General features: G+C 71.7%; 104 protein-coding genes and 1 pseudogene (2 of these 105 cut by a window edge). 54 read left to right on the top strand and 51 right to left on the bottom strand.

Annotated features, from left to right (window positions below; translation table 11 throughout):
- From ACFQVC_RS09425 to ACFQVC_RS09415, 3 genes are all read left to right on the top strand, one after another.
- Positions 1-1,092 carry the 3' portion of a hypothetical protein gene (locus ACFQVC_RS09425; RefSeq protein WP_381828850.1) on the top strand. 75 nt of this gene lie to the left of the window's left edge, so the window shows 1,092 of its 1,167 coding nt (coding positions 76-1,167); the start codon falls outside the window, past its left edge; its stop codon occupies positions 1,090-1,092.
- A gap of 119 nt (positions 1,093-1,211) precedes the next feature.
- A complete protein-coding gene (locus ACFQVC_RS09420) occupies positions 1,212-1,427 on the top strand; it encodes a hypothetical protein (RefSeq protein WP_381828848.1) in 216 nt (71 codons plus the stop codon).
- A gap of 77 nt (positions 1,428-1,504) precedes the next feature.
- Positions 1,505-2,215: a ribonuclease H family protein gene (locus tag ACFQVC_RS09415; protein ID WP_381828846.1), complete on the top strand. Its 711-nt coding sequence runs from the start codon at positions 1,505-1,507 to the stop codon at positions 2,213-2,215.
- A gap of 47 nt (positions 2,216-2,262) precedes the next feature.
- Here ACFQVC_RS09415 and ACFQVC_RS09410 read toward each other — a convergent pair whose 3' ends face one another.
- Positions 2,263-2,532, bottom strand: a complete 270-nt coding sequence (locus ACFQVC_RS09410; RefSeq protein WP_381828844.1) for a hypothetical protein — start codon at positions 2,530-2,532, stop codon at positions 2,263-2,265.
- Positions 2,533-2,997: 465 nt separating this feature from the next.
- Between ACFQVC_RS09410 and ACFQVC_RS09405 the strand changes: the two genes are divergently transcribed.
- Positions 2,998-3,645, top strand: coding sequence for a CatB-related O-acetyltransferase (locus tag ACFQVC_RS09405; RefSeq protein ID WP_381828842.1), 648 nt, complete (start codon positions 2,998-3,000; stop codon positions 3,643-3,645).
- Between the two features lie 42 nt (positions 3,646-3,687).
- On the opposite strand, the gene ACFQVC_RS09400 is transcribed toward ACFQVC_RS09405, so the two are convergent.
- The 7 genes from ACFQVC_RS09400 to ACFQVC_RS09370 all read right to left on the bottom strand — a co-directional run bounded on the left by ACFQVC_RS09400 (position 3,688) and on the right by ACFQVC_RS09370 (position 9,804).
- Positions 3,688-4,029, bottom strand: a complete 342-nt coding sequence (locus ACFQVC_RS09400) for a hypothetical protein (protein WP_381828840.1) — start codon at positions 4,027-4,029, stop codon at positions 3,688-3,690.
- Positions 4,030-4,131: 102 nt separating this feature from the next.
- Complete coding sequence (locus ACFQVC_RS09395; RefSeq protein ID WP_381828838.1) at positions 4,132-5,340, bottom strand: MFS transporter; 1,209 nt, start codon at positions 5,338-5,340, stop codon at positions 4,132-4,134.
- Between the two features lie 166 nt (positions 5,341-5,506).
- Complete coding sequence (locus tag ACFQVC_RS09390; RefSeq protein WP_381828836.1) at positions 5,507-6,103, bottom strand: TetR/AcrR family transcriptional regulator; 597 nt, start codon at positions 6,101-6,103, stop codon at positions 5,507-5,509.
- A gap of 86 nt (positions 6,104-6,189) precedes the next feature.
- A complete protein-coding gene (locus ACFQVC_RS09385; RefSeq protein WP_381828835.1) occupies positions 6,190-7,872 on the bottom strand; it encodes a sigma factor in 1,683 nt (560 codons plus the stop codon).
- 108 nt (positions 7,873-7,980) lie between these two features.
- A complete protein-coding gene (locus ACFQVC_RS09380) occupies positions 7,981-8,394 on the bottom strand; it encodes an SsgA family sporulation/cell division regulator (RefSeq protein WP_381828833.1) in 414 nt (137 codons plus the stop codon).
- Between the two features lie 157 nt (positions 8,395-8,551).
- Complete coding sequence (locus tag ACFQVC_RS09375) at positions 8,552-9,412, bottom strand: SRPBCC family protein (protein ID WP_381828831.1); 861 nt, start codon at positions 9,410-9,412, stop codon at positions 8,552-8,554.
- Positions 9,409-9,804, bottom strand: coding sequence for an ArsR/SmtB family transcription factor (locus ACFQVC_RS09370; RefSeq protein ID WP_381828829.1), 396 nt, complete (start codon positions 9,802-9,804; stop codon positions 9,409-9,411). The genes ACFQVC_RS09375 and ACFQVC_RS09370 overlap by 4 nt, the downstream gene beginning before the upstream one ends.
- 550 nt (positions 9,805-10,354) lie before the next feature.
- Here ACFQVC_RS09370 and ACFQVC_RS09365 point away from each other — a divergent pair.
- Together ACFQVC_RS09365 and ACFQVC_RS09360 are read left to right on the top strand one after the other, a co-directional pair.
- Positions 10,355-11,320 carry a TauD/TfdA dioxygenase family protein gene (locus tag ACFQVC_RS09365; protein WP_381829518.1) on the top strand — a complete coding sequence of 322 codons (966 nt, stop codon included), beginning with the start codon at positions 10,355-10,357 and terminating at the stop codon, positions 11,318-11,320.
- A 243-nt stretch (positions 11,321-11,563) separates the two neighbouring features.
- Positions 11,564-12,727: a serine hydrolase domain-containing protein gene (locus ACFQVC_RS09360; protein ID WP_381828827.1), complete on the top strand. Its 1,164-nt coding sequence runs from the start codon at positions 11,564-11,566 to the stop codon at positions 12,725-12,727.
- A gap of 57 nt (positions 12,728-12,784) precedes the next feature.
- Here ACFQVC_RS09360 and ACFQVC_RS09355 read toward each other — a convergent pair whose 3' ends face one another.
- The gene (locus ACFQVC_RS09355) at positions 12,785-14,392 is read right to left on the bottom strand and encodes a PucR family transcriptional regulator (RefSeq protein WP_381828825.1); all 1,608 of its coding nucleotides are present in this window, start codon (positions 14,390-14,392) and stop codon (positions 12,785-12,787) included.
- 149 nt (positions 14,393-14,541) lie between these two features.
- Here ACFQVC_RS09355 and ACFQVC_RS09350 point away from each other — a divergent pair, with 149 nt between their 5' ends.
- Together ACFQVC_RS09350 and ACFQVC_RS09345 are read left to right on the top strand one after the other, a co-directional pair.
- Positions 14,542-15,507 (top strand): esterase/lipase family protein, encoded by a 966-nt coding sequence (locus ACFQVC_RS09350; RefSeq protein ID WP_381828823.1) that lies wholly within the window; start codon positions 14,542-14,544, stop codon positions 15,505-15,507.
- Positions 15,508-15,643: 136 nt separating this feature from the next.
- Positions 15,644-16,711: a chitinase gene (locus ACFQVC_RS09345; RefSeq protein WP_381828821.1), complete on the top strand. Its 1,068-nt coding sequence runs from the start codon at positions 15,644-15,646 to the stop codon at positions 16,709-16,711.
- 25 nt (positions 16,712-16,736) lie between these two features.
- Here ACFQVC_RS09345 and ACFQVC_RS09340 read toward each other — a convergent pair whose 3' ends face one another.
- A complete protein-coding gene (locus ACFQVC_RS09340; protein WP_381828819.1) occupies positions 16,737-18,203 on the bottom strand; it encodes a non-reducing end alpha-L-arabinofuranosidase family hydrolase in 1,467 nt (488 codons plus the stop codon).
- A 250-nt stretch (positions 18,204-18,453) separates the two neighbouring features.
- Here ACFQVC_RS09340 and ACFQVC_RS09335 point away from each other — a divergent pair, with 250 nt between their 5' ends.
- Both ACFQVC_RS09335 and ACFQVC_RS09330 read left to right on the top strand, forming a co-directional pair.
- Positions 18,454-19,884, top strand: coding sequence for an endo-1,4-beta-xylanase (locus tag ACFQVC_RS09335; protein ID WP_381828817.1), 1,431 nt, complete (start codon positions 18,454-18,456; stop codon positions 19,882-19,884).
- Between the two features lie 31 nt (positions 19,885-19,915).
- Positions 19,916-21,283: an RICIN domain-containing protein gene (locus ACFQVC_RS09330; protein ID WP_381828815.1), complete on the top strand. Its 1,368-nt coding sequence runs from the start codon at positions 19,916-19,918 to the stop codon at positions 21,281-21,283.
- 88 nt (positions 21,284-21,371) lie between these two features.
- Here ACFQVC_RS09330 and ACFQVC_RS09325 read toward each other — a convergent pair whose 3' ends face one another.
- From ACFQVC_RS09325 to ACFQVC_RS09315, 3 genes are all read right to left on the bottom strand, one after another.
- The gene (locus tag ACFQVC_RS09325; RefSeq protein ID WP_381828813.1) at positions 21,372-22,763 is read right to left on the bottom strand and encodes a hypothetical protein; all 1,392 of its coding nucleotides are present in this window, start codon (positions 22,761-22,763) and stop codon (positions 21,372-21,374) included.
- Between the two features lie 222 nt (positions 22,764-22,985).
- A complete protein-coding gene (locus ACFQVC_RS09320) occupies positions 22,986-26,306 on the bottom strand; it encodes an amidohydrolase family protein (protein WP_381828811.1) in 3,321 nt (1,106 codons plus the stop codon).
- 111 nt (positions 26,307-26,417) lie between these two features.
- Positions 26,418-26,885, bottom strand: coding sequence for a MarR family winged helix-turn-helix transcriptional regulator (locus ACFQVC_RS09315; RefSeq protein ID WP_381828809.1), 468 nt, complete (start codon positions 26,883-26,885; stop codon positions 26,418-26,420).
- A 139-nt stretch (positions 26,886-27,024) separates the two neighbouring features.
- Between ACFQVC_RS09315 and ACFQVC_RS09310 the strand changes: the two genes are divergently transcribed.
- Positions 27,025-27,945, top strand: coding sequence for an MBL fold metallo-hydrolase (locus ACFQVC_RS09310; protein ID WP_381828807.1), 921 nt, complete (start codon positions 27,025-27,027; stop codon positions 27,943-27,945).
- A 208-nt stretch (positions 27,946-28,153) separates the two neighbouring features.
- Here the strand turns inward: ACFQVC_RS09310 and ACFQVC_RS09305 are convergent, their stop codons facing one another.
- The gene (locus ACFQVC_RS09305; RefSeq protein ID WP_381828805.1) at positions 28,154-28,867 is read right to left on the bottom strand and encodes a FadR/GntR family transcriptional regulator; all 714 of its coding nucleotides are present in this window, start codon (positions 28,865-28,867) and stop codon (positions 28,154-28,156) included.
- A gap of 234 nt (positions 28,868-29,101) precedes the next feature.
- On the opposite strand from ACFQVC_RS09305, the gene ACFQVC_RS09300 reads away from it, so the two are divergent.
- From ACFQVC_RS09300 to ACFQVC_RS09265, 8 genes are all read left to right on the top strand, one after another.
- The gene (locus ACFQVC_RS09300) at positions 29,102-30,394 is read left to right on the top strand and encodes an SLC13 family permease (protein WP_381828803.1); all 1,293 of its coding nucleotides are present in this window, start codon (positions 29,102-29,104) and stop codon (positions 30,392-30,394) included.
- A gap of 242 nt (positions 30,395-30,636) precedes the next feature.
- Positions 30,637-31,545, top strand: a complete 909-nt coding sequence (locus ACFQVC_RS09295) for an SGNH/GDSL hydrolase family protein (protein ID WP_381828801.1) — start codon at positions 30,637-30,639, stop codon at positions 31,543-31,545.
- Between the two features lie 138 nt (positions 31,546-31,683).
- Positions 31,684-32,253 (top strand): TetR/AcrR family transcriptional regulator, encoded by a 570-nt coding sequence (locus tag ACFQVC_RS09290; RefSeq protein ID WP_381828799.1) that lies wholly within the window; start codon positions 31,684-31,686, stop codon positions 32,251-32,253.
- A gap of 94 nt (positions 32,254-32,347) precedes the next feature.
- Entirely contained in the window at positions 32,348-33,562 is a 1,215-nt protein-coding gene (locus ACFQVC_RS09285; RefSeq protein WP_381828797.1) for a GDSL-type esterase/lipase family protein, read from the top strand.
- Between the two features lie 108 nt (positions 33,563-33,670).
- Complete coding sequence (locus ACFQVC_RS09280) at positions 33,671-33,805, top strand: hypothetical protein (protein WP_381828795.1); 135 nt, start codon at positions 33,671-33,673, stop codon at positions 33,803-33,805.
- Positions 33,806-33,835: 30 nt separating this feature from the next.
- Positions 33,836-34,837 carry a hypothetical protein gene (locus ACFQVC_RS09275; protein ID WP_381828793.1) on the top strand — a complete coding sequence of 334 codons (1,002 nt, stop codon included), beginning with the start codon at positions 33,836-33,838 and terminating at the stop codon, positions 34,835-34,837.
- Positions 34,838-35,179: 342 nt separating this feature from the next.
- Positions 35,180-36,148, top strand: a complete 969-nt coding sequence (locus ACFQVC_RS09270) for an aminoglycoside phosphotransferase family protein (RefSeq protein ID WP_381828791.1) — start codon at positions 35,180-35,182, stop codon at positions 36,146-36,148.
- Between the two features lie 114 nt (positions 36,149-36,262).
- Positions 36,263-37,540 (top strand): aspartate aminotransferase type Ic, encoded by a 1,278-nt coding sequence (locus ACFQVC_RS09265; protein WP_381828789.1) that lies wholly within the window; start codon positions 36,263-36,265, stop codon positions 37,538-37,540.
- Positions 37,541-37,558: 18 nt separating this feature from the next.
- Here ACFQVC_RS09265 and ACFQVC_RS09260 read toward each other — a convergent pair whose 3' ends face one another.
- Positions 37,559-38,029, bottom strand: coding sequence for a GNAT family N-acetyltransferase (locus ACFQVC_RS09260; RefSeq protein WP_381828787.1), 471 nt, complete (start codon positions 38,027-38,029; stop codon positions 37,559-37,561).
- Between the two features lie 73 nt (positions 38,030-38,102).
- On the opposite strand from ACFQVC_RS09260, the gene ACFQVC_RS09255 reads away from it, so the two are divergent.
- Positions 38,103-38,888, top strand: a complete 786-nt coding sequence (locus ACFQVC_RS09255) for an alpha/beta fold hydrolase (protein ID WP_381828785.1) — start codon at positions 38,103-38,105, stop codon at positions 38,886-38,888.
- Between the two features lie 144 nt (positions 38,889-39,032).
- Here the strand turns inward: ACFQVC_RS09255 and ACFQVC_RS09250 are convergent, their stop codons facing one another.
- From ACFQVC_RS09250 to ACFQVC_RS09240, 3 genes are all read right to left on the bottom strand, one after another.
- A complete protein-coding gene (locus ACFQVC_RS09250; RefSeq protein ID WP_381828783.1) occupies positions 39,033-39,749 on the bottom strand; it encodes a C39 family peptidase in 717 nt (238 codons plus the stop codon).
- 61 nt (positions 39,750-39,810) lie between these two features.
- Positions 39,811-40,464 carry a peptidoglycan-binding domain-containing protein gene (locus ACFQVC_RS09245; protein ID WP_381828781.1) on the bottom strand — a complete coding sequence of 218 codons (654 nt, stop codon included), beginning with the start codon at positions 40,462-40,464 and terminating at the stop codon, positions 39,811-39,813.
- Positions 40,465-40,710: 246 nt separating this feature from the next.
- Positions 40,711-41,709, bottom strand: coding sequence for an ArsR/SmtB family transcription factor (locus ACFQVC_RS09240; protein ID WP_381828779.1), 999 nt, complete (start codon positions 41,707-41,709; stop codon positions 40,711-40,713).
- A gap of 283 nt (positions 41,710-41,992) precedes the next feature.
- Between ACFQVC_RS09240 and ACFQVC_RS09235 the strand changes: the two genes are divergently transcribed.
- Complete coding sequence (locus ACFQVC_RS09235) at positions 41,993-42,568, top strand: DUF4232 domain-containing protein (RefSeq protein WP_381828777.1); 576 nt, start codon at positions 41,993-41,995, stop codon at positions 42,566-42,568.
- Between the two features lie 67 nt (positions 42,569-42,635).
- Positions 42,636-43,643: a glutathione S-transferase family protein gene (locus ACFQVC_RS09230; protein ID WP_381828775.1), complete on the top strand. Its 1,008-nt coding sequence runs from the start codon at positions 42,636-42,638 to the stop codon at positions 43,641-43,643.
- Positions 43,644-43,715: 72 nt separating this feature from the next.
- Here the strand turns inward: ACFQVC_RS09230 and ACFQVC_RS09225 are convergent, their stop codons facing one another.
- Positions 43,716-45,359 carry an ABC-F family ATP-binding cassette domain-containing protein gene (locus ACFQVC_RS09225; protein ID WP_381828774.1) on the bottom strand — a complete coding sequence of 548 codons (1,644 nt, stop codon included), beginning with the start codon at positions 45,357-45,359 and terminating at the stop codon, positions 43,716-43,718.
- A 469-nt stretch (positions 45,360-45,828) separates the two neighbouring features.
- Between ACFQVC_RS09225 and ACFQVC_RS09220 the strand changes: the two genes are divergently transcribed.
- On the top strand, positions 45,829-46,410 hold the full coding sequence (locus tag ACFQVC_RS09220) for a YceI family protein (protein ID WP_381828772.1): 582 nt from the start codon (positions 45,829-45,831) through the stop codon (positions 46,408-46,410).
- Between the two features lie 77 nt (positions 46,411-46,487).
- Complete coding sequence (locus ACFQVC_RS09215) at positions 46,488-46,670, top strand: hypothetical protein (RefSeq protein ID WP_381828770.1); 183 nt, start codon at positions 46,488-46,490, stop codon at positions 46,668-46,670.
- A gap of 1 nt (position 46,671) precedes the next feature.
- On the opposite strand, the gene ACFQVC_RS09210 is transcribed toward ACFQVC_RS09215, so the two are convergent.
- Complete coding sequence (locus tag ACFQVC_RS09210; RefSeq protein WP_381828768.1) at positions 46,672-47,541, bottom strand: class I SAM-dependent methyltransferase; 870 nt, start codon at positions 47,539-47,541, stop codon at positions 46,672-46,674.
- Between the two features lie 77 nt (positions 47,542-47,618).
- Here ACFQVC_RS09210 and ACFQVC_RS09205 point away from each other — a divergent pair, with 77 nt between their 5' ends.
- Positions 47,619-48,203, top strand: coding sequence for a TetR/AcrR family transcriptional regulator (locus ACFQVC_RS09205; protein ID WP_381828766.1), 585 nt, complete (start codon positions 47,619-47,621; stop codon positions 48,201-48,203).
- Positions 48,204-48,431: 228 nt separating this feature from the next.
- On the opposite strand, the gene ACFQVC_RS09200 is transcribed toward ACFQVC_RS09205, so the two are convergent.
- From ACFQVC_RS09200 to ACFQVC_RS09185, 4 genes are all read right to left on the bottom strand, one after another.
- Positions 48,432-48,803 (bottom strand): hypothetical protein, encoded by a 372-nt coding sequence (locus tag ACFQVC_RS09200; protein WP_381828764.1) that lies wholly within the window; start codon positions 48,801-48,803, stop codon positions 48,432-48,434.
- A 213-nt stretch (positions 48,804-49,016) separates the two neighbouring features.
- The gene (locus ACFQVC_RS09195) at positions 49,017-50,630 is read right to left on the bottom strand and encodes an aldehyde dehydrogenase (NADP(+)) (RefSeq protein ID WP_381828762.1); all 1,614 of its coding nucleotides are present in this window, start codon (positions 50,628-50,630) and stop codon (positions 49,017-49,019) included.
- 61 nt (positions 50,631-50,691) lie between these two features.
- Complete coding sequence (kdgD, locus tag ACFQVC_RS09190; protein ID WP_381828760.1) at positions 50,692-51,621, bottom strand: 5-dehydro-4-deoxyglucarate dehydratase; 930 nt, start codon at positions 51,619-51,621, stop codon at positions 50,692-50,694.
- 63 nt (positions 51,622-51,684) lie between these two features.
- Positions 51,685-52,857, bottom strand: a complete 1,173-nt coding sequence (locus tag ACFQVC_RS09185; RefSeq protein ID WP_381828758.1) for an L-talarate/galactarate dehydratase — start codon at positions 52,855-52,857, stop codon at positions 51,685-51,687.
- Between the two features lie 171 nt (positions 52,858-53,028).
- Here ACFQVC_RS09185 and ACFQVC_RS09180 point away from each other — a divergent pair, with 171 nt between their 5' ends.
- On the top strand, positions 53,029-53,904 hold the full coding sequence (locus ACFQVC_RS09180; RefSeq protein ID WP_381828756.1) for a LysR substrate-binding domain-containing protein: 876 nt from the start codon (positions 53,029-53,031) through the stop codon (positions 53,902-53,904).
- 39 nt (positions 53,905-53,943) lie between these two features.
- On the opposite strand, the gene ACFQVC_RS09175 is transcribed toward ACFQVC_RS09180, so the two are convergent.
- Positions 53,944-54,915 carry a DUF389 domain-containing protein gene (locus tag ACFQVC_RS09175; RefSeq protein WP_381828754.1) on the bottom strand — a complete coding sequence of 324 codons (972 nt, stop codon included), beginning with the start codon at positions 54,913-54,915 and terminating at the stop codon, positions 53,944-53,946.
- 110 nt (positions 54,916-55,025) lie between these two features.
- Here ACFQVC_RS09175 and ACFQVC_RS09170 point away from each other — a divergent pair, with 110 nt between their 5' ends.
- Positions 55,026-55,856: an FkbM family methyltransferase gene (locus ACFQVC_RS09170; RefSeq protein ID WP_381828752.1), complete on the top strand. Its 831-nt coding sequence runs from the start codon at positions 55,026-55,028 to the stop codon at positions 55,854-55,856.
- A 21-nt stretch (positions 55,857-55,877) separates the two neighbouring features.
- Here ACFQVC_RS09170 and ACFQVC_RS09165 read toward each other — a convergent pair whose 3' ends face one another.
- Positions 55,878-57,317 (bottom strand): tetratricopeptide repeat protein, encoded by a 1,440-nt coding sequence (locus tag ACFQVC_RS09165; RefSeq protein WP_381828750.1) that lies wholly within the window; start codon positions 57,315-57,317, stop codon positions 55,878-55,880.
- A 295-nt stretch (positions 57,318-57,612) separates the two neighbouring features.
- Here ACFQVC_RS09165 and ACFQVC_RS09160 point away from each other — a divergent pair, with 295 nt between their 5' ends.
- The gene (locus ACFQVC_RS09160) at positions 57,613-57,795 is read left to right on the top strand and encodes a cold-shock protein (RefSeq protein WP_381828748.1); all 183 of its coding nucleotides are present in this window, start codon (positions 57,613-57,615) and stop codon (positions 57,793-57,795) included.
- Between the two features lie 23 nt (positions 57,796-57,818).
- On the opposite strand, the gene ACFQVC_RS09155 is transcribed toward ACFQVC_RS09160, so the two are convergent.
- The 3 genes from ACFQVC_RS09155 to ACFQVC_RS09145 form a co-directional block, all read right to left on the bottom strand.
- Positions 57,819-58,490: a DsbA family oxidoreductase gene (locus tag ACFQVC_RS09155; RefSeq protein WP_381828746.1), complete on the bottom strand. Its 672-nt coding sequence runs from the start codon at positions 58,488-58,490 to the stop codon at positions 57,819-57,821.
- Positions 58,491-58,598: 108 nt separating this feature from the next.
- Positions 58,599-58,736: a hypothetical protein gene (locus tag ACFQVC_RS09150; protein ID WP_381828744.1), complete on the bottom strand. Its 138-nt coding sequence runs from the start codon at positions 58,734-58,736 to the stop codon at positions 58,599-58,601.
- Positions 58,733-59,086 carry a hypothetical protein gene (locus ACFQVC_RS09145; RefSeq protein ID WP_381828742.1) on the bottom strand — a complete coding sequence of 118 codons (354 nt, stop codon included), beginning with the start codon at positions 59,084-59,086 and terminating at the stop codon, positions 58,733-58,735. Before ACFQVC_RS09145 ends, ACFQVC_RS09150 begins: the two co-directional genes overlap by 4 nt.
- A gap of 552 nt (positions 59,087-59,638) precedes the next feature.
- Here ACFQVC_RS09145 and ACFQVC_RS09140 point away from each other — a divergent pair.
- Positions 59,639-60,046: a hypothetical protein gene (locus tag ACFQVC_RS09140; RefSeq protein ID WP_381828740.1), complete on the top strand. Its 408-nt coding sequence runs from the start codon at positions 59,639-59,641 to the stop codon at positions 60,044-60,046.
- Between the two features lie 449 nt (positions 60,047-60,495).
- Here the strand turns inward: ACFQVC_RS09140 and ACFQVC_RS09135 are convergent, their stop codons facing one another.
- The 3 genes from ACFQVC_RS09135 to ACFQVC_RS09125 all read right to left on the bottom strand — a co-directional run bounded on the left by ACFQVC_RS09135 (position 60,496) and on the right by ACFQVC_RS09125 (position 63,999).
- On the bottom strand, positions 60,496-61,977 hold the full coding sequence (locus ACFQVC_RS09135) for an FG-GAP repeat protein (RefSeq protein ID WP_381828738.1): 1,482 nt from the start codon (positions 61,975-61,977) through the stop codon (positions 60,496-60,498).
- A gap of 243 nt (positions 61,978-62,220) precedes the next feature.
- Positions 62,221-62,601: a hypothetical protein gene (locus ACFQVC_RS09130; protein WP_381828736.1), complete on the bottom strand. Its 381-nt coding sequence runs from the start codon at positions 62,599-62,601 to the stop codon at positions 62,221-62,223.
- A 54-nt stretch (positions 62,602-62,655) separates the two neighbouring features.
- Entirely contained in the window at positions 62,656-63,999 is a 1,344-nt protein-coding gene (locus ACFQVC_RS09125) for a M64 family metallopeptidase (RefSeq protein ID WP_381828734.1), read from the bottom strand.
- A gap of 242 nt (positions 64,000-64,241) precedes the next feature.
- On the opposite strand from ACFQVC_RS09125, the gene ACFQVC_RS09120 reads away from it, so the two are divergent.
- Entirely contained in the window at positions 64,242-65,630 is a 1,389-nt protein-coding gene (locus tag ACFQVC_RS09120) for a helix-turn-helix domain-containing protein (protein ID WP_381828732.1), read from the top strand.
- Between the two features lie 46 nt (positions 65,631-65,676).
- On the opposite strand, the gene ACFQVC_RS09115 is transcribed toward ACFQVC_RS09120, so the two are convergent.
- The gene (locus ACFQVC_RS09115) at positions 65,677-66,612 is read right to left on the bottom strand and encodes a polysaccharide deacetylase family protein (RefSeq protein WP_381828729.1); all 936 of its coding nucleotides are present in this window, start codon (positions 66,610-66,612) and stop codon (positions 65,677-65,679) included.
- Between the two features lie 278 nt (positions 66,613-66,890).
- On the opposite strand from ACFQVC_RS09115, the gene ACFQVC_RS09110 reads away from it, so the two are divergent.
- A complete protein-coding gene (locus ACFQVC_RS09110) occupies positions 66,891-67,256 on the top strand; it encodes an STAS domain-containing protein (protein ID WP_381828726.1) in 366 nt (121 codons plus the stop codon).
- Between the two features lie 72 nt (positions 67,257-67,328).
- Here the strand turns inward: ACFQVC_RS09110 and ACFQVC_RS09105 are convergent, their stop codons facing one another.
- Together ACFQVC_RS09105 and ACFQVC_RS09100 are read right to left on the bottom strand one after the other, a co-directional pair.
- Positions 67,329-68,207: a Cof-type HAD-IIB family hydrolase gene (locus ACFQVC_RS09105; protein WP_381828723.1), complete on the bottom strand. Its 879-nt coding sequence runs from the start codon at positions 68,205-68,207 to the stop codon at positions 67,329-67,331.
- Between the two features lie 98 nt (positions 68,208-68,305).
- Positions 68,306-69,208, bottom strand: coding sequence for a LysR family transcriptional regulator (locus ACFQVC_RS09100; RefSeq protein WP_381828720.1), 903 nt, complete (start codon positions 69,206-69,208; stop codon positions 68,306-68,308).
- A 179-nt stretch (positions 69,209-69,387) separates the two neighbouring features.
- Between ACFQVC_RS09100 and ACFQVC_RS09095 the strand changes: the two genes are divergently transcribed.
- Positions 69,388-70,395, top strand: a complete 1,008-nt coding sequence (locus ACFQVC_RS09095) for a BtrH N-terminal domain-containing protein (protein ID WP_381828717.1) — start codon at positions 69,388-69,390, stop codon at positions 70,393-70,395.
- Here ACFQVC_RS09095 and ACFQVC_RS09090 read toward each other — a convergent pair.
- Complete coding sequence (locus ACFQVC_RS09090) at positions 70,374-71,036, bottom strand: response regulator transcription factor (protein ID WP_381828714.1); 663 nt, start codon at positions 71,034-71,036, stop codon at positions 70,374-70,376. The two genes, ACFQVC_RS09095 and ACFQVC_RS09090, sit on opposite strands and share 22 nt — an antisense overlap.
- Before the next feature lie 107 nt (positions 71,037-71,143).
- On the opposite strand from ACFQVC_RS09090, the gene ACFQVC_RS09085 reads away from it, so the two are divergent.
- The 10 genes and pseudogenes from ACFQVC_RS09085 to ACFQVC_RS09040 all read left to right on the top strand — a co-directional run bounded on the left by ACFQVC_RS09085 (position 71,144) and on the right by ACFQVC_RS09040 (position 83,844).
- Positions 71,144-72,505: a DUF1349 domain-containing protein gene (locus tag ACFQVC_RS09085; protein ID WP_381828711.1), complete on the top strand. Its 1,362-nt coding sequence runs from the start codon at positions 71,144-71,146 to the stop codon at positions 72,503-72,505.
- Between the two features lie 515 nt (positions 72,506-73,020).
- Entirely contained in the window at positions 73,021-75,168 is a 2,148-nt protein-coding gene (locus ACFQVC_RS09080) for a hypothetical protein (RefSeq protein ID WP_381828708.1), read from the top strand.
- Positions 75,169-75,388: 220 nt separating this feature from the next.
- A pseudogene (gene pelF / locus ACFQVC_RS09075) lies at positions 75,389-76,870 on the top strand (GT4 family glycosyltransferase PelF); the annotation flags it as partial.
- Positions 76,871-77,139: 269 nt separating this feature from the next.
- Positions 77,140-78,501, top strand: a complete 1,362-nt coding sequence (locus ACFQVC_RS09070; protein ID WP_381828705.1) for a hypothetical protein — start codon at positions 77,140-77,142, stop codon at positions 78,499-78,501.
- A 248-nt stretch (positions 78,502-78,749) separates the two neighbouring features.
- The gene (locus tag ACFQVC_RS09065; RefSeq protein WP_381828702.1) at positions 78,750-79,751 is read left to right on the top strand and encodes an SDR family NAD(P)-dependent oxidoreductase; all 1,002 of its coding nucleotides are present in this window, start codon (positions 78,750-78,752) and stop codon (positions 79,749-79,751) included.
- A gap of 111 nt (positions 79,752-79,862) precedes the next feature.
- Positions 79,863-80,576, top strand: coding sequence for a nucleotidyltransferase family protein (locus tag ACFQVC_RS09060; protein ID WP_381828699.1), 714 nt, complete (start codon positions 79,863-79,865; stop codon positions 80,574-80,576).
- Positions 80,577-80,584: 8 nt separating this feature from the next.
- Positions 80,585-81,487: an NAD-dependent epimerase/dehydratase family protein gene (locus ACFQVC_RS09055; protein WP_381828696.1), complete on the top strand. Its 903-nt coding sequence runs from the start codon at positions 80,585-80,587 to the stop codon at positions 81,485-81,487.
- Positions 81,488-81,519: 32 nt separating this feature from the next.
- Positions 81,520-82,173 (top strand): spherulation-specific family 4 protein, encoded by a 654-nt coding sequence (locus ACFQVC_RS09050; RefSeq protein WP_381829516.1) that lies wholly within the window; start codon positions 81,520-81,522, stop codon positions 82,171-82,173.
- A gap of 66 nt (positions 82,174-82,239) precedes the next feature.
- Positions 82,240-83,049: an endo alpha-1,4 polygalactosaminidase gene (locus tag ACFQVC_RS09045; RefSeq protein ID WP_381828693.1), complete on the top strand. Its 810-nt coding sequence runs from the start codon at positions 82,240-82,242 to the stop codon at positions 83,047-83,049.
- Positions 83,050-83,082: 33 nt separating this feature from the next.
- Complete coding sequence (locus tag ACFQVC_RS09040; protein WP_381828690.1) at positions 83,083-83,844, top strand: class I SAM-dependent methyltransferase; 762 nt, start codon at positions 83,083-83,085, stop codon at positions 83,842-83,844.
- 42 nt (positions 83,845-83,886) lie between these two features.
- Here ACFQVC_RS09040 and ACFQVC_RS09035 read toward each other — a convergent pair whose 3' ends face one another.
- Complete coding sequence (locus ACFQVC_RS09035; RefSeq protein WP_381828687.1) at positions 83,887-84,117, bottom strand: hypothetical protein; 231 nt, start codon at positions 84,115-84,117, stop codon at positions 83,887-83,889.
- A gap of 194 nt (positions 84,118-84,311) precedes the next feature.
- Between ACFQVC_RS09035 and ACFQVC_RS09030 the strand changes: the two genes are divergently transcribed.
- Both ACFQVC_RS09030 and ACFQVC_RS09025 read left to right on the top strand, forming a co-directional pair.
- Positions 84,312-84,437 carry a hypothetical protein gene (locus ACFQVC_RS09030; RefSeq protein ID WP_381828684.1) on the top strand — a complete coding sequence of 42 codons (126 nt, stop codon included), beginning with the start codon at positions 84,312-84,314 and terminating at the stop codon, positions 84,435-84,437.
- Positions 84,438-84,462: 25 nt separating this feature from the next.
- On the top strand, positions 84,463-85,368 hold the full coding sequence (locus tag ACFQVC_RS09025) for a methyltransferase domain-containing protein (protein ID WP_381828681.1): 906 nt from the start codon (positions 84,463-84,465) through the stop codon (positions 85,366-85,368).
- A 78-nt stretch (positions 85,369-85,446) separates the two neighbouring features.
- On the opposite strand, the gene ACFQVC_RS09020 is transcribed toward ACFQVC_RS09025, so the two are convergent.
- The 4 genes from ACFQVC_RS09020 to ACFQVC_RS09005 all read right to left on the bottom strand — a co-directional run bounded on the left by ACFQVC_RS09020 (position 85,447) and on the right by ACFQVC_RS09005 (position 89,409).
- Complete coding sequence (locus ACFQVC_RS09020) at positions 85,447-86,706, bottom strand: ABC transporter permease (RefSeq protein WP_381828678.1); 1,260 nt, start codon at positions 86,704-86,706, stop codon at positions 85,447-85,449.
- A complete protein-coding gene (locus ACFQVC_RS09015) occupies positions 86,703-87,434 on the bottom strand; it encodes an ABC transporter ATP-binding protein (protein ID WP_381828675.1) in 732 nt (243 codons plus the stop codon). The genes ACFQVC_RS09020 and ACFQVC_RS09015 overlap by 4 nt, the downstream gene beginning before the upstream one ends.
- A complete protein-coding gene (locus ACFQVC_RS09010) occupies positions 87,431-88,567 on the bottom strand; it encodes a peptidoglycan-binding protein (protein ID WP_381828672.1) in 1,137 nt (378 codons plus the stop codon). Before ACFQVC_RS09010 ends, ACFQVC_RS09015 begins: the two co-directional genes overlap by 4 nt.
- Positions 88,568-88,824: 257 nt before the next feature.
- Positions 88,825-89,409 (bottom strand): hypothetical protein, encoded by a 585-nt coding sequence (locus ACFQVC_RS09005; RefSeq protein WP_381828669.1) that lies wholly within the window; start codon positions 89,407-89,409, stop codon positions 88,825-88,827.
- A gap of 88 nt (positions 89,410-89,497) precedes the next feature.
- Here ACFQVC_RS09005 and ACFQVC_RS09000 point away from each other — a divergent pair, with 88 nt between their 5' ends.
- The 3 genes from ACFQVC_RS09000 to ACFQVC_RS08990 all read left to right on the top strand — a co-directional run bounded on the left by ACFQVC_RS09000 (position 89,498) and on the right by ACFQVC_RS08990 (position 92,918).
- Positions 89,498-90,151: a response regulator transcription factor gene (locus ACFQVC_RS09000; RefSeq protein ID WP_381828666.1), complete on the top strand. Its 654-nt coding sequence runs from the start codon at positions 89,498-89,500 to the stop codon at positions 90,149-90,151.
- Positions 90,132-91,400 carry a sensor histidine kinase gene (locus tag ACFQVC_RS08995; protein ID WP_381828663.1) on the top strand — a complete coding sequence of 423 codons (1,269 nt, stop codon included), beginning with the start codon at positions 90,132-90,134 and terminating at the stop codon, positions 91,398-91,400. The genes ACFQVC_RS09000 and ACFQVC_RS08995 overlap by 20 nt, the downstream gene beginning before the upstream one ends.
- A gap of 117 nt (positions 91,401-91,517) precedes the next feature.
- Complete coding sequence (locus ACFQVC_RS08990) at positions 91,518-92,918, top strand: nucleobase:cation symporter-2 family protein (RefSeq protein WP_381828660.1); 1,401 nt, start codon at positions 91,518-91,520, stop codon at positions 92,916-92,918.
- A 133-nt stretch (positions 92,919-93,051) separates the two neighbouring features.
- Here the strand turns inward: ACFQVC_RS08990 and ACFQVC_RS08985 are convergent, their stop codons facing one another.
- From ACFQVC_RS08985 to ACFQVC_RS08965, 5 genes are all read right to left on the bottom strand, one after another.
- On the bottom strand, positions 93,052-93,663 hold the full coding sequence (locus ACFQVC_RS08985) for a histidine phosphatase family protein (protein ID WP_381828657.1): 612 nt from the start codon (positions 93,661-93,663) through the stop codon (positions 93,052-93,054).
- A gap of 104 nt (positions 93,664-93,767) precedes the next feature.
- Entirely contained in the window at positions 93,768-95,282 is a 1,515-nt protein-coding gene (locus ACFQVC_RS08980; protein ID WP_381828654.1) for a pyruvate, phosphate dikinase, read from the bottom strand.
- Between the two features lie 14 nt (positions 95,283-95,296).
- Positions 95,297-95,941 (bottom strand): transcriptional regulator, encoded by a 645-nt coding sequence (locus tag ACFQVC_RS08975; protein ID WP_381828651.1) that lies wholly within the window; start codon positions 95,939-95,941, stop codon positions 95,297-95,299.
- Positions 95,938-97,224, bottom strand: a complete 1,287-nt coding sequence (locus tag ACFQVC_RS08970; RefSeq protein WP_381828648.1) for a TetR family transcriptional regulator — start codon at positions 97,222-97,224, stop codon at positions 95,938-95,940. Before ACFQVC_RS08970 ends, ACFQVC_RS08975 begins: the two co-directional genes overlap by 4 nt.
- Before the next feature lie 123 nt (positions 97,225-97,347).
- The gene (locus tag ACFQVC_RS08965) at positions 97,348-97,695 is read right to left on the bottom strand and encodes a VOC family protein (RefSeq protein WP_381828645.1); all 348 of its coding nucleotides are present in this window, start codon (positions 97,693-97,695) and stop codon (positions 97,348-97,350) included.
- Between the two features lie 370 nt (positions 97,696-98,065).
- Here ACFQVC_RS08965 and ACFQVC_RS08960 point away from each other — a divergent pair, with 370 nt between their 5' ends.
- From ACFQVC_RS08960 to ACFQVC_RS08930, 7 genes are all read left to right on the top strand, one after another.
- Positions 98,066-99,418: an ABC transporter substrate-binding protein gene (locus tag ACFQVC_RS08960; RefSeq protein ID WP_381828642.1), complete on the top strand. Its 1,353-nt coding sequence runs from the start codon at positions 98,066-98,068 to the stop codon at positions 99,416-99,418.
- A gap of 48 nt (positions 99,419-99,466) precedes the next feature.
- Positions 99,467-100,435, top strand: a complete 969-nt coding sequence (locus ACFQVC_RS08955; protein WP_381828639.1) for a carbohydrate ABC transporter permease — start codon at positions 99,467-99,469, stop codon at positions 100,433-100,435.
- 2 nt (positions 100,436-100,437) lie between these two features.
- Positions 100,438-101,343 carry a carbohydrate ABC transporter permease gene (locus tag ACFQVC_RS08950; protein ID WP_381828636.1) on the top strand — a complete coding sequence of 302 codons (906 nt, stop codon included), beginning with the start codon at positions 100,438-100,440 and terminating at the stop codon, positions 101,341-101,343.
- Between the two features lie 5 nt (positions 101,344-101,348).
- Entirely contained in the window at positions 101,349-102,014 is a 666-nt protein-coding gene (locus tag ACFQVC_RS08945) for a hypothetical protein (protein WP_381828633.1), read from the top strand.
- The gene (locus ACFQVC_RS08940) at positions 102,011-103,015 is read left to right on the top strand and encodes a LacI family DNA-binding transcriptional regulator (protein ID WP_381828630.1); all 1,005 of its coding nucleotides are present in this window, start codon (positions 102,011-102,013) and stop codon (positions 103,013-103,015) included. The genes ACFQVC_RS08945 and ACFQVC_RS08940 overlap by 4 nt, the downstream gene beginning before the upstream one ends.
- A 53-nt stretch (positions 103,016-103,068) precedes the next feature.
- Positions 103,069-104,412, top strand: coding sequence for a Gfo/Idh/MocA family protein (locus ACFQVC_RS08935; RefSeq protein WP_381828627.1), 1,344 nt, complete (start codon positions 103,069-103,071; stop codon positions 104,410-104,412).
- 114 nt (positions 104,413-104,526) lie between these two features.
- On the top strand, positions 104,527-106,464 hold the full coding sequence (locus ACFQVC_RS08930) for a CASTOR/POLLUX-related putative ion channel (protein ID WP_381828625.1): 1,938 nt from the start codon (positions 104,527-104,529) through the stop codon (positions 106,462-106,464).
- On the opposite strand, the gene ACFQVC_RS08925 is transcribed toward ACFQVC_RS08930, so the two are convergent.
- The 5 genes in view from ACFQVC_RS08925 to ACFQVC_RS08905 are tightly spaced (at most 44 nt apart) and all read right to left on the bottom strand, a layout consistent with a single transcriptional unit that may run on beyond the window.
- A complete protein-coding gene (locus tag ACFQVC_RS08925) occupies positions 106,445-108,427 on the bottom strand; it encodes a DUF2264 domain-containing protein (RefSeq protein WP_381828622.1) in 1,983 nt (660 codons plus the stop codon). The two genes, ACFQVC_RS08930 and ACFQVC_RS08925, sit on opposite strands and share 20 nt — an antisense overlap.
- Entirely contained in the window at positions 108,424-109,404 is a 981-nt protein-coding gene (locus ACFQVC_RS08920) for a hydroxyacid dehydrogenase (protein WP_381829514.1), read from the bottom strand. Before ACFQVC_RS08920 ends, ACFQVC_RS08925 begins: the two co-directional genes overlap by 4 nt.
- A gap of 44 nt (positions 109,405-109,448) precedes the next feature.
- Positions 109,449-110,309, bottom strand: a complete 861-nt coding sequence (locus tag ACFQVC_RS08915) for a carbohydrate ABC transporter permease (RefSeq protein WP_381828619.1) — start codon at positions 110,307-110,309, stop codon at positions 109,449-109,451.
- The gene (locus ACFQVC_RS08910) at positions 110,306-111,292 is read right to left on the bottom strand and encodes a carbohydrate ABC transporter permease (RefSeq protein ID WP_381828616.1); all 987 of its coding nucleotides are present in this window, start codon (positions 111,290-111,292) and stop codon (positions 110,306-110,308) included. Before ACFQVC_RS08910 ends, ACFQVC_RS08915 begins: the two co-directional genes overlap by 4 nt.
- A gap of 34 nt (positions 111,293-111,326) precedes the next feature.
- Positions 111,327-111,803 carry the end of an ABC transporter substrate-binding protein gene (locus ACFQVC_RS08905; protein WP_381828613.1) on the bottom strand. 825 nt of this gene lie beyond the right edge of the window, so the window shows 477 of its 1,302 coding nt (coding positions 826-1,302); the start codon falls outside the window, past its right edge — the gene reads right to left on this strand; the stop codon is at positions 111,327-111,329.

The raw sequence follows: 111,803 nt of genomic DNA, 5'->3' as shown, positions 1-111,803 counted from the left end.
ACCGACGCGTCCTCCGAGGCGGAGCCCACGGCCGCTTCCCCGGAGGCGGAGGTCACCCTCGCGCCCTCCGAGGCGCAAGCCGGTGCCGCGTCCCCCGCCGTGGACGAGCGTGTGGCGCGCGACGCCCGTGAGTTCGGCGTCTACGCGCGGACCGGCGGCTGGACCTTCGCCCTGATGGTGGCCCGCAGCGTACGGCCCGGCGGACAGTCGGCCGGTGAGACCCCGAAGGTCTCCGCCAAGGAGTTCGGCGAGCTCGCCGGCTGCTCGCCCGAGCGCGTCATGCGCTTCTACAAGGCGTGGGACCTGGCCGCCGACGACGGCCTGGTGCCGCAGTTCGAGGCCCTCGCCCCGGGGCAGGAGATCGAGCTCCCGGACGCCGACGTATGGCTCTCCTACTACGTCTCCCGCAACAGCGCGACCTCCGTGCGCGGCACCGCCATCACCGCGGCCGCCGAGGCCGAGGGCATCCGCCCGACCAAGGCCCTTGAGGTCGCCGAGAACCCCACGGCCCTGCGCGCCGCGATCCTCGCCGACCCCGCCACCGCCCAGGCCGCCCGGCACGCGCTGCTCGACCGCGTCAAGGAGGACCCGGTCCTGCAGACCGAGCTGGCCAGGGACATCACACGTACCGACGTACTGAAGAAGGCCGTTGCCACCGAGGCCAAGGCCGCCGACCGGATCGGCTACGTCCGCCAGATCGCGGAGCAGGGCGAGCTGAAGACCCCCGCGGGCCAGAAGGTGGTCGCCCCCGCCGAGCTGCGCGAGGAGGCCGAGCGCCATCTGTCGCTGCTCGACGAGCTCGATGACTCCGAGGAGAGCGGCGAGTGGGCCACCGAGGCCTACGACACGGTCAAGGGTCTGGTCGCGCAGGCCGTCGAGGACGCCGTCGAGAGCGACCCCGAACTGCGCGTCCAGGAACGCCGGTCGAAGTTCTACAGCAGCCTGGAGAAGGCGACGAAGGTCTTCGAGGAGCTGACCCTCGACGACGCCGACGACATCTACGAGGACGACATGGTGCAGCGCCTCGAAGATCTGCAGCAGGCGATCGGCGACTGCATCAGCGCGCTCCGCAAGGCCGCCGACAGCAGCTGAACAGGCCGGGCCGGGTGCGGCGCGGACGGGCCCGCGCGGCACCGCGGGCCCGCGCGGCGCGGACCGCCCGGACCTGACGAGTGCGGAGATCGGATCCCATGAGCGGGCAGACTGGGAACATGTCCTCATCGCCTCGCCGGGCCTGCCCGGAGTGCACTCGTGAAATCGCGGTCGTGGCGGGCAGGTTGTCCCGCCACGACCCGCCGCCCGGCACCGGGCGCGCACACCTCGTGTCCTGCCCCGGATCGAAGCGGCAAGTGTCGCTCGACACGGCGCAGCGCTCCTTGGACGGCCATGTCGTGCCCGATTTCCCCGGCCAGATGCCGCTGTTCTGAACCCGGGAGGGCCGGGGCGCCGGGGGTGCCGGGTGCGGACGGCGCCGGGAGGCCACGGCGCCTGGCATGATCGAGGGATGTCAGAACGCATGATCGCGGCCTGTGACGGCGCCGCGAAGATCAACCCCGGCCCCGCGGCCTGGGCGTGGGTACTCGCCGACGGCTCCGGCCGGCCTCAGCGCTGGGAGGCGGGACCGCTCGGCGTGAACACGAACAACGTTGCCGAACTCACCGCCCTGGCCGAGCTGTTGGAGGCCACCGACCCGGCCGTACCGCTCGAGGTCCGGATGGACTCGCAGTACGCGATGAACGCGGTCACCAAGTGGATCGCAGGCTGGAAACGCAACGGCTGGCTGACCGCGAGCAAGAAGCCGGTGGCCAACAAGGAACTCGTCATCCGTATCGACGCGCTGCTCGCGGGGCGCGACGTACGGTTCACACACGTCCTGGCGCACCAGGTCGACGGTGATCCGCTCAACGCCATCGCCGACGCCGCGGCCAGCGTCGCCGCCACCGAGCAGCGGGCCGCGGGCACCTCCCACGGCACCCCTGAGATCCCGCAGCCGCGCCCGGAGACCGAGGACAAGCCGCGCGCCGCCCGTGCCCGCAAGACCTCATCGGGACGGGCTCCGCGCAGCGGTTCCGGCTCAGGGCCCGTCATCAAGGCGAAGTTCGCCGGGCGCTGCGGCCAGTGCCGGTCTCCCTACGAGGTCGGCGAGAAGATCACCAAGGTCGCCAAGGGCTGGGGCCACACGGCCTGCCGCGACGCGGAGGCGGCGTCCTCGTAGCGTCGCCCTGGAGCACCGCCGGCGCCGCTTGCTCCTGGCGCTCCCAGTTATTTCTGGCGCTCCCGGCGCACCGTCTCGTCCGGGCTCGGCGCCGGGCGGCGGGCGGCAAGGCGCCGCGCCGCCGCCCGCCCCATCAGCCAGGCGGCGACAAGCCCGGGACCGCAGTGCACGGCGAGTACGCCGACGAGCGAGGGCCCGCCCCAGTCGTCGCGGTACGTCGACGGGTCGCCCATGTCGATGACGAAGGGCTCGGCGATCGCACGGACGATCAGATACGTACCGACGACGAGGCCCAGGGCCACGAGAATCCTGCGCATCGGAAGTCCTCCGTTCAGGACCGGCCGGCGGCAGTCCGGATGTCCCGGCGCCCGGCCGTCGGATGTCCCTGCGCCCGGCCGTCCAGATGTCCCGGCGCCCGGCCGCGGAACCGGCACTTCCACGCTATGCGCTCCGCGGACGTCCGGTGTGCCCTCGACGTGCGGTGCCTGCGGGTGTGTCGTGGCAGGTCGTGGCCGTGCTCAAGGCGGAGCCGCGGGTCCCGAGACCCGCTCGGGCCCAGGGAAATCCCGTGCCGTCGACGGCTGCAGTGATCTACGATCCCGGCGGCAGCCCCTCCCGCAGGCCACTCGACCCGCAGGCCACTCGGCCCGCAGGCCACTCGGCCCGCAGGGCACTCGGCCCGCAGGGCACTCGGCCCGCAGGCCACTCGACCCGCAGGGCACTCGGCCCGCAGGCCACTCGACCCGCAGGGGCACTCGACGTACGTGACAAGGACGATTCCCATGCCGGCCGTTCCCGCCGACCCCACCGTGCTCCACCCTCTGCCCGAGCAGCCGCGTGTCGTCCTGCTGCGGCCGCTGGTCACCTCGCCGCTGATCGACGTCGGCGAGTTCACGTACTACGACGACCCGGACGATCCGACGGCGTTCGAGACCCGCAACGTCCTGTACCACTACGGCCCGGAGAAGCTGGTCATCGGCAAGTTCTGCGCCTTGGGCGAGGGCGTGCGGTTCGTGATGAACGGTGCCAACCACCGTATGGACGGGCCCTCGACATTCCCCTTCCCGATCATGGGCGGCTCCTGGTCCGAGCACTTCGACCTGATCACGGGACTGCCGGGGCGCGGGGACACGGTGGTGGGCAACGACGTGTGGTTCGGCTACCGGGCCACGGTGATGCCCGGTGTCCGGATCGGCCACGGGGCGATCATCGCCTCGGGCTCCGTGGTCGTCGACGACGTGCCCGACTACGGCGTCGTCGGCGGCAACCCGGCCCGGCTGATCCGCCGCCGCTTCGACGACGCCGACATCGAGCGGCTGCTCGCCCTCGCCTGGTGGGACTGGCCCGCCGAGCACCTCACCGCCCACCTGCGCACCGTCATGTCGGGCAGCGTCGACGAACTGGAGGCGGTCGCCCCGGCGCGGCCGTAGCGGATCTTGCGTCTTCGGGCGCGTGTGCGGCGGGCTTCCCCGTCAGCGGCGTTTGCCCCAGCGCCGGATGCGGTGGCGCAGCGACCCGCGCGGGCGGCGTGTGCGGGCCGGCCGCGTGGAGCCGGGGGCGGGCGTCACGGTCCGGAGGTGGCGCCAGGGCGGGTCGGGGGTCGTCAGCGGAGCCTTGCGGTCCGCCTGCGCCCGGATCTCCTGGTACGACTCGTGCGAGGTGACCTTGAAGGCCTCGTCGTGCATGGCCATGGCCGCGGTCAGGGCCGAACCGGATGCGCCGCTGCGGCGGACCCGCACCGCGAGCCAGGTGCACGCGCCGATGACCGCGGCGAAACCGCAGACGAGCATCATGTACGGCCAGATCTCACTCATGCCGGTCGAGCTTACGTCGCCGGCCTGCGCGGAAGTCTCCGGGCCCGGTCCCCGCACCCCTGAAGGGGCGGGCCGGACCGGGCCCGGAGACGCGCCGCTGGATCAGACGTGTTCGGGCTGCCGCCGCGCCGGTGCCGCGCCCGGCACATCGTCGGCAGACACTGACGTCCCGGCGCCGGCGCGCCCGGCCCACTCCGGGGCCAGGGTGAGGAGCGCGAGCACGGCGAGGCCGGCGCCCAGCCAGAGGGGTGCGGTGAGCCCGAAGGAGTTGATACCGAGGCCTCCGGCCCAGGAGCCGATGACGACGCCGAACGTGATGAAGGAGGAGTGGACGGTGTTCACGAGGGGCCGGGCGTTCGCGGTCCGCTGCACTCGGCTGATCATGGCGGGATTCATGGTCACGCCGACGAGTCCGATGCCCATCATCGCCACGACCGCGGGCGCCTTGAGGTCCGCGAGCAGCGCGAAGGCCGTCAGGAAAGCGGTGTTGAGTACCAGGCCCGTGGTCAGGACGCGCACGGTGTGGGCGTCGGCGAGGCGGGCGACGACCGCGTTCCCGATGACGGTGGCACCGCCGTACGCGAGCAGGAGCAGCGGCACGAGGCCGCGCGAGAAGCCGGTCACCTCGGTGAGGATCGGCGTGAAGTAGGAGAACGCGGCGAACGTCGCGCCGATGATGAACGTCGACGTGGCCATCACCAGCCAGAGCCGGCCGCTGCGGAAGGTGTTCAACTCCGCCCGGACATCACCCGCTTCGGCGGCGGGCCGCAGCGCGGGCAGGGCGAGTGTCGTGGCGACCGCGGCGACGACCGTGATGACGCCGACGGCGAGGAACCCGGCCCGCCAGCCCCACGCGCCGCCGATCAGGGTGGAGAACGGCAGCCCGAGGAGCGTGCCGACCATCAGCCCCTGCATCGCCACACCGGTGGCCCGCCCGCGCAGTTCGGGCCGGGTGATCTGGGCGACGACGGAGAGCGAGACACCGAAGAACGCCGCCGACGCGGTGCCCGTGATCACCCGCGCGAGGACCATCACCCCGTACGAAGTCGCCGCCGCTGCAAGCATGTTGCCGACGAGGAACACGGCGAAGAGGGTCAACAGGGCGGTCTTGGGGCGGAGCCTGAGCACGGCGGCCGCGGCGAGCGGGCCGCCGATGGCCATGGCGAGGGCGAAGTACGTGATCAGATACCCGACTTGAGGGATCGACACATCGAGGTCCTCGGCGATCTGCGGCATGAGGCCGCCGACCAGGAACTCGCTCGTGACCATGGCGAAGATGCCGAGGGCCATGAGGTGAACGGACTTGGGCATGCGGAAGGGCTCCTCGTGGGGATTCGATAGTTATGGACTGGTCGGTACAAAATCAAGGCGTGACCGGTCCCGGGCAGGAGTAAGTCAGGGGTGAGTCAGGGTGTGTCAGGTGAGGGTGAGGCCGTCACGCGGGGGCGGAGGCGGGGGCGGGGCGGTGGGGCGGTGATCAGGCGCCGAGTGCGTCGAGTGCTGTTTCCGCGATCTGCTCCAGGACCGGTCCCTCCGCTCCCGTCTGTCCGGCGATCCGCAGCCCCGAGATCACCGACACCACGTACCAGGCGAGGCCGGCCGTGTCCCGCGTGGACGTGACCGAACCGTCCCTGCGCCCCGCCTCGATGGCTGCGCGCAGGGAGGACAGACGCCACCGCAGATCCTTGTCGAGGATCTGCGCGATCTGCGGATCCCTCGACGCCAGGCTCGCGATGGTGTTCACCGTGAAGCAGCCGGAGCCATGGCCTTCGCGGCGGTTCTCCAGCTCCGCCGCCACGACCGTCGACAACAGTGCGCGAATCCGCTCCGCCCCGCTGCCGTCGCCTTCTTCGAGGATGGCCACCTGCTGCGCGGACATGGCGTCCATGTAGTGCGCCAGGGAACGGCGGAACAGATGATCCTTCGACTTGAAGGTGTTGTAGATGCTGCTGCGCCCCAGGCCGGTGGCGTCGCAGAGATCCTGGGTCGAGGCGGCGTCGTATCCCTTGGTCCAGAACACATGGCAGGCCGCCTCGACCGCCTTCTCCTCGTCGAATGTCCGTGGTCGCGCCATGCCCGAACCGTAGCACGTTATGGAACGAGCGATTCAAAACCGTTGGGTCGGCCCGTCCGCGAGGAACGCGGTGGACGAAAGGGCCGCTAGCCGTGGCAGACCCAGACGGGACCGGCCCAGTGCTCGCAGACCGGCCTGGAGCCGACCGGGGGTTCGGGCTCGGGCTCGACCGGGGGCTCGGGTTCTGTGGGCGGCTCGGGCTGGGTCGGCTCGACCGGCGGTTGGGGAACGGTCGGCGGCGCGGGGTCGGTGGGAGGGGCCGGATCGGTGGGAGGGGCGGGGTCTACGGGCGTGGGTTCAGGGGGAGTTGAGGGCTCCGGTGGCGTGGACGGCTGTGTGGGGGCGGGCTGCGGAGGAGTCGGTACGGGGTCGGGGGTGCCGGTCTCCGGCGCCGCGGGGGCGGCGGGAGCCTGCGGCTCCGGGGCCTGGGGCTCCGGGGCCTGGGGCTCCGGGGCCTGGGGCTCCGGGGCCTGAGGTTCTGGCTGCTGCTCCGGCTCCTGCGGCTGCTCCTGCCGCTGTTCCTGCTCCTGCCGCTGCTCCTGCTCCTGCTGCTGCTCCTGCTGCTGTTGTGGGGGCGCCGGCGCCGGTGCTTGTTGCTGCTCGTTCCGGTTCGCCTCTTGAGGCTCGGGCTGCGGGGCTTCGGCCTGCGGGGCTTCGGCCTGCGGGGCCTGGGGCTGCTGCGGCGCGGGTTCCGGGGCGTCGGTGTCCGGCGCGTTGTCCCGTGGCGTATCGCCCTTGGGCGTACCGCTCTCGACGGCGGGGGCCGGCGGCTTCTCGTGCGGCGCTGGCGCCCCGATGCCGCCGAACACGAGGCCCGCCGCCACGGCGGCTCCCGTGACGGAGGCGCCGACGGCACCGACCGCGGCGGCCGGCAGCTTTCCGGCGCCGGTGAGGACGTGCCGTATCCCGTCGAAGAAGGCGCCGGGTCCGCCGTGGCCCGCGGACGCCGCTCCGACGCTTGCACCAGAACCCGCCGCGAGCGGTATCAGGAACTTGCTCGTTCCGCCCAGGACGAAGATCAGCAGGGCGGGGCCCGCGAGGGCGGGCAGCCGGGTGTTGGCGCGGGTCAGCAGGACCAGGCGCGCCCGGCAGTCGTCGCAGTCGTCAGTGTGGGCGAGGAGGCGGTGCGACTGCCGCGCGGAGGCCTTGCCGCGTATGTGCCCCGGCATGAGGTCCCAGTGCGCCTCGCAGGCGGGGTCCGCGGGCGTGCCGGGATGGGCGCGCAGGAAGGCCTGGCGCATTCCCTCCCGGGCGCGGTGCAGCAGTACGGCCGTGGCGCCGCTGCCCGCACCGATGCGCCGCCCCACCGCTTCGAGGGGCTGGCCCTCGGCCTCGGCCAGCCACAGCGCCTTCACCCACCGCTCCGGAAGCTGTCCGAGCACGCGCGTGAGCAGCTCGACGCCGGCCGCGTGGGTGGTGGGGTCCGGCTCTTCGACGGTCACGTCCACGGACTCGGGTGCCTGCGGATCGCGGGGTGTCTCCCGTGCCGCGCCGCGTCCCACGGCGATCGCGAGATGGCGCACCGTCGTACGGAGGTAGGCCGGGACGTTGTCGATCTCGTGCCCGGCGGAAAGCCGCCGCCAGACCCGGAAGTGGGCCTCGGCGACCAGGTCGTCGGCGAGCCAGGGGCTGCCGGTCAGGGAGCGGGCGTAGGCGACGAGCTGCTGGTGCTCTTCCTCGTAGACGCGGGCGTACGCGGCCGTGGCGGGCAGGACCACGGGTTCGTCGGGCGGCACATGCGGGGACGTGCCGACGGGGGCGTCGGGCATGACGGGACACACTCCGTACCACTGCGGGAGGTTCGGGGGATTGCGCCACTTTAGTTACGTAATGCCGGTTTTTGGCCTACGAGTGGTGCAGCTCACACGGGCTGGCCCCTAGACGCCGCCGAGGAGTCGCGAAAAACCCCGGTCCAGCTCCGCCCCGACCTCTTCGCTGCCGGGGGCGACGACGGCGTAGGTCCGCAACAGGAAGCGTTCGAGGGCGGCGCGGTCGAACTGGACCAGGGCGAGGCCGTCCCGGGAGTGGAACTCCAGGACCGTGCGGGCGCGGCCGCACGGCCAGATGTGCACGTCACCGCTGCCCGCGGGGCGGCGCAGCCCCTGTTCGAGGAGCTGGCGCGCGAAGGTCCAGGTCACGTCCGTGCCGTCGAGCGAGACCTCGGCGGGGAAGGAGATCCGCAGGGCGAGGGGATCGGCGGAGGTGTACCGCAGGGTCGCGGGGATCGCGTGCTCGCGCTCGGACGGCGTGACCAGGCGGGCGTGGGCGGGCTGCTCCAGGGTGACGGCCATGTCGGGCTCCACTTTCTCTTGGCTCCTGTCACACCTACGAGCCCACAAAGGTCCAATTCATTACGCGCCGCCACGAACGGGTGGTGTGAGCTGCGCCACTCCATGGCGTACGGGCAGGTCAGGCGGGCCCGGTCGGCCGTGGGCTCCCGTGCGGGCGTCAACTCATCTCGAGCAGACGGGCGGCCAGACGCTCCAGGTGGGTGTGCCACGCGTCGAGTGCTTCCTGGCGGGCGGAGCCGTACAGGCCGGTCTGGGTCAGGACGAGCCGGGGACCGTGCCCGGTACCCTGGCCGAACTCCCAGCGGATGCGGCCCTCCGCACCCTCCGCTCCCTTCAAGTCCCAGGCGTACTCGAGGAGTTCGGCCTCGCGCACTTCGGTGACGCGGCCGTCGGCGAACGGCTCCACGGTGAACCCGGCGGGCACCGGGCCGCCGGCCGACGGGGCCGTGCCGGCGGCGAGTTCGGCCCAGACCGCGGCGGTCGGCCGTACCAGCTGGCGCTCGAAGCGGATGCCGTCGTCGAGGACCGTGCCCCGCCCGAGGTCGAACTGCTCCAGGTACGCCTCGTGCAGCTCGCCCCCGTCAGGGTCGACGTCGACGCTTTCCCCGTCGAGGAGTTGGGCGAGGGCCGTGAGACACAGATGCCAGCCGGAGGCGAAGCTCGCGCCGCCGAAGCGGTCGCCGAAGGTGTGCGTGAGGGTCAGCAGGGAGCCGCTGTCGCCCTCGGGTGTGATCTCCCAGCGCAGATGGTCCTCGTCCCACTGGAAGGCGAACACGTGCGGCTCGTCGAGGTCGGTGACCGTGCCGGACATCCCGGGCTCCTGCTCGCCGGGGAACAGGAAGCCGATCTTGCCGCCCGGCCTGAGGTCGACCGTGACCTCTGAGGGGAACCAGTGGGCCAGGTGCGCGGGCCGGGTGATCGACTCCCAGACCCGCTGCGGCGGATGGGCGAGCCGACGGCGCATCCGCAGGGCGGTGCGGCCGTCGGCGGTGGTGAGGGTGTCGGAGTGCGGGTTCATGAGGGGGAGTCCTTCTGTGCGGGCGCGGTGTCTTCGTGCTCGGTGCCGTGCTGGGTGCCGTCCTCGGCCTCGGTCTCGTTCTCGGCGGCGGCCATGGTGTCGAGGTGCCGTTCGAGCCGGTCGAGGCTGTCGGACCACAGGTGGCGGTAGTGCGCGAGCCAGGCGTCCAGCTCCGCGAGCGGCTCGCTCCGCAGCTCGTACCAGCGCCGCTGGGCATCCCGCCGCACCTCCACGAGCCCGGCCTCGCGCAGCACCCGCAGATGCTTGGAGGTCCCGGGCTGACTGAGTCCCAGCTCCTCGGTGAGCTCCCCGACCAGACGTGGACGCTCGCGCAGCAGATCAAGGATGCGGCGACGGCTCGGCTCGGCGAGCGCTTCGAACGGTATGGACATGCATCCAATATGCGCCTCGGGCTATATAACCGCAACCGCATGTACGAGGCGCTGGGGTGCCGGTGCCGGTGCCGTGCCGGTGCCGGTGCGGGCCATCGGGGGCGTTCCGGGTCGCGGGAAGGAGTGTGGGCCTGTGCCCCTCGGCGTGCGATTCGCCCCATCCGTCCCGGCTCAGTTCCGTTGTCCCGGGCCGGGGTTGACCGCGTGGTGTTCGAAGCCGCACGATGTGTCCGTGATCGCGCACTCCCTTCCCGTCGCAGGACCGGCCGCCGTGCCGGACCGTTGCGGCTGTGCGCGCAGCGGCTTGTAGCCGGACGCTTCCCGCTCCCTCCTGCCGCTTCCCGCCGCGTTCCAGCGGCGTCCCGCACGCCTTCCCGGCGCTCGTTCCGCCGTCGTGGTCGCGGCTCCGCCTTTTCGCCCGCAGGGAGTCCCTCGCGAAGGCCCGACCCGGGCCCTCGTGCAGGCCGCACGATGCGCGCCTGTTCACGCACGGCTCCGCCCTGCCTCACCCCTTGGGAGAGTGTCGATGACCTCGACGACCTCGACGCCGATGACCGCACTGCACATCCCGGCGACCACGACCCCCGCGCAGGCCCCGCCGCCCGGCGCCCTGCGCGAGGCGGTCATCCCCGGGCATGGTTTCTATGAGGGCCGCCGCATCCTGCGCAGGCTCCCCGAAGGCCGCAGCGAGCAGCCGTACGAGCAGTTCGGGATCGCACCGCTCGGCGCCACAATCGGTGCTGAGGTAACGGGAGTCGACCTCTCCCGGCCGCTCACCGCCGCGCTGCGCGAAGAGCTGAACCGGGCCCTGCTCGAATGGAAGGTGCTGTTCTTCCGGCAGCAGCACCTCACCTCGCAGGCGCAGCGGGACTTCGCCCGCAACTGGGGGGAGCTCGAGACCAATCCGCTGCTCGACCGGGGCGACAGCGAGGACGTGGTGCGGTTCGACAAGAGCGCCGCGACGACCCCGACCTTCGAGAACATCTGGCACACCGACGTCACCTTCCGCGAGCGGCCCGCGATGGGCGCGGTGCTGCAGCTGCGCGAGGTGCCCCCGCACGGCGGCGACACCATGTGGGCCGATATGGCGGCCGCGTACGACAACCTGTCGCGCGAGGTGCGCGAGCGCATCGACCGGGCCACGGCGGTACACGACTTCATCCCCGGGTTCCGCCGCTTCTACGGCCCCGAACGGCTCGCGCCCCTGCAGCAGCAGTTCCCGCCGGTCGAGCACCCGGTGGTGCGCACCCATCCCGAGACCGGGCGGCGGATGCTCTTCGTGAACAGCTCGTTCACCACCCGTATCACCGGCATGGAGCGGGCTGAGAGCGATGAGCTGCTGCGGCTGCTGTGCCAGCAGGCGCATGTGCCGGAGTTCCAGGTGCGGTTCCACTGGCGGGCGGGCGATGTCGCGTTCTGGGACAACCGCGCCACCCAGCACTACGCCGTGGCCGACTACGGCGACGCGCGCCGTGTCGCCGAGCGCGTCGCCATCGCGGGCGACCGGCCGTACTGACCGCACCGCACCGCACCGCGGCGCCGAAGCCACACCGCGGCGCCGAAGCCGCACCGGGGCGACGGGGCCGCACTGTCGAGTCGGGCCGCGGTGTCGCGTCCGGCCGCGGTGTCGCGTCCGGCCGCACCGTATCGACAGAGTCGCACCGGCCCGGACCGCAGGGGGAAGTCCCGCCCGGCATCTGATCGTTGGGGACCGGCGGGGCGGCCGACGGTCGCCCCGTCGCGACGAGGGGAGAGGCCGATGCCGAGCAGCATGCGCGTCGAGGGAACGGTGGCCGAGGGATTCGAAGGCGTACGCGAGGAGTTCGCGGCCGTACTGGAAGCAGAGGCACACGACACCGGTGCGCAGCTCGCCGTGTACCGGCACGGGCGCCGCGTCGTCGACCTGTGGGCCGAGGGCGCGGAGCCCGCGACCGGAGGTGAGTTGACCGGTCTGCACTCCGTGACGAAGGGCGCCGCCCACCTCGTGGTGGCGCTGCTCGTGCAGGACGGCATCCTGGAACTGGACCGTGAAGTCGCCGCGTACTGGCCGGAGTTCGCCGCCGAGGGCAAGGATGCGCTGACCCTGCGCGAACTGCTCCAGCACCGCGCGGGCGCCATCGGCGTCGAGGGCGGTTTCACGCTCGACGAGCTCGCCGACGACCGGTTGCTCGCACGCCGTCTCGCCGGGCACCGCCCCTACTGGAAGCCCGGGACACGCTCGGGCTATCACGCTCTCGTGATCGGCGCGCTCACCGGCGAAGTCGTGTTCCGTGCCACCGGCCGCACCCTCAAGGAGCACTATGAGAAGCGGATACGGGCGCCGCACGGCCTGGACTTCCACCTCGGCCTGCCCGAGTGGCTCGAACCGCACTACCGCCCGGTGCTCCCGATGCGTCCCACGCCGGAGCAGGCCGCCGAACTCGCCGCGGCCGAGGCCCCTGGCGAGGCGCTGCGGGTCGCCTTCAACTGGCATGCCGCCGAGCCCACCGACCTGGTGGAGTACGCCAATTCACGCACGATCCGCGCCAACGGGCCGGCCTCCGCGGGCGGCGTGGGCAACGCGCGGGGTGTCGCCGGGATGTACGCGGCCGCGATCAGCGGCCTCGACGGCGCGGCACCGCTGCTCAAGCCGGACACCATCGCGGAGTTCACCGGGCTGCAGACGCCCGGCCCCGACGCGGTCACCGGCGAACCGGACCTCTTCGCCCTCGGCTTCCGGGCCTCGCAGGTGGTCTACCCCTACCTGGGCGCCGACTCCTTCGGTCACAGCGGCGCGGCGGGCGCCGAGTCCTGGGCCGACCCGGGCACCGGGCTCGCCTACGCCTACACACGACGGCTCTGGGCCTACCCGGGCGGCGCGGCGCCCGAGAACCTGCGCCTGGGAGCGGCGGTGCTCGGGGCGTACGCGGAATCTTCAGACTGAGGAGCAGCTTCCGTCCTCCCTCCCTCCCTCCCTCCTTCTCGTCACCGGCCGCCGCTGTCACTCCGCACTGCTTTCGATGTCGTACGCCGTCATCGCGGCCGCCAGGCGCCGGATGTCGTCCGGGTGAGTGGGGTCGTGGCCGGTGAGGACCTGGATGCGGCCCAGGCGGTAGGTCAGGGTGTTCCGGTGCACGGTGAGGGCGTGCGCGGCCTGTCCGCGGTGCTGGCCGCAGGCCAGGTAGGCGCGCAGCGTGTCCAGGAGATGGGGGTGCTCCCGCAGCGGCTCCAGGGTGCGGGCCAGCGCCCCACGTGCGGGCCCTGGCTGTGCGAGCTGGTACTCCACGGCGAGGTCGGCAAGGCGATGCAACCCGGGCGGGCGGCGCAACCGCTCGGCCAGAGTGAGCAGTTCGAGCGCTTCGGCGTGGGCGGCGGGTATGTCCGCGTGGGTGCGGGCGGTGGCGGCCGCCGCGGTGCAGCGCAGGCCCGTGGCGGCGTGCAGCCGGTCGAGGAGCCGGGCGTCGGCCACCTCCGTGACCTCGTCGCCGAGCGGCAGCAGCAGGACGCCGCCGCCGTCCTCCAGGGCGGCCAAAACCCCTGGGTAGCAGTCGAGTTCGGCGTGCAGGGCGCGGAACACGGCCGTGGGCGAGGAGAGCGGCGGGGGAGTGGAGAGCGGCGGGGGAGTGGAGACGGTCGGGTTACCGGATCCGGTTGAGGCACCGGTAGCCGTGGGGGCGCCGGATCCGGGAGGGGTGCCGGGTCTGGTCGGGGCACTGGAAGTCGCCGGGGCTCCGGGTCTGGTCGGGGCACCGGAAGTCGCCGGGGCTCCGGGTCTGGTCGGGGCACTGGAAGTCGCCGGGGATCCGGGTCTGGTCGGGGCGCCGGATCCGGGAGGGGTGCCGGGTCTGGTCGGGGCACTGGAAGTCGCCGGGGCTCCGGGTCTGGTCGGGGCACTGGAAGTCGCCGGGGCTCCGGGTCTGGTCGGGGCACTGGAAGTCGCCGGGGCTCCGGGGCCGGGCGGGGCGTTGGAAGCCGTCGAGGCGCCGGAAGCGGGCTGTGCTCCGGATCCGGTCGGGGCGGACGGCCGCGGCAGGCGGAACACGACGAGGTCGTGGGAGTCGGCGAGGGTGCGGCCGTGCCGCTCGGCGATACGGTGCGCCGGACGGCCCGCGAGCAGCGCGGCGGCCAGGCTCTGGCGGTCCTCGCGCTGCTCCCAGTCCAGATGCTGGCGCTCGCGCAGATAGGCCTCGGCGACGCGCGGCATGACCTCGGCGAGGAAGCCGAGCATCCGCGTCACCAACAGCCGTGCGTCGACGCCCGGTTCGGCCGCCGCGGCCAGCCAGGCCGCACGGGCGCCGAGCGGATAGATCTGCAGCACGGCCTGCAGCGGTACCCCGTCACGGGCGCGCTCGGCACCCCACGCGACGGGCGGGGCGAGTTCCTGCGCGGTCGGCAGCCGGTCCTCGGCGGCGGTCGCGAGGAACAGATCGAGGACGGCCTTGGTGTTGGCCACCAGGTCGCCCTCCAGGACACCGGCTGGCAGTACCCGGTAGGCGGGAATCTCGGCGGCGCACTGTGCGACGGCCGCCGCGGCCATCTCGCCGGTACGCGGCAGCAGCGCGGCCAGTGCGGCGCGCACCGGCGGCGGGGCTCCAGGCGGCTCTTCCATCGGGGCATTGTCACCGTGCACAAACGCGAGGGGAAGCTTTCTGCGCGTACCGCCAGGGGACAGGGGTCGGCTCCGCGGAGCATTCTGTGCGCCCGTACCAACCGCCCGGCCCAAGCCGCGGCCGACGCCCCCGAAGAAAAGGGACCCCCATGGCGCGCAAGGCACCCACGGCCCGTACCGCTCCCAAGGCCCGCAGCACGAACCCCAAGGCCCGCAGCACGAAGAGATGGCTCGCGCGGACGGGCCTGGCCCTGACGCTCGCGCTGACCGCCGCGATACCCGCGCAGGCAGCCGGAACAGCGGGCGGCCAAGGCGCCGGGACCGTCACCGGCGCGACGGGTGGCGGCGGCATCAACGACTTCTCCTGCCGCCCCAGCCAGGCCCACCCCGAGCCGGTGGTCCTGCTGCACGGCACCTTCGCCACCTGGTACGAGGACATCAACTTCCTGCAGGCCGACCTCGCGGCGCGCGGCTACTGCACCTTCGCCACCACCTACGGCGAATATCCCCAATTCCCGCTCGTGGGCGGCCTGAAGCCGGTGGCCGAGTCCAACATCGAGGTCAAGGAGTACGTGGAGAAGGTCCGCGAGGAGACCGGCGCCGCACAGGTCAGCGTCGTCGGCCACTCCGAGGGCGGGCTGCAGGCGCTGTACCTGGCGAAGATGCAGAACATCCAGGCGCACATCAAAAGGGTCGTGGCCATCGCGCCGCCCACCCACGGCACCGACGCCGCGGGCCTGGTGAAACTGGGCGACAAGGTGCTGGGCCGCGGCACCCTCGACAAGATCGTCGCCACGCTCGGCATCCCGGTCCTCTCCGACGAGTTCCCCGGCGGCCCCGCGATCAAGGCGCTCAACGACGGGCCCGTCGCGCAGCCGGGCATCGACTACACCGTCATCACCTCGCGCTACGACGAGATCGTGACCCCGTCGGAGACATCGTTCGTACGCGAGGACGGAGTCACCAACCAGTACGTGCAGGACTTCTGCCCGCTGGACCCGGTCGGGCACATCGGTGAGGCGTACGACCCCAACGTCTGGCACCTGGTGCGCAACGCCCTGGACCCGGCCGGCGCCAAGCCCATCAAGGTGTGCGCGGTCGGCTCACCGGGCTAGGGGGCACGGGGTCCCGAGCATCTTGACGAAAGGTCTGGACCAACTTACGTTGACGGTGCTCGCCCCCAACTCTCCAGCGCCGTGCGGCACTTGAACCCCCTGTCGATGCCGCGTCCGGCCGGAAGGGAGCACCCCCATGCCCGCTCGGACCCTGCGCGTCCTCGGCGCCGCTCTGGCCGTCGTCTTCGCGGCGCAACTCCCCGCCGCCGCGGTCCCCGACGCGCCGAGCAGCGCGGACACCTCGCGCGCCGCCGACGTGTGTGCCGTGAAGCCGAAGCCCGTCGGCAAGGTGCTGCAGGGCTACTGGGAGAACTGGGACGGTGCGGCCAACGGCGTGCACCCGCCGTTCGGCTGGACCCCCATCACCGACTCCCGGATCAAGGAACACGGCTACAACGTCATCAACGCCGCCTTCCCGGTGATCCGTTCGGACGGCACCGTCCTGTGGGAGGACGGCATGGACAACACGGTGAAGGTCGCGACCCCGGCCGAGATGTGCGCCGCCAAGGCGGCCGGGGCCACGATCCTGATGTCCATCGGCGGGGCCGCGGCCGGTATCGACCTGAACTCGCCCGCGGTGGCCGACCGCTTCGTCGCGACCATCGTGCCGATCCTGCAGAAGTACAACTTCGACGGGATCGACATCGACATCGAGACCGGACTCGTCGGCAGCGGAAACATCAACCAACTCTCCGCGTCCCAGGCCAACCTGGTGCGCATCATCGACGGCGTCCTGGCGCGGATGCCGGCGGGCTTCGGCCTGACCATGGCCCCCGAGACCGCCTATGTGACCGGCGGCAGTGTCACCTACGGCTCAATCTGGGGCGCCTATCTGCCCATCGTGAAGAAGTACGCCGACAACGGCCGCCTGTGGTGGCTCAACATGCAGTACTACAACGGCTCCATGTACGGCTGCTCCGGCGACTCGTACTCCGCGGGCACCGTCCAGGGCTTCATCGCCCAGACCGACTGCCTGAACAAGGGCCTGGTCATCCAGGGCACCACCATCAGGGTCCCCTACGACAAACAGGCCCCCGGCCTGCCCGCACAGCCGGGTGCGGGCGGCGGCCATATGTCCCCCAGCCTGGTCGCCCAGGCCTGGCGGCACTACAACGGCGCCCTGAAGGGCCTGATGACCTGGTCGATCAACTGGGACGGCTCGAAGGGATGGACGTTCGGGGACAACGTCAAGCAGCTGCTGTAGCTGTAGCTGTCGCGTGACCGCGTCGTCAGCGCTGCAGTGTCAGCAGCCCCGGACGATAGGGCAGCAGGCCGTAGTCACCTCCGGAGTTGGGGCTGCGTCCCTGGTAGAGCAACTGCAGATTGCAGGGATCGACGGTCATGGTCTGATCGGGGCTCGTGCGGATCAGTTCACCGTGGCTGATGTCATTGGTCCAGGTGGCGCCGCTGTTGGCTTTGCCGGCGAAGGGATTGCTCTCGGTCGCGGCCTGGGGCGTCCAAGTGCCGTTGAGACCGGTGGCCGTGAACGAACGGAAGTAGCGGCCCTGCGAGCCGATCGCCTCGACGATCATGAGGTAGCGGTTCTGGCCCTGGAGCTTGTAGACCTGCGGGGCTTCGAACAGGTTGTTCGTGGTGTCGCTCATGATCGTCGTGTACGACGAGCCGAAGCTGCCCGGGAAGTTCCCGATCGGCATGCTCTGCCGGTAGATCTTGCCGTTGTCACCGGCGAAGAACAGGTACATGTTCGTCCCGTCGGCGATGAGCGTCTGGTCGATGGGTCCCGTCCCGGAGCCGCTGATGGCGGCGGTGGAGAGCACCTGCTGTGCTGACCAGCCGTTCGGGTTGGTCGGGTCGCTCGACGTCCGGTAGGAGAAGGCGGTCCCGCCCCACTGATAGGCGAGCACCCAGATGTTCTTCGGCGCGAAGTAGAAGAGCGTGGGCGCGACGGTGGAGGACGACATCGTGTTCTGGCCGGCCGAGGCCATCTCCGACCAGTTGGTGAACGGGCTGAAGTTCATCGACCCCCACTTGGTCCCCGTGTCGTGCGTCGTCGCGTAGACGAGCTGCTTGCCGTTGTGGGGGACGACGGTGAAGTCCTTGAGCGAGACCCACCCCGGCTTGGGCTGCGCCAGTGCGCCCGTCGATGTCCAGCGGTACGTCGACGGAAGATCGCACGGACCTGGGTCGGCGCCGCCGACCTTGACGAGCTGCCACTGCTGGTTGGCGCCGCCCCAGTCGTCGTACTGGACGACGTTCGCGTTGTCGGCGGTGGAGGCGCCCTGTACTTCGAGGGCCTTGTTGCTGTGGCGCGCGATGAACCTCACGTGGCCGTCCGCGCTGTCGGCAAGGCGCCACTGCTGGTTGGTGCCGTTCAGGTCGGCCCACTGGACGACCGAGCCGCCGTTCGCGGTGGAGAAGTTGTGGACGTCGAGCACCTTGCCGGAGTGGCGGGACTTGATGCGGTAGTAACCGCCTCCGGAGTCGACGAACTGCCACTGCTGCTGGTTCTGGTCGTTCCTGCTCCACTGGGTGATCCGGGCGCCGTCGTTGGTCGCCAGGTTGTAGACGTCAAGGGCCTTGCCGCTGTTCCGATTGACCAGCACATACCAGGCGTTGGGGTCGACGGTCGCCGCGGCGGCGGGCTGGGCGCCGAGGAAGGTGGCCAGGAGCAGCAGTGGCGCGAGGACGGCGAGCAGGCGTCTCAAGTGGGTCAGGGACGGATGACGTAACCACATCGGAAGACCTCTTTTCCGGCTCGAAAATTTTCGGAAATCTCTCGAACTCGTTGCCGCCACAAGCTAGGAACACGGGGTTCCCAGGTCAAGGCCTGTCGACGCTTCAACCCTAAGAAGCCGCCATTCCCAGGGACTTGACAGAGCGTCACGTCGACCGGAAACTCCCCGAAAGTTTGCGGTACGGATTCGTCGGCCGACGCATTCTGCTGCGCTTCAGTCCTTCCCTGATCTCAACCCTGGAGGCACCTTCATGGGCCCGCATGCCTTACCCCCACCCGCGGTCCGCAGAAAGACCCGCGGACTGCTGACGGCACTGATCGCCGGTGTCCTCGGTGCGGTCGTCACCCTGGTCGCGCCACCGGCCGCCCACGCCGCCGAGAGCACCCTCGGCGCCGCGGCGGCCCAGAGCGGCCGCTACTTCGGCGCCGCCATCGCCTCGGGCAGACTGGGCGACTCGGCGTACACGACGATCGCGAACCGCGAGTTCAACTCGGTGACGGCCGAGAACGAGATGAAGGTCGACGCCACCGAGCCCCAGCGGGGCCAGTTCAACTTCACCGCCGGTGACCGCGTCTACAACTGGGCGGTGCAGAACGGCAAGCAGGTGCGCGGCCACACCCTGGCCTGGCACTCCCAGCAGCCCGGCTGGATGCAGAACCTCAGCGGCAGCGATCTGCGCCAGGCGATGATCGGCCACATCAACGGCGTGATGGGCCACTACAAGGGCAAGATCGTCCAGTGGGACGTCGTGAACGAGGCGTTCGCCGACGGCAGTTCGGGTGCCCGGCGCGACTCCAACCTGCAGCGCACCGGCAACGACTGGATCGAGGTCGCCTTCCGCACCGCGCGCGCCGCCGACCCGGCCGCCAAGCTCTGCTACAACGACTACAACGTCGAGAACTGGACCTGGGCCAAGACCCAGGCCATGTACAACATGGTCCGCGACTTCAAGCAGCGCGGCGTGCCGATCGACTGCGTGGGCTTCCAGTCGCACTTCAACGACGGCAGCCCCTACAACAGCAACTTCCGTACCACCCTGCAGAACTTCGCTGCACTCGGCGTCGACGTGGCCATCACCGAACTCGACATCCAGCGAGCCCCGGCCTCGACCTACGCCGCCGTGACCAACGACTGCCTGGCCGTCCCGCGCTGCCTCGGCATCACCGTCTGGGGTGTCCGCGACAGCGACTCCTGGCGCCCGGAGCACTCGCCGCTGCTGTTCAACGGCGACGGCAGCAAGAAGCCCGCCTACACCGCCGTGCTCAACGCACTCAACGGCGGCTCGACTCCGCCTCCTTCGGATTCCGGGCAGATCAAGGGTGTTGCTTCCGGCCGCTGCCTGGATGTGCCCAACTCAAGCACCACCGACGGCACGCAGGTCCAGCTGTGGGACTGCAACAGCGGCACCAACCAGCAGTGGGTCCAGACCGCGGCGGGTGAGCTCAGGGTCTACGGCAACAAGTGTCTGGACGCCGCAGGCACCGGCAACGGTGCCAAGGTCCAGATCTACAGCTGCTGGGGCGGCGACAACCAGAAGTGGCGGCTCAACTCCGATGGCTCCATCGTCGGCGTCCAGTCCGGCCTCTGCCTCGACGCCGCCGCAGCCGGCACCGCCAACGGCACCCTGATCCAGCTCTACTCCTGCTGGAACGGCAGCAACCAGCGCTGGACCCGCACTTGACGCGGTCGGTCACCGACGAAGGGGTGCATCGATGAAGACCAACGGTGCGGCTTCCGCCGCCCCTCCACGAAGACACCGCTGGTGGTCCAGGTTCACCGCCACGGTGGCGGCCGCCCTCGCGGCCGGCCTGCTCGTCGCCTTGACCGCGGCGCCCGCCGAGGCGGCGACGGTGGACACCAACGCCTGGTACGTCCTGGTCAACCGCAACAGCGGCAAGGCACTCGACGTCCGTGACGCGTCCACCGCCGACGGCGCGCGGGTCACCCAGTGGACGCGCAACGACGGAGCCAACCAGCAGTGGCAGTTCGTGGATTCCGGAGGCGGCTTCTACCGGCTCAAGGCCCGGCATTCGGGCAAGGTCCTCGACGTGGCCGGCGTCTCGACCGCCGACGGTGCCGCGATCCAGCAGTGGGCCGACCACAACGGGGCCAACCAGCAGTTCCGCCTGGCCGACTCCGACACGGACCACGTCCGGCTGATCAACCGCAACAGCGGCAAGGCCGTGGAGGTGCAGGGCGCCTCCACCGCCGACGGCGGCAACGTCGTGCAGTACACCGACTGGGGCGGCGCCAACCAGCAATGGCAGCTGATCAAGCTGTCGTCCGGCGGCGGCGCATGCGGCAGCGCCCCCACGCTGACGAGCGGCACGCACACGATTCAGAGCGGCGGCAAGAGCCGCAGCTTCATACTCAGGGTTCCCGACAACTACGACAACGCCCACCGCTACCGGCTCATCTTCGCGTTCCACTGGCGGGGCGGTACCGCCGGCGACGTCGCCTCGGGTGGAACGAGTGGGAACGCCTGGTCCTACTACGGCCAGCAGGAACAGTCGGGCAACAGCGCGATACTCGTCGCTCCCCAGGGCCTGGGCAATGGCTGGGCCAATTCGGGAGGTGAGGACGTCACCTTCGTCGATGACATGATCCGGCGCATAGAGGGCGGCCTCTGCGTCAACCCGGCACAGCGTTTCGCCACGGGGTTCAGCTGGGGCGGCGGCATGAGCTACGCCCTCGCATGCGCCCGGCCGAACGACTTCAGGGCCGTCGCGGTCATCTCCGGCGCCCAGATCAGCGGATGCAGCGGCGGCACCCAGCCCACCGCGTACTTCGGAATCCACGGCATCAGCGATTCCGTCCTCAACATCGCGCAAGGACGGTCCCTGCGCGACAAGTTCGTCGCCAACAACGGCTGCACCGCCCAGAGTCCGCGCGAGCCCGCGCCCGGCAGCCGCACGCACATCACCACCGCCTACTCGGGCTGCCGTGCCGGGTACCCGGTCCAATGGGCCGCGTTCGACGGCGGCCACATACCCGGCCCGGTCGACGGATCACCCAACGAAAGCGGCGTCCTCACCTGGACCAAGGCAGAGATCTGGAGGTTCTTCGCACAGTTCCAGTGAGTGACGCACAGCTCCAGTGACCCACCCCCGCCATGGGGTACCCGCACCACGGGGTGGAGCCAGGACGACCCTGGCTCCACCCCGCCGCCTACTTCGCGCCGAACACCACGGCCAGCGGCTGCGGCTTCTTGTAGACCTCGGACGGCTCGGTGACGTTGTCCGCACCCATGTAGAGCCGCTCACCGGAGTACAGCACGCGCCGGTCCGACTCGAACCGCGACTCCATCTCGTAGCTGGCCGAAGGGTTCTGCAGCAGCTTGCTCTTCTTGCCGGTGCCCGGGTCGACGCTCCAGACCGCGCCGCCCTCCTCCGACATGATGTTGCTCTCCTGGTACGCCAGGACCCTGCCGTCGGCGTCGAGCCCGAACGGCAGCAGCCGGCCCCCGTCGACGCCCTGTGCCCCGCCGATCCGCTTGCCCGTCTTCAGGCTGAACGCCACGACGTCGTTCTCCGCATCCGAACTGGCGTCAGCCGGCTCGGTCGTGCCCAGATAGAGCGCACCCGCCTTCTTGCTGACCGCGAGCTGCGCGCAGCCCGACACCTCGCTGGAGGGACACTCGGCCTCGTACTTGCCGTGCTTGCCGCCCTTGGCGCTGATCCGGCTCAGCAGCCGGCCCTTCGCCGTGCTGTCGTCGATCGACAGGAACCCCGAGATGCCCGAGCCGCCCGGGGCGTCACCGTCGTCGACGGCCACCACCAGCGGATCGGTGGACGCCACATGGGCGTACTCGGTGCCGCGCGGCAGCGCGAACGACGACTTCACCGCACGCGTACGGGGATCGACAGAGCGCACGTCCAGGCGCGGGTTGTCGGTGTCGCCGCAGTCCCGCACCGCGACCAGCTTCGCGGCGTCACCGGCGTAGCCCCGGTCGGGGCAGCGCTCGTCCACGGGGCGCCACAGCGGCTTTCCGTCGACGCTCCAGCCGGCGCTCGCACTGGTCCCCGCCGCAGCGACGGTGCCGCCGCCGATGGTCACCTCGTCGAAGGTCTGCTCGTAGCCGTCGGCGTCCTTGCCCTGCCGCTGCCACAGCAGCTTGCCCTTGTTGATGTCGACCAGGCCGACCTCCGTGCAGACCGCCGGGTCGTCCTTGTCGTTCTGGAAGAGCACGGCCACCAGGCCGTCGTCGGTGGGTGTCTGGGACGACCAGCAGATCTCACCGGACAGCGGCACCCGCCACTGCGCCTTGCCGCCCTGCGGCGGATAGCCGGTGATCTGCTTCAGATCGGCCTTCACGAAGTTCCGCTCGGTGGCCCACATGCCCATGGCGCCGGCCATCTCGGGCACCTCCGCCATCGGCACCTTGCCGAGCACCTGCGCCTGGGCGGCGTTCGACTCGTCCGCGTTCTTGTCCTGCCCCGCTCCCGTGTTCTCGGTGGGACCGCAGCCCGTGAGCAGCAGGACGGAGGCGAACAGGGCACCGGCGGTCGCCGCTAAGCCGCGGCGGCGGGGCAGCACGGAGCGGGCGTGGGGTATGGACATGGGTATCTCCCTCAGGGGCACATGATGCGCACGATGGGGGTGGGATACGGCGGGGTGCGCACGATGCACATGTGATTGCTGTGACGTGTGCGGCGAGATCTTTCCCCCGAGGTGACCGAAGTCCAAATTCCGCTCATGACCTGTTGGTGAAGCCGCAGACCGCCGAGCCGGGCCCGCTCCGACGAGGGTACGGAGAGGCCCGGCACGCGGTCCGCGAGCCCGTCAGTGCCCGGTGTCGCAGCAGCTTCCGGCACGCAGCCTGCGGCCGACCTCGTGCCAGTGCCCGGACTCCTCCTCGGCCGGCCCCGCCGACGCCGGAGCGGGGAAGGACGCCACCAACTCCCGCTGGTCGAACGGCACTCCACCGCGCAGCACCGACACCGTCCGCACCAGCGTGGCGAAGTCGCTGAACGGGTCGCCGTCCACCACCACGAGGTCGGCGCACTTGCCCGGCTCCAGGGTGCCCAGATCCCGCTCCGCGCCGAACACCCGCGCGGGCAGCGCCGTCGCCGTGCGCAGCGCCTGGGCGGGGGAGAGGCCGAAGCGGTGCAGGGCCCGCAGCGCCAGATGCAGATGCAGGCCCACCGCCACCAGCGGCTGGTCCGTGCCCAGAGCGACGAGGCCGCCGCCGTCCAGAATCCGCCGGTAGGTGCCCACCTCCCGTTCCAGGGTGGTCAGTTGGGCCTCACTGGGCGGCTTGCCCGCCGCCTCCCGCAGTGTGGCGGTGTCCCAGGGCGGCATCAGACGGGTGACGCGCGGATCCCGCACCAGCGCCGGGTCGGCCCCGACCAGCGGCCCGGCCGTGAAGGGGGTGGCCACCAGATGGAACCCGCCGTGCGTGTAGATCTCCGTGACATCCTGGCCCGAGCGGCCCGCGGCGGACATGGAACGCCCGAACTCCTGGCGCTGCGTAGCCTGCAGATGGGTCGTCAGGTCCTGGCCGTACTGCATGCCGGGAGAGAGCAGATGGCTGCCCGCACGCACCCCGAGTTCCTCGTGCGCGAACCGCGCGGCCTCGCGCATCACCCAGCCCGGGGCGCGTACATACGTCTTGACGAAGTCCCAGTCGAGCGCGGCGGCACGCCGCAGCGAGCGGCGCAGGCCCGCACGAGTGGCGTGCGCCCGGCCCATGCTGTACGACGGCCGTGCCCCGTCGAGGAGTTCACCCGTCGCGAGCAGCCGGGGCCCGGCCAGCTCTCCCGATGCCACCGCTTCGCGCAGCCGCGCCTGCTCGTAGGCGAACCCGCCGAACGACACTGCCGTGGTGATGCCGTACGCCAGCTGCAGCGCCGTCTGCCGCCCGCCGTACGTCGCCTGCCAAGGGTGCGTGTGCGCATCCCACAGGCCCGGAAGGACGGTGTGCGCGGACGCGTCGACCCGGCGCTCGGCGGCCCGCCCCGGCCGGTGCGGTTCGACGGCGGCGATCCGCCCGCCGCGCACCACCAGGTCGACGTCCTCACGGACCGAGTCGTCGCCGCCGGTGCCGTCCCACAGCCGCCCGGCATGCACCACGGTGTCCGCGGGCACGGGCCGCCGGTAGTCGAAGGGCACGCGCACGGTGCGGGTCCTGCCGTCCGCGATGTCGACGATCCGCAGCCGGCCCGCCGACACGTACAGGATGCGCCGGCCGTCCCCGGACCAGGAGGGGTGATCGGCGGCCTCGTCGGTCAGCCGGCGTGGCGGCCCGTCCGGGGTGCCGTCGGGGCGGACGGGCAGGACCCAGAGGGCGGACTCGACGATCAACGCGAAGTGACGGCCGTCGGGCGACCACACCGGGCCGCTGTCGTAGCGGTCGGAAACCGACTGGTGCGGTGCGACGGTGTGCAGCCGCGATGAGCCGTCCCGGGTGTCGACGATCCGCAGGGCGTTGTAGCCCTCGCGGAAGCGCTGGTTGATCCTGGCCAGATCGCACAGGGCCACATGGCGCCCGTCCGGTGACCAGCTGGGCCGCCCCGGCGCACCGCCCGCGCCGAGCACCGCGGCCACCTTGCGCTCCTGGCCGGTGGCGAGGTCGAGGACCATGAGGTTGTACGCCATGTCGAGGCTGGCGAGACGCCGCCCGTCCGGCGAGAGCGCGGGGTGCACCCGGCCCCCGGACACCAGCACCGTCTCCTTGCCCGACGCGAGGTCGCGGCGGCGCACTGCGTGCAGTCCGTCCCGGTCGTCGGCGTACACCAGTGACCGTCCGTCCCGGGCCCAGCTGGGCGCGAGGGGGTAGCGGGTGGCCGCCGAGCGCACGATCCGCCGTGGTGGGCGGCCGCCCGAAGTATCCGCCAGCCACAGGGAGTTGAGCGCCGCGAAGGCGACCTGGCGCCCGTCGGGGGAGAGCGCGGGCAGATGCACGGCGCGCACCGGGCGCTCGCCGCCCGCGTCCAGGTCGTAGCGCTTGACGCGATAGCGCGGCCGGTCGACCGAGAGCCCGCCGCGGAACTCCAACTCCTCGTACGCGTCGGGGGTTTCGGGCCGTACGAGCCGGAACCCGCCGTCGACGGTGAGCAGCAGCTCCTCGCGCGAGACCCAGCGCGGCGGCACCGGATGCACGTCGCCGGGCACGGGCATGTCCTCGCCGTCCACCACGAGGGTGCACGAGCCGCCCGGTGCGGGCGTGGTGCGCAGTACCGCGATCCGTCCGGCCGGGGACACGGCGGGGGCGAGCAGCTGGGAGCCCGTCCGCCGCTCGGCGTACACCTCGGTGACGGGCCCGGTGCCGTCGGCCCGCACGGCGGCGACCGTGCGGGCGTCGAGACCGGCGCCGGCGGGCAGCACGCGGGCGCGGACGAACAGCACCTGCTCACCGTCCGCGGAGAAGGCCGGGTCGAAGTCCTCCCAGGCGCCGCCCTGATGGGGCCCGTCCTGGCCCGGCACTCCGGTGAGTCGGGTCAGCTCACCGGAGGCGAGGTCGAGCACCCAGATCCGGTAGGGGCTGCCCTTCACCGGATCGCCGCCGCGCTCCGAGGCGAAGGCGAGCCGGGTGCCGTCGGGCGACCAGGCCGGGCCCCGGTCGTCCCAGGGGCCGTCGGTGCGCCGGGTCAGCGCCGAGCCGTCGGGGCGCAGGGTCCAGATGTGGAAGCCGCCGTCGCGGTACGCGCAGACGGCGAGGGTCCGCCCGTCGGGTGCGTACACCGGCCGGGTGGGTTCGAGATCCGCCGTCGTGAGCGGCTTCGCGCTGCCGCCGCCGCGGGGTAACGACCAGAGCATGCCCTGCACTTCGGCGATGAGGGCGCCGCCGGCGGGGGAGAGGGTGGCGGCGCCGTTGGTGGCGGCGGTGAAGGTGTACGGGACCTGCCTCGGTGCGGCGGCCGCGGTGCCCGGCCAGGTGGCGGTCGCGGCGGCGGTGGCCGCGGTGGCCGCCGTGGTCTGCAGGAAACGGCGCCTGGAGACTTCGGGGTGGGCGGCGGCCCGGTGGTTCGCGGCCTCCGGGTCCTCTGCGGTGGATCTGGCGGCGTCAGGGTTCTCCGCGACGTCAGAGCTGTCCAACGGTCCTCCCGGGTGCGGGGTCCGACCGGGTCGGTCGGCCGAATGCGTCCGGGCGAGTGTGCCCATGCATCCATGCCCCGGGAAAGATCGCCTCGAGTCATGACTGAGTCAATTGCCGGTGCGGCCGGGCGCGTTGGAGGCCGCGGTTCGCTCCGCAGCGGTTCCCCTGGACCGGTCTCAGGCCTTGGTGAGGGCCCGCTGGAGCAGCTCGTGCAGCGTGCGCCGCTGCCGTGGCGTCAGGGCGGCCAGCGGCGACTCGCCGCTCAGCAGCTCCAGGAGCCGCTCGCGCAGCGCACCGCCCTTGGCGGTGAGGACGAGCTGCCTGGCGCGGCGGTCGGTGGGGTGCGGACGGCGCTCGATGAGGTCCTGCTTCTCGAGCCGGTCGACCACGAAGGTGGCGTTGGAGGGCTCGCAGCCCATGCGCCCGGAGAGCTCCCTCATGGTCATCGGCCCGGACAGCTCACGCAGCGCGGTCGCCTGCGGAGCGGTGAGGTCCAATGCGGCGGCGCACACGCGGACATGCTCCGCGATCTGCTGCGCGAGCCCGTTCACCAGGCCGCACAGCTCACGTTCGGCCAGGGCCTGCGCATCGGCTTCGCCGTCCGCGCCGGCCTCCGTCGCCCGCCGTGTCTCCTGGTCCGTCATGGCCCCCATGCTAGCAAGTGCATCCAGTCGCAATATTGCAAGCTTGAATAGTTTGAGCTTGATGCATATCGTGCACGGGACATCGATACGGTGATCGGGCCCGAAGCGGTGCCCGCGAACACGGCGAAAGGAACCGGCCATGACCGTCAACTCCGCACGACAGCAAGGCGATGCGCAAGGGCAGGGCGACGAGGACCGGCTGCGGCGCCCCTCCCGGCAGCGCTCCCTGCAGCTCGGCGAACTGCGGCTGACCTACATACCGGACGGTGAGGTGGGGCTCCTCGCGCGCGGCTGGCTGCCCGACAGCACCGAGCAGGACTGGGGCGACACGTTCTCCGCGTACGTGAACGAAGCCGGCTATCTCACGGCGGGCATCGGCGGTCTGCTCGTGGAGCACGGCGAGCGGGCCCTGCTGATCGACGTCGGCTACGGGCCGAAGTCGGACCCCGCCATTCCGGACTTCCCGGTGGGGCCGACCCACGGCGGCGCGCTGCTCGACAATCTGGCCCGGGCCGGCCGCACCCCCGAGGAGATCGAGGCGGTGGCCTTCACGCATCTGCACACCGACCACATCGGCTGGGCCTGGCACCCGGCGCCCGGCAGCGACCGGCCCGCCTTCACGCGCGCCGAGTACCTCGTGGCCCAGGCCGAGTGGGCCGGGCGCGACCAGCTCCACGGGCACGGCACGAGCCCGGAGATCCTCGCGGTCCTCGCGCCCAAGGTGCGCACAGTCGCGGACGGCGAGGAGATCTTCCCCGGCGTACGCGTGCGACCCAGCGCGGGCCATACGCCGGGGCATGTCGCGTACGAGATCACCTCCGGCGGCCGCCGTGTGATCGTCCTCGGCGACGCCCTGCACACACCGGTCCAGATCGCCCGCCCCGACTGGCCCTCCGCCCCCGACGTGGACCGGGCCCAGTCGGCCCGCGCCCGCCGCGAGCTCGTCTCCGCACTCCTCGAACCCGGCACGATCGGCTTCGGCGTCCACTTCGCCGATGTCGTCTTCGGCGAGGTGCGAGACCACGGTGACGGTCCCGCCTGGCACCCGATCGAGGGCTGAGGGCGTACGGGACGGGCGGGTGCGCGGGCCGACCGGCCGGGCCTGGCGCGCCGGTCGAGGAACCGGCCGTCAGGGGCAGCCCGCGCCGTCACGTCCCGCGGCCCCGCGCCATGTCCCGCGGCCCCGCGCCATGTCCCGCGGCCCCGCGCCATGTCCCGCGGCCCCGCGTCATGTCTCGCGGCCCCGCGTCATGTCTCGCGGCCCCGCGTCACGTCTCGTCGAACTCCCGCGGGTCCCAGGCCAGTAGCCGTACCTGCGCCACCGTCCGGACATGCGCGCGCATCGCGGCCGAGGCCGCTTCGGGGTCTGCGGCGCGGATCGCGTCGAGGATGGCGCGGTGCTGTCCGAGGGAACGCTCGGGGCGGCCCGGCTGGCGAAGCGACTCGGTACGGCTCTCCGTGACCTGCCCGGAGATCTCCCGCATGAACTCCGCCAGCAGGGCACTGCGCGCGGCCGCGGTGACCGCCGCGTGGAACAGCCGGTCGCCCTCCACGCCGTGCCCGCCTCCGGCGATCTCCGTGCGCATCGTGTCCAGGGCGCGCTCCAGGGCCGCCAGATCCTCGTCCGAGCGCCGGGCGGCGGCGAGTTCGGCGAGTTTTGTCTCCAGGGCCTCGCGGGCGTCGAGCACGTCGGGCAGCAGCCGGCGGCGTCGTACGAGCTGCTCGACCGGCTCGGCGTCGAGGGTGTCGCGCCGCAGATACACCCCGCCGCCGTGCCGCGCCTCGACCAGGCCCTGCACTTCCAGGATGACCATGGCCTGCTTCACCGAGGCGCGGCTGACGCCCAGGCGCTGGGCCAGTTCGCGCTCGGCGGGCAGCCGGTCGCCGGTGCGCAGGCCCGCGTCGGCGGCGTAGGCACGTACGCGCTCGAGGACGCGCTCGTGCAGCCGCGGGCGGGCCACCGGGCGCAGGGGATCCGACACTGACTCCGCCTCTCGGTTCCGGCCGCCGCGGCCCTGTTCTGCTCCGGCGAGTCCCACGGCGTTCCGCTCCAGTGGGTCCAACAGCATTCCACCGCACCGCAGTTGATCGTGTGCGGTGTATTGACGATCCCGGCGATGCGCCGGAAAGTGGCTCAGCCACTCTTCCAATTCTACGTCCACGTCGCCCTGTTGAGACCGGGTCGCGCGGACGCCGGGCCGAGGACAGGAGCCCCCTTGTCCGCAGAGTTGATCTCGATTCTCGTCCTGGTGGCGGTGTTCGTCATCGCCACCACCCGCTCCATCAACATGGGGGCGCTGTCCTTCGCCGCGGCCTTCGTCGTCGGCACCTTCGTCGCGGACCTCGACGCCGACGGGGTGTTCAAGGGTTTTCCCGGTGACCTGTTCGTGGTCCTGGCCGGGGTGACCTATCTGTTCGCCATCGCGCGCGCCAACGGCACCACGGACTGGCTCGTGCACGCGGCGGTCCGCCTCGTGGGCGGCCGTGTGGCCCTCATCCCGTGGGTGATGTTCGCCGTGACGGCCGCGCTCACGGCGATCGGCGCGGTCAGCCCCGGCGCGGTCGCGATCGTCGCGCCGCTCGCCCTCGGCTTCGCCGCGCGGTACGGCATCAGCCCGCTCCTGATGGGCATCATGGTGGTCCACGGCGCACAGGCCGGCGGCTTCTCCCCGACCAGCGTGTACGGCTCCACGGTCAACAGCATCGTGGCCCGCGAGCAGCTGCCCGGCAACGAGGGCGTGCTGTTCCTCGCCAGTCTGGTCGTGAACACGGTCATCGCGGGAATCGTCTACGCCGTCCTGATCCGCCGTGGCAAGCCGGCGGTCACGGCCGCTTCGCCCGTGACGGAATCGGGGCCGGAAACGAGTCCGGAGCGGGAACCGGAGCCGGAACCGGAGCCGGAAGCGCCGCGCCTCGACGCCCCGCGTGCCGCCACCCTCGTGGGCCTGCTCGCCCTGGTCGTCGGCGCGCTCGCCTTCGACCTCGACGTCGGCCTCACCGCCATCACCGTGGCCGTACTCCTCAGTGCCGTATGGCCGCAGACCAGCAGGACCGCGGTCGCCGAGATCTCCTGGTCGACGGTCTTCCTGATCTGCGGAGTGCTCACCTATGTCGGTGTCCTGGACGAGATGGGCACCATCGACTACGCGGGCAACGCGGTCGGCGACATCGGCGTACCCCTCCTCGCGGCCCTGTTGCTCTGCTATGTCGGGGCGCTCGTCTCCGCGTTCGCCTCGTCCGTGGGCATCATGGGCGCGCTCATCCCGCTCGCGGTCCCGTTCCTCGCGGCGGGCGAGGTCGGCGCCGTCGGCATGATCGCGGCCCTTGCCGTCTCCGCGACGGTGGTCGACGTCAGTCCCTTCTCCACCAACGGTGCCCTGGTCCTCGCCAACGCCCCCGACGTCGACCGCGACCGCTTCTTCCGCCAACTGATGCTGTACGGGGCGGCGGTGGTCGCCCTCGCTCCGCCCGTCGTGTGGCTGGTCTTCGTGGTGCCGGGCTTCGGGTGAGGGCGTTCGCGTCCGCGTTCGCGGGGAGTGCGGGCCCGGGGCGGGACGGGGCGGGGCGGGGCGGTGGGTGCACCGATACCGGCGGTAACAAGGGCGCGCAAGAGTGTTGACTCCGATTCTGACCAGTCGGTAACTTCCGACTGTCCGTCAACTTCCCTGCTCCAGAGGCCTGTTGACGTGTCGTCATCCCATTGACGCGCCGCCGTCCGGCAGAGGGCGCGCCGGATGCAGAGGAGAACCGGATGCCGATCCGTGCACGCTCTCGCGTCGGAGGGCTGGCCGCCGTCGCGACCGCCGTGGCCGCGACCGCCGCCCTGGGGACGGCCGCCCCCGCCCACGCCGCCGCCACTGACCCCGCGGGCGCGGAACCACCCCTGCGCTATGTCGCCCTCGGCGACAGCTACAGCGCCGGGTCGGGCAACGTCCCCCTCGACCCGTCCGCGCCCCTGGCCTGCCTCCGCTCCACGGTCAACTACCCGCATGTCATCGCGGGCCGCACCGCCGCCCAGCTCACCGACGTCACCTGCGGCGGAGCCCAGACCGGGCACTTCACGAAGTCCCAATACCCCGGTGTGGCACCGCAGTTGGACGCCGTCACCGCCGACACCGAGCTGGTGACGCTGACCATCGGGGGCAACGACAACAACACGTTCATCAGCGCGATCCTCGCGTGCGGCTCGGCGGGACTGCTCTCCCTGGGCAAGGGCAACCCCTGCGAGAAGGCCCATGGCGACAGCTTCAAGCGGCAGATCGACGACAGCACCTACCCGGCGGTGCGCGAGAGTCTGCGGGCGATCCGGGCCAAGGCGCCGAACGCGCGGGTCGCGATCCTCGGCTACCCCTGGATCCTGCCGCCGAAGGCCGACCCCGCCTGCTTCGCCAAGATGCCGGTGGCCGAGGGTGACGTCCCGTATCTGCGTGATCTGCAGGCCCACCTGAACCGTGCCGTGCAGCGGGCCGCAGGGGAGACCGGTGCGACGTACGTGGACATGGCCCCCGTGTCCGAGGGGCGCGACGCCTGCAAGCCCGCCGGGACTCGCTGGGTCGAGCCGGTGTTCTTCGCCTCCAGCCTCGCCGTCGCCCACCCCAACGCGGCGGGTGAAGCGGCGATGGCCACGCAGACCCTCGACACGCTCGGCACCCTGGGCTGAGCCCGGCCGCTTCCGGCCCTGGCCGGCGCGTCGTCCCGACGGAACACCGTCGCCTCCCTGACTACGGAACACCACGATTTGCCTAAAGCCTTTAGGTAAATGCACACTGGGTGAAGCCGGAAGGGAGGACGGACGGACATGGCACGAGCAGGACTGACCGCGGAACGACTGACCCGGGCGGGCGCGGAGCTCGCCGATGAGGTCGGCTTCGACCAGGTGACCGTCTCGGCGCTCGCCCGGCGCTTCGATGTGAAGGTCGCGAGCCTGTACTCGCACGTCAAGAGTTCACAGGACCTCAAGACCCGGATCGCCCTGCTGGCCCTGGACGAGATGGCCGACCGGGTCGCCGCCGCCCTCGCCGGGCGGGCCGGCAAGGACGCCCTCGCCGCCTTCGCGAACGTCTACCGCGACTACGCCCATGAGCACCCGGGCCGCTATGCGGCGGCCCAGCTCAGGCTCGACCCGGAGACGGCGGCCGCCAGCGCCGGCGTCCGCCATGCCCAGATGACGCGGGCGGTCCTGCGCGGCTACGCCCTGACGGAACCGGACCAGACCCATGCGGTCCGGCTCCTCGGCAGTGTCTTCCACGGCTACATCAGCCTGGAGATGGGCGGCGGCTTCAGCCACAGCGCCCCCGACACGCAGGTGACCTGGTCGCGGACCCTGGACGCGCTCGACGCGCTGCTGCGGAACTGGCCGGAGTCCTGAGGCCACGCCCCACGGATGCCCCGGCCGCGGCACACGACTTCCAAGAGCTTGAACTTCCAAGAGCTTGAACTTGAACATGAACAGGCAGAAGCGCATGCACACCCCGGATACCCCGGATACCCCGTACGACCTGATCACCACACCCCTCACCGCATCCCGCGCCGCGGATCTCCTGCGCGGCGCCCTCGACCTGGAGCCCACCGAGCGCGGCGTGCTGCCGCACCGGCTGCCCGCCCGGGCCCGCGCCCAGTGCGCGGACGGCCAGCTGCACATGGCGGAGTCCCAGCCCTCCGGCGTCCGGCTCGTCTTCCGCAGCCGGGCCACGGTCGTCGAACTGGACACCCTGCCCACCAAGCGCGTCTACGTCGGTGCCCCGCCGCGGCCCGACGGTGTGTACGAGCTGCTCGTCGACGGCCGCCCGGCCGGCCGGGCCAGTGCGAGCGGCGGCAACACCGTCACCATCGACCTGGCCAACGGGTCCGCCGAGCACCGGCCGGGGCCCGTCGGCGCCCTCCGCTTCGCCGGTCTGCCCGACGGCGACAAGGACGTGGAGATCTGGCTGCCGCACAACGAGACCACCGAACTCGTCGCCCTGCGCACCGACGCCCCCGTGGAGCCGGTGCCGGACCGGGGCCGCAAGGTGTGGCTGCACCACGGCAGTTCGATCAGCCATGGCTCCGACGCGGCCGGCCCCACCACGACCTGGCCCGCACTGGCCGCCTCCCTCGGCGGTGTGGAACTGATCAACCTGGGCCTGGGCGGCAGCGCCCTGCTCGACCCGTTCACCGCACGCGCCATGCGGGACACCCGGGCGGACCTGATCAGCGTCAAGATCGGCATCAACATGGTCAACGCCGACCTGATGCGGCTGCGTGCCTTCGGCCCGGCCGTGCACGGTTTCCTCGACACCATCAGGGACGGACACCCGACGGCACCGCTGCTCGTCGTCGCGCCCATCCTCTGCCCGATCCACGAGGACACCCCGGGGCCCTGCGCCTTCGACTTCGGCGCGATGAGCGACGGGAAGCTGAGCTTCGTGGCCACGGGGGATCCCGAGGACCGCACCCGCCTGACGCTCAACGTCATCCGGCAGGAGCTCGCCCGTATCACCACGGAGCGCGCGGCCGACGACCCGAACCTGTACTACCTCGACGGCCGTGAGCTCTACGGCGAGGCGGACTTCGCCGAACTCCCGCTGCCCGACCAGCTCCACCCCGATGCCGCAGCGCACCGACGCATCGGCGAGCGTTTCGCCGAGCGCGCCTTCCACCCAGGCGGCGCCTTCGCGGACACCGCCGTGCGCAGCTGAACGGAGAAATGCAGTAATGCAGTACGGTGCGCAGTCCGCGGGCCCAATTGCCCGCGGAGTGCGCGCCGTTGGTAATTCAACGGCAAGCAGTGGGCCCTGCGACAGGGCATGGCCACCGCCGACGAGGGATGCCTCGTGGAGGCCGCCGAGCGGCGGGCCGGGCACCCGGGGCTGAGTGGGCCCGAGGTTCAACTCCTCGATGACGCCGTCGCGTTGGTGCTCGGTCTGGTGCAAGTCGCGTGAAGTGGCGGCGTACGACCTAGGGTTTCGGACATGACCTCGGACACGACGGCCGGCGCGACGGCGGACATCACTTCTGAAGAGGCGGAAGGCAAGCTGGGGGAGTGGATCGACGCCCTGCCCTCACTGCTTGAGGAGCTACGGACCGATCTGCCGGCCGACGACTTCCCCTTCGACTTCTCCACCGCGTCCCTGGGGCCGTTGGAGGAAGTGGTCCTGGGCAACTGGGACGCGGGCGACGAGTTCGACGCGGACTCACGGCTCCTGACCGGCGCCATGATGTACCTGGGGGAGACGCTGCTGCGGACCTGCGGCGGCTCCTGGGGCTGGCACGGCGAGATCGACCAGCCCGTCATCTGCCCGGACGAGGAGCTGGGGCTGCTGCCGCTCGCCCCGTTCCATCTGATCCACCACGCCGTGCAGGCGCGCACCGGTGAGGCGTTCGCCGTGATGGACGAGCACCTGCGAGAGGCCGTCGAGGCGTATCAGGAGCAGCACCCGGGGTGGCGGCCGACCCTGGACGACGGCCCCGCGCCCGAGTCGCCCGAAACACTCCTGGAGGAGTGGATCCGGGACATACCGCTCCTCATGGACCGGCTCCAAGGCGACCTTCTGCCCGACGACTTCCCCTTCGACCGCACGCCGGAATCCCTCACGGCCCTGGAGAGCTGCCTCCTTGACTTCTACGACCCCGCCGGCGGCATGGATCCGGATCCGGGGACGCATGCCGGGGCCGGGCCGGGGTACGTCGAGGCCGCCATGGCCTACCTCGGCGAAGTCCTGCTGCGGACGGCCGGCGGACACTGGGGCTGGCACATGAAGCAGGTCGGCGACTTCGAGGGCCAGCCCGTCGTCTGCCCCGACCCGGACCTCGGACTGCGGCCCGTGGCGCCGCTGCTGCTGATCTCGCACGCGCTGAGGGTCCGCACGGGCAGCGCGTTCACCGAAGAGATCGAACGGCTGCGACGCGCGATCGCCGAGCACCGGCAGGAGACCCCCGGCTGGGAGCCGGTCAAAACGCGCGCCGCGCAGTAGCCGGTCGAGCCCGCCCGTCGAGCGGCGGCCGTGCACGTACGACGGCGTGACAGCGCCATCCTCGGTGCCGGGCGCCGCGCCGCCCGTACCCCGCACGCGGACACCGTGCCCCTGTCGACCGGCGCCGCTGACCTGGGCCTTTACGCCCTGCGATGACCGCCGACGGGGCCGCCGCGGGGCATCGGCGACGGCGCAGATCAGGCCAGTTGCGCGAGAATCCCTCGCCCGGAGCCCGGATGGTTCCCTACGCTCCTGTGCAGTGCGGTGCCGGGGTGCGTTCCCCCGTCGTCCCCCGGCGCCGTGCTTCACACTCCATGGAAGAGCGCCCGCTACAGTGCGCCCGTGCGAGATCGCGGTATCGAGGTACAGCCCCTCGTCCGGCGTCGGGCCCAGCGCATCGGGCGCGCCGGAGAGCGATGGCTTGCCGAACTCCCCACTCTGGTAAGGGACGTGGCGGAGCTCTGGTCCCTCACTCTCGGGCCCGCACTGTCCGGAGGGTCAGCCGGCTACGTCGTCGCGGCGCGCACCCTCGACGGGCGGCGCGCCGTCCTCAAGGTCGCCCTGCCCGACCCCGACGCCGAGGCGCAGATCCACACCCTGCGCAGCGCCGGAGGCCACGGCTACGTACGGCTCCTGGCGTACGACATCGCCCGGCTGGCCATGCTGCAGGAGGAACTCGGCCCGCCGCTGTCCCGGCTCGGCCTCACCCCCGAGCGCCAGATCGGCATCCTGAGCGCCACACTGCGCCGGGCCTGGCAGATCCCCCGTTCTCAGGACGACGGCAGAGGCATTCGGGATGCCCGGGGCGTCCGGGACGTCAAGGACAAGGCCACCAGCCTGGCCGAGCTCGTCCGCGACCTGTGGCAGGAGCTCGACCACCCGTGCTCCACGGCCGCCTACGACCAGGCCATGACCTACGCCGAGCGGCGGGCCGCGGCGCACGCTCCGGAGCGGTGTGTGCTCGTCCACGGCGACCCGCACCCGGACAACGCCCTGCGGGCGCCCGCCGCCCGCGCAGGCGCCGAGAGCGGGTTCGTCTTCGTGGACCCCGACGGCTTCCCCGCGGACCCGGCGTACGACCTCGGCGTCGTCCTGCGCGACTGGTGCCCGGAACTCCTGGCGGGTGACGCGCCACGGCTCGCTCGCCGCTACTGTTCGCTCCTCGCGGACGAGACCGCCACGGATCCGCGCACGGTGTGGGAGTGGGGCTACCTCGAACGCGTCTCCACGGGGCTCTACCTCCTCGCCCACGGCGCGCACGACCGCGCCCGCCCGTTCCTCGCGACGGCGGAGCTCCTGGCGGAGCGGTAATCCGGGAGCGGAGGCCGCGGCCCCGCTTGTATCGTCGACGGTCCCTCGGCGGGCCCCGGCAGCAGGACGAGCGCGGGCCCGGCAGGGGTACTGCACCAGATGCGAAGGGACGTCATGACGATCACTGGGCCGACCACAGGTGACCTGCGCGAGCAGCGGGACCGCGCCCGCCGGGAGTACGACGAGCTGCTCACCCGCGGGCTCTCCTTCAACCTCACCCGGGGCAAGCCGTCGACCGCTCAACTCGACCTGTCCCAGGAGCTGTTGGAGCTGCCGGGAGCCGAGGGTCACACGGCGGCGGACGGATCGGACTGCCGTAACTACGGAGGCCTGCACGGACTGCCCGAGCTTCGGGAGATCTTCGCGGAACTGCTCCAGGTCCCGGCCGGGCAGCTGCTCGCCGCGGGCAACTCCAGCCTGGAGCTGATGCACGACTGCCTGGTGCACGCCATGCTCGGCAGGCTCCCCGGGGGGCAGGCGCGCTGGACCGACGAGGAGCGCGTCGCCTTCCTGTGCCCGGTGCCGGGATACGACCGGCACTTCGCGCTGTGCGAGCGGTTCGGCATCGAGATGATCAGTGTGCCGATGACCGACGAGGGGCCCGACATGGACGCCGTCGAGCGCCTGGTCGCCGAGGACCCCGCGATCAAGGGCATCTGGTGCGTGCCCAAGTACAGCAACCCGACCGGGGTGAGCTACAGCGACCGTGTCGTGGAACGCCTCGCCGCCATGCCGGCCGCGGCGCCGGATTTCCGGATTTTCTGGGACAACGCATACGCCGTGCACCACCTCACGGACGAGGAAGTGGAGGTCGCCGATGTGCTCGCCGCATGTGCGGAGCACGGGCACCCGGACAGGGCCTTTGTCTTCGGCTCCACTTCGAAGATCACCTTCGCCGGTGCCGGGGTCGGTTTCTTCGGCTCGTCCCCGGCCAACGTGGACTGGCTCCTCGCCCACAGCAGCAAGCGGTCGATCGGCCCGGACAAGGTCAACCAGCTGCGGCACGTCCGGTTCCTGCGGGACGCCGAGGGCGTACGCGCGCACATGCGGCGTCAACGTGCCCTGCTCCAGCCGAAGTTCGAGGCGGTGCAGCGCATCCTCGACAAGGAACTGGGCGGCACGGGCCTGGCCCGCTGGACGGAACCCGAGGGCGGCTACTTCATCACCCTGGACATCCTGGGCGGCGGCGCCGCCGACGTGGTCCGGCTCGCCGCGCAGGCCGGTATCGCCCTGACACCCGCCGGCGCCCCCTACCCGTACGGCAAGGACCCGCGGGACGAGACGATCAGGATCGCGCCGAGCTATCCCTCGCCGCAGGATCTGGAGGAGGCCGTCACCGGGCTCGCGATCTGTGCCCGCCTGGTCGGGTACGAGCGGGCCCTGGCGCGGTGAGCCGGCCGATCGGCCAGGTCATGTGACCGGCCGGTGGAGGGGCGGAGCCGAGGCCGGCTCGCGGACCATGAACACGTCCACCCCGTCCTCGGTCTCGACGCGGAAACCGTGCCGCTCGTACAGGCGCCGGGCCGGGCTGCCCCGCAGTACGTTCAGCCGGATCAGGACGTCGTCACGGTCGCAGGGTTCGAGGAGGTCGCGCAGCACCGCCGAACCGATGCCCCGGCCCTGCAGGGCGGGGTCGAGGTAGAAGTGCTCTAGCCAGTGGGTGTCCCCGGCCGGTCGCAGCGCCACGCAGCCGGCCAGGGCCCCGGCCACCTCGATCACCCAGGTGTGCTCCGGATCGAACCCGTCCCGCAGCCGCTGCCGCACCCTGTGCTCGTCGTACCGTCCGAGGCGCTCCAGATCCGCCCTCAGCGCCACGGCACGCAGCTCGGCCACCGTCTCGACATCCGCGGACGAGGCCGCCCGTATCTCCCAGTCCGCCATGATCGGGATGCTACCGGCCTGTTGGCCGGGCGGTGTCTGTCGCTGTGCGGGCCGCCGACGGCAGACTTCCGTCATGGACCTCACGGAGCACAGGGTGCCGGTGGCCGGCGGTGAAGTGCGGGCGGACGACGGTGGTACCGACGGCCTGCCGCTGGTGCTGCTGCACCCGGGCATCACGGATGCGCGGATCTGGGACCCGGTGCTGCCCCGGCTCGTGGCGGGGCACCGGGTGATCCGCTACGACGTACGGGGATTCGGGCGCTCGGCGCCGCCCACCGTGCCGTTCTCCCCGGTGAAGGACCTGGCGGCGGTCCTCGACCACTTCGAGGTGCCGCGGGCCGTTCTCGTCGGCTCCAGCCTGGGCGGCGCCACGGCCATCAGTCTCGCCCTGGACGACCCCGGCCGGGTGGCGGGCCTCGTTCTGCTGTGCCCGGGAGTGACCGGCTACGAGGGCCTCACCTCACCGGAGTTGATGGCGCAGATCGAGGCGCTGGCCACGGCCGGTGACATGGACGGCCTGGTGGAACTGTCGATGCGCACCTGGGCGGCGGCCGGCACCGCCCCGGACGCGGAGGCCGCCGCGCAGATCAGGGGCGCGATTCCGGCCTGGTTCACCAACCACGCCTTCCAGCAGGCCGACGCGCCCGCCTTCGACCGGCTCGGCGAACTGCGGATGCCCTGCCTCCTCGCCCTCGGTGAGCAGGACCAGCCCGAAGTGGTGCGCTGCAACGAGGAGATGGCCGCCCGTATCCCCGGCTGCCGGCTCGTCCGGCTGCCCACATGCGACCATCTGCCGACCCTGCGCGCACCCCAGGCGGTCTCCGAACTGATCCTCGGCCACTGCGACTCCCTGAAGTGAGCTCATGGCATTGGCCGTGGCAGCGACCTCACGCCCTGGCCGTGGCAGCGACCTCGCGCACTGCCCGTGGACCCCTGCGACGGCAACCGGCCCTGCCGAGGTCGGTCGGCCGGGCCGGTTGCGCCGGGGCGTGCCGGCACGGGGTTACGCGGCGTAGCCCTTCGGAGGGATCAGGGACGCGAGCTGGTCGAAGGAGAGCCAGTAGATCTGGTTGCCGGAGAAGGAGGCGGGGTCGGCTATGAGAACGCTGCGGTTGGCGTCGTCGTAGCCGATGACCGTGAAGTAGTGGTAGATCGTCTGGTCCGGCGGATACCCGGGCGGCTGGTTGCCGGGCGGCGCCACGATGTTGGTGACGAGCGGGTAGTTGTTGTCGACGTCGACGACGATGTCCTGCCACAGGAGATCCTTCTGCTCCTGCGACGGCGGGTCCTGGGGCAGGTACTTCGACTCGTACCAGCCCGTCCCGACGTGGGCGTTGAGTACGGCGGTGACCTGGCTTATGTCGTCCGTGCCGTTCTCCGTCGTGCCCAGCTGGGCCGCGAGATCGGCCTGGCTGGGAGGTCCGACCCGCGCGGACAGGGCGATCCTGGTCGCCGCCGGACCGCACCAGTAGCCGGTTTCCTGGACCTGGTACTCCACCTCCAGGGTCTTGGAGGCCGCCGTGTGCGTGGCCTTCGTACGCAGCCGTGAGCCGTCACGGCTCACCGTCACCTCGTCGGCCGACGCGCCCTCGAGCGCGGCCACACGGGAGACGGCCGCGGACGTCGAGGGGGCCGCGGCCGCCACACCTGCCGGGACGAGCAGTCCCGTGGCGGACAGGACGACGGTCACGGCGAGGGATCTGATACGCCTGCTGTGCATCGCGTACTCCTGCTCTTCGTGGGGGGTTTCGTGGGCGGGGAAAGGGAGTTGGGCGCGGTGGTCAGGGAATCGGCTCGACCGTGGGACCCTCGACGGCGAGCAGCTCGCGGGCGAAGCCCTCCCACTGGGCGTACGCGTCGGGATACGCCGAGACCTGCACGGCCTGCGCGGCGTCACCGGGCGGCATGGTCTCCCAGCCGGGTATCTGGATGAGCCCGGGGTTGCTGCCGAACGGGGCGACGCCGTAGAAGGACTTGGACGAGGTCGGCACATCCGTGATCTGCTCCGGTGTGCCCCAGCCGGTGCTCGGCCGCTGCTGGAAGATGCCGAGCGAGTCATGGTCGACGGGCACCGTGTAGTTGACGAACTTCGACTCCTGCATGGCCGTCATGAGGGCGATGACCAGGCCCTGTTCGGGAATCTGCGCGCCGTATCCGACACCGATCACGGTGCGGGCGTTGGCCCGCTCCTCGGGGCCGAGGTCGGCGGGCGTGCGGAACGTGCGGCGCAGCTCGGCTTCGGAAGCGGCCCGCAGCGCCTCGGCCGTCGCCCGGTCGGCCTTTCCGGTGGGGCGGAGCCCGTGCCGCTCCTGGAACCACTTCAGGCCGCGGGGTTCGTCCGCGGAGGCCGTCGCGGCGGCTCGTTGGGGTGGCGCGGCCTGCGCGCCCGTGGGGGCGGCGACCGGGACGCCCACGGCAAGTACTGTCGCGAGCATGACAAATCTGGGCATACGTGGAATGCGGTGGATGGCGGGGATGCGGGTGGGGGAACGCATCAGTGGTCCTCCGTAGGACGGCCTGTGGTGGGGGAGGCGACCTGGATCGCCCGTGGCCCTCGAACTGATCGGCGACCAGAGTGCTGTCGCGGCACGCCGGGCCGCAACGCATGAAAGCCCTGGCTTACGGCGCGTCAGAGACGTCACGGATGCCTGAAAAGCCGGAAGAGACAGGGAGAGTTGGTGCTATCCGACGGGCCCGCGTGCGCAGCTGAGGAGCAGGGCCCGGCCGGCCTCCGTCGCGACGTGCAGGGACCGGCCGCCGGCCCGCACCGTGGTCACCAGGCCCGCGGCCCGCAGTACGGCGACATGCTGGCTGATCGCCGGATGCGTCACTCCCAGGAGCCGGGCCAGCTCGACCGTGGAGCAGCCGGTGCGCACCGTGCGCAGCACCGCCGCCCGCGTCTGCCCGAGCAGTGGTCCGAGGGGGCCGGATTCGTCGCCGTGCCGGTCGCCCGGCGCGTCCCTGGCCCAGTCCGGTGCGTGCTGTACGGGATAGCCGAGTACCGGCGGCAGCTCCGCGTCCGCCAGCGTGAACGGGGTCGGCCAGCAGAAGAACGAGGGCTGCAACGTGAGCCCCCTGCCGTTGAGATGCAGCTCCTGATCCACCGGGTAGTCCACCTCAAGGACGGGCGGCCGCCACCGGATCTGCGGCCCGAGACCGGCGAGCAGGCCCTCTACCCCGCCGTCGAGCAGCGCGTGCAGACGCACGACACGGTCGGCGTCGACATGTGCCTGTATCCGGTGCCAGAACGGCGCGAGCGCCTCCAGGTGGTACGTGTGCACGGCGCGGCCCAGCTGCCGCAGCACTTCGGTGTCCCCACTCGCCAACGCGCCCGCCCAGCGCGGCAGTTCGCGTGCGGCGGCCATCCGCGTCAGGTCGGCGCGCAGCCGTGGCTGCGGAGTGCTCATCAGCGTGTCGACGGCCGCCCGCAACGTGCCGCGGTCGCCGGTGGTGGGGGTGAGGAAGTCCGGGGAGTAGCCGTGCGGCGGCAGCAGCGGCGACAGGAGCCGGCAACTGTCCGAGAGCCGTGGCCGCGCCCAGGTGCGCCACGCGCCGAACACCCTTGCCCCGTCGCGCCGTTGCAGCGTCTGCACGCTGTTGGCGATCTCCCACAGATGGTCGGGACCGGCGGCCACCTTGACCCGCGCCAGATCCTCGGACGTGAAGTGCACCCGCAGCATGGCCCCTCCCCGATGTGAGGCGTGCGTGTCCCTGCGGCGTCGGTCGGGCGCCGCGCGGAGCTCCTCAGGTGATCCCCCGCTCGCCGCCGCTGTCAAGACGGCCGGGGCGGCCTCCGCGTACAACTGATCGTGCCGCTCGTGTGTCACACCGGGCGAGGAGGGGGACTTGAGGCAGTCTGGCGGGATCTGACCGTCCTGCCGACACCGCGTCCCTGTGACCGCACCTCCGATGGTGACGTCCACGACCGATGGTGACGTCCACGACCGACCTAGGGGAACACTGATGCGCGCCCGCAACGCCCGCAATACCCGCACTATCCGCAACACCCGTACCGCCACTGCCCTGTTCACCGGAGCACTCCTTCTCACCGCAACCGGCGCGGGCACCGGAACCGCCGCTGCTGCTCCCGACGCGCTGCCCACCTGCCGCGAGGGCAAGGTGCGGGTGGCGGCCACCGGCGCCGCGACGGAGCCCGGCTCGCCCACGACCGTCCTCCGTATCAAGGTCACCAACACCGGGCCCAGGGCCTGTGCCGTCGACCGCGTGCCCACGGTGACCTTCGGCGAGCTCGACGGCGCTGCCCAGCCGGTGCCCGTGACGCAGAGCGCGCCCTATGAACTCGCCGCGGGCCGCAGCGCGTACGCCGCCGTCCGCACCATCGCCGACCCCGCGGACGCCAACGCCCGGAAGGTGGACTACGTGACCGCCGCGGCCGACCCTTCCCATCGGGGAGCCCGTTTCAGCGCGGCCGAACTCGGTTCCGCGGACGGTGTGCGGGTGTGGGAGCCGGTCACCTCGTGGTGGCACCGCACCCAGGCCGCGGCGGACCGCGCACTCGCCGCCGGGACGGTTCACTGAGCGGGACGGCCGAGGCAGCGGCAAGAGGCAAGAGGCAGAGGCAGAGAGTCGAGGAAAGGGGAACGGCATGAGCGACGACAGCACGGCGGGCTCGGCCGGCACGGACGGCAACGCGACCTACGGACGCAAGGCGTTCTCGCGGTCCAAGAGCCACTTCGCCGACCGCATCACGGCCGACGGCAGGGACGGCTGGCCGGTCGAGGCGGGACGCTACCGGCTCGTGGTCAGCAGGGCCTGCCCATGGGCGAGTCGCGCCCTGATCGCGCGCCGGCTGCTCGGCCTGGAGGACGCCCTGTCGCTCGCGGTCACCGACCCGATCCAGGACGACCGCAGTTGGCGCTTCACGCTCGACCCGGACGGCCGCGACCCGGTGCTCGGCATCCGCTATCTGCATGAGGCGTACGACGCACGGGAGAAGGACTACCCCGGCGGCGTGAGCGTCCCCGCCATCGTCGACGTGCCCAGCGGGCAACTGGTCACCAACGACTACCAGCAGATCACCCTGGACTTCACCACCGAGTGGAGCGCCCTGCACAGGACCGGCGCCCCAGACCTCTACCCCGAGCCGCTGCGGGCCGAGATCGACGAGGTGATGGACGGCATCTACCGGGACGTCAACAACGGTGTCTACCGCACCGGGTTCGCCCATGAGCAGAGCGAGTACGAGCGTGCCTGCCACGATGTGTTCCGCCGCCTCGAACAGGTCTCCCAGCGCCTCGCCGACCGCCGCTATCTGGTTGGAGAGACCATCACCGAGGCCGACATCAGGCTGTTCACGACGCTCGTACGGTTCGACGCCGTCTACCACGGCCACTTCAAGTGCAACCGCTACAAGCTGTCCGAGGACCCCGTCCTGTGGGCGTACGCCCGGGACCTGTACCAGACCCCGGGCTTCGGCGACACCGTGGACTTCGACCACATCAAGCGGCACTACTACCAGGTGCACACCGGCATCAACCCCACCGGCATCGTGCCCGTCGGACCCGATCTGCAGGGCTGGCTGACGCCGCATCACCGCGAGCAGCTCGGCGGCAGGCCCTTCGGCGACGGCACCCCGCCGGGCGCGTTGCGGTAAGCCCGCCTGCCGCCTGCCGCCTGCCGCCTGCCGCCTGCCGCCTGCCGCCTGCCGCCACCGCCCGCCGCCCGGCTACACGGGGTGCTCGACGATCTTGCCGTCGTCCAGCTCCAGGCGGCGGGTGACTTGTACCGCGTCGAGCATCCGCCGGTCGTGGGTGACCAGGAGCAGCGTGCCGCTGTACGAGTCGAGGGCCGACTCCAGCTGCTCGATGGCGGGCAGGTCGAGGTGGTTGGTGGGCTCGTCCAGGACCAGGAGGTTGACGCCGCGGCCCTGCAGGAGGGCAAGCGCGGCACGGGTGCGCTCGCCCGGTGAGAGCGTGCTCGCGGCGCGCAGCACATGAGCGGCCTTGAGCCCGAACTTGGCGAGGAGCGTGCGCACTTCGTCCGGCGTCGCGTCCGGTACGGCCATGCGGAACGCGTCGAGCAGCGACTCCGTTCCGTAGAACAGCGCACGGGCCTGGTCGACCTCGCCGACGACGACACCCGAGCCGAGCGCCGAGTGCCCGGCGTGCGGGGCGATCCGGCCGAGGAGCAGGCCGAGCAGGGTCGACTTGCCCGAGCCGTTGGCACCGGTGATCGCGACCCGGTCGGCCCAGTCGATCTGCAGGGTCGCCGGTCCGAGGGTGAACGTGCCGCGCCGCACCTCCGCGTCGCGCAGGGTGGCCACGATCGTGCCGGAGCGGGGCGCGGCGGCGATCTCCATGCGCAGCTCCCACTCCTTGCGGGGCTCCTCGACGGCGTCGAGCCGCTCGATGAGGCGCTCCGTGCGCCGCACCTTCGCGGCCTGGTTCTCGCTGCTCTCGGTGCGGGCCTTGCGCAGGATCTTGTCGTTGTCGGGGCTCTTGCGCATCGCGTTCCTGACGCCCTTCTCCGACCAGGAGCGCTGCATGTCGGCCCGTGCCTCCAGGGCGGACTTCTTGCCGGCGTACTCCTCGTACGCCTCGCGCGCGTGCCGGCGGGCGACCTCGCGCTCCTCCAGATAGGCGTCGTAGCCGCCGCCGTAGAGGGTGAACTGCTGCTGTGCCAGGTCGAGTTCGAGGACCTTGGTGACCGTACGGGCGAGGAACTCGCGGTCATGGCTGACGACGACGGCACCCGCGCGCAGCCCGCGGACGAACTCCTCGAGGCGGTCGAGGCCGGCCAGGTCGAGGTCGTTGGTCGGCTCGTCCAGGAGGAAGACGTCGTAGCGGGAGAGCAGCAGAGAGGCCAGTCCGGCCCTGGCGGCCTGGCCGCCCGACAGCGACGTCATGTCCTGGTCGAGTCCCACGTCGAGCCCCAGCGTGTCGGCGATCTGCTCCGAACGCTCCTCCAGGTCGGGACCGCCGAGGCCGAGCCATCGCTCCAGGCATACGGCGTACGCGTCATCCGCCCCCGGCGCCTGGTCGACGAGTGCCTGCGTGGCGTCGTCGAGGGCGCGCTGTGCGGCGGCGACGCCGGTGCGCCGGGCCAGGAAGTCCCGGACCGTCTCGCCCGGCCTGCGCTCGGGTTCCTGCGGCAGATGTCCGACGGCCGCGGTCGCGGGGGCGAGCTGTACGGTGCCCTCCTCGGGCCGTTCGAGCCCGGCGAGGATGCGCAGGAGCGTGGACTTGCCCGCCCCGTTGGCCCCGACGAGTCCGATGACGTCCCCGGGCGCGACCACCAGGCCGAGCTCGGTGAACAGGGAGCGGTCGCCGTGGCCGGCGGAGAGGTTCTTGGCGACGAGAGTTGCGGTCATGAGTGTCTGAGTGGCCCATCGTGCTGGTTCGGTCGTCGGTCGGCCGGGGGAGAGGCGACGGCCGGGGCGCCGCTCCGGCACTGAGAGCCGGACCGGGTTCCGCACCGAGGTCGCTCCACACGGAGGTCACGCGCGGGCACGGCGGCACGGTCGGCCGCGGTGGCGTGACGGGGGAGTACGGCCGACAGCCGACGGGGACAGTCGAGGCCGTACCGGTGTGGTGATCGCCCACCTCAGATGCGCAAGGTCCACCTCTATCGGAGACAACAGAACCGCAGGCCAGAGTAGACAACGTCGGGTCCTGCGGGCAACGGCATTCCCGTCGTGGGGGCGGGGAGGACATTTGTACTGCTCCGCTCACGACATCCGCATCTGCCGCTACTGCCCGCCGGGCGGTGACGATGGCTGGCAGTAGCCCCGGGCCACCCGGACCGGTACCGGGGCCCCTCGTGAACGGGAGGCGAGAGCCATGACGGCCTCGTATGCACAGGAACGTCCGGCACCCGCGACCGGCGCGTACGACATCGATCCGCGGACGTCGCGGCTGCGCTTCAGGACCCGGGCCGTCTTCGGCCTGATGCCGGTGCGCGGCACGTTCACCCTCACCCGGGGCCGGATCGTCGTGGCGGAGCCGGTGGCGCGCTCCAGCGTGGAAGTGGTGGTCGGGGCCGCGAGCTTCGACTCCGGTCTGCGGCGCAGGGACGAACACGTCCGCTCCGACGACTATCTGGGCGCCGTGGCGCATCCCGAGATCATCTTCCGCAGCGAGGAAGTGCGCGACTCCCGCGGCGAGGAAGTGCGCGACTCCCGCGGCGACGAAGGGCGCGACGTCGCTCAAGTGGCCGCGCTGGCGGGCGAGTTGACGGTGCGCGGGGTGACCCGGCCGGTCGCCGTCGCGGTGGAGACCGTCGAACTCGACGGCCCTGGCCTTGTCGTCACCGGGAGCGCCGCCGTCGACCGCTACGCATTCGGCATCACCACCGCCAAGGGGATGACGGGCCGATGGGTGCGGATCGACCTGGAGGTACGGGCCCGGCGCCGACCCGTTTGAATGATCACCGACAGGGCAGGCGTGCCCTCTCCTGTGCGAGTCGAACGCGACGGCGCAACGACGAAAGGCGGCACATCGTGATCGGTCCCGGCAACGGTCAGTGGGTCCGCACCCGCACGGAGGCGGACGCCAAGAACTTCCTGGCGGAGAAGCAGATGGAGCAGGAGCGGGCGCAGCGGCCCGGAGCCGGTACCGCGATCGCCGGGTTCCTGGTCCTCGCCGCACTGGCCGCCTGGCTGATCTGGGCGATCGTCTCCTGATTCATGAGGCGCCGCGCCGCGAGCGCACGGCGGTGACGGCCACTGTCGCGTAGCGCATCGTGAAGCTGCCGCCCCGAGCGTCGATGGCGGCGCCGATGCCGTTCTGGATCTCTTCCAGGCGGTCGGCCGGCAGCCGGGTGAAGACGCCGAACGTGGGCAGCTGGTCGAGCCAGGCCTCCCGTGTGTAGGGCCACTCCCAGTCGAAGCGCCACTGTTCCACTGCGCCGAAACCGCCCGCCTCACGGATGCCGTCGGCGGCCTTGGCGAACAGCGCCTGGTAGCCGTCCACGCCCTGCGGGTCGACTGCCGAGACGTCGAACGGCGCGTCGGGCCATGCCTGTTGGCAGGCCGCGACGAAGGCTTCTGCCAGATCGGGCGGCAGCTGGAAGGCGTTCCAGAACGCCGCGAGCCGGCCGCCGGGCCGCAGCACCCGCGCCGCCTTGGCCGCGCCCGCGACCGGGTCGACCCAGTGCCAGGCCTGGCCCGCCACGACCGCGTCGAAGCTCCGCCCGGCCGGGTCCCAGGCCTCGAAGGTCGCGACCTCGGCCGCGACTCCGCCGCGCTGCGCCGCCGCGGCCATCCGTGCGTCCGGCTCGACCCCGAGCACCGTGCAGCCGGCGGCCTGGAACTGCCGGGCGTCGATCCCGGTCCCGCAGCCGACAGAGAGGACTTCGGGCCCGGGGCTGCCCGCGATGATCCGGTCCACCATGGCGTCGGGGTAGCGCGGTCGGACCCGGTCGTAGCGCTCGGCGTCCGAGCCGAACGACTCGGCGGCGCCCCGGAGTTGATGGGGCCCGACCGGCTGTGGGCGGGGGGCGTCGGCCGGGCCCTGTGATCCGCCGGACGCCGCTTCGGAAGGTATAGTGGGCATGCGCCCACTATTAGTGGGCGCCCGCCCACTCGTCAACCGGGTGGCCCGGGGAACGGTGAACGAGGGGGCGATGCACGGTGCCGACAGGAGTGGCCATCCGCGATGTGCGTGAGCAGCTGTTCGACGCCGCCGAGCGCGTGCTGCTCAGGGACGGACCGAGCGCGCTGACCAGCCGGGCCGTCACCGTGGAGGCGGGCTGCGCCAAGGGCGTGCTGCACCGGCACTTCGCCGACTTCGACGCGTTTCTGGCCGAGCTCGTACTCGACCGCGTCGCCAGGGTCGAGCACCGGGGTGCCGTGCTGCGCGACCGTGCGGGGGAGGGGACCGTCGCCGACAACCTCACCGGCACGCTCATCGACCTGTTCGGATCGGTCGCCGTCGCGATCGTCGGCCTAGTCACCTCCCGGGACGAACTGCGCGCCCGGCTGCGCGAGTCGAGGCCCACCGGTGTCCCGGTGCTGACCGAGGCCGCGGTCGTGATCGCCTCGTATCTCGTCGCCGAACGCGATCTGGGCCGGATCGCGGCCGACGCCGAGGTCGACACCCTCGCACCCACGTTGATCGGCGCCGTCCACATGCTGTTCGCCGACCGCAAGGGCGCGCCGCCGCAGGAGGCGGCCGTGCGGAAGGTCGTGACCGCGGTCGTGGCGGACGCCGGGTAGGAGGCCGCGGTGGCACGGGTGGCCCTCAACGGGCCGCAACGGACGGATGGTTGAGGGGGGAACCGTACGAGTGGTCACGAGCGCGCAGGTGTCCTGCCGGGCTTCCCGCGGTGCGCTCAGGTCTCCTGGCGCCGCCCGCGTCCGCAGGATCCGCCGGGCGACGGGGCCGGCAGGCCCGGCAGCAGGGCCCGGTGCTCCTCCGGGGTGATGCGCTCGGACAACAAGCGACTACGGCCGGTTGAGAGTGATCGAGTTGATCGGGCCGAGGTCGGCGTACACACCGGTCTTGGCCGCGATGGGGTCACCGCAGCCCGAACCGCCGGAGCCCGTGCACAGGCTCGCGGTCGCACCGCTGTGCTGGTTGTTGAGCACCCAGTGGTTGCCGAACTGGTTGCTCAGGTTGTGCGCCCCGTAGCTGTAGAAGATGTCACTCGGCTTCTGCGCGGGGTCCTGGTCCTTCGGGTAGATGCACACCGCCCCGTCCGGGCAGCCCGCCCATTCGTCGGCCGGCGCGGCCGAGGCGGTGCTGCCGAACGCCATGACGGCGACGGTGCCCGACGCGATCGCCAGCGCGGCCGTGGTACGGATCAGCTTGCGCATGATGTCCCCCTGATAGGTCGTCTGCCATGCGGATGTTCCGGTACTCCCGTGATCGGGAAGTTCCGGATGTTCCAAGCGGAACGTTCATCAGCCTGGCGCCGGACCTTGCCGGCGGTCGACGGGTTGCCCGTCGCCCATCGGGACGCGCTCTGGGAAATCCCGGCTGACCTGGGCGGTCATCGGACAGAGGGCAACGCGTCCCGGACCCGGCGGTCACTCCGATGTGAGCTTTCCTTCGACCCGGCGCGGAACGCCGTACGGGTTGTCGTCACGCAGCGGCGCCGGCAACAGGGCCTCCGGAACGTCCTGGTAGGAGACGGGGCGCAGGAACCGGTCGATGGCCAGGGAGCCGACGGAGGTGCTGCGTCCGTCGGAGGTCGCCGGGTAGGGGCCGCCGTGCACCATCGCGTGCCCCACCTCGACCCCGGTGGGCCAGGAGTTGAACAGCACACGCCCGGCGCGGCGTTCGAGCAGCGGCAGCAGCGCGCGCGCCCGGTCCAGATCGCTGTCGGCGGTGTGGACGGTGGCGGTGAGCTGGCCCTCGAGGCCGCGCAGTACCTCGGTGAGCTGGCTCAGGTCGTCGCAGCGTACGACAAGCGCTGCCGCGCCGAACATCTCGCGCTGCAGCCCGGGGTCGGCGAGGAAGGCCTCGCCGGAGACCGACATCAGCAGGGCCTGCCCCGGGGCGGCGCTGTCGGCGGCGGTGCCGCGGGCGAGGACGGTGACCTCCGGGTGTGCCGCCACGGCCGCGCTCTCGGTGCGGTAGGAGCGGGCGATGTGCGGTGTGAGCATCGTGGCGCCGGCGTCGCTCTCCACCCGCTTCGCGGCGGACCGCAGAAAGGCGTCGAGCCCGGCGTCGGCGACGGCGAGGACCAGGCCGGGGTTGGTGCAGAACTGGCCGGCGCCCAGGGTGAGAGAGCCAACGAAGCCGGTGGCCAGTGCGTCGGCCCGCTCGGTGAGCGCGCCGGGCAGGAGCACGACCGGGTTGATGCTGCTCATCTCGGCGTAGACCGGAATGGGCTCGGGACGTTCGGCGGCGGCCTGGCTCAGCGCGAGGCCCGCGGCACGGGAGCCGGTGAACCCGACGGCCTGGACCCGGGGATCGCGCACGAGCCGTCCGCCGAGGATGGGGCCGTCGCCGATGAGCAGCGAGAAGACACCGTCGGGCAGCCCGGCCTCGGTGACGGCGGCACGTATCGCGTGCGCGGCGAGCTCGGAGGTGCCGAGGTGGGCGTCGTGCGCCTTGACGACGACGGGGCAGCCGGCGGCGAGCGCGGAGGCGGTGTCCCCGCCGAGGACGGAGAAGGCGAGCGGGAAGTTGCTGGCTCCGAAAACCGCCACCGGGCCGACGGGGATGCGCAGTTGACGGATGTCGGGGCGCGGCTGCGGGGCGCGGTCGGGCAGGGCGGGGTCGATACGGGCGCCGTACCAGCCGCCCTCGCGCAGTACCTCGGCGAACAGCCGCAGCTGCCCGGTGGTGCGGGCGACTTCGCCGGTGAGGCGGGCCGTCGGCAACCCCGTTTCCAGATGGGCCCGTTCGACGAGGGCGTCGGTGGCGGCGGTGAGGTGGTGGGCGATCCGCTCGAGGAAGTGGGCGCGCTGCCCGGGGGAGGTGGCGCGGTAGTCGTCGAAGGCCTCGTCGGCGAGCCGGCAGGCACGGTCGACGACATCGGCGCCGCCGTAGCGGTACGGCGGGTCGAGGGCGTCGCCGGTCTGCGGGTTCACGGAGCGGACTTCGGCGCCGTCGCCGGTGACGCGTTCGGCGCCGATGAACATCGCTCCGTCGAGCGAGACGGTGGCGGCCTGGTCCTGGGGTGTTGCGGACACCGGAAGGTCCTTTCGTACGGAGGGAGCGGCGGGGCGGCCGGGCCGCCGGACGCGTTGGCGGTCAGGCGGTGACGGGCCTGTGGGAGGCGATCAGGGCGGTGAGTTCTTCGAGCTCGGCCGCGGTGAGATCGGTCAGTGGCGCGCGGACCGGGCCCGCCCCGTGCCCGGTCGCCGTCATGCCGGCCTTCACGATGCTGACCGCGTACCCCGCCTTGCGGTTGCGGATCTCGGTGTACGGCAGGACGAACTCCCGCAGGAGCCTGATGACGGTGTCGTGATGGCGCTCGCGGACCGCGTCGTAGAACTCGAGGGCGAGCCCGGGCAGGAAGTTGAAGATGGCGGAGGAGTAGGTGGTGACGCCGAGTTCGAGGTACGGCAGGGCGAAGGTCTCCGCGGTGGGCAGGCCGCCGACGTAGGTGAGGCGGTCGCCGAGCCGGGTGTAGATCCGCGTCATGGCGTCGATGTCGCCGATGCCGTCCTTGTAGCCGATGAGATTGGGGCACCGGTCGGCGAGCCGGGCGAGGGTGTCCGCGGTGTAGACGGCGTTGCCGCGGCCGTACACGATCACGCCGAGCGACGTGGCGCGGCAGACGGCCTCGACGTGCGCGGCCAGGCCCTCCTGGCCCGCCTCGGTGAGATAGGGCGGGAAGAGCAGGATGCCGTCGGCGCCGAGGCGTTCGGCGGCGCGGGCGAACTCGACGGCCGTGCGCGTGCCGTAGCCGGCGGGCGCGAGGATCGGAGTGCCGGCGGGGGCGCTGCGCACGGCGGCGGTGACCACCTGCTCCACCTCGGCCGCGGTCAGGGAGAAGAACTCACCGGTGCCGCCGGCCGCGAACAGGCCGCCCACCTCGTACTCGGCCAGACGCGCGATGTGCTCGCGGTAGGCACTCTCGTCGAAGTCGTGCCTGTCGGCCGTGAAGTGGGTGACGGGGAAGGACAGCAGGCCCGAGCCGATGCGCAGGCCGAGCTCGGCCGGAGTGAGGGAGGTCATGTGCGTACTGCTCCTGAAAGAACCCGAAGGGGGAAGAGGGTGCGTACGAGCCCGGCTGCCAGGCTACGCACGCTTGCCGGTCTCGTGGGTGGCCCGGGTCCAGGCGCGGGCCTGGTCGGTGAGCGTGATGCCGAGACCGGGCCGCGAGGGCACCTGCATCCGGCCGCCGCTGATGGCGAGACGCTCGTTGAACAGCGGAGCGAGCCAGTCGAAGTGCTCCACCCAGGGCTCGATCGGATACGCGGCGGCCAGGTGGAGATGGATCTCCATGGCGAAGTGCGGGGCGAGCTGGAGCTGGTGGTGCTCGGCGAGCGCGGCGAGCTTGAGGAACTGGGTGATACCGCCGATGCGCGGGGCGTCGGGCTGGATGATGTCGGCGGCGCCCTGCCGGATCAGCTCCCAGTGCTCGGCGACGCTGGCGAGCATCTCGCCGGTGGCGACCGGAGTGTCGAGGGAGGCGGCGAGCGCTGCGTGGCCCTGTGCGTCGTAGGCGTCCAGGGGCTCCTCGATCCACCCGAGGCCGAACTCCTCAAGGGCCCGGCCCATGCGCTGGGCCGTGGGACGGTCCCACTGCTGGTTGGCGTCGACCATCAACGGCACGTCGTCGCCGATGCGTTCACGCACCGCGCTCAGCCGGCGCAGATCCTGCTTGCCGTCCGGATGCCCCACCTTGATCTTGATGCCGCCGATACCGCTGGCCAGTGACGCGGCCGCGTTGTCGAGGACCTGCTCGGTCGGCGTGTGCAAAAAGCCGCCGGAGGTGTTGTAACAGCGCACGGAGTCGCGGTGGGCACCCAGGAGCTTGGCGAGCGGCAGACCCGCGCGCTTGGCCTTCAGATCCCACAGGGCGACGTCGTACGCGGCGATCGCCTGGGTCGCGAGTCCGCTGCGGCCCACCGACGCGCCCGCCCACACCAGCTTGGTCCAGATCCTGCCGATGTCACTGGGGTCCTCACCGAGCAGCGAGTCGGCGATCTCCTTGGCATGGGCGAACTGGCCAGGACCGCCGGCCCGCTTGGAGTAGCTGAATCCGATGCCCTCGTGCCCCTGCTCGGTCTCCAGCTCCACGAACAGGAACGCCACCTCCGTCATGGGCTTCTGGCGCCCGGTGAGGACCTTGGCGTCGCTGACCGGGGTGGCAAGGGGCAGGGTGACCGAGGAGAGCCTGATCCAGGAGAGCTTGTCGAGGGTCGCCTCACCTGCGAGCTGCGCGGCGTCGGTTGTCGTGTGGGGCATGGTCACCACTTCGTGTCCCTGGGGTGTGCGGCGGATGCGGCCGGCCCGCGGCGGGCCTGGCGGCTGCCCATACGGCCGGCAGCTCGCCGGTTGACTCCCCTTGAAGCTAAGGTCAGCGATCGATCCACGTCCAACATTGATTTTGGATGCGCTGATACCCGGAGGGAATCGTTGTTCACCCTGGCGCAACTCGCCAGTTTCGTGGCGGTGGCCGAGGAACTGCACTTCACCCGGGCCGCGGAGCGGCTGCAGATGACCCAGCCGCCCCTGAGCCGGCAGATACAGGTCCTGGAGAACGGCCTGGGCGTGCAGCTCCTCGACCGCACGAACCGGTCCGTGCGTCTGACCCCCGCAGGGCGTGCCTTCCTCAACGAGGCCCGTCGCATCCTGCGCCAGGCCGAGCACGCCACCCTGGCGGTACGGCAGGTCTCCGCAGGCGAGGCCGGCTCCCTCGCCATCGGGTTCACCGCGGCGAGCGCCTACTCGGCCCTCGGCACGCTGCTCGACGTGGCCCGCGCCGCCGTGCCCCGCGCGGAGATCCGGCTGCAGGAACTCGTCACCCGCGACCAGCTGGAGGCCATCACCGAGGGCTCACTCGACCTCGGCATGATCCGCCCCACGCACATCGGCCCCGATCTGCGGACCCGGCCCACCGTGCGGGAAGGGCTGCTCGCCGCCCTGCCGTCGGACCATCCGCTCGCCGCCCGCGAAGGCGGTCTGCGCGTGGCCGACTTCGACGGGCAGCAGGTGCTCATGTACTCGCCGGTGGAGGCCCGCTACTTCCACGAGCTGCTCGTCAGCATCTTCCGTGCCGCCCAGGTCACACCCGAATTCACCCAGTATCTGAGCCAGGTCCACAGCATTCTGGCGATGGTGAACGCCGGCTGGGGCATCGCCCTCGTCCCGGAGGCGGCCGCGCAGATGCAGTTCGCCGGGATCACCTTCAAGCCGCTGACGCTGCCCAAGCCCAAGCCGGTCGAGCTGAATCTGGTGTGGCGGAAGAACAACGACAACCCCGCGCTGCACGCCCTGTTGAGCCGGTTGTGAGCCGGGTGCCCGCCGCCACCGTCAGGAGCCTCGGGAGCGTCAGGACCCGCGCCCCGTTCGCGGCCTGCGGCCCGTGGACGCCGGTGCGATGCGCAGTCCGTAGCGCGCCCACAGAACCTTCTGCGTGAACAGGGTGGCCGTGCCGGCGACGAGCATGCCGGCGAGGTTGACGCCGAGCTGGATGAGGGAGGCGTACACCTCGTGCCAGTGCTGCAGCGGAATGGCGACGGCGAGGTTGCCCGCCGCGGGGACGGTCGTGACCGAGATGAACACGCCCACGAGCGCCGAGGACTTGCCCGCGGTCAGCGACAGGATGCCCGCGACGCCCGCGAGGAGCGACACGATGAACGACCACCGGTCCGGGTGGATGATGAAATCCGTCAGCGGCCGGTCGTCGAGCATGTCCGGAGTTATCCAGCCGAGCAGCTTGGACACGGTGGCACAGACCAGCGTGACGGCCACGGCCACCGTGAAGCCGATGACCAGGGCGTAGACCGCTGAGCGGATGAGGCCCCTGTCACGTTCGAGCACCCCGAAGCAGGCCGCCGCGACCGGACCGAACTCCGGGCCGAGGACCATGGCGCCGACGATGAGGATCGGCTGGTCAAGGAGCGCGCCGATCGCCGCGATCTGGGTCGCCAGGGCGAGAAACGCCAGATAGGACCAGGTGATCCGGGTGTCCGCCGAGACCCGGGCCGCCAGCTCCTCCCACACGACCGCGTCCGCCGGATCTCCCGGCGCCTTCTCTTCGGCGAGCTCAGCCGCCGTGGAGATCGACAGATCCAGCTGCTCCACCGTGATGGCGCCGGTGTCCTTGAGGCCGAGCGCGCGCAGCTCCTGGAGCACTGCGTTGGCCGCTTCCCGAGCGACGTCGAACTCGACGAAGTCGCCCTTCGGGGATACCGCGGCCCCCGGGAGCCTGACCACATTGACCACGGCCGGAGAGTGCGTGGCAATGTGCAGCACCTCGTCGGTGCGCGTCTCAGGACTGATCACTCGTACATGCAGCACGCGCGGCATTCTGCCCGGTCCCGGTCAGGGAGGCCAACCTCGACAGCAGGTGGAGCAGCGTCACTGCGCGTTTCACCTGAAACCGAAACGGAACGTCATAAATTGCGGGAATGTCACAGAGATTCAGAACGCTCAGAGACCTCGGCCGTGCCGCCACCCCCGCCGCTTCGCGGCTGCTGAACGGCACGCGGACACTCCGGAGCGGCTTGGAGTTCCTCTCGACACGAGTGGAGTTCATTCAGGGACGCGGCTCGGGGTGGGGCTGGGACCACCGGGGCGAGGCGCTGGCCGCGGCGCGGTTCCTGCGCGGCGTCGAGCACCCGGTGATCTTCGACGTCGGCGCCAATTACGGTCAGTGGGCGGCCGGGATGACAGCCGCACTGGGCGACCGCCCGCACCGTATGTATCTCTTCGAACCGCAGGCCGCGTGCCACGCGACGCTGGCGGCACAGGCGAGCGCGCACCGTGTCCTGGTCCCCGCGGGCCTGGGCGCCGAGCCCGGCAGCGCACCCCTGCACACCGCGACGCCGGGCTGGTCGAGGGCCTCCTTCTACGCCCAACGGGACGGCGACGGAGCCGACTTGACCCGGCACAGTGACTCCGTCGACGTGCGCACGGTCGACCAGGAGATGGCACGGCTCGGCCTGGATCACATCGACCTGATGAAGATTGATGTCGAGGGTGCCGAGAGGGAAGTGCTGCACGGCGCGCGGGCGGCACTGTCGAGCGGCCGGATCACGACACTCACCTTCGAATTCGGTGCGCCCAACCTGGAGTCACGCACCTTCTTCCGCGACTTCTGGCAGGTGCTCTGCCCGGCCGGTTACGCGATCTGGCGTATCTGCCCGGGCGGGGTGCTCTTCCCCGTCACCGCCTACCAGGAGCGCCTGGAGCACTTCTCCTCGGTGAGCAACTACATCGCTTCTCTCCGCCGGGACTGAGCGGCACAGGCGCCGCAGGAGTCACAGGGCGACCAGTGTGCGTGACCGTTCCAGGACCCCCGCGGCGCGGCGCTGGCGGAGGTGGGGGCGCAGGTGCTGGGCCAGTTGCGCTATTTCCTGGCGGACTTGGGCGGAGTGGAGATGGGGGTAGTGATCGAGGAAACGGTGCCAGTGGGTGCAGGCCGCCTCCAGCTGCCCCGCGTGCAGGAGGGCGCGGGCGAGGCGGGCGTGGGTGAGGGCGAGGGGGCGGTGCTGGCCCGTCGGACGGTGTTCGAGCGAGGTCTCCAGACAGGCCTGGCCCTCCGGGCGGTTGCCGAGGGCCAGAAGCGCCTCGGCCCGCTGGTAGTCGAGACCGGCGCGGGGGTACGACGCGAAGGGACCGGCCGGGCTGCCCGCCCGGCTGTGCAGCCGCTCGGCGGTGACCAGATCGTCCAGGGCCGCCCGGCGGTGCCCCTCCTGGGCGCGGGCGAGCGCACGCTGGACGAGAAGGAAGGCGAGGGTGTCCGCGTCGGCCCCGCTGCCCGCCGCCTCCACCGCCGACTCCGACACCTGCAGGGCGTACAGATGGTGGCGCAGGCGTCCGGCCTGTGCCCCCATGGCGCGCAGAGTGATCGCGTACTGCCGTCTGTTGCCCGCTTCCTGGGACAGACTCAGGGCCAGATGGAAGTAGCGCTGGGCGAGACCCGGGCGGTCGTCGTCGGCGCTCATCTCGGCCAGGAGATGGGTCAACTGGGCCGTGGACGTGAGGAGTTCGGCGCGGATGCGGTCGGGGGCCGGGCGGGAGAGCAGTCGGCTGGCGTCGTCGCCGATGTAACTGACCAGGGCCGTACGCGCATGCCCGCCGCCGTGGCGCAGGCTGGCACCGGCGAACAGGCGCGTCATCTCCTCCAGCGCCTCGACCTCGGCCGCGTTCCCCGGTCCGGCCGTGCTTGCGATGCCGGCCGCGCTTGCGATGCGGGCCGTGCTTGCGATGCCGGGCGTACTCGCGATGCCGGGCGTACTCGCGATTCCCGGCTCTGACGAAGGCGGTGCCGCACAGTCGTCCTCGTCCGTCCGCCAGGTGAGCGAGGACACCGTCCCAAGGGTGTACGCGCCGGCGGCCAGGGAAGCGCGGAGCTCGGGGTCCGCGTCCTCGCGGCACAGCTCCATGAGGCCGGGCAGGGCGTCGGCGCCTCCGGGGTCCGCAGGGGGAGCGGGCGCGGGCCGGTCCTCGGTGATGGCGGCGTCCAACGGCGTGACGAGCCTGCCGAGCCGCTGCGTGAACGCGGCGGCGACCAGATCGGGAACCGGCGGCCGGGGCCGGGAACCGGTCAGCCAGTGAGCCACCGAGGTGCGGTCGTACCGCAGGCGCACCCCCTGAGCCGTGCCCAGTGCGTTGACGGCACGGGCCAGTTCCCCCGCACTCCACTGCGCCTCGCGCAGCAGTGCGGCAAGTTTGCGGTTGGGGTCGTGGCGTGCCATGTTCCGCTCTCCCGGCCGTGTCGTGCGATCACGTTCCCCGCGGCCGGCCGGTGTGCGGGTCGGCTGCGCAGAGGCATGCGAACTGCCCCGAAGGTGGGTGTATGCCCCATGCTACTCCGCGGCCCCTGCGTTCAACGCGTTCACGCTTCACCCGGGAAATGGCCTTCTCCCGCACGCCTGTTGACCTTCGAATGGAGGGGCGGGCGGCGGTCCGAGCATCGCAACGCCCCGTGGAGCCACCGAGGGAAGACAGAAAGAGCGAACGGTGAACGTGGGCGACAGGTGCAAAGGGTTCGTGCAGTACTTCAACCGGGACGGCGGCTACGGCTTCGTCGTCCCGTACGGCGGACAGGACGCCGTCTATGTCGACGGTGCCGATATCGAGGACGAGCGCCAGGTCCTCTCGGAGGGCCAACAGGTCACCTTCACACTGGAGTTGGGCGAGCGCCGGTTCGAGGCACGCAGGGTGCGCCCCTGACGGCCGGCGCCCGACCACCGCTCCTATCGGGCCGTCGCCCGTCCGGTGTCCACGGCGGCCGCCGCGTTCCAGGCCTGTTCGAGCGAGCGGGTGAGTGCGACCACCGAGCGCACTCCGGGCAGCGCGATCGTGCCGCCGACGAGCATGAACGGCACGCCAAGGGCCCCGAGTTCGCGCAGCTGCCGGGAATCGGAACGGACCGCGTCGGCGTACGCCGTGGTGTCGGCGAGCACCTCGCGGGCCGCCGCGGCGTCCAGGCCCGCCTCGGCGGCCAGGGCGACGAGCCGATCGTCGCCGTCGAACAGGGAGCGCTCCTCGGCGTAGTTGGCGCGGAAGAGCAGATCGAGCAGCTCGTGGTCACGGCCCCGCGTCCTGGCGAACTGCAGCAGCCGGTGCATGTCGTGGGTGTTTCCGTGGTCGCGGCCCTGGATGTACGCGAGCCCTTCGGCGGCGGTCAGCCGGGTGAGCCGGCGCTCGTTGTCCAGCGCCTGTTCCTCGGACCACTGGTGGGACGACATCAGCATCGGGATGACGGCCTCGACATCGTGCTTGGCGCGGTGCGGGTCCAGTTCGAAGGACCGGTGCACGACCTCGACCCGGTCCCGGTGCGCGAAGGCGTCGAGCGCCTTCACGAACCGGGCGCGGCCGAGGTAGCACCAGGGGCAGGTGATGTCCGACCAGATGTCCACGCGCATCGGGCGGGCTCCTTTCGTTCGTGACGGTCACCGCATGCAACTCCGGCCACCGCCGTAAAGGTCCCGTGGACCGCCCGGTGTATCGGGGCGCCGCAGATGAACGTCGTATCAGCTGCGTCGCGCGCGGATGCGCCGCAGCACCACGACCACCACGACCGCCAGCGCCACGGCCGATCCCGCCGCGGACCATATCGCCGGGCCCGGCCGGGCGCCGGAGCCGCCGGTGTCCACGCCGGTCGCCGTCACCGCCACAGGCGCCGTGTTGCTAGCCGGTAGCGCAGGACACCGTGGGCGCCGGGCTCGGCTCCCGGGGCCGGCCTGACCTCCAGCTGCTGCGTGGTCCAGGATTCCGGATCGGGGTTCAGGCCCAGCGGGCAGGTGAACCGCGGCATCCGCACCCGGCCCGCACAGCCGTCCGGCCCTGATGCGAGGACGGCGACACCGTCGAGCCCCGAGGCGTCCACCGCCAGCTCGCCGGTGGCGCAGGGCCGTTGTGGGTGAACTTGAGGCTCAGCATCTCCGCCCCGGGGCGTGCGCGCCCCGGGGTGCAGTGACGCGTAGAACAGCTCCGGGCTGATGTCGCGCAGCCCGGTCACTGCCGGGGCCGTGGCCGGTGCCGCTGCTCGTGGCGGGGCCGGTGCCGCCGCCGGGGCCGCCGTCTCCGTAGCGGCCAGGGAAGCGAGTACGCCGAGTACGCCGATCACCCTGCCCCGAACGGCCGGTGCACGTCGTACACGGAGCTGAGACTTGACTGCGCCACGGGCCATGGAGCCGCAGTCTGCACCAGGAAACAGAGGTGCTCCAGGCTTGGGAGAGAGGCCGTCGACGACGGTGCCCGTGGTGCGGGCCGTCAGGTGCGGGGGTGGTGTGACCTGTGAGGGCCTGCGCGTGCTCCCGGTTGGTGCATCCGGTGCGGACGCCGGTGGCTTGCGCTCTCCTCTGCGCACGGTGTGCGCCCCCTCACGGGGGTTCGGTTGAGGGGCGCGAAGGTGCTACCCCTGAAGACGAACAGATTCTCGCTCCAAAGCGATCCGGTCCGATCCAGTCCGAACTAGTCCGTACCAGTTCGTCCCGGGCCGACCACGGCCGACCCATGCAGGCCCATCCCCCGTCCACCCATGCGTGCTGCACAGCGAAGGAGTGATCGTATGACGCCTTTTGACACCGGGAGGCTGTGCGCGATCGTCAAGATTCTGGACCAGGCGAGCATGCAGCTGCGCCTTGCCGCTCGTGAGGTGCCCGGTTCCACGGCGCCGGAGATCACCTCGCTCCTCGGTGTCTCGGAGCACGCCTCGGCCGGTGTCCGGCGTGCCCTCGTCCATATCCGCAACGGTGAGACCCAACGTGCGCTCGCCGAACTGGAAGGGGCCGGGAAAGGGCCGCGCGGACAGGACTTCGGCACGGCCTGGATGCCCCGGCCGCTGCCGGCCCGGGTGACCACGGCGCTCCGTCTGATGCGGGGGATCACCGGCTTCTTCCCGGCCGAGACCGAACAGGCACTGGTCCAGAAACTGCATCCGGCGGGGTGGGCGGCGGCATCGTCGCCGGCCGGGTAGCGAGCGGCGGGCACGGCCCGAGGAGTGCCCCATCAGGCGGGGTGCCGGCACAGTTCCGGCCCCCGCCTCCCGCTGCCCCGGCAACATCCGCCTGCCCGGGCGGAGTTGACGGCGCACCCTGGCGAACGCCGAGATCGCTACCGCGAGGGGACGGGGACTGAGGCATGCACATGCCCGCCAGGGACGGAGCGGACCGCGTACAGGGCGAGGAGGAGGAAAGCGCGGCGGTGCAGGACGTGGAGCACGACGAGATACTTCCGTCCGAACCCGGGCATGGCCCGCTGGGGCCGCGGCGCGCGCTATGCCACGGACCCGGACAGGCCCTGGCGGAACGTCCCGTTCACCGGAAGCGCCGTACGCGGACCCTGATCCCGGAGACCGCAGCGGCCCGCAGAGGGTGCGGTGACCGCGGTGACCGGGATCAGAGACACGGCCATCCTGCTCGCCGGCTACTCGTCGATCGCCGCACCGAACGCGGACTTGGCGGACGGCGCCCCGAGGGTGCTCGCGCCGTAGGTCCAGGTGCCGTTCGCCGTGATGCCGCTCGTGCCGGCCGACATCACCCACACCCAGCCGTCACCGGAGTTCTCGCCGGGCGCCGAGGCGAGCAGACCGAAGCGCCCGTCGCTGTTGGGGTCGGTCAGACGCACCTGGGCGCCCCACTTGTCGCCCTTCTCCGCGGCGCCCGGCACGTTCGCCGAGTTCTGGTCCCAGGAGGCCGCCTTGTTCGCGGTCAGGCCGGCGGCCGAGCCGCGAAGCACCCATACGGCGCCCGCGTCGGCGACCGTGCCGATGTCCTCGCCGGGCGCGCCGATCGCCACATCCGCGTAGCCGTCCTTGTCGGTGTCCGCCACCGACAGATCGCCGCCCCAGCCGTCGCCGCGCTCGGCGGTGCCGGGCACGCCCGCGGTGTCCTGGGTCCACCACCGGACCTCGTCCGAGGGGCCGTCGGCACCGCCGTAGCGCACCCCGACAAGGCCGCCGGTCATCGTCTCGCCGCCGTCGTCGGGGGAGTTGGGCTCGCCGGTGACGAGGTCGTCGTAGCCGTCGTTGTTGATGTCGCCGGAAGCGGCGACCGGCCCGCCGCGCAGGTCGCGTTCCTGTACGAGCCCCTCCGCGTGCCCGGACAGATACGTCGACCAGCCGTGCCCCGGCTCCTCGGGGCCCACCGTCACACCGGACACCACGAGGTCGGCGTAGCCGTTGTCGTCGTAGTCGCCGGTGGTCAGGGACTTGGGCAGAATGTGCCGCTCCTCGCCAGGACCGGCAAGGCGCTGACGTGCCTGGCGCTTGAGCGGCGCGGCACCGTCGGCGCCCGCTGCGGGCTCGTACGCGAAGAGTTCGAGATCGTCGCGGTCCAGGACGCCGAGGACATCGCCCGGGGTGTCGCCGGTGAGGTGCGCCGCCGCGAGCGCGGACCCGAACTGCTCGCCCTTCGTGGGCTCCTGGGTCTGCAGCCAGTCGCTCGCCGCGCCGCTCAGGCCCTGCTTCGAGCCCCACAGCACGGTCACGCCGCCCGCGTCGGCGACCGCGGCGATGTCCTCGCCCGGTATGCCGACGATCGCGTCGTCGAAGCCGTCCCCGTCGAGGTCGCCGGTGGCCACCGCGGAGCCGAAGCCGTCCTGTGCCTCCGCGGCGCCCGCGACGCCGGCGGTCGACTGGCTGAAGCGGGCGATGTTCGTGGTGCCGATGCCTCTGGTCGAGCCGTACTGGACCGTGACAAGACCGGCGCCCTGCTGCCCGCTGACGGTCGCCTTGGGTGCTGCTACGAGCGTGTCCTCGTATCCGTCGCCGTTGAAGTCGCTGTTGCGGTCATTGGCGTGGGTGCCGCCGGGAGTTCCTGCGAACGCGGACGGTGCGGTGGCGATACCGGCGCCGGAGAGAATAAGAAATGAGGCCGCGGCGATGGCGGCCGAACGATTCTTGCGCACGAACGGCTCCTGAAAGGAAGGTGGCCGGGCTGGCGCGGGGATGTCCGGAAAGGGCCCGTTCCTTGTCCGGCGCCCTGTTCGACACGTCATGGGGGACAAGGGTTGTACGGGAGTTGCGGGGAAGTTGAACCCCGAGCGCTCCCCGGCGGCCGTGACCGCCGGGGAACGAGGGGGTGTTGAGGTGGTCGAGATGTGGGCGGGGCTGATCGGTGTGCGGAGCCGGTCGGTGCGCGGCGCCCGGGTTCAGTTGGTGAGCGTCACGCAGGGGAGGCCGACGCTCGCGTCACCGCGGAAGCCTTCCGCGCAGAGCCGCGTGCCCGCGGGGAAGTGGCGCTGGGGGTAGGCCTGGTCGCGATAGGTCCGGAACGCGTCGACGTGCTCGGTCTTGGTGTGGGCGCTCCAGCCGTCCGTGGTCCACACGCGGGCGCGGATGCTGTGCGGCTGGTTGGTGTTGGTCACCGACACCTCGACGCGGCCCAAGTAGGTGCCGCTGTCGTACGTTTCGATGCAGACGGAGTTGTTGCACCACTTGCCGTCGGCCACTGCCGACGGGCCGGATGCGAGGACGATTCCGAGGGTGGCGGCTGCCGCCCCGATGCTGGTGATGAGCTTGTGCGCGTTCACGCGCGCATCCCATCAGGCGGCCGGTGGCCTGCGCGCAAGGCGCGCCGCGCCCGGTCAGCAGTGCCAGCTGAGCGAACCCGTCAGGAGCTCGGCCCGCAGCTTCGGGTCGCGGACCGCGTCGGTCGGGTCGGTGGCGCGGGCCGTGAGGGTGTGCGGGCGGCCGTCGGCCGGGACGCCGAGGGCGCGGGGTGTGACCGCGGACTCGCCGCGGGCGCGGCGGACCTCACGGCCGTCGACGTACCAGCGCAGCTGCGCCCGGCCGGATGTCTCGACGCGTACACGCTCGGTGCGCCGCAGCCGCCGGTCGGTGGGCGTGGTGCTGGAGAGCACGGGGGCGTGCCGGTGGAAGCCGGCGATCATCGCCTCCCGTCCGGGCAGATTGAACTCGCGGCCGAGCGTCCGCATGATCGAGTCGCTCGTGGGCCGGTTGAGTCCGCGCGGGTGGTAGCCGCCGCCCTCGTAGGCGCCGACGGTGCCGCCGTCGGGCGACGGCTGTCCGAGCCAGCGGTACCACTTCGCCTTCTGCGCGCTCATCTCGGCGGCACTCAGCTTGGTGAGGTTGAGATCGCCCGGCTCGGGCCCGGTGTAGGTGCCCCCGTCGTCGTACCAGTACTCGTCGGCGAGCTTGCCGAGCGAGTGCCCGGTCTCGTGCACGGCCACCTGGTCGGAGTCGGCGTGGTCGGACGAGGCGGTGGCGATGCCGTCGTAGCCGGACGGCGAGGTGATGTCGAAGTAGCCCGCGCCGCCGTACTTGGCGGAGTTGCCGAGGACGACCACGAGATCGGGGTCGGCGGCCTTGCTCGCGTACGCCTCGACCTTGTTGGTGTCGACGCACAGCAGCCGCTCGATGCCGTCGCAGTGGAACTCCGAGCCCAGGGCGGTGTCCTTGCGGACATCGCTCGTCGGATCGCCCGAGACACCGGACTGCCGCGAGTGCGCGTCGACGGCCCAGACGTTGAACAGATCCTCGTACGAGGCGTACGGCTCGACGGCGGCCATCTCCGACCACTTGGCGCGTACGTCGGTGTGGAAGTCCCCCTGCTGGGCGGCGGTGTAGCCGTCACCGATGAAGACGACATCGAGCTTGACGTCGCTCGGCCCGGCCTGCACGACCGGGACGACATCCCCGTCGTCCGCGATCGTCGCCTTCTGCTTGGCGGAGAGCGGGGCGGACGCGGGCACGGTGGTGTGCCGTGGGTGGGCGCCGGGGCCGCTGAAGTACTCGACGCGCTCGGGGTCCTGGTCCTGCGCGAGAGCGGACGTGTCCGCCCGGCCGGCCCTGTCCGTCCTGTCGGTCCCGTCCGTGCCGCCGGGGCCCGCCTGGGCGGCCGGGGCCGTGACGGCGACGACCGCGGCCAGACCCGCGGCGAGGGCGACTGCGGATATTCGTCTGCGCATGGTGTCCTCCCGAGACGCCCACGGGCGCCGGTTCCGCGATATAAGTGGGGGGTGTAAGTGGTGAGTTAAACCGGGTTAAGTCGTGGTTCAACGTAGAGGCGGAAGGGGCGGCGGGCAACGCCCGGGACCCAAGTCGCGCACGGGAACGGTGAGTTCAGGCCAGGACCACCGACGGCTTCGCTGTCCCTGCCGCGCGCATCGGCCAGAGTGGTGCCCGGCCCCCGATCCACCGAGAGGCAGAAGTGGCGGAGAACAGCTCCGGCGGCACACCGGCCGCCGCCGAAGAACCCGCGGCGATCGGCCGTCGCGTCCTTCGTCTGCGCACGGAACGAGGCCTCACCCAGAGGCAGTTGGCCGAACCCGCCTACACACCCGCCTATGTCTCCACGCTGGAAGCGGGCAAGGCGCGCCCCTCGGAGGCCGCCCTGCGCCACCTCGCCGGGCGGCTCGGCGTCAGCCCCGAGGAACTCGCCACCGGACGCCCCCCGCACGTGGCCGCCGAACTGCGCCTGCAGCTGACCGACGCGCGGCGCGCCCTTGCCACCGGGGACCCCGAGGACGCGGCCGCCCTCTTCCGCGCGCTGCACGCCGAAGCCGTCGAGCAGGCGCTCCCGGCGGAACAGGCCGACGCGCTCCTCGGCCTCGGTGACTGTCTCCTCGAATCCGGTGAACTCCAGGACGCGCAGGACTGCTTCACCGCCGTCGAGCGGCTGCTCGCCGACGAGCCGCTGCCCCGCCGCGTCCCCGCCATCCGCGGCCGCGCGGGCGTGCACCGCCTCACCGGTGAACTCCGTTACGCCTGCTACCTGTTGGAGACCACCCTCGACCAGCTCAACGCCTCAGGCCTGCCCGACCCCGAGGCCCTGCTGCTGCTCTACACGGCGGCCATCGCGCCCTACATGGACATGGGAGCGCAGGCCCGCGCCGCGCACGCCGCCGAACTCGCCCTCGCCCTCGCCCCGCGAGTGGACGATCCGGCCCTTGTCGCCGGGATGCACCGCGGTGTGGCCAGGACGCTCATCGCGCAGGGGCGCCTCGCCGAGGCCGACGCGTCACTCGCCAAGGCCGGAGAGCTCTACCGGCAGCTGCACATCCACACCGAACTCGCCCACTGCCACTGGATGCGCGGATACGTGCACGCCCAGGACGGCGACCTGGAACGAGCCGAGCACGAACTGCGCACCGCCCACGGCATGCTCGCCTCCAAGCGGGCCGCGCTCTTCACCGAGCAGGTCGAGGTCGAACTGGCGGATGTGCTGCGCAGGCGCGGCAGGCCCGAGGAGGCGGAGACGCTGCTGCGCCCCCTGCTCACCGCCGGCACGGACACCGCCGCCCTGCGGGTGGGCCGGGGCGCCGTGCACGCGGGCGCCGCCCACCGCCTGCTCGGCCGGATCGCCGAGGAGCGCGACGACACGGAAGCCGCCGAGGAGCACTACCGCGCGGCACTCCCCCTGCTCGAACGGGCGGGCGCGGTCGGCGACTTGGCGGACCTGTGCCGCCTCCTGGGCGATCTGCTGCGACGCACGGGACGGACGGAAGCCGCCCTCGACGCCTACCGCACGGGCCTCGCCCACCGGTCGACACCGGGCACGACCACCTTGGGGCCCGCGCCTGCCGCGCCACCTATGTGAGGGGCGCGGGCGGCGCTGGTCGCTGCGCGCGCTCGGCGCCGCTGCTTCAACAGGGACGGCGCACATCGCGCACATCGCGCACATCGCGCACATCGCGCACATCGCGCACATCGCGCACATCGCGCACATCGCGCACATCGCGAAGGTCTCGTAGGTCTCGTAGGTCGATGAATCCGTAGCCGTGGGCGCGGATCACCGCGATGAGGTGCGGCAGGGCTTCCACATCGAGCGGCAGCCGCCGACCGCCGGGGCCCCGGCCGACGTGCATCTGCAGGACCGCGCCGGGGCTGAGGGCGTCGAGAGCGCGGCGGACGACGCTGTCGACGCTCTGCCCGCGCCCCGGGCCCAGGTAGCCGAGGGTGTCCGTCGCGGCCTCCAGATCCACATAGCCCGCCTCGTGGACGCTCCTGAGGTTCGCGCCGTCGAACTCGCCGTAGGGGAAACGGAAGAACGGCGCCGGGGAGTGGCCGATCGCACGGGCGATGGCCTGGTGCGACCTGGTGATCTCCGTCCGCTGCCGGGTTCCGGTGAGCGAGGGGAAGTGCGGATGGGTGTGGGAGTGGTTCCCGACGACATGCTCGCGTGCCATGGCCCGGGTCTCCCGTGGGAACACCTGCGCGAACCGGCCGGTGGGGAAGAAGGCGGCGGGGACCTTCAGCTCCCTCAGCACACGCAGCGTTTCGCCGACCCCGTCCGTGTCCCACCCCGCGTTGAAGGTCAGCGCGACGGCCTTGTGGGGCGTCGGGAGATGGCGTACGGCATGGCCGTACAGGTCAGGGCCGGGGCACTGGGCCGACCGGGACGGCTGCGCCGCGGCGGAGCCGGTCGGGAGCGGCAGCGCCAGGGCGGCCGGGAGGACGAGGGCCGCGACGGCGACCCGGGCGATCCGTACAGCGCTCCGGGCGGTCCGTGCGGCGCTCTCGGTGTTCCGGGTGCTCCGTGCAGCGGTCCGTGCGATATCAGCGATGATGCCTCCCGCCACAGTCGCGTACTGCCACCCGGAGGCCGCCCCCGACCCCGCCGGGATCTGTCGGTCACGTCGCGCCCAGAGTATGCGCCACGGACCGGCCGCGCCTTGCGCGCCGGCGCTGTCCGGGGCCTCTGTGCCCTTCCCGGACGAGGAGTCCGGATCCGACCGGCATGAACCGCGGGGCAGGGGGCAGGTGGCCGTGCAGGGTGGTGGCGACGGTGCCGCAGTGGCCCGCAAGGGAAACTGTCCATCTGCAGGACGGCCCAGGGACGACAGGGAGAAGCCGCGCAATGGCAGAAGAACGGCTGCGTCTGACGCCCCACTTCGCGGCCGTCGGTGTCCTGGCCATCGAGGCGGAGGGCGTCATCGACGCGGCCACCGCGCCCCTGGTGTGCGAGCCGCTCCTCAGCCTGTCGAACACCGGTCTGCGGCACTTCGTGATCGACCTGCGCAAGGTGCGGGAGATCGACGGTCCGGGCCTGCGGCAGCTGACCGAGGCACGCTCCCGCATCCGGGCGCGCGGCGGCTCCCTCGCCCTGACGGGCGGAGCCATGGTTCCGGGTGCCCTCGCGGCCCAGGGGATCAGCCGCAAGGGATTCGTCTACGCCACGGTCGCCGAGGCCGCTGAGGCGGTCGCGCCGGTCGCGCCTTCCTGAGGCCGGGGGCCGTCGTGACGCGGGGAGGCTGTCGTGGCCGCGGCGTGGCCGCAGGGAGGCCGTCGTCGAGGGTCAGGCGTCCGTGAGTCCCAGGACCCGGCGGATGGTGCGCGGCACCCCCGACTCGCTGTTGGCCGGAGCGAGCAGGCGGGCGCGGGCGATGACCTCCGGGTGGGCGTTGGCCATCGCGAAGGACCACTCGGCTTCGTCGAGCATTTCGAGGTCGTTGAGGTAGTCGCCGAAGACCATGGTCTGCGCGGGCGTGATACGGAGCTCCCGCTGCAGCCGTCGTACGGCCGCGCCTTTGTTGGCGGTGCTGTTCATGAGATCCACCCAGTGCTTCCCGGAGACGACCACCTGGTGGGTGGCGTCGAACGGCTGCAGCGCCGGGGCGGTGGACTGCTCGGCCGGGCCGAAGTCGAAGGCGGCCACCTTGATGAACGTGTCGTCCACGTCCGTCAGATCGGCCACGGGTGTCAGCAGCGTGTAGTACTTGGCCGCCTCGGCCAGAAACGCGGGATCGGTGCGTTCGACGTACGCGGACTTCTTCCCGCAAAGGACGGCGCCTACGTCGACGCCGCTCGCGGCCAACTCCCTTGTGGCAGCGACGACTTCACGTACGAAGGAGTCCGTCAGCGGGTCGGAGCTGACTTCCCGGCCGTCGCGCACGACGTAGCTGCCGTTCTCCGCGATGAAGACCATCCCGTCGCCGGCGTCCGCGAACTGTGCGGCCAGGGTGGCGTACTGGCGTCCGCTGGCCGGGCAGAAGAGCACCCCGTCGCGACGCAGCTCGGCCAGGAGCGGCCACAGATCTCCGGGGATCTCGCCGTGCTCGTCGAGGAGGGTGCCGTCCATGTCGGTGACGATGAGCCGGATGTCGGGCGGTGCGTCCGGATGGCCGGCGGTGTGCGGCCGGGCGGGTGCTGCGTGCGGGTCGGTGGGTGACGGCATTCGGTGGTCCAGGACGGGTGCGGGGGTGGGGATCTTCCCGGAGTGAGGCAGGCCCGTATCGTACGCGACCGCAAAGAAGAGGAAAGAAGAGGGGGGTCTCAGGTGCTGCGAGTGAGGGTGAGCAGGTCGCGGGCCGGGCCCGTGGGGCGGTGGCCCGTCGGCCAGACGGCGCGCAGGGGGCGGGAGAGGTCCGTGTCCCGCACGGGTACGGCGACCAGGCGCCGGGCGGTGAGGTCGTCGCGTACGGCCAGCGCACTCAGCACGGCCGGACCCGCGCCCGAGAGAGCGGCCGCCCTGACGGCGGTCGTGGAGGAGAGTTCGAGCAGCGGTTCGCCGAGGCCGCCCGCCGGGGCCAGGGCGCGGTGGAGCACCTCACGGGTGCCCGAGCCCTCTTCCCGCAGGATCAGCGCGGCCTGCGCGAGCTCGGCCGCGGTGATGCCCGAGCGCCGCCTGGCCCAGGGGTGACCCTCGGCCACGACGACGAGGAGCCGGTCATCGGCGACCTTCACCCGGTCCAGGCCCGCCGGGATGCGGATACCTTCCACGAAGCCCAACTCCGTGTCCCCGGCGAGAACTTGGGTCGCTACGGTCGCGGAGTTCCCCGCGGTCAGGGAGACCGTGGTGTCGGGGCGCCGCACGCGCAGCGCGACCAGCCAGGCGGGCATGAGGTACTCGGCGACGGTCAGGCTGGCCGCCACCCGAAGCCTGCTGTCGCGTCGGGTACGCAAGGCCTCGACCCCCGCTTCGAGGGTCTCCGCCGCACCCACGACCTGCCCCGCCCAGTCCGCGACCAGAGCCCCGGCCTCCGTCAGCCGTGACCCCCGCGGCGACCGCTCGACCAGGGCGAAGCCGACCTGCGTCTCCATCGCACGTAGCCGCGCACTGGCGGCGGGCTGGCTGACACCGAGCTCGCGCGCCGCCCGCCCGAGACTCCCGTGCCGGGCCACGGCGAGCAGCAGCTCCAGCGAGACGAGGTCGGGCACACGGTGCGAGAGCGGCATGGGCAAAGAGTAATCAATCGCCATAAGGAGGGCGCTTCGGTGGACGGGGACAGGCGGGGCGCCGGGCCCATCGCCGAAGCGGCCGATCCCCACCTCGGCCAGGGTTCTCGTGCGCTGCGTCGCGGTGGCGGGGGACGATGGGGGCGGCGGCCGGTCACCCCCTTCCAGGAGTACGTGGCATGACGACGGTGAGAGATATCGATGCCCGCGGTGCGCAGCACTGCGAGACAACGGCTCTGGGCGTGCTGCTGCGGCACCAGGGGCTCGATCTGTCCGAGCCCATGCTCTTCGGCCTCGGCTCCGGTCTGTCCTTCATCTACTGGGACAGCAAGGCCATGGGCTTCCCCTTCCTCGGGGGGCGGGTGAAGCCGTTCGAGCTCACCGGCAATCTCGCCGCCACGCTCGGCCTTGAGCTGGAAGTCCGGGAGACCACCTCACCTCGGAAGGCCTGGGGGAACGTGACGGCGCCCATCGACGCGGGCCACCCCGTCGGACTGCAGCTCGACAGCTACCACCTGGACTACTTCGGGGCGAAGGTGCACTTCGCCGGCCATGTCGTCGCCATGTACGGCTACGACGACCACGAAGCCCACCTCGTGGACACCGAGCAGCAGGGCGGAGCGGTGGTCACCAGCTTGACCGGTCTCGCCAAGGCCCGGGCCGCACGCGGCCCGATGGCCGCCAGGCACCGGTCGTTCACGCTCACCGTTCCGGGCGACGCGCCCTCCCCGGCGGACCGGATCATCCCCGCCGTCACCGCCTGCGCCGAAGCCTTCCTCCATCCGCCCATCGCCAACCTGGGGCACCGTGGCATCGAGAAGGCGGGCAAGCGGGTCCGCACCTGGCTCCAGCGGACCGACCACCCACAGCGGGACCTGCCGCAGGCCGCACTCCTGATGGAGAAGGCCGGCACCGGCGGCGCCCTGTTCCGCAACCTCTACCGCGACTTCCTCGGCGAGTGCACCCGGCTGATCGACAGCAGCCATCTGCGCACCGGCCACGGCCTGTACACCGAGGCGGCCGCCCTCTGGACGGAAGCCGCGGCACTGATCGCGAAGGCCGGTGAGTCGGTCGATGCCCGCTACCTCGATCAGGCGGGCACCCTCCTCGGCGATCTCTCCCGCATCGAACGCGAGGCCATGGAGGCGCTGAGCCGCCTCAGTTCTCAGGGCCCCGCGATGCGGTAGCCCACCCCGGGTGTCGTGGTGGTCACCGGTGGGTCGCCGAGCTTGCGGCGCAGGCGCCTCACGGTCACGGCGACCGTGTTGGTGAACGGGTCGGCATGCTCGTCCCAGACCTGTTCGAGGAGCTCCTCCGCGCTGAGGAAGGCGGGGCAGGACCGCAGCAGCGCTTCGAGCAGCGCGAACTCCTTGACGGACAGGTCGAGTTGACGGCCGTCCCGGGTGGCGGTGTGCCGCAGCGGATCGAGTTCCACTCCGGCCGCACGCAGCGTACGGGGGCGGGCCGAGGGCCGTCGGCGGGCCAGCGCGCGGATCCGGAGGACCAGTTCGGGGAAGTGGAACGGCTTGGCCAGATAGCCGTCGGCACCCAGGGTCAGACCGGCGACCCGGTCACCGGGGGAGCCGGCCGCGGTCAGCATCAGGACCATGGGCCGGTACTCGCGCTCGGTGATCATCTGGCAGAGGGTGTCGCCGTGCAGCCCCGCCAGATCGCGGTCGAGGAGCACCACGTCGTACGAGGTGTGCTGGAGCTTGGCGGCGGCGTCGAGGCCGTCGTACGACCGGTCGACGGCCATGCCCTGGTCGCGCAGCCCCTCGGCGACGACGGCGGCCAGGGGGCGCGCGTCCGCGACGACCAGGACCCTCACTCGACAGCCCCCTGGGAGGCCGCGTCCTGGGAAGCCACGTCCTGGAGAGCGGCGGCCGGGGTCGCGGGCGGGGGTGCGGCGGTGGGGAGCGAGACGACGGCGCGCGGATGATCTCGATGACCGGCATCATCACCTACCCGCCGCCCGACCACGACGAGATCGTCCCCGGTCTCGTGCCGTGGGCGAAGGCCGGACTCGTCATCAAGGACGGCCTGCGGCAGGGCTCGGCCTACGCGGCGCTGACCATGACGGGCGGCCACGGCGTACGCATGCAGCACAACTACACCCATGACAAGGCCGGCAGGCCGGGCCGGGTCTCGGCGGCGAACCCGCGGTGGCTGCGCCTGGTCCGCTCCGGGGAGATGGTCACGGGCTACGAGTCGGCCGACGGCAAGCGGTGGGTGAAGGTGGCGACGGTGCGCCTGGCCGGACTGTCAGGCACCGCCCAGGAGGGGCTTTTCGCCTCGTCCCCGGGGGACTTGACGCTACGGCGCGTCGGGCTCGGGGCGGGCATCGGTGAGGTGCGGTTCACGCAGACCACCGCCGTTTTCGACCACGTCACGGTGGCGGGGGCACGCCCCGGCGCATGGCGCGGTGACGCCGTCGGCGCGATGGGGGAGACGGACTGGGAGGAGAAGCACCGGGCCCCCGGTCTGGTCGAGGCGGGGGACCGGCTCACCGTCACCGGGTCGGGCGACATCGGACCGGTCGCCTCCGAGGGCGGTGCCCGCACTGTGGAGAACACCCTGATCGGGCTTGTGCCGGCGCTGCTGGTGCTGATGGTGGTGGCGATCCGCTTCGCCACCGCGGACACCCGCGGCGCCCGTGTGCTGGTATCGAAGGCCCTGGTGACGGGGACCGTCGCCGTCCTCGTCGGGCTGGTGGGCACGGGCACGGTGCTCGTCGCGGGGACCGCGATCCTGCGCGCCAACGGCACCGGAGTCGCTCCGGTGGCAGTCCTCACCGAAGTGCGGGTGGTCGTCGGCGCCGCGGCCGTGCTGGGGGCGGGGACGGTTCTCGCCCTCGCGCTCGGCGTCCTGCTGCGGCGGGTGTGGCAGGCGGTCCTCATCGCCGTACTGGTGCTGCCCCTGCCCTATGTGCTCGCGGTGTCGCCGCTGCTGCCGGAGGGTGCCGCGCAGTGGCTGCTCAGAGTCACACCGGCCGCGGGCTTCGCGGTCACGCAGAGCCTGCGTGAGTACCCGCAGGTGCTCGCTCACTACGTGCCGTCCGAGGGCTATTTCCCGCTGGCGCCCCCGGCCGGGTTCGCGGTGCTCTGCGGGTACGCGGCGGTCGTGTCGGGCGCCGCGCTGTACCGGCTGCGACGGCAGTCCGCTGCTGTGCCGGAGCGCACCGACGTACCGCCGCCGCGGTTCGACGCGGAGCCGATGCAAGGCGACGCCGAGGCGATGCAAGTCGACGGAGAACCGGCGCAGTCGGATGGACCACCGAAGCGCTCCGACTGGCGTTGACCGTGGAGCGCGCACGGTCCGAAGCATGCAGGTCGCACGGTTGAAGCATGCAAGATGCATGCCCCAACTAGCCGCGGGAGCGGGCCTGTTGGAGGCACTCGTATACCCAGGATGAGCGGAACTGAACCTTCCGCTCGGATGAACCGGCGGTGATTGGCCGAATCCGGTGCGTGGCACAAAAAAATTTCGGAGGTCTGGACCATGACCGTCTTTCAGGGCGTTGCGCAACCGCTTGCTGGCCCGGTGACGCGTCGTGGCCAGGGCGGAAAGGTTCCGCGGGGCACGGGAAGAAAGGGTCCTGACGGCTTCTGTGGGCGGTTCTGAGGTAGTTGAAGCGGAACCGTTTCGCGCCAGCTTTCACGGCGCCCTCACTTTTTTCCTCGCCGAGCCTTCACGATATGACCCGACAGAGTGGGACACCGGGCGGCCTGTCGCCGCCCGGCCGACCCACTGGGGGGACAGGGGCATGCCGGCGCACCTCCGGCATGCCCCTTCCGTGGAGGGACCACCAAGGCATGAACCGCACGTTCCGCAGGGCCGCGCTCACCACGGCCTCTGCAGCACTGACGCTTTCGCTCACCGCACCGGGACAGGCGGCGGCCGCGGCGCCCGCACCGCGTATCGACCTCAAGGTCCTGGTGATCACCGACGGGGGCCCGGCCACCGCCGCCATCGCCGCCGAACTCGACGTCGCAGGCACGCCGTTCACCACCGTGGACCTCAACAGCAGCGGACGCCCGACCATCAACGCGGCGTTCCTCGCCGACACCGTCGACGGCCGGCCGCGCGCCAAGTACCAGGCCGTGGTGCTCCCCAACGACAACCCGTTCGGCGCCGGTTCGGCCGAGATGGCGGCCCTCGCCGCGTACGAGAAGAACTTCGCCGTCCCGCAGGTGGACGCCTACACCTACGCCCGCCCCGAAGTAGGCCTGGACTACCCGGTCAACGGCGGCTACAGCGGTTCCCTCGACGGGGCGCGGGCCGAAGTCACCGCCGCAGGCAAGGCCGGGCCCTTCGGGTATCTCGACGGGGCGGTGCCCTTCGAGGACAACTCGCCGTCGGTGGGCGAGAGTTACGGCTTCGTGGCCAAGCCCCTGGCGGGCGCCGACTTCACCAGCTACGTCGAGGCGCCCGTTCCCGGCGGCCAGGACCGGGGCAGCATCGTCGGCGAGTACCGGCACGACGGGCGCCGTGAACTCGTGGTGAGCTTCGTCTACAACCAGTACCAGCAGCAGTACCGGCTGCTCGCGCGCGGCATCGTGAACTGGATGACCCAGGGCGTCCACCTGGGCGCGGGGCGCAACTACTTCGCCGTACACGTCGACGATGTCTTCGGCGCCGACGACCGCTGGGACACCGAACTCAACTGCACCCCCGGCGACGTGGACTGCCGGCCCGGACAGGGCGAACCCGACCCGATCCGGATGACGGCGGCGGACGCCCAGTACGCGGCAATGTGGTCGGGCGCGAAGAACTTCACGCTCGACATGGTCTACAACGGTGGCGGCAGCGAGCTGTTCAAGGAGGAGAACGGCGGCACCGACGCGCTCGGGCAGCAGCTCATCGCCGACCGCGGCCGCTACCGCTGGGTCAACCACACGTACAACCACCCGTTCCTCGGCTGCGAACAGAATGTCTCCGTCGTGCCGTGGGTCTGCGCCAAGAACACCGACGGCAGCATCAAGTACGTCTCACGGGCCACCATCAACGCCCAGATCCGCGACAACCGTGCCTGGGGGCAGCGCGCCGGACTCCCGCTGCAGAACGACGAGCTGGTCACCGGTGAGCACTCGGGTCTGAAGGTGCTGCCGCAGCAGCCCGACGACAACCCCAACCTCGGCCCGGCCCTGAACGACAACGGTGTGCGCTGGCTCGGCTCCGACAACTCCCGCGACCGCGACCAGCGCAAGGTCGGCCCCTCGCTGACCGTGCCGCGCTTCCCGATGAACGTCTTCTACAACGCGGGCCGCACCGTCGAGCAGATCGACGAGTACAACTGGATGTACACCAGGAAGGCCGACGGCGGCAGCGGCATCTGCGAGACCGCTGCCAACTCCACCTGCCTGGAAGAGCCGTTGGACACGGTCACCGGCTACCGGGACTACATCGTGCCCCTGGAGACCCGTGTCGCCATGAGCCATGTGCTCGCCAACGACCCGCGCCCGCACTTCATCCACCAGTCCAACCTCGCCGAGGACCGGATCGCCTACCCGGTGCTCGACGGCATCCTCACGGCGTACCGCGACCTGTACGCGGACAACGCGCCCGTGGTGAATCTGCGCCAGCGCGACATCGGCGCCGAACTGCGCGACCGCGAGGCCTGGAACGCCGCCCTCGACGCCGGCAAGGTCACCGCGTACCGCATCGGCGACACCGTCACCGTGCAGGCCCCGAGCGGCGTGAAGGCCACCGCCACCATGCCGGCAGGCACCCGGCAGACCACCCTCCTCGGGACCTCGCCGTTCGGCACCCCCTACGCCGGTTCCGTCTCCGGCTGGGCCGCACCGGGTCTGCTGCAGAACCAGATCAGCCTGAAGCTGCCCACCGCCGCGACCGCGGCCGCCGGTACCACCGGCGCGGCGGCACCGGTCGCCGCACCCGCACGCGAACTGCCGACGCCCAAGGGAGTGCGCGAGCACGTCCCGTACGGCGTCACACGCTGACACCACGCACAGCAACCACTGACACCACGCACAGCAACTACCGAGCGCCGTAAGGCACTTCCGGGCGCGGCGCGCCGACCCGCCGCGCCCGGGGCGCGATCCCCGCACCGGGCAGCGCCCGGGGCGCGATCCCCGCACCGGGCAGCGCGCGGGATGACACCGGCCGTGAACGGGCCGCCGCCGGACTTCTTGTGACAGACCCTCGGGGGAGCACCTCTGCATGCGATCTCTTCATCCGCCGCGCTCCGGCACGGCCCTGGTCACCCTGCTGACCGAAGGCACCTATCCGCACAGCCACGGGGGTGTGAGTGTGTGGTGCGACCAGCTCGTGCGCGGCATGCCCGACATGGACTTCCGGGTCATCGCCGTCACCGGCACCGGACGCGAAAGCCTCGCCTGGGACCTGCCGGACCATGTGTCCGAGCCCGTCACCCTGCCCATGTGGGGGCCCGCACCGACCGGTGCGCCGCCGCGCGGACGCCGTATGCGGCAGCTCATGGCCACCTATGAACGCTTCCTCACCGCCCTCGTGGATCCCGCAGCCGAGGTGCACTTCGGGCCCGCGCTCCACGAACTGGCCGCCGCCGCCCGCGACGGGAAGCTCGGCCCCGCCCTGCGCACCGACCGGGCGCTGCGCACCCTCGTCGGGGTCTGGAACCGCGAGGGCCTGGCCGTGGCCGCCGCCCGCCCCACCGTGCACGACGCGCTCACCGCCACCGACTTGCTGGAACACGCCCTGCGCCCACTGGCCGCCACACCGCCGAACCAAGGCGTCGCCCACGCCGTCAGCGGCGGCATAGCCGCGCTGCCCGGACTCGTCGGGCACAAGGAGCACGGCGTACCGCTGCTCCTGACCGAACACGGCGTCTATCTGCGCGAGCGCTACCTGGGCTATCGCACCGGTCCCTACCGCTGGCCGGTCAAGGCCCTGCTGCTCGGCTTCTTCCGGCTCCTCGCCGAGGAGACCTACCGCGTCGCCGCCCTGATCACCCCGGGCAACCGCTACAACCGCCTGTGGGAGGAGCGTGGCGGCGCCGCCCCGCACCTGATCCGCACGGTCTACAACGGCGTGGACCCCGCGGCCTTCCCGCCCGCCGGGCCCGAACCCCAGGCGCCGACGCTCAGTTGGGCAGGCCGCGTCGACCCGATCAAGGACCTGGAGACCCTGATCAGGGCCTTCGCCCTCGTACGCGAAGAGATCCCCGAAGCACGGCTGCGGCTCTTCGGCGGCACACCCCGCGGCGGTGAGGCCTACCGTGAACGCTGCGAGAAGCTCGCCGCCGAACTCGGCCACGGCGGTGCCGTCACCTTCGAGGGACGCGTCGACGACATCAAGGACGCCTACGCGGCGGGCAACATCGTGATGCTCTCCAGCATCAGCGAAGGCTTCCCCTTCACCTTGATCGAAGCCATGTCCTGCGGCCGCGCCACCGTCTCCACCGACGTCGGCGGCGTACGCGAGGCCGTCGGCGACAGCGGCCTCGTCGTACCGCCGCGTGAACCGGAGGCCATGGCCCGCGCGGCCCTGGAACTGCTGCGCGCACCCGGACGGCGGGCCGCGATGGGCGAGAGCGCCCGGCTGCGCGTGATCGAGCAGTTCACCCTGCGCCAGACCATCGACACCTTCCGCTCCATCTACCTCGAACTCGCCGACACCGGAAGCGAATCGGCCGCCACGGGACGCGAACCGGCCGCCGCCGAACGCGAATCGGCCGCCGCCGGAGCCTCGGGTGCCGAGTCCTGTGAGCGCGGCGGGCGGCGGCAGACCAGCTGGGGTGCCGCGACCTCGGGCGGCGGGCGGCGGCAGACCAGCTGGGGTGCCGCGACCTCGGGCAGCGGGCGGCGGCAGACCAGCTGGGGTGCCGCGACCTCGGGCAGCGGGCGGCGGCAGACCAGCTGGGGTGCCGCGACCTCGGGCAGCGGGCAGCGGCAGACCAGCTGGGGTGCCCGGCGGGCCGAGGAGGGCCTCGCATGAGCGGACCCCTGCGCCTGCTGCCCGGTGAGGGCGGGGACCTGCCGGTCCTGCCCCGGCCGCGCAAGAACCGCGCCCGGCCCAGCTGGGCGGCCGACCCGACCGATGAACTCGCCGAGCGGCTCGTCGAGCAGATCTCCACCGCCGTCCACCCCTACGAGGTCGCGGCCCTCCTGGAGTCCGACGGCCTGACCGCCGAGCAGATCGAGCGGCGCTACGGCCGGCCCGATCTGTTCACCCTCGCCGAGGACCTCCACCACCGGGTCCCGCGCCACTACCCCGAACCGCCGCCCGCCCCCGACCCCTGGCGCCCCGACTCCCTGCGCTGCGCCCTGCGCGGACTGGTCTTCGCCCTGCCCGGCCTCGCCTATGTGCTCGGCGCCGGACTGTGGCAGGGCGCCGCCGACCTGACCGGACTCGTCGCCGCCGCACTCCTCGCCTGGGCCTTCAACCAGGGGCTCAGCCACCGCGCCTATCTGCGCCTGGCCGCGGAGGGGCCCGCGGGCGCGGCCCGTGCGCTGCGTCTCGGCGCACCGGCCGGAGCGCTCGCCGCGGCCGGAGCCGGGCTGCTCCTCTCGGGGTTCAGCACCGCCGGTGCCTTCGCCGTGAGCCAGTCCCTGTACCTGGGCGCGGCGAGCGTCCTGCTCGTCCTGGGCCGTGAACGCGCCCTGCTGCTCACCCTGTTGCCCGTCGCCGCGGGCGCGGGCGCCACGACGCTGTGGCAGCTGCCCACAGCCCTCGTCCTCACGCTGCTGCTCGGCACGGTGGTCCTCGCCGCCGGGGTGGCGGGCCACACCCTGCACACCGCCGCACGTGCCGGGGGCAGTGGGGGAGACGCCCCCGCCCAGGCCCTCCACCGGTCGCTGCCGTACGGGCTCTTCGGGCTCGCCGCCGCCGTCCTCGCCGCGCTCGCCGGTGCCGAGGACCCGCGCGCCGTCATCGTCCTGACGCTCAGCATGGGCTTCGCCGAATGGCTGCTCTACCGCTTCCGTTCCCTCGCCGTGGCCGCGCTGCGCGCCAGCACGACCCCGCGCGGCTTCGCCCTGCGCGCGGGCCGTGCCCTCGGCCTGTGTCTCGGCGCCTACCTGGCGCTGCTCGCGGCCGGTGCGGTCCTCGCACGCACCGCGCCCGTGCCGCTGCTCGCCCTGGGCGCCGTGTTCTGGACCGCGCTGCTGCTGCAGGCGTTCTCGGTGGCCTGGCCGTCCGCGGCCGTCACCCTCGCCGCCGCGGCCGCCGAATCGGGCGCACTCCTGGCCGAACTGCCGCCAGGGCCCGTCCAGTCGATCTGCCCCGCCCTCGCGGCGGCCGCCCTCACGGCCGGAGCCTGCCGGCTACTCGGGCGCCCCGCCGCACACCGCTGAACCAGCAACCAGCACCTGCACCTGCACCGAACCAGCTCGGCCGCCGAACCAGCACCTGCACCTGCACCTGCACCTGCACCGAACCAGCTCGCCCGCCGAACCAGCACCTGCACCTGCACCGAACCAGCTCGGCCGCCGAACCAGCACCTCCACCGAACCAGCACCTCCGCCGAGCCGGCAACGCCGCCGGACCGGCGCCCCGTTCCACCGACCCGCGCACCACCCGACTCACCACAGGAGCAACGTCCGTGTCCTCACCCGCACTTGTCGCCGTCACCGGAGCCGAGGGCTTCATCGGCTCCCACCTCACCGAGGCACTCGTCGCCTCGGGACACCGGGTCCGCGCCATGGCCCAGTACAACTCCTTCTCCTCCTACGGCTGGCTGGAGACCCTCGCGGCCGACGTCCTCGACCACGTCGAGATCGTGCTCGGCGACGTCCGCGACCCCGGCTCCGTGCACCGGCTCACCGAGGGCGCCGAGGCCGTCTACCACCTGGCCGCCCTGATCGCGATCCCGTACTCGTACCAGGCGCCGCACAGCTACGTGGACACCAACGTCACCGGCACCCTCAACGTCCTGGAGGCGGTACGCCGCCAGGAGATCCCGCGCCTCGTGCACACCTCGACCAGCGAGACGTACGGCACCGCGCAGACCGTGCCGATCACCGAGGACCACCCCATCAACACCCAGTCCCCGTACGCCGCTTCGAAGGCCGGCGGCGACCGGCTCGCCGACAGCTACCACGCCAGCTTCGGCACCCAGGTCGTCACGCTGCGGCCCTTCAACACCTTCGGCCCGCGCCAGTCGATGCGCGCCGTCATCCCCACCGTCATCGGCCAGGTGGCGGCGGGGGAGCGCACCATCACCCTCGGCGACCTGCGGCCCACCCGCGACTTCCTGTACGTCAAGGACACCGCCCGTGCCTTCCTCGCCGTGGGCACCGCGCCCGCCGACGCCGTGGTGGGCCGCACCTTCAACGCCGGTACCGGCGGGGAGATCTCGGTGGGCGACCTCACCCGGCTCATCGGCAAGCTGATGGACACCGACCTCGATGTGCGCGAGGACGCCCAGCGCATCCGGCCCGCGCCCTCCGAGGTCATGCGGCTCGTTGCCGACGCCACCCGCCTTCGCGCCGCGACCGGCTGGGCGCCGCAGGACGACCTGGAGACCGGACTCGCCCACACCATCGACTTCTTCCGCGACCCGGCCAACCTGGCCCGCTATAAGACCGGCATCTACAACATCTGACCGCGGCCGCACCGCACCACCCGCACGACTTGCACCACCCGCACCACTTGCACCACCACGAACCGCACCCGCGGACCACATCGCGGCTGCACGACCCAAGGGGGGGTCTTCATGCACGCAGTAATCCTTGCCGGGGGCAAGGGCGTCCGCCTGCGCCCGTACACCACCGCTCTGCCCAAGCCGCTGGTGCCCATCGGCGACCAGCACGCGATCCTGGAGATCGTGCTGCGCCAGCTCGCCGCGGCCGGCTTCACCAGCTGCACGATCGCCATCGGCCACCTCGGCCACATCATCCGCGCCTACGTCGGCGACGGCTCCCAATGGGGCCTGCGCATCGACTACTCCACCGAGGACAGCCCGCTCGGCACCATGGGGCCGCTGCTGACGATGATGGACCGGCTGCCCGAGCACTTCCTGGTCATGAACGGCGACATCCTCACCGACCTGGACTACGGCGACGTCATCAAGCGGCACATCGACTCCGGCGCCCCGCTCACCGTGGCCACCTACGCCCGCAAGGTCTCCATCGACTTCGGCGTACTGACCACCGACTCCGGCAGAGTCGTCGGCTTCGCCGAGAAGCCGAGCATGGACTACCGCGTATCGATGGGGGTCTACGGACTCTCCCGCGACACCCTCGCCGCTTACACCCCCGGCCTGCCCCTCGGCTTCGACGAGGTGATGCTCGACCTGCTCAAGGCCCGGACACCGCCGCACGCCTACGACTTCGACGGCTACTGGCTCGACATCGGCCGGCCCGACGACTACGACCGGGCCAACGCCGAGTTCAGCACCCGCCGCGGCGTGCTCCTCAAGGGAGCGTGAGCCGAGCCATGCGCATTCTCGTCCTGGGCTCCACCGGATTCCTGGGCGGGCACACCGCCGAGCAGCTGCGTGCCCTTCCCGGCGTGCGGCTGCTCGTCGGCGGCCGTTCCCCGGACGCCTCCGTACCACTCGATCTGACCGGCACGCCACAGCGGATCGCGGACGCCCTGCACGCGGCCGCGCCCGACGCCGTCGTCAACTGCGCCGGCGCCGTCGCGGGCAGCCCCGTCCACCTCACCGACGTCAACGCCCGCGGCCCGGCCGCCCTGTGCGAGGCGCTGCGCGAGGCGGCGCCCACCGCCCGTCTCGTCCACCTCGGCTCCGCCGCCGAGTACGGGCCCACCACGCCCCGCACCCCCGTACGGGAGGACGCCGCGACCCGCCCCCAAGGCCCGTACGGGGCCACCAAACTCGCCGGCACCACGGCCGTCACCAGCTCCGGCCTCGACGCGGTGGTCCTGCGTGTCTTCAACCCGGTCGGCCCGGGGGCGCCCGCGGCCGGACTGCCGGGCCGCCTCGCCGCCGAACTCCTGCGGGCCGGGCCGACCGGCACCGTACGTGTCGGTGACCTCTCCGCGTACCGCGACTTCGTCGACGCGCGCGACGTCGCCGCCGCGGCCGTACTCGCCGCGACGGCCCACAAACCCCTGCCGCCCGTGCTCAACATCGGCAGCGGCCGGGCCACCGCTGTCCGTGACCTGGCGGCACAACTGGCGGAGGTGGCAGGCCACTTCGGGCCACTGGGCGAGACCGGAGCAGGTTCGGCCCGTTCAGGAGCCGTCTCCTGGAGCTACGCGGACAACAGCGCCGCACGTTCGGCCCTCGGCTGGGAACCGCGCCGGTCCCTGCCCGACTCCCTCGCGGATCTCTGGGACTCGCTGTCCGGTGCCGCGGTCCCGGCGGCCCGTTGAACACCGCACCGCATCCGCAGCTCCTGGTGCCCATGTACATCCACCCGGGCGCCGACCCCGGCCCCTGGGAGCGCCTTGGGCAGTGCGCCGACCTGCTGTACGGCGTGATCCTCAATGTCGCCGACGGCCCCGGCGCCGCCGTGGAGCCGTCGTTCGCCGCCGCCGCCCGCTCTCTGCGGGCGGCGGGGGTGCGGCTGCTCGGTTACGTCGACACCGACTACGGCCGCAGGCCCCGCCGGCACATCACCGCGGACCTCGACCGCTACCGCGACTGGTACGCCACCGACGGCTGCTTCCTCGACCAGGCCGCCGCCGGGACCTCCGCGCTCCGGCACTACCGGCGCATCGTCCGCACCGCCCGCACGCGCGGCGCGGACACCGTCGTCCTCAACCCCGGGGTCCACCCGGCCCCCGGATACGCCGCGTTCGCCGATCTCCTCGTGACCTTCGAGGGCGACTGGCGCACCTACCTCGCGGCCCCGGCCGCGCCCCGCTGGACCGCCGACCATCCGCCCGAGCGCTTCTGCCACCTCATCCACGGGGTGCCGGCCGGCCTGTGCGGACTGGCCGCCCGCACGGCGGAACTGCGCGGCGCCGCGGTGTCCTGCGCCGTCCCAGGCCACGGCCCCAACCCGTGGTGCCTGCTGCCACCGGCCCTCGACCGCCGGGCACCCCGAGAGCCGTAGCACCGGACCCCGAAAGTCGTAGCACCGGACACCGAGAGCCGTAGCACCGGAAGGACCCTGATCCGCGTGATCCGCCCGCGCCCCGTGTTCGTCCTGCTCCTGCTCCTGCCGCTGCTCGTCCTGTTCACGGCCTGCTCGGCACCGGAGCCCGCGCCGGATGAGAGGCCCTCGCCCGCCGTCCGCTGGCGGCCCGCCCCGGGGACCGCCTGGCAGTGGCAGCTCGACGGCCGGGTGGACCCCGTCGTCGACGTGCCCGTCTACGACATCGACGGCTTCGAGAACGACGCCGCCGCGGTCCGCGGGCTGCACCGCCAGGGGCGCAAGGTCATCTGCTACATCAACGCCGGTGCCTGGGAGTCCTTCCGCCCCGACCAGAGGGACTTCCCCGCGTCCGTGCGCGGCCGCGAGAACGGCTGGGCGGGGGAGCGGTGGCTGGACATCCGGCAACTCGACATCCTGCGCCCGCTGATGGCCCGGCGCTTCGACATGTGCCGTGACCGGGGCTTCGACGCGGTCGAGCCCGATCTGATGGACGCCTACCTCAACGACACGGGCTTCCCGCTGACCGCGCGTCACCAGCTCGCGTACAACCGTATGCTCGCCGCTCTCGCGCACGCCCGCGGCATGTCGGTCGGCCTGAAGAACGACCTGCCCCAAGTGCCGCAGCTGGTCGACGACTTCGACTTCGCCGTGAACGAGGAGTGCGCACAGTACGGCGAGTGCGAGCGGCTCAAACCCTTCGTCGCGGCGGGCAAAGCCGTCCTGCACGTCGAGTACGCACTCGAGCCCAGCGTCTTCTGCGCCCGCACCGGGAGACTCGGCCTCAGCTCCATGCGCAAGCGCCTCGACCTGGGCGTGTGGCGACGGCCGTGCTGAGGCATCTGCGGAAAGACCTGCGACGATACGGACATGGAGCGAACATTCGAAGATCTGGTGGCGGAGGCCGAGGCGGCCCCGGTGGAAGGCTGGGACTTCTCCTGGCTCGACGGACGGGCCACCGAACGCCGGCCGTCATGGGGCTATCAGCGCCTGATGGGCGAGCGGATGGCCCGGGCATCGGCCGCCCTCGACATCCAGACCGGCGGCGGCGAGGTCCTCGCCGGAGTGCCGAAACTGCCGCCCCTGGCGGTGGCCACGGAGTCCTGGCCGCCGAACGTCGCCAAGGCCACCCGGCTGCTCCACCCGCTGGGCGCGGCGGTCGTCAAGGACGAGGACGAGCCGCCGCTGCCGTTCGCCGACGAGGCCTTCGACCTGGTGGTCAGCCGCCACCCCGTGACCGTGTGGTGGGAGGAGATCGCCCGCGTACTCATGCCCGGCGGTCACTACTTCTCCCAGCAGGTCGGCCCCGCCAGCGTCTTCGAAGTGGTCGAGTACTTCCTCGGCCCGCAGCCCGAGGAAGTACGCCGCGGGCGGCACCCCGACGACGCCCGCCGGGCGGCCGAGGCGGCAGGACTCGAGGTCGTCGACCTGCGTGCGGAATCCCTGCGCACCGAGTTCTTCGATGTCGGAGCGGTGATCTACTTCCTGCGGAAGGTGATCTGGATGGTGCCGGGGTTCACCGTCGAGCAGTACCGCGACCGGCTGCGGCAGCTGCACGACAAGATCCGCAGCGAGGGCCCGTTCGTCGCCCACACCACGCGCTTCCTCATCGAGGCCCGCAAGCCCGGGTGACGCTACGCATGGCGGCCCGGCGTGCCACCACAGCCGAAGACCCTAGTGCTCCTGGTGCGTGAACGACCGGCCGTGGAGCTCGCGGACCATGCGGAAGAACTCCGCCTCATTGCCGCGCAGACCGGCCGCGTCGAGGGCGGAGTCGGCCTCGGCCATCGGCACGGTCGGCAGCAGCGCACCCGGAGCCGGTGCCCCGGAGTCGGCGAGGGCGGCGCGCACACTCTGATTCAGGCGGATATAGGCCCGGACAGCGTCGAGTTGTCGGTCGGTCATCGGTCGGTCCCTCCGTCGGTGGCGGACCAATGAGTCTCTCGTGCGGCACTGACAATCCACGGTCCGTCACGCCGTGACCCGCGTCCGGCCACCCCAACGCACTCCTTCACGCCGCCGTACTTCACTCCCGCGCCCCCGCGACCGCTCCTATCCTGGGCCGTACGGACGCGACGACTCTGCGGCGGGAGGCGGCGGTGGGCGACGACCGGCAGTCGGGCGACGGTCAGGTCGGTGGACCCTTCTCCTCACCGGGTGACCCGGGCAACCCCATGCCCGAACCCGAGGAGACGGACCTGGACGACCTCGACGACGAGAACTGACCCGGGACGAGAACGGGGGACCGTCATGGCCACGCTGGCCGAGCGCGTCCGCAGACGCTGCGCCGAAGAGCTGTATCCGCAGCGCCGTGGCATGGCCGGATGCCGGTGGCTGTACGACGCCTTCCTGGCCACACCGCGCGAGCACTTCGTGCCCGACCGCGTGTGGTGGCCCGAGCGCGGCAAGAACGGCTACCGCCTCTACGACCGTGCCATGGAACCGCGCGCCTGGCTCTCCGCCGTCTACACCCCCGGGTACTCGCTGATCACCCAGATCGACGACGGCGCCGTCGCCCCGACAGGACCCGCCGAAGGGCGCTTCACGTCCAGCATCTCCGCTTCCTGCACGATCGTGGAACTGCTGCGCCACCTCGCCCCGGAGCCGGGCGAGCGCGTCCTGGAGATCGGCACCGGGACCGGCTACACCACCGCGCTGCTCACCCACAGGACCGGCCCCGGCACGGTCGTCAGCGTGGAGATCGACCCGCGCATCGCCGCTCACGCCTCGCGCCGCCTGGGTGAACTCGGCGTCGACGTCCGCCTCGTGACGGGCGACGGCGAGCACGGTCACGCCGGGAGCGCCCCGTACGACAGAGTCGTCTCCACCGCGTCGGTGCGCCGCATCCCCGAGGCCTGGGTGCGTCAACTACGCCCGGGAGGCGTGCTGTTGACGCCACTGGACAGTCCCTTCGGACACGATCTGCTGGTGCTGCTCGTCGCCGACGGCCGGGGCAACGCAGTGGGCCGGGCGGTCGCCGAGGTGGAGTTCATGCGTGTACGCGGCCAGCGCCTGCCGGTTCCGCACCGCGACCTGGGCTGGCCGGAGCCCGTCGAGCGCGGCCAGTGGCGGGAACTGGCCTTCTCCGCCGGCCGCCAGGGGCAGCACGTGGACCTCGGCACAACGGAAGGCGGCCGCCCCCGCACCCGACTGTGACGACCGCCCGCGCACCCGACGGTGACGACCGCCCCCCGGAGGCAACCGGCGAGAGTGGCCCCAGAGGCCCCGTAGCCGTCACGCCGCCGCCAGCGCCTCCGTCGGTGGCAGCCGGGCCGCGCGGAGCGCCGGATAGAAACCGGCCAGGCCCCCGATGACGAGCGTGGCGCCCACACCTCCGGCCATCGCCCACAGGGGAACGACCGTCGGCCAGCCCTGATAGCCGGCGTAGCCGGCCGTCACCGCGATGCCCAGGGCGACACCGCCCAGGCCGCCGAGTGCCGACAACAGCAGGGACTCGCACAGGAACTGAGTGCGGATCTGCCCCTTGGTCGCGCCCAGGGAGCGCCGCAGACCGATCTCCGCCCGGCGTTCCAGAACCGAGATGACCATGGTGTTGGCCACTCCGACACCCCCGACCAGGAGCGCCACCGCGCCCAGGCCCAGGAGCAGCCCGGACAGGGTCTCGTCCGTCGCCTCCCGTGCCGCGAGCGCGTCCGAAGGGCGGGACACATCGACCTCGTTGGGGTTCTCCGGGTTGGCGGTCGCGCCGAGGAGCGCCTGTACGTCGGTCACCGCCGACTCCTCGACGCGCGCGTACACGGTCGTCGCGTACCCGTCGAACCCCACTTCCTTCTCGGCCGCGGACCAGCCGATCAGCGCGGCCGAGTCGAGTTCCGGCGCGAGCGCGTTCGGCGCGAGGAGGCCCACCACCGTGAACCAGCGCCCGCCGAGCCACACCCGCACCTCGGGGCCCGAGGCGTACATCCCGAGCTGCTCGGCGGCCCTCGCGCCGAGGACCACCGCCGGGTAGCGGCCGGTGGCGGCGTTCAGCCAGCGGCCGTCGACGACTTCCGCGCCCACCGTCCCGGGCAGATCGGTGCGCGCCGCGTACACGCTGATGCCGCCGGTCTCCTGCTCGGGCACATGGTCGTTGCGGTACACCTTCGCGTCGCTCTTGCCGATCGCCGAGACCGACTCCACCGCGTCGATGGCGCCGACCATCTCCACGGCCTCCTCCGGCAGACGGGCCGTATCGCCGCCGAACGACTGGCCGGGCGCGGCCGTCAGGAGATTGGTGCCGAGCGCCGCCATCCTGCGGTTCAGCTCCTCCTGGCTGGATGTGGAGATACCCACGACGCCGATCATCGCGGCGATGCCGATCGCGATGCCGAGGGCCGAGAGGAAGACCCGCATCGGCCGTGAACGCAGCCCCGAACCACCGGTGCGCACCACGTCGACCGGGCTCAGCCGGGCCGGCTTGGGCCGCGGCGGTCGTGGCGTTCCTGGCGGTCCTGGTGGCTCAGGCAGCTGTGGTGGTGTCGTCGTGGCAGTCATACGCCCACCCGGCCCATGTCCGCGTGCTCCGCGAGTCCGGAGTCGCACTCGATCCGGCCGTCCCTGATCCGCACCTCACGGGGCAGCGACGCAGCGATGTCCCGGTCATGGGTGATCACCACGATCGTCGTGCCCGCCAGGTTCAGCTCGTCGAGCAGCTCCATCACCATCGCCCCCGAACGTGAGTCGAGAGCGCCCGTCGGCTCGTCCGCGAGGAGCAGCGGCGGATCGCCGACGACGGCCCGCGCGATCGCCACGCGCTGCTTCTCGCCGCCGGAGAGCTGGTGCGGCTCGTTGTAGAGCCGGTGCCCGAGCCCGACCCGGCGCAGCGCGCGCTCCGAGAGCCGCAGGCGTTCGCCGCGGGGGAGGCCGCAGTAGAGCAGGCCGTCGGCGACAGCGTCGAGAGCCGGTACGCCGCCCGCCAGATGGAAGGCCTGGAAGACGAAGCCGATGGTGCGGGCGCGCAGCGCGGACAGCTGCCGGTCGGACAGGTCGTCGATAGCGTGCCCGTCGATACGGACCGTTCCGGTGCTCGGCCGTGCGAGCGTCCCCATGACGTTGAGCATCGTCGACTTGCCCGAGCCCGAAGGGCCGACGATCGACAGCATCTCCCCGCGCCGCACGACGAGTCCGGCCCCGACGAGCGCGGCCACCTCGCCGTAGGTCTTGGACACGTCCTCCAACTCGACGACGGGCGCTGTGAGTTGACGCGAGAGCTCGGGTCTCACTTCGGCACCCCCACCTTCAGGCCCTCGGTGACGCCGGTGCCGGAGATCTCGACCAGGCCGTCGGCGAACAGACCGAGTTCGACCTGCCGGTACTCCACGCCGGTGCCGGTGACGGCCTGTACCGCGTAGCCGCCGCCCTGGCGTGCGACCAGGGCGTTGACGGGCACGGCGAGGACGTCCTCGCGGCTCTCCGCCGCCACGGTCACATCCACCGGTGCGGCCTGGTAACGGCCCAGCTTCTTCTGCTCCTTGACCGTGAGCTCGACCGGCAGGGTCGCCTCGTCGGTGCCGCCGTCGGAGTCGCCGCCGCCCTCGGACGGCTTGGCGGTGGCGGCGTTGCCGACGTCCGTGACCCGGGCCTCGGCCGTTGTGCCGTCCGGCAGCGTGACGGTGGCCTCGGTGCCGTCCTCGACGAGGTCCTCGTACTGCGCCTCCAGATCGACCGTCACCACCCGCTCGGTGCCGGTCCAGGCGAGCACCTCACCCGAAGCGGCGCCGCCACGGGCCGACTTGACGTCGGCGACACGGCGGGCGCCGGACGCCACGACCGCGTCGGCCGGTGCGACCGTGCCGGTCGCCGCACGGCCCAGGTCCTCCTGCCACTCCTCGACCGCGGCCGCGGTGGCGGAGGTGTACTCCTCGTCCGTGGTGAACCCGTCGTAGCCGAGCGCCGCCAGGTTCTTCTCCAGGAGCTCCACGTCCTTGCCCTCGGCGCCCGTACCGAGCGTGCGGTACAGGGGAGTTGATCCGTACAACAGCGGCACCTCTCTCTCGTCCGTGCGGTACACGGGGTCGCCGCGCCCGATGACCTCGCCCTCGGCGGGCAGCCAGGTGAGGGTTCCGGTGGAAGCCGTGGGTGCCGTGTCCTTCGCACCGCCAGCGCCGTTCCCGTCCTCACTGTTGCCGCCGCCACCGTTCGCGCCGCCGGAGTCGCCCGCCGTGGCCTGTACGGGGGTGGCCTCGCCGTATCCGAGGGTGCCGTCCACCGTCTCGCTGCGGGTGAGCGTCGTCTTGCGCACCGCCGCGGTGCGCGCCGGGCCCGACGGGGCGGCCGCGGCGCTGCCGTCGCCGTCCCCGCCGAGCGTGCCGGTGGCCGCGATCCCGCCGGCCGCGGCGACCGCGGTGGCCGCCACGACGATCAACGACGTACGCAGCGGCCGCCGTCGGCGGCGCGACGGGGCCCCGGCGACCCCGGCGACCCCGGGCGGTGGAGCGTCGGTCCCGGGCTCGGGAGCGTCGCCGCGATCCCTGTCACTTTCCGGCCCGCTCTCCGGCCGTCCGCTCTCCGGCTGTCCGCTCTCCGGCGGCCCGCTTTCCGGCCCGCCGCCATCCGCAGGACCCGCGAGCGGGTCCTCAACTCCGGGCGGAGCTCCGATGTCCGGCCGTCCGCTCACTGGCCCCCGCCGCCCTTCATCATCACGCCGCCGGTCGGCCGCTTGTCCTTGCATGCCTCCATGGCCTTGCGGAACGCGGGGTCGTCGCCCTTCATCCCGACACCGGACATGTCGATCTCCATGGCACCGCCGTTGATCTCCGGGTCGGGGAACTCGGGCATGCCGTTCTCGCGTATGCACTCCGCCCACGCCGCGACCTTCGCCGGGTCGAGGGGCTTGCCGCCGTTGGGGCCGCCCTCGCCCTGCGGTGAGAACTCCTTGCAGGCCTCCTGGGCCTTCTGGAACTCCGGTGACTGCGGGTCGACACCGGAGCCGGGAGTGATCCTGATGCCGCCGCCCTCGGCCGGGTCGGGGAACTTGTCCACGCCGTTCTTGCGCATGCACTCGGCGAACGCGAGGCCACGCTCCTGGGGGCCGGTCGGGGCCGCGCTCTTGTCCGAGCCGCCCGCGCCGCCGCTGCCCGAGGCGTCCGCGGCCTGCGGAGAGCCGCCCGAACAGGCCGTCAGTAGCGTCCCGGTGAGCAGCAGCGGTACGAGTGGAAGGATGCGGCGGGCGCTCTTGCGCCGGTAGGTCTGATTCATGCGGCCAAGGTCTACGCACCGGGCGGTTACAGGACGGGAACGCTCCCTGTTATCGCGGTGTAACCCCCTCTCCTGCATGCTTTCCGTCATGCGCGTGCTGATCGTCGAGGACCACCGGGAGCTGGCCGACACCGTGGCCACCGGCCTGCGCCAGGACGGCATGGCCGTCGACCTCGCCTATGACGGGCAGGAAGCCCTGGATCTCGCCCTGGTGCACGACTACGACGTCGTCGTCCTGGACCGCGATCTGCCGCGGCTGCACGGCGACGAGGTCTGCCAGGCCCTGGTCGAACACGGCGGCCGTGCCCGGGTGCTGATGCTCACCGCCGCCACGACGATCGAGGACCGGGTCGACGGACTCTCCCTCGGCGCCGACGACTATCTCCCCAAGCCCTTCGCCTTCGCCGAACTGATCGCCCGCGTACGGGCCCTGGCCCGCCGCGCCCAGCCCGCCGTACCGCCCGTACTCAGCCATGGCGACCTCACGCTCGACTCCGCGCAGCGTGTCGCCCGCCGGGCCGGACGCCGACTTGATCTCTCGCCGAAGGAACTCGCCGTCCTGGAGCTGCTGTTGTCCGCGCAGGGCGGTGTCGTCTCCGCCGAACAGCTCCTGGAGCGCGCCTGGGACCAGGCGGCCGACCCGTTCACCAACACCGTGAAGGTCACGATCAGCCGGCTGCGCCGCAAGCTCGGCGAGCCGCCGGTGATCGAGACGGTGCCCCATGCCGGCTACCGCATCTGACCCGGCGGGCACCGCGCCCGCCTCCGCGCCCGCGCCTTTCCGGCGTCGCTTCCGCTGGACCGTACGCCTGCGCCTGACCCTGCTCTACGGCGTGCTGTTCCTGGTGTCGGGAGCCGCGCTGCTGATCATCACGTACATCCTGGTTTTCACGCGGGAGCCGCAGTACCTCGTGAAGACCATCGGCGGTCCTTACGGGCTGCCGCCCATCGACCCGGCGCGGTTCAGGTTCCCCGATCCCGGCGAACAGCGCGAGGCGATGCTGCAGCAGCTGCTCACCCAGTCGGTGCTCGCGCTCGCCCTGATGTCGGCGGTCTCGGTGGTGCTCGGCTGGCTGATGGCGGGCCGGGTGCTGCGCCCGGTGCGGACGATGAGCGACAAGGCCCGCCGTATCTCGGATCGCAATCTGCACGAACGGCTCGGAATCCAGGGCCCCGACGACGAGTTGAAGGACCTCGGCGACACCATCGACGCGCTGCTCTCCCGCCTTGACGCCGCCTTCGCCGCGCAGAAGCACTTCGTCGCCAACGCGTCGCACGAGCTGCGCACCCCGCTCACCCTGCAGCGGGCGATGCTGGAGGTCGCGCTGGCCGACCCCGCGGCCGACGAGAAGTCGCTGCGCGCCGTGTGTCTGCGCGTCCTCGCCGCGGGCGAGCAGCAGGAACATCTCATCGCCGCGCTCCTCACCCTCGCCCGCAGCCAGCGCGGACTGCAGCGCCGTGAACGGGTCGACCTGGCGACGGTGGCGGAGAAGACGCTGGGCGAGCACGCGGCGGCCGGGGTGCGCGTGGAACGGGAGTTGGGCCCCGCCGTGACCACGGGCGACCCGCGGCTCCTCGCCAGTCTGGTGACGAACCTCGTCGACAACGCCGTACGCCACAACGCCCCGGGCGGCTGGGTCCGGGTGCGCTCGGGAACGACGGCCGGGCGCCCGGTGCTTCAGGTGACCAACAGCGGACCCGACATTCCGGACGAGCGTGTCGGCACCCTCTTCCAGCCGTTCCAGCGCTTCGAGGCGCGCACCGGCACACCGGAGGGCCATGGTCTCGGCCTGTCCATCGTCGCCGCCGTCGCCGAGGCCCACGGTGCACCCGTCACCGCGCGCCCGGGGCCCGAGGGCGGCCTCGACATCACCGTCACCTTCGCCCCCGAGGATCCGGGGCCGTTCGCCCCCGAGGACCAGGGACCGGCGCGGGGAGCCTCAACTGCGGTCCCCACCAGGCAGGACAACGGGACGATCGCACAAACCTGAACCTCTTCCCTTGGGGTCACCTCTGAAGTAACGTCCTCGCCGTCCCCCGCATTGCGGAACTTACTTTCCAGTTTTGACGCTTCCTTGCCCGCAGGGAGCGATGGAAGAGGCACCCTGATGAGTCCTGCCGTCCCTCGGGCCTCCGAGGCCGCAGCCGCCGACGTCCATCCCGTGGACGAGATCCTGCCGCCGGGCCGGATGGTGATCGCGAGCCTGCAGCATGTGGCGTCCATGTACGCCGGCGCGGTCTCGGTGCCGCTCGTGGTGGCCGTGGCGACGAAGATGTCACCCGCCGACACCGCCGTCCTGATGGGCGGCAGCCTGCTGATGGCGGGCATCGCCACCCTGCTGCAGACCCTGGGCATCGGCACGTTCATCGGCTCGAAGCTGCCCTTCGTGAACGGCGTCTCCTTCGCCGGTGTCGGCGTGATGCTCACCGTCATCGCCACCGAAGGCGGGGTGGGGACCGGCCTGCCGGTCGTCTTCGGCGCGATCATCGTGTCCAGTGTCTTCGGGTTCCTGGTCAGTTCGTACTTCTCGCGCCTGGTGCGGTTCTTCCCGCCCGTCGTCACCGGCTCGGTGATCCTGCTCATCGGGGTGTCGCTGATCCCCGTCGCGTACGACTGGATCGTGGACGATGCGCCGCACGGCGCCGCGGACCCCAAGAGCATCGGGCTCACCGGCGCGACGATCCTCCTGATGCTGCTGCTCCAGCGGTTCACACGCGGATTCCTCAAGCAGATCAGCATGCTGCTCGCGCTGCTCTTCGGCACGCTGCTCGCCGTCCCGCTCGGCCTCGTCGACTTCTCGAAGGTGAGCGACGCCGCGCTGGTCGGCGTCCCCTCGCCGCTGCACTTCGGGGCGCCGCAGTTCTCCCTGCCGGCCATCGTGTCGATGTGCGTGGTGATGCTGGTCATCCTCACCGAGTCGACGGCCGACATGATCGCGCTCGGCAAGATCGTGGGGAAGGACGTGGACGAGCGCACCATCGCCCGCGGCCTGCGCGCCGACAGCCTCGGCTCGGCCCTGAGCCCGCTGTTCAACGCCTTTCACGCCAGCGCCTTCGCCCAGAACATCGGCCTCGTCGTGATCTCCAAGGTGCGCAGCCGCTACGTCGTGGCGCTCAGCGGAGCCATCCTCGTCCTCATCGGGCTCAGCCCGGCCGCCGCCGCCCTGGTGTCCGTGGTGCCGATGCCGGTACTCGCCGCGGTGAGCCTGTTCCTCTTCGGCTCGATCGCCGTCAGCGGTATCCAGACCCTCGTACAGGCCGATCTGCACCAGGGGGACAACGCCCTGATCGTCGTCATGACCCTCGGCGCCGGACTCGCCCCCGCCCTGTCGGACGGCATCTACAGCGGCTTCCCCGACTGGGCGCAGATCGTCCTCGGCTCCGGCATCTCCACCGGCTGTCTCGTCGCCGTCGCCCTGAACCTGGTCTTCAACCACTGGGGGCGCAAGGGGAGTTCGGGAGCGGCTGAGCCGAAGCCCGAGCCTGAGCCGGCGACGGTGGCGCACTGACCCGCTGATCCACTGACCTCTTGATCCACTGAGGCGAGGCCGTCCCTCCGCGGCCTCCTGCGAGCCGGCTCGGCCCCGTGCGCCGCCACGGGCCCGAGCCGGCCTTCGTACGCCCGGTCTGCCGCGCTTTCCCTTACGGCCGCAAGCCGGGGCCGAACCCCGTCCAGCGCAGGTCGGCCGGGAGGTGCGCCATGTCGTTGTACGCCAGCACCGTCGGCGGCAGGCCGTCGCGGTACTGGATCGCCGTCAGCGCCGTGTTCGCGGTGTGCAATCCCAGCCAGCGCGTGGGCGGTGCTTCGAGGGCGTGCCGCATCAGCCAGGCCACCTGATAGGCATGCGTGACCAGGACCTCATGGGTCCCGGCTCCGGCCCCCGTCCCGGTCCCGCCGTCGGCGGGGCGGGCGAACCGGTCGGTCAGCGCGTCCGCGAGACGGGCTCCCGCGGCGGCTTCGTCCGCGTCGAACCCATCGAAGAACCCCGCCCACGCCGGGGGCATCTCGGCCGGTACGTACGGGATGTGGTCGACGAGTTCGGCTGCCTCCCGCACGGGAACATCCGCCAGCTGCTCGCCGATGATCCGGGCCGTCCGCGCGGCCCGTGGCAGCGGCGAATGCCACACCGCGTCGACCGGCAGCAGGGCGAGACGCTTCGCCAGCAGTTCCGCCTGCCGGTGCCCCACATCGGTCAACTCCCCGAACGGGTCCGCGTCGCCGTGCCTCACCACGTACAAGTGCCGGGTCGCCACTGTTGCTTCTCCTTGAGATGGGTCCGTGCCAATTGATCCGTCAGCCCGTCAGCCCGTCAGCCCGTCAGCCCGTCAGCCCGTCAGCCCGTAAGCCCGTCAGCCCGTCAGTCCGTGCGGAGTGCGGCGCGGGCCGCGCTGAGGCGCTCGACCTCATCGCGCGGGGAGTGGTCGCCCGATGCCTCGTCCGCCCAGGCGAGCAGCCGGTGCAGATGCGGGTCGGCCGCGCCCGTGGTGATACGGGGGCTGCCGACGGCGACCTCACCACTGCTTCCGTCGATGGTGACGAGGGCGCCTTCGCCCACGGTGCGCCCACCGGCTCGCACGACGGCGCCGGTGACATCGACGGAGAGTCCGGCGACACCGACGACCGCGGGTTTCCCCATCGACCGTGCGACCACCGCGGCGTGGCTGGCCGGGCCGCCGCGCGCGGTGACGATGCCCGCGGCGGCGGCGAGGCCGCGCATGTCGTGCGGCGATGTCTCCGGCCGTACGAGGACGACCGGGCCGTCGGCGGCCATGCGTACCGCCGTGTCCGTCGTGGTCGCGACTCTGCCGACGGCGACACCCGGGCAGGCCCCCGTGCCACGGGCCAGGATGTCGGCCGGCCCCGACGCCGCGATACGAGGGATACGGACCTGCCGCAGCTGCTGGGGCGAGACCCTGAGCAGCGCTTCGTGACGTGTGAGTACGCGCTCGTCGGCGAGCTCGGCCGCGACGCGGACGGCGGCGGCTCCGGCGAACCGCCCAGGCCTGACCTGAAGGAGCCACAACTCGCCCGACTGGAAGGTGAATTCGGCATAGCAGGCGTCGCGCTCATGCTTCTCGATCCGGTTCAGGGCGTCGAGCAGCCGGGCCCACACCGCGGGCTCCCGGTCGGCGAGTTCGCGCAGGGGGCGGGTCAGCGACCGGCCCGAGACCACATCCTCGCCCTGGTGCGCGAACAGGACTTCGCCGAACGGTGCCTTCTCCCCGGTGCCGGGGTCGCGGCTGAACGCCACGCCGGTCCCGCTGCGGTCGTCGCGGTTGCCGAACACCATCGTCTGCACGATCACGGCGGTGCCGAGGTCGTGCGGGATGCCGTGCAGTTCACGGTAGGTCCGCGCGCGTGGCGTGTCCCACGACGAGAAGACGGCCCGGACCGCGAGGCGCAACTGCCCGATCGCGGTGTCCGGAACGCCCGCGTCGGTGTGCGTGAGCGCGGAGGCGAAGCCGGACAGGAGGCGCCGCCGCGAGTCCTGCGCGAACCGCATATCGCCGGTCTCGGCCGCCAAGCCCTCCGTGGCCCCGGTGGTGAGGCCGAGGTTGAGGATGGTGTTCATCATGCCGGGCATCGACACACCGGCCCCGGAGCGGACGGATACGGCCAAGGGCGCCCGCGCGCCGCCGAATCGGCGCCCCGTGACGGCTTCCAGGGCGCTCATGGCGCTCACGAGTTCCTCGTCGAGCCCGCCGGGAAGCCGTCCGTCCCGCAGGAACGCGCGGCATGCCTCCGTGGTGATCACGAACCCGGCGGGCACCGGCAACCCGAGGTGGTGCAGCGTGACGAGACCCCGCGCCTTCGCGCCCAGTACCTCGGCCGTCTCCTCGACGTGCGGGCCGAGATGACGGATCCACTTCATGGGGTGAGTCCGCTTCATCGGGCGAACCCGCTTCCTCGCGGGATGCCGAGGGTGGCGAGCAGGTCTTCGTGCAGCTCCGCCCACACCGTGTGGTAGGACGCGGTGCTGTCGGCGACATAGTCCAACTCGCCCGCGGAGGCCCGGTCCAGGGCTTCGGCGAGACGGTCGCGGTAGCGGCCGAAGCGCGCAAGCGCCGCCGACAGCTCGTCACAGACGACCGTGGCCCGCTGCTGCAGCGCGGTGAACCGGCCGAGAACCCGGGCGTCATAGGAAGGGTCGCTGTGGTCGTTGACGGTCATGACCCCGTCGACGGACCTCAGTTGCCAGGCCGTGCACAGGTCGAGCAGTTCCGGGTTGAGCACGAGGAAGCGTTCGTACGCCGCGGCCACGGCGGTGCGGGCGCCGGCCGAATCCAGCTCGCCGGTGATCCGTTCGGCATCCGCGGCCCGGCCGGACTCCGTCAGGCCCCAGACGCCGAACTCGCCCGCCACACGCGTGACGAGCCCCGCGACCGCGAGGTCGATCAGCTCCGACTCGACCGCGGACCCGTCAAGGCCGGTGGCGGTGACCACCCGGGCCATACCGGAGTACCCGCCGCAGCGCAGGGCGTGCAGCACCATCAAGTCGGCCTCTGTGCGCGGAGGTCGGGGCGTGCTCATGCGGTCGTGCTCCTCGACCGTGCGCCGCGCCCGGCCCCGGCCCGGGCTGCCGCGGCCGCGTGAGCGGCACCCCGCCCGTGGCTTCGGGCGACGATCACGCCGCCCCGAACGCGTACGGCGGCTTCCGTCTCATCGTCCGCGCCGCCTTCTGCCCTGTCTTCCGCACCGTCTGCTGCTGCGTCGCCTTCCGTCCCGTCCAGGCCGATGGCCGACGTGACTCGTGCTCCGTCGTCGATGACGAGCCGTACGTGCTGCCACGCCTCGGCAGGGAACACACTGCGCAGGCAAGCGATGAGGTCGCTGATCCTGAGCCGTAGGAGACGGCCGGTCTCGGCGGGATCACCGGTGACAACGACCACCGTGACCTGTTCGCCCGGCCGCACGGAGCGCACGGCCTCCTCGGCGGCGGCGAGGCGATGAGCCCCGAGCACCGTGATCAGCCCGTCGGCACCGAGGTCGACCGGCGCGCCACTGATCCGGTCGACAAGCCCGGTGGGCGGGACCCAGGCGTCCTGGCACGGCTCGGCGGGCTCGACGTAGGGCAGATGCGGCGGCGCCCAGGTGTCACCGAGGTCGAGTTCTGCCAGATGCTCACAGGCGCGGGCCCGGTCGAAGGGGTCGCCGAATCCCGGCGACAGCTCGGCCAGCAAGCCCGAGCCGCCGAGCAGCGTCAGGACCAGCTCGGCCAGTCGCACACGCCGCACCGGCGGACGATCCGACGGTCGGTGCGGCGAGCGGGCCGACGCGCGGGCCGACGTGCGGTTCGACGCGCGACCCGGTTCGCAGGACTCAAGGCCGAGGGCGAGCAGCAACGCCTCGAGCCGGGCGATCTGGGCCAGCACGGTGCGGCCTTGCTCGTCGTCGAACACACCCACCAGTGAACGCAGTTGGAGGCGGCCGCCCGACGCGGTGTCGTCGACCAGAGGCAGCCGCTCCAGCCATGTCCGTGCGAACGCCCCGAGCGCGTCGGCCGGTGACTCAGGTGACTCCCGCGGCGCGACCGTGCCGCCGTGCTCGACCCTCTGGCCCCTCTGGCCCCTCTCGCCTCTCTCGCCTCTCTCGCCTCTCTCGCCTCTCTCGATCATCTCGACCAGCACCGCCAGATACAGCGCCCGCTTGCCCGGGAAGTTCGAGTACACCGCGCCCCGCGTCAGCTCCGCCCGCTCGGCGATCCGGTCGATCTTCGCCAGGGCATAGCCGTACTCGATGAACTCCTCACGCGCTGCGGCCAGTACGGATGCGCGCGTGCGTGCCTGCTGCTGGACCCGCGTCAGCCGAGCCATGACCTGACCACCCCGTTCCGTTCCATGACGTCCCTCGACGGCACCATCAGGATATGGACTGTATCCCGATGATGCTGACATCTGAAAGCGGGGTGCCCTGGACGGCTCGGCGATCAGGCCCGGTCAGGCGTCCTGCACAAGACCGATCACATTCCCGGCGCTGTCCGTGACCGTGGCGATCTGGCGGCCGCCGCCGACGTCCTGGGGCTTCTCCCCGAGCGTCGCGCCGGCGCCGGTCAGCTCCGCGATCGAGGCCTCGATGTCCTCGACCTTCCAGTAGGGGACCGGTGCGGTGAGGCCCTTGCGGTGGCCGTTGGGGTCGAGGCCCACCGTCGGCTGACCCTCGACCTCGAAGCCGACGTAGTACGGCGCGTCCTGTGTGGGGGCGGTGCCGAGCAGCGCGGTGAACAGGGCCTTGGCCTGGTCGATGTCCTTGACGGGGTAGATGATGTTCTCGAGTCGGGCGGCCATGACGGGCTCCTCGGTGTGCGCGGTGAGATGGGTCTGCGGGACACCTCGTCCCTGCCTTCACCACGCTAGAAGCAACCGTCGTCCCAGGGCTTCTCCATTCCTGACCAGTGCGCGGCAGCCCATGACTGGCCAGTGCGGTCCGGACCGGCCCGCCGTCGAACCCGCCGCCCTCACTCTGCAAGCGCTCGCAGAGACCGTCAAGAGCCCCGTCGGATTGCCGGGCCGACCCATGCCCCGACCATGCACTCCCTTGACCTCCCAAGACAGAAAGCGCTTGCGCGAACTGTTGACGCTGCTACGAGCGCATGCAAAAGTCGCGCCCCAACCCGAAGTTGACCAAGGCTGCCGACCCAGCTCGCAGAGGAGCCGCATGGGCAATGACGCCCCCTCTCGCAAAGTCGCCCTCGCCCGCAACGCCGCCCCTTCCCGCAGCATCGCCCCTTCCCGCAGCACCGCCCCCTCCCGCCGTGCCGCCCTGGCAGCCTTGCTGTCCGCGGCACTCGTCACCGGCTGCAGTGGCGGGGCGCGTTCCGTCGCCTCCGGCGGTACCGCCACGCTCCGCTATTTCTTCTGGGGCGAGATCAGCCGGGCCGAACTCATCAACCAGTGCATCGACGTCTTCGAACGCGGCCACCCGAAGATCCGGATCAAGGCGAGCTTCGTCGGCTTCGACCCGTATCTGCAGAAGGTGACCACCGCCCTCGCCGGCGGCAACCCGCCCGACGTCCTGCATGTCGACTACGCCTGGCTGCGCACCTTCGCCCATCATGATCTGCTCGCCGACCTCGGTGAGGTCTCGGGTCCGGGCAAGGAGATCGACGTCGGCACCGTCGTGCCCGCACTGCGCACCGCGGGCCTGATCGAGGACCGCCGTGTCGGACTGCCGCTGTCGCGCAACAGCATCGGGCTCATGTACGACGCCGGGCTGTACGCCAAGGCCGGGGCCGCGCCGCCGGATCTGAACACGAGCTGGGACGCGTTCGTCGAAGAGACCGCGAAGATACGGAAGTTCACCAAGGGCGCCCAGGCCGGTGTCGACAACCCCGGCCAGAACTACATGGGCGTCGAGATGTGGATGATGCAGCACGGCAGGACCGCGTGGACGGAGTCCGGTCAACTCGGCTATACGCCCGATGACTTGCGGGAGTATCTGACGTTCATCGAGCGCTGGCGGGAGACCGGGGGCATCGCCTCGGCCCGGGAGATCCTGGAGTCGAAGCCCAACGGGCCCGTCACGCTGCGCCGCGCCGCAGCCGTCTTCGAGTGGGACAACCAGATCGGCAGCCGCAGCGAAGTGCGCGGCACTCCGCTGAAGTTGACCACCCCGCCCACCGACACCGGCAGGAGCGGCCTCTACGCCAAGCCCGGCATGCTGATCAGCGCCGCCGCCGCGACGCCGTATCTCAGCGAGGCCGCACAGTTCATCAACTTCATGATCAATGACCGGCGGGTCGCGCAGATCCTCGGCACCAACATCGGGATGGCGCCCACCACGAGTCAGCAGGGCGTCGCCAGCATGGACGACCCCTTCGTGCGGCTGACCTCGGGCTATGAGAAGCGGATCGAGGATGTGGCGGCGCCGACGCCGCCCGCGCCCGGCATCGGCGGCAACACCCTCAACGTCCGCCTGGAGCGCATCGCCGAGAAGGTCGGCTACGGCGCACTCTCCGTGGACGAGGCCGTCGAGCAGTACTTCGACCAGGTGAAGTTCGCCGCCTCCTGACGGCCACCGGCCCGCCCTCTCGCCCGATGAGTTACGGAGACCACCCCCATGGCCGGTACGACGACGACCAATGACCGGATACCAGCGGCCCGCCGCTCCCCGGAGGGCCCGAGTACCACGCCGCGCAAGCGACGCAGGAGCAACGACCGCGCCGCGTATGTCTTTCTGACCCCCTGGATGATCGGCGCCGGCCTTCTCACGCTCGCGCCGATGTTCTACTCGCTGTTCATGTCCTTCACGGACTACAACCTCTTCGACACCCCGAACTGGGTCGGCCTCGACAACTACGCGCGGCTCCTCTTCGGCGACCCGCAGATGCGCGACTCGGTCCTGGTCACGCTCCAGTACGTGGTGATCGCCACCCCGCTGAAGCTCGCCGTGGCGCTCGGCGTCGCCCTGCTCCTGCACAACAGGCGCCGTGGCCGCAACTTCTACCGGGCCGCCTTCTATCTGCCCTCGCTCATCGGCGCCAGCGTCGGCGCGGCCATCGTGTGGCGGCTGCTGTTCTCCACCGGCAGCGTCGTCGACCGGGCGCTGAGCGTCATCGGCCTCGACACCGGCGGCTGGGTTTCGAACCCCGACTGGTCGATGATGTCCCTGGTCGCCCTGTCCGTCTGGCAGTTCGGCGCGCCCATGGTCATCTTTCTGGCCGCGCTCCAGCAGATCCCGCGCGATCTCTACGAGGCGGCGGAGGTGGACGGTGCGGGCCCGGTGCGGCGGTTCGTCTCGGTCACCGTGCCGATGCTGTCCCCGGTGATCTTCTTCAATCTGGTCCTGGAGATGGTGCACGCCTTCCAGATGTTCAACTCGGCGTTCGTGGTCTCCAACGGCACCGGCGGCCCCGCGGGCTCCACCTACGTCTACTCGATGTATCTGTACGAACTCGGCTTCAACGACTTCCGGATGGGTTACGCCGCCGCCCTGACCTGGGTGCTCCTGATCGTCGTCGGCATCGTGACCGCCGTCCTGTTCAAGACCTCGGGCCGCTGGGTCCACTACGCGGGCGAGGAGAAGTGACCATGACGACCCCGACCATCTCCCCGGCCCCGGCCCCGGCGCCCACGTCGGCTTCGGCGGGCGGAAACCGCCGCCCCTTCGACCGGGGCGCCGTCCTGTGGCACGGCGGCGCCGTCGTGCTCCTGCTCGCCCTGCTCTACCCCGTGGTGTGGGTGTTCACCTCGGCGGTCAAGCCGCCCGAGGAGATCCTCTCCAGCTTCGACCTGCTGCCCGCCGACGCCACCTGGGACGGCTTCCGTACCGCGCTCGACGGCATCGCGGAGGTGCCGACCTGGCGGTTCTTCTCCAACTCGCTGATCATCTCGGTGGGTTCGGTGATCGGCAACGTGCTGTCCTGCTCGATCGCCGCCTACGCCTTCGCGCGTCTGCGCTTCCGTGGCCGCGGCGTGATGTTCACGGCGATGATCGGCACCATCCTGCTCCCGCACCATCTGCTGCTGATCCCGCAGTACACGATGTTCCAGCAGGCCGGCCTTATCGACACCTTCGTGCCGCTGCTGCTCGGCAAGTTCCTCGCCACCGACGCGTTCTTCGTGTTCCTGATGGTGCAGTTCATCCGCAATCTGCCGCAGAGCCTCGACGAGGCCGCCCTGATCGACGGCTGCGGTCACTTCCGGATCTTCCGGCATATCGTGCTGCCGCTGCTGCGGCCCGCCCTGGTCACCACGGCCATCTTCACGTTCATCTGGTCGTGGAACGACTTCTTCGCCCCGCTGATCTACCTCCAGTCGCCGGAGAACTACCCGCTGCCACTCGCCCTGCGGCTGTTCGTGGACTCCTCCAGCTCCAGCGACTACGGCGCCATGCTCGGCATGACCGTCCTCTCGCTGCTGCCGGTGATCGCCTTCTTCGCGGCGTTCCAGCGTCTGCTCATCGAGGGCGCCGCCACCTCCGGACTCAAGGGCTGACGGCGATGACGTACGCCACCCGGCGCGAGACCCCGTACGGCGAACGCTTCACCCTCTTCGCCGAAGTCCTGTGGATCGGCCTGCTCGTCACGCTCGGCTCGCTGCCCCTGGTGACCTGGCCCGCGGCCATGGCGGCCGGGTGTGCGGCGGTGCGCCGGACCCAACCCGACGGGCCAGGCCCCGGCACGGCGCGCCGCTTCGCCGCCGACTGGCGGGCCGCTCTGCGCGGCGGAACTCTGCGCGGAGCAGCCGGACTTGGGGCCCTGGCCTTCCTCGCCGCCGATCTGCGGCTCGCCGCAGTCGCCGGCGACCTGCCCGGCTTCGGGCTCCTCGTCGCGGTGTGCGCCCTCGCCGCGACCGCGGTGGTCGTCGTGCAGCTGCGCGCCGCCGCGGCGTGGAGCAGGTCCGACGCGGGCGGCCGCTGGACGCGCACCGCCCTGCACCGCACCCGCACCGACCCCGCGGGTACCGCGATGCTCGGCGCCGCGGTGGCCGCCGCCGCGGTCTGCGCCTGGCAGTCACTGCTGCTCGCCCCGCTGGTCCCGGGCCTCCTCGCCCTCGCGGCGGTGGCGGTGGAGGGACGGCGGCGCGCGGGAGCGGAGGACGGCCGGTGTGGGGCCGTAGCAGGACCGCCGCAGCCCACACCTGTGACCGAACGGGGGAGTTCATGACCGCAAGCGCCGAAGATGTGGCAGCCGACGCGGGGGTGTCACCCTCCACCGTTTCGCGCTGCTTCGCCTCGCCCGGACAAGTGCGGCCCGAAACCCGCGAACGTGTCCTCGCCGCGGCGGCCCGCCTCGGCTACACCCCGAGCCGGGTCGCCCGCTCCCTGGCCGTGGGGCGCACCCGCACCCTCGGCCTGATCGTCCCCGATATCGCCAACCCGGGCTTCGCGGTGGTCGCCAAGGCGATGCAGGCACGGGCGCGCCGCAAGGACTACGCAGTGTTCCTCGCCGACACTGACGAACACCCGGACGACGAGTACGAGTTGGCGCTCACCCTGGCCCGCCAGGTCGACGGGCTGCTGCTCGTCGCACCGCGGATGGACACCGAGCGCCTCGGCGAGGTCGTCCGGCGCGTGCCCGGCGTCGTCGTCAACCGGCGGGTACCGGGGGTGTCATCGGTGGCCGCGCCGACCGACGACGGACTGCGCCAGGCGGTGGCCCATCTGCACGCCCTGGGCCACCGTCACCTCGCGCTCGTCCTCGGTGCCCGGCACTCCTGGTCCAGCGAGCGGCGCGGCCACGCCGTACGCGAGATATGCGAGCAACTGGAGCTGAAGCTGACGGAGTTCGGGCCGCACGAGCCCAAGTTCCACACCGGGGCCCAGATGGCCGACCTCGTACTCGCCTCCGGGGCCGGCGCGGTCGTCGCCCACAACGACCTGATGGCCCTCGGGGTGCTCTCCCGGCTGAGCGAGCGCGGAGTGCGCGTACCCGACGACATCAGCCTGGTCGGGGTCGACGACATACTCCTGGCCGCCACCTCGACTCCCGCCCTCACCTCGGTACGGCTGCCCCTCGACGCGCTGGGAGAGCGGGCCGTGGACCTGCTGCTCCGTCGTCTCGACGACGGCGCCGAGGAGTGTCAAGAGCTCACCCTGGACAGCGAGTTGATCGTCCGCCGCTCCACCGGCCCCGCCCCGCGGCCCTCGACGGGCCCCGTCTCGTAGCGGCCATCACCGGCCCCACCACCGGCTCCGCCCCACGGAAGGAACCCCGAACCATGCCCTCCCTCACCACCCGGCGCGCCGCGATCGTCGGCACGGGCCACCGTGCCCAGATGTACACCCGGGCCCTCGCCGCCCGCGCCCACTACGACGTGGTGGCGCTCGCCGACCCCAGCCGGACCCGGATCGCGCACCACAACCGGCTGCTCACCGGACTCGGCGCCGCCGAAGCCACGGCCGCCGCGCCGGACGGCTTCGCGGACCTGCTGCGCCGGGAACGGGTCGACGAGGTGGTGGTCACGACGGTCGACGCGAGCCACCACCAGTACATCGTCACGGCCCTCGACGCGGGCTGCCGCGTCGTCACGGAGAAGCCCCTGACCACCGACGCGGAGAAGTGCCGCACGATCCTCGACGCGGTCGAGCGCACCGGCGGCGATCTGTCCGTCACCTTCAACTACCGCTACAACCCGGCCCACGAGAAGGTCTGGCAGCTGCTCGCCGACTGCGCCATCGGCGAGGTGCGCTCCGTGCACTTCGAGTGGCTGCTCGACGTGCGGCACGGCGCCGACTACTTCCGCCGCTGGCACCGCGAGAAGCGGCACAGCGGCGGCCTGCTCGTCCACAAGTCGGGCCACCACTTCGACCTGGTCAACTGGTGGCTCAACGCGGCCCCTTCACGGGTGCACGCCGAGGGCGGTCTGGTCTTCTACGGCCGTGACAACGGCGAGGCGACCGGTCTGCGCCGTGACTACCACCGCGCGTACGGCGCGGCGGCCGCCGCCGACGACCCGTACGCGATCCACCTGGCCGACGACCCCGGCCTGACCTCCCTCTATCTGGACGCGAACGAGGCGGGCGACCCCTACCTGCGGGACCGCAATGTCTTCGGTGACGGCATCGACATCGAGGACGACCTCGCGGTCCTGGTCCGCTACGACACCGGCGCCACCATGACGTACCACCTCACGGCCTACTCGCCGTGGGAGGGCTACCGCGTGATGTTCAACGGCACCGGCGGCCGCCTGGAGCTGGAGGTGGAGGAGAACACCTGGCAGCCGCCGCGGACCGCGGCCGGTGCCGACGGCGCGCACGGCGGTGTGGTCATGGCCAATCCGGGCCGCACCAGGATCCTCCTGCGCCCGCTGTGGGAGGAGCCCCGCGAGGTGCCCTTCACGGTGGCGGCCGGCTCTCACGGCGGCGGCGATCTGCGCATGCTCAAGCAGCTCTTCGGCCCGCTCGGCGACGGCACGGACGAGGGCGCGGCCCCCGCCGCGGGCAAGGGCGCGACGGCCCGCGACGGGGCGCTCGCCCTGGCCGTGGGAATCGCGGGCAACGAGTCGCTGCGGACGGGCCTGCCGGTGGCCGCGACGGGACTCTTCGGCACGGCGGGCGACTGAGTCCGGGACCGGCCCCCTTGTCACCCGTTCGGCCCTGCGGTGCGTGCGGGCGCCCCCGGCCCGGCACATGATCAGGAAGCCGCATTGGATGGTCGAGACGCCGGAGACGCACGCATGGGTGAGCGCACGACGCAGAGCACCCGGGCCGGACTCGGCCCGCGGGGCCGGCTCACCCAGGCGCGGCTGCGCCTTCGCTACTGGTTCGACACCACCATGGCCCGTGGCACCCCCGCCCTGATCGGCTGGCTCACCCTGGTCTGCCTGGCCATCGTGATCCCGGCCAGCGCCGCCCTGGTGTGGGCGGACACCAACACTCCGACCACCCTCACCAACCAGCTCGTCGCCATCTGGAAGAGCATCGGGCGTACGTTCGGCCTGGGCGGCGCCGTCGGCACCCCCGCGTATGTGGCCCTCTCGGTGCTGCTCGCCCTCGTCGCGCTGTTCTTCGCCTCGACCCTCGTCGGTCTCATCACCGCGGGCGTCAACCGCAAGATCATGTCCCTGCGCCGGGGCCGCTCCCTGGTGCTCGAAGAGCGGCACACCGTCGTGCTCGGCTGGTCCGACCAGGTCTTCCCGATCGTGGCGGAGCTGGTGGAGGCCAACGCCAACCAGCGGCGCGCCGCAGTCGCCATCCTCGCCGACCGGGACAAGGCCGCCATGGAGGACGACCTGCACGTCCGGGTGCCCGACCGGCGCACCACCCGGGTCATCTGCCGTACCGGTTCGACGACCGACCCCGCCGTGATCGGCCGGGTCAACCCGGGCACCGCGCGCTCCGTCGTGGTCGTCTCGCCCGCCGACGAGGAGCCCGACGCCGCCGACGCCCAGGTGATCAGGACGCTCCTCGCGGTCAACGGCAACCAGGCCTTCGACGAGCGCACCCATGTCGTCGCCGCCGTCCGCGACACCCGCAACCACCGGGCCGCCGTCCTGGCCGCCGGGCCCACGGGCCGCGTCCTGGACATCGACCAGGTCACGGCCCGGCTCATCGTGCAGACCTCACGCCAGCCCGGCCTGTCCCTGGTCTATGCCGACCTGCTGAACTTCGCCGGCGACGAGTTCTACATGACCGCCGAGCCGGGCCTCTACGGCAAGACCTTCGGCGAGGCACTGCTCGCCTACGCCACCGCCTCGGTCGTCGGCATCGTCCGCGCGGACGGCACCGTCGCCGTCAATCCGCCGATGGACGCGCGTCTCGCCGAAGGCGACGAGATCATCACCATCGCCGCCGACGACGACACCACCATCCTGGCCGATGAGCCGCTGGTCGTGGACGAGAGCGCCATGGCCGATGCCAAGCCGCGGGTACCCGTGGCCGAGCGGATCCTGCTGCTCGGCTGGAACCGCCGCGCCCCGATGATCATCGAGCAGCTCGACCGGTATGTCGCCGCCGGTTCGTCCCTCGACGTCGTGGCCCGCCAGGACAGCGCCACCGAGGCCGTCGACGCCTTCGGCCGCCTCGAGCACCTCAAGGTCACCCACCAGCGCGGCGAGACCGACCGGCCCGGCACCCTGGCCGCCCTGGACGTCGGCGCGTACGACTGCGTCATCGTGCTCGGCTACGACGACGAGCGGGCCGCCGAGCAGGGCGACGCCGACTTCACGACCCTGGTCACGCTGCTGCACCTGCGGGACCTGGAGAGCACGCTCGGCCGTGACATTCCCGTCGTCACCGAGATGACCGACGAGCAGAACCGGGCCCTCGCCCCGCTCAGCGAGGGCACCGACTTCATCGTCAGCGGCAAGATGATCAGCCTCCTGATGACGCAGATCGCGCAGAACCAGCGGCTGGTGGCGCTGTTCCAGGAGCTCGGCAACGCCCAGGGCAGCGAGGTCTACATGCGTCCCGCCGGTGACTATGTCGTCACCGGCCGGGACACCACCTTCGCCACCGTCGTCGCCTCCGCGGGCCGCCAGAACCAGTGCGCCATCGGCTACCGCCTGCACGACCGCTCCGGCATGGCTCCCGACTACGGTCTGGTCCTGAACCCCGACAAACGCGAACCGCTGCGCCTGGGCCCGCAGGACACGGTCATCGTCCTCGCGAAGTGACCGCGGATCCGCGTACGTACTCAACTGACAGCGGTATGAAGGAGATCCGGGTCACGGCGCCGTCCGCCCAGCGCACATCGAGGGCGTCCACCGACTCCTGGGTCATCGCTGTCACCGCCGTCACCGCCGCTTCGAGCGGCGCGGGAACGGGCTCGGCCGTGAGCGTGGCGAGCGCGGCGAGCAGGTGCGGGCGCCGCGCCCCGACGCTCAGACGCGGGGCGCGGGCCCAGCGGGTGAACGCCGTGCCGTGCGGCGCGCGCAGCTCGTCGGCGAGGCCGCCCGGGGCAGCGCCGTCATCATCGTCACCGTCCTCGTTCCAGCCGTACAGGCCGTGGAGTTGGGAGGTGAGCGGCTCCTCGGGTCCCACCGCCCAGCCCGTCTGCACGAGCCGTGCCCCGGTGGGGGCGCCCTGCACCCGGTGCACCCGCAGCTCGTGGCGGCCGCGCGCCACGGTCACGCTGTCCACCCGCAGTCCGGGCACCAGGGGCGGTGCGCCCTGCGGGAAGACCGGGCTGTGCCAGGAGGCGGCCCAGGCGCCGTGCTCCCCGTGCTGTCCGGTGCCGAGCGGATGGATCCGGCGGCGCACGCTGCGTACGCCGCCGACCTCCACCGCGAGGTGATTGTCCGCGGCGTTGTCCGCCGCCGTGGGCCCGGTCCTGGTCGAGTACGCGAACCGGGCGTAGTGCGGGTCCTCCTCGGCCGCCGACTCCCCTTCGTGCGGGCGGACATGGTCGCTGCCGTGGTTGTGCAGGCGCACGATCCCGTCCGCCCGCGTCGACTGCACGAGCAGGCCGGGCGCGGCCAGGGCGAGCGCATGGTCCGGGCCTTCGCTGGGCGCGGGCAGCTCCCGCGCCGTCCACAACGGGTGCCGCTCACCCGCGAGCAGACACACGAAGGCCTTCGACGCCCAGTACGGGGACGCCGGGCCCGAGTAGCGCTGCGTGGCCGGTGCGTAGGGGCCGTGCCAGCCGAGGGAGAGCAGACCGTCCGCGTCGACGGCGCCCCGGTCGAGGAAGTAGCGGAGCGATCCGCTCAACAGGCGCCGTGATACGCCCGGTTGGAGGGGTGTGTGCCCGGCGACCGCGCCCAGGCCCACGGCCGCGCCCGCCGCGAAACGGTAGGTCAGGGAGCGGCCGAAGTGGAGGGGAGCGCCGTCGCCGCCGAAGAGCAGGGCGTAGCTCTCCAGGTGCTCGCGCAGGCGTGCGCCGTACGGCGAGTGCTCCTGCGGTGCGCCGGCCAGGTGTGCGTCGAGCACCGGATAGAGATGCAGGGCCCAGCCGTTGTAGTGGTCGAAGGCACGGCCGTCGCCGTCCGCGTACCAGCCGCCGCCGCGGTACCAGCCGTCGAGGAGCTCGAGGGCGCGCTCGCGGGCGCGGGCCGTCTCCGCGTCACCGCGGCCCACGGACTCCAGGAACCCGGCCACGGAGTAGGGGAAGAGGTACCAGTTGTTCGGCGCGGGGGTGTGGCGCAGCGCCCCGCGCAGCCATTGCTCGGTCCGGTCCTGTACGTCCGGGTCGAGCGCGTCCCACAGCCAGGGCCGGGTCAGGCGCAGACCGAGCGCCACCGACGCCGACTCGACCATGGGCTGGCCCTGCACCTGGTGGTCGAGGATCAGCGGCCAGGACTCGGCGTCCGTACGCCCCGGCGTCCGGGTACCCGCCGCCAGACCGTCGGCGTACCGGCCGAGCCATCCGTGCGGGTCCTTGCCGTCGGCGCCCGCCACCCGGAACGCGGCGGCCAGAAACGTCCGTGCGTACCCCTCGAGCCCGTCCGAGCGCACCCCGGACCCGGAGGGCCGCCCCGGCAGGTCGAGCAGCGCGCCGCCAGGGGTCGCCCACCGCCAGGCGGCGCGCAGGAGACCATCGGCCGCGGCCTCCCAGTGGGCACGCGTATAACCGGTGTGCGGGCTCAAGTCACGGTCGTCGGGCGGTAGTTGGAGGGAATCGGCGGCGGAGGTGTTCATGCGAGGAATGCCAGCCTTTCGCGTCGTACGGGGTGGGCGAAGCCGTTGCCCGCGGCCCAGCGGGCGATCTCGGAGGCCGCGAGTGCGGTGAGCCGGTGCCATTCGTTGCCCTGGGATCCGGCCAAGTGCGGGGTGATCAGGGCGTGTTCGCACTCCCACAAGGGGTGCTCCGGCGCCAGCACCTCCGGCTCCGTGACATCGAGCATCGCGCGAATACGGCCGGCCAGGAGCACCTCCGTCAGCGCCTCCTGGTCGATCACGGCGCCGCGCGCGGTGTTGATGAGGGCGGCGCCCGGCCGCATCGACCTCAGCAGGGTGCGGTCGACGAGTCCGCGGGTGGAGGGCAGCAGCGGGGTGTGGACGCTCACCGTGTCCGATGCGGCGAACAGCTCGCCCAGGCCCACGAGTTCGGCGCCGAGTGCGGTCGCCTCGGCCTGCGGGACGTAAGGGTCGTGCAGCAGTATCCGCAGGTCGTAGGGGCGAAGGAGATCGATGACGCGGCGCCCGATCAGCGAGGCGGACAGGATGCCCACCGTACGGCCGTAGTTGCCCACTTCGGGCGGTGTGCCGAGCCAGTCGTCGCGGCGGCGCACACGGCGGTAGTCACGGGCCCGCTCCAGGACGCGTTTGCCGCTGAGCAGGATCATCGCGACGGTGTACTCGGCCACCGGCAGGGCGTTCGCCGCGGCCGCCGACGACACCTCGACACCCCGCTCCCAGCAGGCCTCGGTGATATGGCCGCGGACGGACCCGGCGGTGTGCACGACCGCGCGAAGACGCGGCGCCGCCGCGAGCACCCCGGTGTCGAGCGGCGGGCAGCCCCAGCCGGTGACGAGGAGTTCGGCATCGGCGAGCGCGGCGTGGGCCCGTGGGGTGGTGAAGTCGTCCAGGGCCGGCGGGGGAGTGAGATCGCAGACGGCGGCCAGGCCGGCCAGGGCTTCCGGTGTGAGGACGGCGTCGGCCGTCTGCCGTGACATGGCGAGCGCGGCGCGCGGGCGCCCCAACCGGCCGTGCGCGGCGTTCACTTGACCGCCCCCGCCGTGAGCCCGGAGCGCCAGAACCGCTGCAGCAGCACAAAGGCCAGGATCAGCGGCAGGACCGCGAGCAGCGAGCCCATGATGACCACCGGGTAGTACTCGGGCGACGTCGTCGCCGCGCTGCTCCACTGGTACAGGCCCAGGCTCACCGGATACAGCTTCTGGTCGGAGAGCATCACCATCGGCAGGAAGAAGTTGTTCCAGATCCCGGTGAGCTGGAACAGGAAGACCGTGACCACGCCGGGCCCCAGCATCCGCAGGGCGACCCGCAGATACGTGGCGAGTTCGCCGGCGCCGTCCACGCGGGCCGCCTCCAGGACCTCGTTCGGCACATAGCCCTGGCTGAAGATCCGCCCGAGATAGACACCGAAGGGGTTGAACAGGACGGGGACGAACACCGCCCAGAAGGTGTTCACCAGACCCGTCTCGGAGGCGATCAGATACAGCGGCAGCGCGAGTACCGTCTGCGGCACCATCACGGCCGCGAGCACGAGCCCGAACAGCTTCTCCTTGTGCCGGAAGCGGTACTTGTCGAAGGCGTAGCCACAGGCCACGCTCACCAGCGCGCCCACGGCCGCGCCGAGCACGGCGTACAGCAGGCTGTTGACGTACCACTGGCCGTAGAGCCCGCCGTCCATCGCGAACAGATCCTTGAGGTTCTGCGTGAACGACGTGGCGCCGGAGAAGAGATCACTGCTGATGAGGGCGTCGCGGTCCTTGGTCGCCGCGAGGACGAGCCAGACGACCGGGAGCAGCGTGTAGAGCACCGAGAGACCGACCACGGCCTTGACGGTGGTACGGCCGAGGAGGCCGCGCCGGAGCGGTGGAGCGGTGGCGGCACTCATCGGGCGGACTCCTCGGGGGCGTCGGTGCGGCCGGTCCAGCGGGTCACCGCGTAGGAGAGGGCGATGGTCACGACCAGGAGGATCACGGACGCGGCCGCCGCGAGACCGTAGTTGTTGCGGGTGAAGGCGGCGTCGAAGATGTACATGTTGGGCGTGAAGCGGGAGTTGACCATCGGCGTCGACTGGCTGAGCAACTGCGGCTCGGTGAACAGCTGCAGCGCCCCGATCAGGGTGAACATCGCCACCATGACGATCGCCGCCCGCACCAGCGGCGCCTTGACCTGCAACGCGGTGCGCATCGGCCCGGCGCCGTCGACGACCGCGGCCTCGATCACCTCACGGGGCACGGCCTGCAGCGCGGCGTAGAAGATCACCATGTTGTAGCCGAGGTTGCTCCAGATCGCGATGTTCACCATCGACGGCAGCACGGTGTGCGCGCCCAGGAAATCGACGGTGATATCGGCCCGGCCGAGCAGATCGATCACGGGGCTGATGCCGGGCGTGTAGAGATACAGCCAGATGATGGCGGCGATGATGCCGGGCACCGCGTGCGGCAGGAAAAGCCCCAACTGCGCCCAGGACCTGAGGCGGACCACGCCGGAGTCGAGCAGGAGCGCGAGGGCGAGGGCCACCGCGACCATCAGCGGAAGGTAGATCAGGCAGTAGAGCAGCACGACACCGAGGCCGGCGAGGAAGGTCGGGTCGCCCAGGACGGCGGCGTAGCTGCGCAGGCCGACGAAGACGGTGCGTTCGGCGCCGAAGCCGAGGCCCGGCTGGTCGTCGCTGAAGAAGCTCAGCCACACGGCGCTCGCGACCGGTATCAGGAAGATCGTCACGAGGAGGAGGAAGAAAGGCGTCATCAGGACGCCGCAGGCGCCGAGTTCGCGGCGCCGCGCGGACCTGCGGGTGGCGCGCCCGGCTCCGGTGCCGGTACCGGTGCTGCGGCCGCGGGCGGCTGCGGGCGCCTGCGCTGTCGTGGTCATGGGTGTCACCTGCCTCTCAAGGGGGTGGTCGCGGTCAGGTGCTGCGCCGGGTGGTGTTCAGACCGAGCGCTTCGAGGTCGGGCATGGTGCCGTCCTGGGCCGCGCGCACGGCGTCGAGCAGGGTGCCCGCGCCGCCGCCCGCCCGCGCGAAGCCGTCGTCCATCAGCGAGTGGGTCGCGGACATCCGCGGGCCCCACGTCCAGCCGTGACGGACGGAGCGGGCCTGCTCGTCGAAGAGGCGGTAGATGTCCTGACCGCCGTAGTAGCTGCGGTCGAACGCCTTGGCGCCGACGGCGACCAGCTCATCGGCGACCGGGAACTGGCTGCTGGTGCCGCTGGACAGCCGGGCGCGCAGTGCGTCCGGGTGGGTCACCTGCCACTCGATGAACTCCATGGCGGCCTCCGGGTACTTGCTGTCCCTGGTGACGGCGAATGTGGAGCCGCCGTGGGTGCCGACGGCCGGCCGCCCGGGGTCCCACTGCGGCATGGGCGCGAGCCGCCACAGTCCCTT

It is taken from the genome of Streptomyces monticola (assembly GCF_042665355.1).
GTDB lineage: Bacteria > Actinomycetota > Actinomycetes > Streptomycetales > Streptomycetaceae > Streptomyces > Streptomyces monticola.
Note: the sequence above shows the minus strand (reverse complement) of the source record. Positions and strands in the feature narration are given on the sequence as shown.

Bases quoted from the DNA above. Each gene is read 5' to 3' on its own strand.
- ACFQVC_RS09420 (WP_381828848.1), top strand. From the start codon at position 1,212: ATGTCCTCATCGCCTCGCCGGGCCTGCCCGGAGTGCACTCGTGAAATC.
- ACFQVC_RS09415 (WP_381828846.1), top strand. From the start codon at position 1,505: ATGTCAGAACGCATGATCGCGGCCTGTGACGGCGCCGCGAAGATCAAC.
- ACFQVC_RS09410 (WP_381828844.1), bottom strand. From the start codon at position 2,532: ATGCGCAGGATTCTCGTGGCCCTGGGCCTCGTCGTCGGTACGTATCTG.
- ACFQVC_RS09405 (WP_381828842.1), top strand. From the start codon at position 2,998: ATGCCGGCCGTTCCCGCCGACCCCACCGTGCTCCACCCTCTGCCCGAG.
- ACFQVC_RS09400 (WP_381828840.1), bottom strand. From the start codon at position 4,029: ATGAGTGAGATCTGGCCGTACATGATGCTCGTCTGCGGTTTCGCCGCG.
- ACFQVC_RS09395 (WP_381828838.1), bottom strand. From the start codon at position 5,340: ATGCCCAAGTCCGTTCACCTCATGGCCCTCGGCATCTTCGCCATGGTC.
- ACFQVC_RS09390 (WP_381828836.1), bottom strand. From the start codon at position 6,103: ATGGCGCGACCACGGACATTCGACGAGGAGAAGGCGGTCGAGGCGGCC.
- ACFQVC_RS09385 (WP_381828835.1), bottom strand. From the start codon at position 7,872: ATGCCCGACGCCCCCGTCGGCACGTCCCCGCATGTGCCGCCCGACGAA.
- ACFQVC_RS09380 (WP_381828833.1), bottom strand. From the start codon at position 8,394: ATGGCCGTCACCCTGGAGCAGCCCGCCCACGCCCGCCTGGTCACGCCG.
- ACFQVC_RS09375 (WP_381828831.1), bottom strand. From the start codon at position 9,412: ATGAACCCGCACTCCGACACCCTCACCACCGCCGACGGCCGCACCGCC.
- ACFQVC_RS09370 (WP_381828829.1), bottom strand. From the start codon at position 9,804: ATGTCCATACCGTTCGAAGCGCTCGCCGAGCCGAGCCGTCGCCGCATC.
- ACFQVC_RS09365 (WP_381829518.1), top strand. From the start codon at position 10,355: ATGACCGCACTGCACATCCCGGCGACCACGACCCCCGCGCAGGCCCCG.
- ACFQVC_RS09360 (WP_381828827.1), top strand. From the start codon at position 11,564: ATGCCGAGCAGCATGCGCGTCGAGGGAACGGTGGCCGAGGGATTCGAA.
- ACFQVC_RS09355 (WP_381828825.1), bottom strand. From the start codon at position 14,392: ATGGAAGAGCCGCCTGGAGCCCCGCCGCCGGTGCGCGCCGCACTGGCC.
- ACFQVC_RS09350 (WP_381828823.1), top strand. From the start codon at position 14,542: ATGGCGCGCAAGGCACCCACGGCCCGTACCGCTCCCAAGGCCCGCAGC.
- ACFQVC_RS09345 (WP_381828821.1), top strand. From the start codon at position 15,644: ATGCCCGCTCGGACCCTGCGCGTCCTCGGCGCCGCTCTGGCCGTCGTC.
- ACFQVC_RS09340 (WP_381828819.1), bottom strand. From the start codon at position 18,203: ATGTGGTTACGTCATCCGTCCCTGACCCACTTGAGACGCCTGCTCGCC.
- ACFQVC_RS09335 (WP_381828817.1), top strand. From the start codon at position 18,454: ATGGGCCCGCATGCCTTACCCCCACCCGCGGTCCGCAGAAAGACCCGC.
- ACFQVC_RS09330 (WP_381828815.1), top strand. From the start codon at position 19,916: ATGAAGACCAACGGTGCGGCTTCCGCCGCCCCTCCACGAAGACACCGC.
- ACFQVC_RS09325 (WP_381828813.1), bottom strand. From the start codon at position 22,763: ATGTCCATACCCCACGCCCGCTCCGTGCTGCCCCGCCGCCGCGGCTTA.
- ACFQVC_RS09320 (WP_381828811.1), bottom strand. From the start codon at position 26,306: ATGGGCACACTCGCCCGGACGCATTCGGCCGACCGACCCGGTCGGACC.
- ACFQVC_RS09315 (WP_381828809.1), bottom strand. From the start codon at position 26,885: ATGACGGACCAGGAGACACGGCGGGCGACGGAGGCCGGCGCGGACGGC.
- ACFQVC_RS09310 (WP_381828807.1), top strand. From the start codon at position 27,025: ATGACCGTCAACTCCGCACGACAGCAAGGCGATGCGCAAGGGCAGGGC.
- ACFQVC_RS09295 (WP_381828801.1), top strand. From the start codon at position 30,637: ATGCCGATCCGTGCACGCTCTCGCGTCGGAGGGCTGGCCGCCGTCGCG.
- ACFQVC_RS09290 (WP_381828799.1), top strand. From the start codon at position 31,684: ATGGCACGAGCAGGACTGACCGCGGAACGACTGACCCGGGCGGGCGCG.
- ACFQVC_RS09285 (WP_381828797.1), top strand. From the start codon at position 32,348: ATGCACACCCCGGATACCCCGGATACCCCGTACGACCTGATCACCACA.
- ACFQVC_RS09280 (WP_381828795.1), top strand. From the start codon at position 33,671: ATGGCCACCGCCGACGAGGGATGCCTCGTGGAGGCCGCCGAGCGGCGG.
- ACFQVC_RS09275 (WP_381828793.1), top strand. From the start codon at position 33,836: ATGACCTCGGACACGACGGCCGGCGCGACGGCGGACATCACTTCTGAA.
- ACFQVC_RS09265 (WP_381828789.1), top strand. From the start codon at position 36,263: ATGACGATCACTGGGCCGACCACAGGTGACCTGCGCGAGCAGCGGGAC.
- ACFQVC_RS09260 (WP_381828787.1), bottom strand. From the start codon at position 38,029: ATGGCGGACTGGGAGATACGGGCGGCCTCGTCCGCGGATGTCGAGACG.
- ACFQVC_RS09255 (WP_381828785.1), top strand. From the start codon at position 38,103: ATGGACCTCACGGAGCACAGGGTGCCGGTGGCCGGCGGTGAAGTGCGG.
- ACFQVC_RS09250 (WP_381828783.1), bottom strand. From the start codon at position 39,749: ATGCACAGCAGGCGTATCAGATCCCTCGCCGTGACCGTCGTCCTGTCC.
- ACFQVC_RS09245 (WP_381828781.1), bottom strand. From the start codon at position 40,464: ATGCTCGCGACAGTACTTGCCGTGGGCGTCCCGGTCGCCGCCCCCACG.
- ACFQVC_RS09240 (WP_381828779.1), bottom strand. From the start codon at position 41,709: ATGCTGCGGGTGCACTTCACGTCCGAGGATCTGGCGCGGGTCAAGGTG.
- ACFQVC_RS09235 (WP_381828777.1), top strand. From the start codon at position 41,993: ATGCGCGCCCGCAACGCCCGCAATACCCGCACTATCCGCAACACCCGT.
- ACFQVC_RS09230 (WP_381828775.1), top strand. From the start codon at position 42,636: ATGAGCGACGACAGCACGGCGGGCTCGGCCGGCACGGACGGCAACGCG.
- ACFQVC_RS09225 (WP_381828774.1), bottom strand. From the start codon at position 45,359: ATGACCGCAACTCTCGTCGCCAAGAACCTCTCCGCCGGCCACGGCGAC.
- ACFQVC_RS09220 (WP_381828772.1), top strand. From the start codon at position 45,829: ATGACGGCCTCGTATGCACAGGAACGTCCGGCACCCGCGACCGGCGCG.
- ACFQVC_RS09210 (WP_381828768.1), bottom strand. From the start codon at position 47,541: ATGCCCACTATACCTTCCGAAGCGGCGTCCGGCGGATCACAGGGCCCG.
- ACFQVC_RS09200 (WP_381828764.1), bottom strand. From the start codon at position 48,803: ATGCGCAAGCTGATCCGTACCACGGCCGCGCTGGCGATCGCGTCGGGC.
- kdgD (WP_381828760.1), bottom strand. From the start codon at position 51,621: ATGACCTCCCTCACTCCGGCCGAGCTCGGCCTGCGCATCGGCTCGGGC.
- ACFQVC_RS09185 (WP_381828758.1), bottom strand. From the start codon at position 52,857: ATGCCCCACACGACAACCGACGCCGCGCAGCTCGCAGGTGAGGCGACC.
- ACFQVC_RS09170 (WP_381828752.1), top strand. From the start codon at position 55,026: ATGTCACAGAGATTCAGAACGCTCAGAGACCTCGGCCGTGCCGCCACC.
- ACFQVC_RS09165 (WP_381828750.1), bottom strand. From the start codon at position 57,317: ATGGCACGCCACGACCCCAACCGCAAACTTGCCGCACTGCTGCGCGAG.
- ACFQVC_RS09155 (WP_381828746.1), bottom strand. From the start codon at position 58,490: ATGCGCGTGGACATCTGGTCGGACATCACCTGCCCCTGGTGCTACCTC.
- ACFQVC_RS09140 (WP_381828740.1), top strand. From the start codon at position 59,639: ATGACGCCTTTTGACACCGGGAGGCTGTGCGCGATCGTCAAGATTCTG.
- ACFQVC_RS09125 (WP_381828734.1), bottom strand. From the start codon at position 63,999: ATGCGCAGACGAATATCCGCAGTCGCCCTCGCCGCGGGTCTGGCCGCG.
- ACFQVC_RS09110 (WP_381828726.1), top strand. From the start codon at position 66,891: ATGGCAGAAGAACGGCTGCGTCTGACGCCCCACTTCGCGGCCGTCGGT.
- ACFQVC_RS09105 (WP_381828723.1), bottom strand. From the start codon at position 68,207: ATGCCGTCACCCACCGACCCGCACGCAGCACCCGCCCGGCCGCACACC.
- ACFQVC_RS09100 (WP_381828720.1), bottom strand. From the start codon at position 69,208: ATGCCGCTCTCGCACCGTGTGCCCGACCTCGTCTCGCTGGAGCTGCTG.
- ACFQVC_RS09095 (WP_381828717.1), top strand. From the start codon at position 69,388: ATGACGACGGTGAGAGATATCGATGCCCGCGGTGCGCAGCACTGCGAG.
- ACFQVC_RS09085 (WP_381828711.1), top strand. From the start codon at position 71,144: ATGATCTCGATGACCGGCATCATCACCTACCCGCCGCCCGACCACGAC.
- ACFQVC_RS09080 (WP_381828708.1), top strand. From the start codon at position 73,021: ATGAACCGCACGTTCCGCAGGGCCGCGCTCACCACGGCCTCTGCAGCA.
- ACFQVC_RS09070 (WP_381828705.1), top strand. From the start codon at position 77,140: ATGAGCGGACCCCTGCGCCTGCTGCCCGGTGAGGGCGGGGACCTGCCG.
- ACFQVC_RS09060 (WP_381828699.1), top strand. From the start codon at position 79,863: ATGCACGCAGTAATCCTTGCCGGGGGCAAGGGCGTCCGCCTGCGCCCG.
- ACFQVC_RS09055 (WP_381828696.1), top strand. From the start codon at position 80,585: ATGCGCATTCTCGTCCTGGGCTCCACCGGATTCCTGGGCGGGCACACC.
- ACFQVC_RS09050 (WP_381829516.1), top strand. From the start codon at position 81,520: ATGTACATCCACCCGGGCGCCGACCCCGGCCCCTGGGAGCGCCTTGGG.
- ACFQVC_RS09040 (WP_381828690.1), top strand. From the start codon at position 83,083: ATGGAGCGAACATTCGAAGATCTGGTGGCGGAGGCCGAGGCGGCCCCG.
- ACFQVC_RS09035 (WP_381828687.1), bottom strand. From the start codon at position 84,117: ATGACCGACCGACAACTCGACGCTGTCCGGGCCTATATCCGCCTGAAT.
- ACFQVC_RS09025 (WP_381828681.1), top strand. From the start codon at position 84,463: ATGGCCACGCTGGCCGAGCGCGTCCGCAGACGCTGCGCCGAAGAGCTG.
- ACFQVC_RS09020 (WP_381828678.1), bottom strand. From the start codon at position 86,706: ATGACTGCCACGACGACACCACCACAGCTGCCTGAGCCACCAGGACCG.
- ACFQVC_RS09005 (WP_381828669.1), bottom strand. From the start codon at position 89,409: ATGAATCAGACCTACCGGCGCAAGAGCGCCCGCCGCATCCTTCCACTC.
- ACFQVC_RS09000 (WP_381828666.1), top strand. From the start codon at position 89,498: ATGCGCGTGCTGATCGTCGAGGACCACCGGGAGCTGGCCGACACCGTG.
- ACFQVC_RS08995 (WP_381828663.1), top strand. From the start codon at position 90,132: ATGCCGGCTACCGCATCTGACCCGGCGGGCACCGCGCCCGCCTCCGCG.
- ACFQVC_RS08990 (WP_381828660.1), top strand. From the start codon at position 91,518: ATGAGTCCTGCCGTCCCTCGGGCCTCCGAGGCCGCAGCCGCCGACGTC.
- ACFQVC_RS08980 (WP_381828654.1), bottom strand. From the start codon at position 95,282: ATGAAGTGGATCCGTCATCTCGGCCCGCACGTCGAGGAGACGGCCGAG.
- ACFQVC_RS08975 (WP_381828651.1), bottom strand. From the start codon at position 95,941: ATGAGCACGCCCCGACCTCCGCGCACAGAGGCCGACTTGATGGTGCTG.
- ACFQVC_RS08970 (WP_381828648.1), bottom strand. From the start codon at position 97,224: ATGGCTCGGCTGACGCGGGTCCAGCAGCAGGCACGCACGCGCGCATCC.
- ACFQVC_RS08965 (WP_381828645.1), bottom strand. From the start codon at position 97,695: ATGGCCGCCCGACTCGAGAACATCATCTACCCCGTCAAGGACATCGAC.
- ACFQVC_RS08960 (WP_381828642.1), top strand. From the start codon at position 98,066: ATGGGCAATGACGCCCCCTCTCGCAAAGTCGCCCTCGCCCGCAACGCC.
- ACFQVC_RS08955 (WP_381828639.1), top strand. From the start codon at position 99,467: ATGGCCGGTACGACGACGACCAATGACCGGATACCAGCGGCCCGCCGC.
- ACFQVC_RS08950 (WP_381828636.1), top strand. From the start codon at position 100,438: ATGACGACCCCGACCATCTCCCCGGCCCCGGCCCCGGCGCCCACGTCG.
- ACFQVC_RS08945 (WP_381828633.1), top strand. From the start codon at position 101,349: ATGACGTACGCCACCCGGCGCGAGACCCCGTACGGCGAACGCTTCACC.
- ACFQVC_RS08940 (WP_381828630.1), top strand. From the start codon at position 102,011: ATGACCGCAAGCGCCGAAGATGTGGCAGCCGACGCGGGGGTGTCACCC.
- ACFQVC_RS08935 (WP_381828627.1), top strand. From the start codon at position 103,069: ATGCCCTCCCTCACCACCCGGCGCGCCGCGATCGTCGGCACGGGCCAC.
- ACFQVC_RS08930 (WP_381828625.1), top strand. From the start codon at position 104,527: ATGGGTGAGCGCACGACGCAGAGCACCCGGGCCGGACTCGGCCCGCGG.
- ACFQVC_RS08925 (WP_381828622.1), bottom strand. From the start codon at position 108,427: ATGAACACCTCCGCCGCCGATTCCCTCCAACTACCGCCCGACGACCGT.
- ACFQVC_RS08920 (WP_381829514.1), bottom strand. From the start codon at position 109,404: ATGTCACGGCAGACGGCCGACGCCGTCCTCACACCGGAAGCCCTGGCC.
- ACFQVC_RS08915 (WP_381828619.1), bottom strand. From the start codon at position 110,309: ATGAGTGCCGCCACCGCTCCACCGCTCCGGCGCGGCCTCCTCGGCCGT.
- ACFQVC_RS08910 (WP_381828616.1), bottom strand. From the start codon at position 111,292: ATGACCACGACAGCGCAGGCGCCCGCAGCCGCCCGCGGCCGCAGCACC.